Here is a 110,461-nt window from a genome sequence, read left to right on the forward strand (position 1 = left end):
AATCGTTCGGGCTCTTTTGTCCAGATTTTGCAGATGTATTCAAAGGGCGTGAGGCCCTTGAGGGTCTTCAGTCGACGGCCGAAATTATAGGCTAAGACGAAATCGGCGAGATGCTGGCGCAGTTGGTCATGGCTCTCGTAGTAGAAGCGTTTGACGGTCGCATCCTTGATCGTGCGGTTCATGCGTTCGACCTGGCCGTTGGTCCATGGGTGCCTTGGCTTTGTCGTTCGGTGGTCGATATCGGCCTTGGCGCAAGTATGTTCGAAGGCGTGCGCCCATATGATTTCTCCCGCCGCCATGGCTTCCTTGATCAGCGGAACGGCCGAGCCGCCGGCACCTGGGGTCGTGAACTGAATGCCGTTGTCGGTAAGCACTGTGTGGATCTTGTAAGGGACAGCATCAAGAAGATGGCGCAGGAAATCGGCGGAGACCGCTGTCGTTGCCTTCTCGTGCAGCTCGACGAAAGCGAACTTCGAGGTCCGATCTATGGCCACGAACATATGCAGCTTGCCCTGCTCGGTTCGGACCTCGGCGACGTCGATATGGAAGTAGCCGATTGGATAGGCCTTGAACAGATCGGAAGAGCGTCGTGTANTTCGAGGTCCGATCTATGGCCACGAACATATGCAGCTTGCCCTGCTCGGTTCGGACCTCGGCGACGTCGATATGGAAGTAGCCGATTGGATAGGCCTTGAACTTCTTCCTTGCCGGCTTGTCGCCCTCGACATCCGGCAACCTGCCTATCCCGTGACGCTGCAGGCAGCGATGCAAGGATGACCGCGACAGATGCGGGATCGTCGGTTGGAGAGCATAGAGGCAATCGTCCAGTGGCAGCAGCGTATAACGCCGAAAGGCGACGATGACCGCCTCTTCCTCAGTCGATAGCACTGTCGACTTCGGATCTCTGGGGCCAGTCGGAAGATCGGCGGCCGACGTCCGGTTCCTCCACTTCCTAACCGTCTTCTGATTGATGCCGTAGCGCTTCGCCAGCGCCCTCAGGCTCTCTTGACTATGCTGTATCGCTCGACGGATCGCCTCTGTCNTTGATGCCGTAGCGCTTCGCCAGCGCCCTCAGGCTCTCTTGACTATGCTGTATCGCTCGACGGATCGCCTCTGTCGTCGTGGCGCTCCCATGAAGAACCCGGCCCATAGCGCATCCTTTGATTCGGACGAAAAGTATGCGCCATCAAAGCCTGGGATCAAACACCTAGGGTGCACTGGGGTAGGTGCCCATTATCCTCGGAGTTGTGGTCCAGATTCTCTGGCCGTTAAGTTTCTCTCGCTTCTCGGGTCCTAGCTATTCAGCAGGCGCAGCGCCATCTCTCGAGAAATATCTGCCGAATGTTGAAAGGTGCCTTTTCATAGTCAAGGCCGGGCGCTCAATCGCGTACCAGCTAAAAATGCAAAGCGGCACGAGAATCATTGCCGTCCAGAATAGTAGCCCGGATAGACTAGTGATCTGAAAGCGATCGGACAGGAACGCCAAAACCGGCCAGTGGTAGATATAAACGCCATAGCTGATATCTGGTATACGCCAGGGTAGAAGTTTCGCACCGGCAATGCCGGCCCACACGACAGCGAACGCCTGCACCAAGAGCAAATTCACCCCGCCCATGGACTTCGCGTCGGGTACATATCGCCACTGGATCATGACGTAGATTGCAACCAGCGGCACGAGCGGGTTGATGCGCATCAGTGGCTCCCGATGAATGTACATCAGGTTCCCGACAAGGAACGCCACCGGCAGGAACAGCAGCATTCTCGCGTGTGGGTCGAGGCCCGAATTTGCCCATGCGATCCCGATGGCTACCAGAAGGAGCGCCCAGATTGCGGTAGGGTGTCGATAGGCCCCAACGGACCACAGGAGCGCGAGGCCGATATAGGCGATCTCCTCCCAAAGAAGCGACCACAAGGGACCGTTGGCCCGCATGGGAAGTGTGTACAAACCTCCGGTCGCCCAATTAAGTATTGAGTTCCAGGCCATACTCCAGTCGAACAACGCTAAGCACAAGAAGAATGAGAAGAGCAGAGCTGGCATGACCCTCAAGATGCGCTTGCCGAAAAACTCGAAGAGTGATCCAGATTCCAAGAGGCTCTTGAGAACCAGAAATCCGCTGATCGCCAGGAACGCGGGAACAGCCATGACATATGGGTTCCATACGAAATTTGGATTTACCGTGAACCACACATGCACAAAGGCAACCTCGGTAGCCAACAGCAACCGAAATAGATCGAAATTGGCATAACGTTCAGCAACAGGTCTCATCGCTGCGGACATCCTATGAATTGCCGTCCGACTGCAACAGCGTGCGCGCGCAGCCCACAGAAACGCGATTTACGATCTCATCTGCCGAATTCCGCCAAGCCGGAGCTCTCCAGCCAAATGTGACGGCGAATTTCGCCGTCGACAGCCGCGAATTGCGCGGCCGGCTGGCCTTGGTCGGATACTCCACTGTCGCGATATCCCGTACCTTCGCGCAAGGACCACCCAACGCCCGGCTTGTCTCCAGCACATAACGGGCAAAGCCGCTCCAGCTGGTCTCGCCGGTGCCGGCAAGATGATAAATGCCGTAGCCGTCGAAGCTGTCGTCGCCGCGCAACACCGCCGCCGCATGCAGGATCGAGTCGGCAATATCAAGTGCGGATGTCGGATTTCCCCATTGGTCGGCGACCACGGCGATCTCGTCGCGGTCGCCGGCCAGCCGCAGCATGGTTTTCACGAAATTCTTGCCGAACGGGCTGTAGACCCAGGCGGTGCGCAGGATCAGATGGCGCGGATTGACGGCGGCCACGGCCAGCTCGCCGGCAAGCTTGGAGGCGCCGTAGACGCCGAGCGGTGCGGTGGCGTCGGTCTCGACATAGGCGCCGTCCTTGGTGCCATCGAAGACGTAGTCGGTCGACAGATGGATTACGGGCACGCCGAGCTTCGCGGCCGCCTCGGCGACCTTGCCGGCGCCGACGGCGTTCACAGCGAAGGCAAGATCGGGCTCGTCCTCGGCCTGGTCGACGGCGGTGTAGGCGGCAGCCGACACCACGATATCCGGCCGCGCTGCCGCGAGTGCGTCGAACACCGTATCGGGCCGCGCCAGATCGAGCACTGGGCGGCCGAGGGTGACGACCTCGATGCCATCGCGCCTCTGCCCGGCCTCCAGCAGGCTGGCAGCGACCTGACCGTCGCGTCCGGTGACAACCAGCCTCACGCCGCGCCCTTCCTGCCTTCAACCTGGCCGCGCGACCGGACTTGCCCCAGCCGCTCGCCGGCGTAGCGCTGCTCGCGGATCGGTCCCCACCACCATTTGTTGTCGAGGAACCAGTCGACGGTCCTTGCAAGGCCGCTGTCGAAACTCTCCGCCGGCGCCCAACCGAGATCCCGGCCGATCTTGGAGGCATCGATTGCATAGCGGCGGTCGTGGCCGGGCCGATCGGTGACGAAGCTGATCAAATCGCGGTAGCTCCTGCCGCCGCTGCGCGGACGCCTGATGTCGAGCAGGCCGCAAATCGTCTCGACGACGCCAAGGTTGGTACGCTCGGAATTGCCGCCGACATTGTAACTTTCGCCGGGCTGGCCCTTTGTGGCGACCAGTTCCAGAGCACGGGCGTGATCCTCGACGAACAGCCAGTCGCGCACATTGGCGCCAGCGCCGTAGACCGGCAGCGGCTTTTCGTCGAGCGCGTTGAGGATGACCAGCGGGATCAGCTTTTCGGGGAAGTGATAAGGCCCGTAATTGTTCGAACAGTTGGAGAGCACGACCGGCAGGCCGTACGTCTCGTACCAGGCCCGCACCAGATGGTCGGATGCGGCCTTGGAGGCGGAATAGGGCGAGGATGGCGCGTAAGGCGTCTCCTCCACGAACATGCCGCCATCGAAGGGCAGATCGCCGAACACCTCGTCGGTCGAGACATGGTGGAAGCGGAAGCGCGCCTTCCTGTCCTCGTCAAGGCCGCGCCAATATTCGAGCGCCGAATTCAGCACCCGGTAGGTACCGACGATGTTGGTCTCGATGAAGGCGCCGGGTCCGTCGATCGAGCGGTCGACATGGCTTTCGGCGGCGAGGTTCATGACGACGTCGATCTCGTCGCGGTGGAGGATGTCGAGAACCGCCCGCTCGTCACAGATGTCGGCCTGCGCAAATTTGTAGTTGTGTGCATTCTCGATGGTGCGCAGCGAGGCCAGATTGCCGGCATAGGTGAGCTTGTCGAGATTGGTCACATGGTAGGCCGGATTGGCGCACAAATGCCGGCACACGGCCGAGCCGATGAAGCCGGCACCGCCTGTCACCAGAAAATTCATGGCGCTCTCCTCACATCGTCGCGCGTCATGCGAACACCTCGGCCTCAGCAAGCGCCGACGCCTTGAGGTCCTTGGCCGAGAGCTCGAAGGCGCCGGCCGGCGACGGCCAATCGATGCCGATATCAGGATCGTCGAAACGGATCGATCGATCATGCGCCGGCGAATAGGTGTCGGTGACCTTATACAGAACCTCGGTGTCCGGCACGAGCGTGACGAAACCGTGCGCGAAACCCTTCGGCACGAGGATCTGGTTGCCTCTCTCGGCCGATATTTCGAGCGCGACCCATTTTCCGAAGGTTTTCGAGCTGCGGCGGATGTCGACCGCCACGTCGAGAATGCGGCCTCTGATTACACGCAGCAGCTTGTCCTGCGCGTGTGGAGGCAGTTGATAGTGAAGCCCCCGCACGACACCTGCGGCAGCCGAATAGGAATGATTGTCCTGGACGAAACGCAGATCGATGCCGGCCTCGGCAAAGGCCTCGGCATTCCAGGTTTCGATGAAATAACCGCGCGCATCGCCGTGCCGCTTCGGCACGATTTCCAGCACGCCGTCCAAACCGAGCTGCCTGACTTCCAGCACCCTATGTCTCCGTCAGCTCGGTGACACGCCGGCGCAGATAGGCGGCGTATTCGTTCTTGCCCAGGCGCGTGGCGCGCTCAAGCACCTTGTCGGCGGTCAGCCAGCCCTGCTCGAAAGCGATTTCTTCAGGACAGGCGACCTTGATCCCCTGGCGGTGCTCGATCGTGCGCACGAAGGAAGAGGCTTCATGCAGGCTGTCATGCGTGCCGGTGTCGAGCCAGGCATAGCCGCGGCCGAGCTGATGCACATGCAATTTCCCGCGCTCGAGATAGACGTTGTTGACCGCCGTGATCTCGAGTTCGCCGCGCGCCGAGGGCTTGATCGTCGACGCGATGTCGACGACCTCATTGTCGTAGAAATAGAGGCCGGTGACCGCCCAGTTGGACTTCGGCTCCCGCGGCTTCTCCTCGATCGTCAAAGCCGTGCCGCTGAGCTTGTCGAACGACACCACGCCGTAGCGCTGCGGGTCCTCGACATGGTAGGCGAACACCGACGCGCCGCTTTGGCGCTGCGCAGCAGTGCGGCAGAGCTGCGACAGGCCCTCGCCGAAATAGATGTTGTCGCCGAGAATCATTGACACATTATCCTTGCCGATGAAGTCGCGGCCGATGATGAAGGCCTCGGCAAGCCCGTTGGGCTGCGCCTGCTCGGCATAGGAGAATTCGACCCCGAATTCCGAACCGTCGCCCAGCAACTCCCGAAACACCGGCAAGTCGCGAGGTGTCGAAATGATCAAAATCTGGCGGATACCGGCGAGCATCAAGACGCTCAGCGGATAAAAAATCATCGGCTTGTCGTATATCGGCAGAATCTGCTTAGAGATCGCTAATGTAAGGGGATACAGACGCGTCCCGCTGCCTCCTGCAAGGATTATTCCCTTCAACAAGCTCTCCTTGAATTACCGGCCCCCGCCTCGAAATCAAGTTGCCCGTGCTTAGGTTTCGCGCAATGGCTTGTCAATTCAATCTCGGCCGTGGATCGGCGCCAGAATTGCTCTGCATCTGCCGCCTCGCGGCAATTTGACCGACCAGGCACAAGCTGACGGTGCAAATGGGCGTGGCGATTTGGCAACCGGCTTGCACCATCGGCTGGCGGACGCGTGACAACAAAAAGCCGGCGGGCCTTGGACCCGCCGGCTCATTCATTTGTCCGGTTTCAGGGCTGCTTGGGCAGCAGCGACCATACCGCCGGCACCAGGCTGGCGGCGAGCGCAACCTTGATCAGGTCGCCGAGGACGAACGGCAAAACGCCGAACTGCCACGCCTTTTCCGCGCCGATGAGGGTGGCCAGCCAGGCAAAGCCCATGGCCATCATGACGATTTCGGCGACCAGCATGGCGTTGAACAACTTGATCGGGTGGCGGTCCCAGCCGCGGTCGGCGGCCCAGCCGACAATGGCCGCCATGACGACGAAGCCGGCGAGATAACCGCCGGTGCCGCCGATCATGTAGGCGATGCCGATGCCCTTTTCAGGCGTGCTTTGGAAGACCGGGAAGCCCATGGCGCCTTCGGCCATGTAGAGAAGCAGGGTAGCGACGCCAAGCCGCAGGCCAAATGCAGTGGCGATCAGCAGGACGGCCAGCGTCTGCAGCGAGATGTCGACCGGCCCGAGCACGACTTTCGTCTTGGCCGACAGGGTCAAAAGCAGCGTTCCGGCGATCGCCAGCAAAAGCTGGGTTGCCAGGCGCTGCGCGCCCTCCTGGGGCAAAGCGAGAGAAACAAGCGGGCGCATCGTCGTTGCAAGTGCCATGGTCTTCCCCAATCCGGATTGCCGCAGATCGCGGCCTTGCGTTTTTCTATATTGGCTTCCGTGTTATGCGGCAATCAGTTTTGCCGTCTTCCTGAACAGAGATTCAACGACACCGCCATGGCGCTCAAATTCGACACCAGCTTCGATCCGGCATATGGCGAGGGCGTCACCGTTGCGCCGGACGTCTTGCGCGTCACCGCCAAAAACCCCAGCCCGTTCACCTTTCACGGCACCAACAGCTACATCGTCGGGCGCGATACGCTGGCGGTGATCGATCCCGGCCCCGATGACGAGGCGCATTTCCAGACGCTGCTCAAGGTGATCGCAAACCGGCCGGTCAGCCATATCTTCGTCAGCCACACGCATCGCGACCATTCTCCGCTGGCCGCCCGGCTGAAAGCGCACACCGGCGCTATTGTACTGGCCGAAGGCCCGCACCGCCCGGCAAGGCCGCTGCGGATCGGCGAGATCAACCCGCTCGACGCCAGCGCCGACACGGTTTTCGTCCCGGAGATCGCGTTGCCCGACAATGCGCTGGTCGAGGGCGATGACTGGACGATCCGGACGGTGCTGACGCCGGGCCACACCGCCAATCACGCGGCATTTGCGCTCGAAGGCACCGGCATCCTGTTTTCAGCCGACCATGTGATGGCGTGGGCGACATCGATCGTGGCGCCGCCGGACGGAGCGATGGCCGACTACATGGCCTCGCTCGACAGGCTGATCGCGCGCGGCGATCGCCTGCTGCTGCCCGGCCATGGCGGCCCGGTGACCGCGCCGCGCAGCTTCATGCGCGGCCTCAAGACCCATCGCAAGATGCGCGAACGGGCGATCCTCGAACGGATCCGCGACAGCGACCGGACGATCCCGGACATGGTCAAGGCTATCTACCGGGACACCGACCCGCGCCTGCATGGCGCCGCCGGCCTGTCGGTGCTTGCCCATCTCGAGGACCTGGTGGCGCGCGGCCTGGTTGCTACCCAGGGTGACCCGGCCATCGACGGCGTTTTTGTGCCGGTGGGGTAGAACTACTCAGCCGGCGCGGCACCCACCTGCCCTGCAACCTCCTGGTCGAGTTCGGCGAGGAACCCGACGATGCGCGCCGCATTGTCGCCGAGGTCGTAGCGGCCGTAGCGGGAGGCTGAGCGCATGTCGACGACGATGGTGTCGCCATCATTGCTGACCCGGATGGCGACGTCGGCGGGCAGGCCTACGACGAAGCTCCGGGCAACGGCCGATATCGTCACCTCGTCTTGACCGTCCGTCACCGGATATGGCGCAGTAAGTTGCCAATCGCGGCGGTCGAGCACGGTTTCAACGGCGTCGACGACGGTTTCGAACGGCAGATTGTAGCTGTGCCCGGTGACCAGCGGATAGGCGTCGGCCTGCAGGCGCACTTCGCCAGGCGTTGGCGGCGCGAGCACGTTCATGTCCTTGGTGCGGTCGCTGGTCTCGAGCACCGGCGGATTGTCGAGGTCCGTCGAAATGTCCCTCAGGGGCGGCGTGGTCGCCGCCAAATAGGTGGCAAAGCCGTAGGGCGTCAGCACCAGCAGCGCCAGCAGGGCGCCGACCGAGAGGTCGCGGCCGCCACGGTCACCGAAATGCCACAGCCGGGACAAAGCGAGGCCGGCAAACAGCAAAGCGAACGCGGCAAGCAAGGCGACGATCGCCAGCACCCACAGGAAGGCCGGCGTTTCGACCAGTTCGAAATGATGGCCGGCCAGCACGGTGAGCAGCAGGACCAGGGCAAAAGCGCCCGTGCGCCGCGACCAGCCGGCCGCCTTCGATGTCTGCCGCTCGTCAATTTCCATTGTCTTCAGCACCGCCCCAACCCGCACAGACGCTTAGAGCAAAGGATGCTCAAATTGAACATCCCCTGCCCTAACGTTTTTGCGGCCGGTAGCTTGAAGGTCAAGGAAACGCACGGTCCCGGTCAATCCGTCGGCAGGCGGTAGTCGCTGAACTGCTTGCGCAAGGTGATCTTCTGGATCTTGCCGGTGGCGGTGTGCGGGATTTCACTGACGAAAGCGACGTCGTCGGGTATCCACCATTTCGGCACCTTGCCGTCCATGAACGCCAGTATATCGGCCTTGCTCGGCTCCTTGCCGGGCTTGGCGACCACGACCAGCAAGGGCCGCTCGCCCCATTTCGAATGATGGACGCCGATCGCCGCGGCCTCGGCGACATCGGGATGGCCGACGGCGAGGTTCTCCAGGTCGATGGTCGATATCCACTCGCCGCCCGACTTGATGACGTCCTTGGCGCGATCGGTGATCTGCATGTAGCCGCCGGAATCGATATGGGCGACATCGCCAGTGTCGAACCAGCCGTCCTTGTCGAACTGCTCGGCTCCGACGCCGCCATAATAGGCGCTGGCGACGGCTGGACCGCGCACCTTCAGCCGGCCGAAGGTCTTGCCGTCCCAAGGCAGTTCCTTGTCGTCGTCATCCGTCACCTTCATCTCGACCCCGAAGGGCGGGTAGCCCTGCTTGCCCTGGATATCGAGCCGGTCCTCGCCCTCGAGCGCTTGATACTGCGGCTTCATGGTGCACAGCGTGCCGAGCGGCGACATTTCGGTCATGCCCCAGGCATGGATGACTTCGACACCATAATTGTCCTGGAATTTCCTGATGATGGCGCGCGGGCAGGACGAGCCGCCGATGACGACTTTGCTGAGATAGGGAAGGTTCTTGCCGGTCTCTTCCAGATGCTGCAGCAGCATCATCCAGACGGTCGGCACGGCGGCGCTGAAGGTCACCTTCTCGGTGTCGAGCAGCTCGTAGATCGAGGCGCCGTCCATCTTGCAACCGGGCATGACCAGCTTGGCGCCGATCATCGGCGCGCTCTGGCCAAGGCCCCAGGCATTGGCATGAAACATCGGCACGACGGGGAGGATCGTGTCCCGCGCGGAGAGGCCCATGGCGTCGGGCATGGCGGCGATCATGGCATGCAGCACATTCGAGCGGTGGCTGTAGAGCACGCCTTTGGGATCGCCCGTCGTGCCGGAGGTGTAGCACATGCCGGCTGCGGTGTTTTCGCCGAAAACCTTCCAGGCGAAGTCGCCATCGGCCTCGTTCAGCCAGTCCTCATAGGCAACCACATTCGGCAGCGTCGTTTCAGGCAGATGCGCCTTGTCGGTCAGGACGATCACCTTTTTCAGCGATTTGACGGCGCCGGCGATCTTTTCCAGCAGCGGCATGAAGGTCAGGTCGACGAAGATCCCTCTATCCTGCGCATTGTTCATGATCCAGACGATCTGCTCGGGGAACAAACGCGGGTTAAGCGTATGGTAGATGGCGCCGATGCCCATGATGCCGTACCAGGCCTCTATGTGGCGCGCCGTGTTCCAGGCCAGGGTCGCGATGCGGTCGCCGAGCACAAAGCCATCGCGCTCCAACCGTTGAGCGACCTTGAGCGCGCGGCGATGAACTTCAGCATAGGTGGTGCGAACGACAGGACCTTCGATCGAGCGCGAGACGATCTCGCGCGTCCCGTGCTGCCGCTCGGCATTGTCGATCAGCTTGTGGCAGAGCAGCGGCCATTCCTGCATCAGTCCGAGCATCTGGTTCCTCCCATCGCTTCCTCGTTTTTCCCGTCTTTTGTTCCATTGTGGGACGAACGGACGGATTGTCCAGCCATGACGTCTCCAACCGTTAACGGCTGAAGCAAGCAGTGATCGAAAGGCGGGGAAAACCGCCACAATCCGGCCATCGTCGACGTTAAGGTTCGTTAACGGGGTAGGGGTGCGGATTGGCGACTGAAAGAGGTTCGCATGGACACGCAGCTCGACGACAAGCAGATCGACGGCAAGCAGATCGACGACAGGCAGATCGACGACAGGCAGCTGGCTGACAGCGGGGCCGAAGACGTGCAGTTGGACGATATTCAACTCGACGACAAAGAGCTTGAAGACACGCTTGCCGCAAGTCTGGCCGATCTCGTGCCGGAGGCCAAAAAGGTTTCCGAAGACGAATTTGTCGAGGTGGTCGGCGGCGCCCTTGAGGCGGTCGGCGGCACGCTGCTGTTCAAAATGTGCGTCCAGAACGAAGGCGAAGGCCAGCATGTCGCCGCCGCATCGATCGGCGATGGCGGCAATCGCCAGTTCCTGCTGCTCACCTTGCCGACAGGCGGCGGCCCACTGAAGGTCGAGACGACGTCAAGAAGCACCAACCCGGTAGCCGGTATTGCCGCGGCCTATGCCGGCCTCATGGACGTGTTCAAGACCGCAGCCTGAGCATTCCACGCGGGATCGTTTTTAGTGATCGGAAGGCCAGCTCTGGGCTACTGGCGAAGGCTTGCGCAACGGGTTCTCCAGACACATTTTAGAGACATGGGAAGCAATCCCGCACGCTCTCAATCGGACTGTGCTCCCAATCGAACAAGGAGAACCCCGCATGGACCAGATCGCCAACCCCGCCCCCGGCTTTCAGAGCAATCCCGGCAAGGTCATCACCGTCGAACCCTATCGCGGTACCGTGGTCGTGCGTGCCGGCGATACGGTGATCGCCTCATCGACGCGGGCGAAGCTTCTGTCCGAACCGCCCTACCGCCAGGCATTCTACATCCCCTTCGAAGACATCGACTTCACCCAGCTCGGCAAAACCACCCTGTCGACCCACTGCCCCTACAAGGGCGACGCCAGCTACTGGAGCGTGCTGCCGGCCGGTGAGACCGGCAAGGACGCGATGTGGGGCTATGAGCAGCCCTTCGACGAAATGGCTGAGATTCGCGACCACGGCGCGTTTTATCCCGACAGGGTCACTATCGAAGCAGCACCGGCCTGAGCAAGCGACTCAAGCCGCCGTTGCTCGCTTCGTCATCCCAGGGTCTTCGCGACGGAGCTTCGCTCCTGTTTCATCCTGGGATGACGACGTTTAGAGGCCTCGGCTAATCTCAAACGTCGGCGACGTTAGTCCAAAGGCGATGAAACTGCCTGCCGCCGCCCAATCCTAATCAGTCGTCCCGTCGTTGCCGACACCGTCGGCGTCATCCAGCCGCACGAACATCAGCCCCTTGGCCTTCAGCGCGAGCAGACCTTGCACGACGCCCTCGCCGGCGGCGTGGGTCGGCTGGTTGATGTGGGCGATGATGACATCGCCATCCTTGGCGGCGGCGATGCGCCGGGCAGTTTCTGTTGCGCCGAGCAACGAGCCGCCATCGCCGTTGATCGAAAAGCCGGCGACCTTGAAGCCAAGCTTGCGGATCATGGCGATAGCCGACGGGCTGTATTCGGCGGTCGCGCCGCGAAACCATTTCGGCGCCGGCTCGCCGGTGCCAGCGAGAGCGGCGGCGCCCGATTCGACTTCGGCCCGCACCGCTTCTGGGCTGCCGGCGCTGCGGATGCCGTAGATCTTGCGCGGCGTGTCAACGGCCGGGATGTGATGGCCGCCATGGTTTTCCAGTTCGAACAGGTCCGGATGCGCGCGCATGATCTCGACGGCGGCGGCGTTGCGCTTCAGCCAGATACCGGTGACGAAGATCGTCGCCGGAATCCGGTTCTCCACCAGCGCCGACAGGATCCTCGTATCGGTCTGCCCGCCGCAGGCGTCGAGCGTAAGCGCGACGCGGCCGACACTGCTACCGTCCTCAGCCTTCAGATGCAGCGCCGGCTCGACAAGCGGCGCGGCCTGGGCCGAGGACACGGCCACGATAGATAGCGCCAAGGCGCAAAACAGCTTTTGCAAGGGATGCCTGTCTTGTCTGAGAATCGGCGCTGTCATAGCCGCATCCCAGGACCCGCAACAAGGCGGAAATCGGGATAGTGGCCGTGAGAAAGCTGATATCCAGACAATGTGACCGCCGCGCACCGTCAGACGGCGTGTTCCAGTTCCACATGCGTGCGTGACAGGACTTCGCGCACGGCCGCGACGACCGGTTCGACCTCGAGGCGCCAGACGCAGCAGGCCTTGCTGGGATCGAGCGGATTGCACAGGCTGCCCGCCACGCAATTGCACGGCATGGATGGCTGCAAGGCGAGGCTGGGCACGCCGACCGGTCCCCAGACGGCCGGGCTGGTCAGGCCGAACAGGCCGACAACCGGCGTTCCGGCCGCTGCTGCCATGTGCATGGGGCCGCTCTCATTGCCGACAAACAGCCGCGCCTGCTGCAACACCGCCAGCAGCGTTTCCAGCGACAGCGCGCCGACGAGGTTGACGATCGACGCGGCACTGGCGAGGATCTGCTCGGCCGGCTTGCGCTCGTCAGGGCCGCCGACGAGTACGAAATCCAGTCCGGTTTCGCGCGAAATCGTGTCGATCACGGCGGCAAAGCGTTCATGCTGCCAGCGCCGGCCGTGAAAACTGGCGCCGGCATGCACCGCGATAAAGCCATTTGGCCGCAGATGGTGTTTGTCCAGCAATGCCTGGGCCCTCGCCGTCTCCATCGGCAATGGCCGAATCGACGGCACCCGCACGCGCAGACCGACGCCGAGCGGCTCGAGCGGCGAAAGGTAGCGGTAGAGATAGTGACGTTCGCCAAAACCGAACGGCTCGGCAAAGACATTGGCGGGCTGGCGCTCATGCCAGCGCAGCGGCCTTTCCGGAGGATTGTAGCCGATGCGGGTGCTGGCGTTGAGGAACCTGACGATGAGCCGCGATGTCTTTGAATCGGTGAGGTCGATGGTCAGGTCGAAACGGAATTGGCGCAGCTGGCTGATCATCGAATAGAGCTCGCGTCCACGCTCCAGCGGGGTGCCGCGCATGGCGGCGCGGCGGAAGCTGACGACCTCGGCGGCGATGCCGTGCGCGGTGACGAAACTGGCGAGGCGCGCCTCGCAGAGAAAGACGATCCTGACACCGGGATATTCGAGCTGCAGGTTCTTGGCGAGCGTGGAGGACAGAACAACATCGCCGATGAACTTGGTCTGGATAATCAGGATCGAGCGGAAGGGTCTGGGCGAAATCTGTAACATCTTTTTCTCGGCACCGGGCGGGTTGGGGGGCCGTGAAATTGGGAAGAAACGATGTCGGGATTGCGTGTTGGGGCGCGCACATCAGCGTGAATTTGCTTACAAAATCGTAAGCTTAGCGCCAAACGGCCACGCAGGGGTGGCCGTTTCATCGATACCGAAAGGACTATGTCGAAATCAGGATGCCGCGGCGCTCTTTTTGGGGCGCGGCACTGCTGTTTTGGCAATCTGCACCGCGGCTTGGGCTGCGGCCAATCTTGCGATCGGCACGCGGTAGGGAGAGCACGAGACATAGTCGAGGCCGACCTCTTCGCAGAAGCGGATCGAGGCCGGATCGCCGCCATGTTCGCCGCATATGCCGAGCTTGATGTCGGGCCGCGTCGCCCTGCCCTTCTCGGCAGCCATGCGCACCAGTTCGCCGACGCCCTCGATGTCGAGCGAGACGAACGGGTCCTGCTCGATGATACCTTTCTGCCGATAGGTCTCGAGGAAGGATGCTGCGTCGTCGCGCGAGATGCCGAAAGTGGTCTGGGTGAGATCGTTGGTGCCGAAGGAGAAGAACTCGGCCGTAGCGGCGATGACGTGGGCGCGGATCGCCGCGCGCGGAAGCTCGATCATCGTGCCGGTGAGATAGTCGATCTTGACGCCGGTCTCGTCCATGACAGCCTTGGCGACCGCATCGATGCGCGCCTTGACGTAGTCGAGCTCCTTCACCAGGCCGACCAGCGGCACCATGATCTCGGGAACGACCAGCGCGCCGGCTTTCTTGCCGGCCTCGACGGCTGCCTCGAAGATGGCACGCGCCTGCATCTCGGCAATCTCGGGATAGGAGACGGCGAGACGGCAGCCGCGATGGCCGAGCATCGGGTTGAACTCGTGCAGGGCTTCTGTGCGCTGCCTGAGCTTGTCGGGCGAGACGTTCATGGCGGCGGCGACCTCCGCCACCTCCGCTTCCGTCTTGGGCAGGAATTCGTGCAGCGGCGGATCGAGCAGCCGGATCGTCACCGGCAGGCCGGCCATAATCTCGAACAGTTCGAGGAAATCCGAGCGCTGCATCGGCAACAGCTTGGCAAGTGCGGTGCGGCGGTCCTTCTCGGTATCGGCCAGGATCATCTCGCGCATAGCGACGATACGCTCGCCGTCGAAGAACATGTGCTCGGTGCGGCAGAGGCCGATGCCTTCGGCGCCGAAGGAGCGCGCCATGCGCGCATCGAGCGGCGTCTCGGCATTGGTGCGCACCTTCATGCGGCGCACCGCATCGGCCCATTCCATGATGGCGGCGAAATCGCCCGACAGTTCCGGCTGCAGCATCGACACGGCGCCCTTCAGCACCTGGCCGTTGCTACCATCGATGGTGATGATGTCGCCCTTGCGGAAGGTCTGGCCCATCGACATCAGCGTGCCGGCCTTGTAGTCGACACGCAGCGAGCCGGCGCCCGAAACGCAAGGCTTGCCCATGCCGCGCGCGACCACGGCGGCGTGGCTGGTCATGCCGCCGCGCGTGGTCAGGATGCCTTCTGAAGCATGCATGCCGTGAATGTCTTCGGGGCTGGTTTCGATGCGCACCAGGATTGCCTTGCGACCTTGCGTCTTCAGATCCTCGGCATCGGCGGACGAGAAGACGATCTCGCCGGTCGCGGCGCCCGGAGAAGCCGGCAGGCCGACGCCGATGACATCGCGCGCGGCCTTGGGGTCGATGGTAGGATGCAACAGCTGATCGAGCGAGGCGGGATCGATGCGGGCGACCGCCTCCTCCGTCGTGATCAGCTTGTCGCGCGCCATTTCGACGGCAATCTTCAGCGCCGCCTTGGCGGTGCGCTTGCCGGAACGCGTCTGCAGCATCCACAATTTGCCGCGCTCGATGGTGAATTCGAGATCCTGCATGTCGCGGTAGTGCTGTTCCAGGCGGTCGGAGATGTCGACGAAGGACCGGAACGCGTCCGGCATCAGTTTCTGCAGCGACGGCTTGTCGGAGCCGGCGGCGATGCGCGCCGCCTCGGTGATGTTTTGCGGCGTGCGGATGCCGGCTACGACATCCTCGCCCTGCGCGTTCACCAGGAATTCGCCATAGAGCATCTTTTCGCCGGTCGAGGGGTTGCGCGTGAAGGCGACGCCGGTGGCCGACGTCTCGCCCATGTTGCCGAATACCATGGCCTGGACATTGACCGCCGTGCCCCAGCTTTCCGGGATGTCGTGCAGGCGCCGGTAGGTGATGGCGCGGTTGTTCATCCAGCTGGAAAACACCGCGCCGATCGCCCCCCACAGCTGCTCGTGCGGGTCCTGCGGAAACGGCTTGTCGAGTTCCTCCTCGACCTTGGCCTTGTAAAGGGCGATGACGCTCTGCCATTCCTGCGCTGTCAGTTCGGTGTCGAGCTCGTGGCCGAGGCTCGCCTTCTGGTCCTCCAGGATTTCCTCGAACACTTCGTGGTCGAGACCCATGACGACATCGGAATACATCTGAATGAAGCGGCGGTAGCTGTCATAGGCAAAGCGGGCATCGCCGGAATCGGCTGCCAACGCCTCGACCGTCTCGTCATTGAGGCCGAGATTGAGCACGGTGTCCATCATGCCCGGCATCGAGGCCCTGGCCCCGGAGCGGACCGAGACCAGAAGCAGCTTCGACGGATCGCCGAAACGGCGCCCCGTCAGCTGCCCGATATGGTCCAGCGCCTTGACGACATCGGCCTGCAACGCGGCCGGATAGCTGTTTCCGTTGGCGTAATAGGCGTTGCAGACTTCGGTGGTGAGGGTGAAGCCCGGCGGCACGGGCAGGCCAAGACTGCACATCTCGGCCAGATTGGCGCCTTTGCCGCCGAGAAGGTTGCGGTCGCCCGCACGTCCCTCCGCGGCGCCATCGCCGAAGGTGTAGACCCATTTGGTCATGCTCGCCCTCCAAGTCCTCGGAAGATAGAACACCGGGGCCAAGACCCGGTTCCCCCGCGTTCCGACCCGAGCGTTATTATGCTGCAGTGCGAAAGGCAAGGTGTGGCAGCGAAGCCCGGCGACTACAATCGATTAAGCAAAAGCTGCGTCGAAAAGACTTGCCGGATCGCTGCCCAGGATATAGAACATATAGGGAACAAGTTGGGAGCAGCGTGATGAAACTCAACGGAAAACTCGACTATCTCGAACTGCCCGCGACCGGCGCGACGCTGGACAGCGTCAAGGCTTTCTACAGCGCCGCCTTCTCGTGGTCGTTCACCGATTACGGGCCGACCTATTCGGCCTTCGGCGAAGGGCTCGATGGCGGCTTCCAGGCCGATGCAGCGGAGGCGCCGGCGAAACCATTGCCGGTGCTCTATTCGCAGGATCTGGAAGCAACGCTCGACGTTGTCGAAAGCGCCGGCGGCACGATCGTCAAGCCGATATTCTCGTTCCCGGGCGGCAGGCGGTTCCATTTCACCGATCCCGCTGGCAACGAGTTGGCGGTCTGGGGCGAATAGCGCGTCCCCGCGCCAAGCAGTGGATCAGTTTTGCACAGTGGCCAACTCGGCATTGAGCTTTCGTGCCGCTCGTCCTATAAGGCCGCGCGCAACGGGCAAAGCTCGCTTGCTGGGGCGTCGCCAAGTGGTAAGGCATCGGTTTTTGGTACCGACATTCCCAGGTTCGAATCCTGGCGCCCCAGCCATCCCTGTTCGTCGGTGTTCAAGCACTTAGAAATTACGAATTCTAAGTGTTACACCCAAGCGGATAATCGACATGGCATCCGGCCTGTGGGAATCGTTCTACCCGCGCCGTGTATGGGTTGCGGTTGGCCGACATTTGGGGAAACTTTAAAAGCATCAAAGTTAAGAGGAAAAGACGAATGCGCGCTGTTGCGGTTGTGCCGTTTCTGGCCGTAGTGACTTCCTTGGTGGGCTGCACAACAGACCAGGGCAATGCCGGTCAACAGTCAGAAAACAAGCGCCAATGTGCCGGGTTTGGTTTTCAGGAAGGCACCGATGCCTTTGCCAACTGCATGATGCAGCTTTCCCTGAAGCAGAAAGACCAACAGCCGCCCGACCACGATGCGCTGTTGCGCCAATACAAGTCCCTTAGCATGCGCCGCCAGGGTGACGATCGTTATCCGGTATGTAGCGCCGCCGACATGGGAAATGAACTCGACACCTCGATGAACAAATGGGTCGGCCCGAACTGCCAGATTGCGCCAGACTAGCAGACTTAACCTGCAACTTGATGAGCGGGCGCAATTCGGCTGGACGAAATTTCGAAAGCTCCAGGAGCCCCAGCCAATTTACATGAAATAAAATTTACCGACGCCATGGATGGCTGCCGTCATGAGTATCTAAGTCCCACGCGACCCCGACTCCGTCGACAGAGCCGGGGCCGGGCCGTGCGGAGAGGATCAGTAATCGTTGTCGTCCTGGATGACGACGGGATGATGCCGATGATGTCGATAATAGCGATGATGGCTGCGCTCGATCGAGCCGGTCACGATGACCGTATCCCGGCGATGATGTCTGCGGCCGTGGTCGTAGAAGGCAACCGTGCCGTGTCTGCGGTGATGAAGGCGTTGACCCTGGTCATTGATGACCTTTACGCTCCTGTGATGATGTCGATGGTGGGTCGTGATGACCACGTCAGCTTCGGCTGCCGGAGCTATCGTCGGCATGGCAATGAACAGCGCCAAGGCGCTCACGATCATTGTTTTCATTGTAATATCTCCACCTGCTAATTATCCCTTCGCGGGGATAACCGCGTCCCATCCCTTTGGTTCCGAGTAGCGTCGTCGGTCCACGGGCGCGATCAGTGACGGCTGCTCCCGTGCAACACGGCGTATCGAAAGAAGAAGTTGCGACAGCAGCTCCTGTTGGCAACTTCTGGTAAAGGCGCTCTTTCAAGCCGACCACCAGGGTTACGCCACTCGACAAAGGAGCGCTGCACAGGACCCTTCTATGTCGTCGCGTTCGATCTCCTGATCTGTGACGGGAAACACTTGTCTTGCGAGGAGGACTGTCGGCACAACTTTTCAGATTTACGAGAATACGACCAATCAGGCCATCTTAGATCGCCTAAGTCGGGCCGTCTCAGATCCCGTAAGAAAGTGCAAGGTAAACCACCGGCGCCAAGATCAGCAGAACCGCGATTCCGATAACCACTGCGATTGCCAGGCGCTCTGTTCGCCTGACAAGCTCAGCGACCTTGTCGTCGTCAGCCGATGGTATGAGGTCAAGAACGGAAGAAACTTCCGCAGGACTGTCGTTGTCGTTTGCGGGTCGGGTTGCGCCGTCACGCACAGATCTCTGGACAAAGGTCACTGTTAGCCTCGCTATTGAAACGCACGCCGTTGGCGGTGTCACGACAATCGGGTGCCCGCTAACCTCTCAGGAATGGCGGGCACCCGATTGACCACCGATGAAGGGACTCATGCTCGGCAGCCCGGTTCCAATGTATCGGGAGGGCATAGGTTGCCCGCCTTCGGGCCTATGGCTCCGACGTCAGGACTTCAGTCATACCCTGTTCGGACCTTGGTCTGGCAATCGACGAAGCAATGGCCGCCATTTTGTTTCGACGCAGAAAATGCGGGAACATTAGTAGGCTCTTACGAGTTCACTCCCAGCAACTAGTTCGGGAGAGATACGGTGAACAACATAATCTGGCTCATCGGAGCAGTCGTTATCGTGATTGCGATACTGAGCTTCCTGGGCTTCCGATAAACGTGGCAGCTGAATTGCTGTCGGAGCCTATTGCCATCTGCGCCTTGTAGGCATCGCTTTCGCGTTGGCCGGCGCTTTGCATGTGGGCTTTGGCGTTCGCTCTCAGGTGGCGCTTAAATTCCTTCTCTTCGAACCTTACAGAATGCGCGTCGCAAGCAGGTCGCAAGGGCGACGGTCCTGTTGCAACAGTCGGATCGAGGCCATCGCCGACGAAATCAACAAAGCATGCTGCGTCAGCTCGCCTCGCGCATCGCCTCGGCGGCCTGCAGATCGACCGAGACCAGTTGGCTGACGCCCTGCTCGGCCATGGTCACGCCGAACAGGCGGTTCATGCGCGCCATCGTGATCGGGTTGTGGGTGATGATGACGAAGCGCGTCTCGGTGGTCGCGGCCATTTCGTCCATAAGGTTGCAGAAGCGTTCGACATTGTGATCGTCGAGCGGCGCGTCGACTTCATCGAGCACGCAGATCGGCGCCGGATTGGTCAGGAACACGGCAAAGATAAGCGACATCGCCGTCAGCGCCTGCTCGCCGCCGGACAGCAGCGTCATGGTCTGCGGCTTCTTGCCGGGCGGACGGGCCAGGATTTCGAGCCCGGCTTCGAGCGGGTCGTCGGATTCGATCAGCTGCAATTCGGCCGTGCCGCCACCGAACAGATGCGAGAACAGCCGCTGGAAATGGCCGTTGACCACCTCGAAAGCGGCAAGCAGCCGTTCGCGGCCTTCGCGGTTCAGGCTCTGGATCGCTTGCCTCAGTTTGCGGATTGCCTCGATGATGTCCTCGCGCTCGGAAACGATGGCCTCCAGCCGGTCCGACAGTTCCTTCTGCTCTTCCTCGGCGCGCAGATTGACGGCGCCGAGCCGCTCGCGCTCAACCTTCAGCCGGTCGAGCTGGCGCTCGATCTCGGCCATTTCGGGCATCGGGCTGTCGGCTTCCAGGCCAGTATGGCGAATGACCAGATGCGGCGGCGTGTTCAGCGTTTCCTGGATGCGCGCCTCGACCTCGAGCCGGCGCTCGTCGGCGGCGGTCAATCGCTCTTCGGCGCGGACGCGGGTTTCGCGGGAATCGGCCAGCGACTGGATCGCCGCGGTGGCGGCCTTGTCCAGCTCGGCCTGGTTGTTCTCGGCCTCCTGCAAACGGTCGGCGGCCGCCTTGCGCAAGGTCTCGGCCTCGGTCAGCTGCGACAGCAGCGCGCGCCGCCTGGCGTCGATCTCGTCGGGGGCGTCGGCCAGCGTTTCGCGCTCGGCCTCGGCCTCGGCCCTGCGCTCGCCCAGCGAGGCAATCTGCGTCGAGGCGTTTTCGGCCCGCTGCAACCAGTTGCTGCGCTCGGCGCCGATGGCGTCGAGCCGGCGCGTGCGCGCCTCGGCTTCGCGGCGCNCTTCATGGACGGCGCGCGCGTCGGCCAAGGTTGCGCGATCGCGGCTGACATTGGCGGCGGATTGTTCAAGCTGCAATTGCAGGTCGCCGAGATCGGGGGCGTCCTGCAGCAGCATTTCGGCCTCGGCGAAGGCGGCGGCCGTTTCTTCATGGCTGTCGACGATTCGCGCGCGCGCCTCGTCCAGGGCGGCGCGGCGGCTTGCCAGCTCGCCACCGGCCTTTTCGGCCTCGGCCAGCGCGCTGCGGGCGGCGTCCAGGCCGTGCTGGGCATCGCGCCCGGCCTGGCGCGCATTGCGTTCGGCCTCGCTCGCCTGGCGGAGTGCCTGTTCGGCCTGGGCAAGGGCGGCTTCGGCCTCGCGCACGATCTGCGTCGCCTGTACCGCCTCGGCATCGAGCTCGGCCAGCCGGTTCTTCTGCGCCAGCCTTTGCGCGGCCGCGGTCGTTGCATCGGCGCTGGCGGTCAGCCCGTCCCAGCGCCACAGCGCGCCGTCACGGCTGACCAGCCGCTGGCCGGGGGCAAGCAGCGTCTGCAGGCGTTTGCCGTCGGCGGCATCGACGATGCCGATCTGCGCCAACCGGCGGGCAAGCTGCGAAGGCGCGCGCACCACGCTGGCGAGGCTCTTGATGCCTTCCGGCAAGGCCGCATCGCCTGGTTGAACCTGGCTTTCGCCCCAATGCACCGGCGCGCTGCGGTCGAGCGGCACGTCGAGGTCCTCACCAAGCGCAGCGCCAAGCGCCGTCTCATAGCCACGTTCGACGCTGAGCTGCTCAAGCACCGAGGGGAAAAGATCGCCGCTGGCGGCATTGAGGATCTTGGCCAGCGTGCGCGCTTCGGTCTCGATGCCGGCGAGCTCCGACCTGGCGTCCTGCAGCGGCGGACGAGCGGCACTCTCGGTGGCGCGCGCCTCGGCGACCGCCTGTTCGGCAGCAATGGCGCCGGCCTCCGCTTCCTCCAACCGGGCGAGCGCGTCCTCGACCAGAGCGCGCTTCTCGGCGGGATCGGGCAAGCCCGCAACCTTCGACACAATCTCGGACAATTCGCGGTCGACATCGGCCAGCTGGCGGGCAAAGCGATCGCGGCGTTCGGCGTTTTCGCGCAGCGTTCGTTCGATCTGATTGCGCGCGGCGGCGGCCTCGGCGCGTTCGGCGGTCAGCGCAGCGAGCTTGGCTTCGCTTGTGACAAGCGTTGCGCCGGCCTGCTCGAAAGCGGCCCGCGTCGTGGCCTCGCGCTCGGCGGCGCCGGCATTTTCGGAGTTGAGCGTGGCTTCTTCCTCGCGCAGGCGCTCAAGAATATCCGCATTGTCGCGGACCATGCGCTCCTCGCGGGCGATATCGCCGTCGAGCTGCTGCAGCCGGCGCTCCAGTTCGGCCTGGCGGGCGCGGATGCGGCCAGCCTCCTCCTCGATCTGAGCCTTGGCGATCGACAGGCGCTGGAAGGCGGCAGCCGCGGCGGCCTCGGCATCGCGCAGATCGGGCAGCCGGTGGGCGCCGATGCCTTGCTCACGGGCGGCAGCCATCTGGGCGGCGGCGCGGTCGCCGACCAGAGCTGTGGCAACCGCCAATGCCGAACGCGCATCGCCCTCCTGGGTTTTGGCCAAAGTCCAGCGCAGATGCAAGAGCGTGGCTTCCGCCTTGCGGATATCGGCCGACAGGTTCTTGAAGCGCGATGCCTGGCGCGCCTGGCGCTTAAGGCTTTCGATCTGGCTCTCCAGTTCGCCGACGACATCGTCCAGCCGTTCCAGATTTTGTTCGGCCGCCTTCAGCCGAAGCTCGGCCTCGTGACGGCGCGTGTGCAGGCCGGAAATGCCGGCGGCCTCTTCGAGCAGCGCGCGGCGCGCCTGCGGCTTGGCCTGGATCAGTTCGCCGATACGGCCCTGTCCGACCATGGAAGGCGAGCGCGCGCCGGTCGACTGGTCGGCGAACAGAAGCTGCACGTCCTTGGCGCGGGCTTCCTTGCCGTTGATGCGGTAGAGCGAGCCGGCTTCGCGCTCGATGCGGCGCGACACCTGCAATTCATCGGCGTCGTTGAAGGCGGCGGGCGCGGTCCGGTCGCTATTGTCGAGGAACAGCGTGACTTCGGCGGTGTTGCGGGCCGGGCGAGTTCCCGAGCCGGAAAAGATCACGTCGTCCATGCCGGACGCGCGCATGTTCTTGTATGAGCTTTCGCCCATCACCCAGCGCATCGCCTCGACAAGGTTCGACTTGCCGCAGCCATTCGGCCCGACAATGCCGGTCAGGCCACGTTCGATGACGAACTCGCCGGGTTCGACGAAGGACTTGAAGCCGAGGAGGCGAAGGCGCGAAAACTTCATTCGCGCCTGCCTGGAAGGCACAAAGGTGCGCTGACGCCGAAGCGCAGTCGCTCCGGCGCCGCCTGGACGTCAGAGCAGAGGGTCGATGATGGCCGATATTTCCTCAATCGACATCGCACCTTTGTAGGTTTTCCCGTTGATGAAGAAGGTCGGCGTCGAGTCGACCTTGAATTCATCGGCGCCGCGCTTCTGGACCGATCTCACATCGTCCAGAAGTTTCTGGTCCGTCAAGCAGGCCTCGAAGGACTCCTGTGTAAAACCGGCGAGCTTGGAGATCTGCAGCAGCGCATCCTTGGTATTGTTGACGCCGACCCAGTTGGCCTGCTGCTTGAACAGCACGTCGACCATCGGGAAATAATTGTCCTTCGAACAGCGCGCCAGCATGAAACCGGCCTCGGCGCTCGGATCGAACGGGAATTCGCGCAGGATGTAACGCGCCTTGCCGGTGTCGATGTACTTGGTCTTCAACTCAGGGAAGGTGGTCGCGGCGAAATGCGCACAATGCGGGCAGGTCATCGAGGCATATTCGACGATGGTGACCTTGGCGTCATCCTTGCCGAGCTGCTTGTCGGGCAAAGCGCCGGGCTTCAGCAGTTCGGCCATGTCGACATTGCCGGAAGACTCCGGGACCTTGACGGCGGCCGGAGTGGCAGGCGTCGAAGCAGGCGCGGGAGCCGCAGGCTTCACATCCGCTGCTTTGGCATCCTCGCCTGAATCGCTGCATGCGGCGAGCATAGCCACTGCCGGAATGACGGCCAGCGAAGACAGGAGGTTTCTGCGGGACAAGCTACGGTTCATGCGAATCACCTGACTGTGGTTTGATTTTGCAACGCAAAGGCTAGAAAAGGCGAGAGTTGGCGGGAATTAAGGCATCGCCGTCCCCATTCCAATCGCCAAACTCTACATGCAGGATCACGAATGCGCGAGATAGATGACGCGTTCATGACCGACTGATTGCCGGTTGATTACCTTGGCCGCTTCCTTTGGCCAAGAATTGTGGCGCCAAGACGCTCCAGCGAGGCGCGCAAGCCTTCATCCTCGATCTTGCCGACGGTATCGGACAATTTGGCCTTTTCGACAGAAGTCAGTGCTCTCGGCGACGGTTTCGGCCGGGCTTTGTCCCTCAGCACCGGCTTTTGCACGATCCGGATCCTGCCGATCGCGTTGAAGCCGAGAAAGGCATTGACGCGGTTGATGATCTCGCCGGTCTCGTGCTGTAGGTGCAGCGCGGCCATGCCTTCGCAGGCGATGACCAGCACCGCCGGCTCGAACGGATCGTCCTCATGCATGCGGCGCGGCCACTGGATTTTTTCGGGGCGCGAATGGCCGGCGAGCCTGGGGCCGGCGATCTCTTCCCATGACTGCACCAGCCCGATCGAAATGCCGGCCCGCTTGCGCAGCACGGGGTCGAGGATCGCGGTCGCGAGATCGCTCACCGGAACGGGATTGCCGTAAGGCGTTCTCCCTGCCATGTACGTTCTCCAGCCACGCTCCTCACCAGCCTAGAGCCAGCCCGCGATCAATGGCACTGCACGAACAGACCCGCAAGGCCGCATCCGAACCAACTCTATCGGGAGAGATCGCCGCGCGTCTGCTTGCCTGGTACGACGCGCACCATCGCGAACTGCCGTGGCGGATCACGCCGCACGCCACGGCCCGCGGTGCACGGCCGGACCCCTATCGCATCTGGCTGTCGGAGGTGATGCTGCAGCAGACCACGGTCGAAGCGGTAAAATCCTATTTTCGCGCCTTTGTCGAGAAATGGCCTGATGTGAAGGCGCTGGCGGCTGCGCCGGCCGAGGATGTGATGAAGGCCTGGGCCGGGCTCGGCTATTATTCACGGGCGCGCAACCTCAAGGCCTGCGCCGATCTGGTTGCGAGCCAGGGCGGCCGTTTTCCCGACAACGAAACGGGATTGAGGGAATTGCCGGGGATCGGCGCCTATACGGCGGCGGCGATCGCGGCGATCGCCTTCGACCGTCCGGCGGCGGTCGTCGACGGCAATGTCGAACGTGTCATCTCGCGGCTCTATTCGATCGCAACGCCGCTCAGCGAGGCAAAGCCTGAAATCCGCGCGCTCGTCGAAAGACTGGTTCCGCAGACAAGGCCGGGCGACTTCGCCCAGGCAATGATGGACCTTGGCGCCACGATCTGCACGCCAAGACGGCCGCGCTGCATGCTGTGCCCGGTGCGCGAGGATTGCAGCGCCATCCTGTCCGGCGACCCCGAGCGCTTTCCGGTCCGCCTGCCCAAGGTCGACAAACCACTCAGGCGGGGTGCCGCCTTCGTCGCCGAGCGCGGCGACGGCGCCATCCTGTTGCGCAAGCGGCCTGACAAGGGCCTGCTCGGCGGCATGACCGAGGTGCCGACCACAGATTGGACAGCCCGGATAGACGGCGCGACGACTGCCCAAGCAGCGCCCTTCCCTGCGGACTGGCGGCGCGCCGGAGAGATCGCGCATGTCTTCACCCATTTCGCGCTCGAGCTCGAAGTTTTTCACGCTCAAGTGAAAAGTGATGCGCCGGAAGGGCATTTCTGGTCGCTGGCCCATGACATTTCCGGAGAAGCGCTGCCGACCGTCATGAAAAAGGTCATCGAAGCAGCGATACCGGGCGCAACCAAAAAACACCGCCCGATTGACTAGCATTCGCTTTGAAAGGCCAGAAATGACTGAAATCCGCCATATCGTGTTCGACATCGGTCGCGTCTTGCTCCACTACGATCCGAACATTCCGTTCAGCCGCCTCATTCCCGATGCCGAAGAGCGCAAGTGGTTCTTCGACAATGTCTGCACGCATGACTGGAACATCGAGCAGGACCGTGGCCGGACGTGGGAAGAGGCGGAAGCGCTGCTGATCGCGGATTACCCGGGTCATGCTGAAAACATTCGCAATTTCCGACGCTATTGGAACGACATGGTGCCGCATGCCTATGACGACAGCGTCGCCATCATGCTCGGCCTGATCGAGAGCGGCCACGACGTGACCATGCTGACGAACTTCGCCGCCGACACGCTTGCCGAGGCAAGACTGCGCTTCGATTTCCTTAGCCGCCCGCGCGGCGTGACCGTGTCGGCCGATATCCGTGAGATCAAGCCCGACCGCGCCATCTACGACCATCACGTGGTCGCGTTCGGCCTGGAGCCCTCCGCCACGCTGTTCATCGACGACAGCCCCAGGAATGTCGACGGAGCCAGGGCGGCTGGCTGGAATGCTGTGCTGTTCACAGATGCAAAAACGCTCAAGGCGGACCTAGAGCGGTATGGCATCGCGGTGTGAGCCGCGCAGAGGCCGGAAGGTAGCGCTCTACGACTTTACACCCTGAGATCAAGCCCCTGCCCGTTCCATGCCGAGCCTGGCGATGCGGCGCAGTTCGTCGATCGGGGTCAGGCCGCCCGAGCGCTCATAGTGCCAGAAGGTCCAGCCGTTGCAGGCGTCCAGGCCCTGCACTTCGGCGCCGATCTTGTGGATCGAGCCGGCGCTGTCACCGATGGCAACCGTGCCGTCGGCGCGTACCTTGGCCGACCAGCGCTTCTTGGCATCGTAAAGCGTGGCGCCGGGCTGCATAAGCCCGGTATCGATGAGGCTGACAAAGGCGACGCGCGGCTCGGCGCGCTTGCCGGTGAGCACGGCGAGATCGGCGCTTTCCAGCGGCCGCACCGCATCGATGCGCTCATTGGCGGCGTCGATATAGGCCTGTTCGCGCTCGATGCCGACGAAATGGCGGCCAAGCCGCTTGGCCACGGCGCCGGTGGTGCCGGAGCCGAAAAACGGGTCGAGCACGATGTCGCCCGGCTTGGTCGAGGCCATCATGATGCGGGCGAGCAGCGCTTCCGGCTTCTGCGTCGGATGCAGCTTGTCGCCATTGTCGTTCTTCAGCCGCTCGCCGCCAGTGCAGATCGGGAACAGCCAGTCGGAGCGCATCTGGATGTCGTCGTTCGATGCCTTCATGGCTTCGTAGTTGAAGGTATAGCCCTTGCCCTTCTGGTCGCGCGAGGCCCAGATCATGGTCTCATGCGCGTTCTGGAAGCGGCGACCGCGGAAATTAGGCATTGGGTTGGTCTTGCGCCAGACGACATCGTTGAGGATCCAGAAGCCGAGATCCTGCATCTTGGCGCCGACGCGGAAGATGTTGTGGTAGGAGCCGATGACCCAGATGGTGCCATTCGGCTTCAGCACGCGGCGTGCCGCCAGGAGCCAGGCGCGGGTGAAGGCGTCATAGGCCTCGAAACTCTCGAACTGGTCCCAGTCATCGTCGACGGCGTCGACCTTGGACTGGTCGGGCCGGTGCAAATCGCCGTCGAGTTGCAGATTGTAAGGCGGATCGGCGAAGATGACGTCGATGGATTTTTCCGGCAGCCGGTCGAGCGCGGCGACACAATCGCCCTTGAGGATCGTGTCCAGCCACTCGGATTGCTGGGGGGCGTGGGAGAGGTCGGCGAGAAGACGCACGGCAGACATTTTTACACCCAAGGCACGCGTTACTGTTTACTCCCCGTTATGGTTACCGATCAGCGTAAATATTCGGTGAAGGACGCAACGGTCCAGGCAGCCCTGACGTCGTCAATTTGCGCAGCCCGGCCCGTTGGTGTATGTCGCGCCGCTTGAGCCTTGCCGGGCCTCCATCACCCTCCCTCGTTCGGATTGCCATGCCCCAGCCAGATCTTGTCATCTTCGATTGCGACGGCGTGCTCGTCGATTCCGAAATCATCGCAGCCCGCGTCGAGGCCGAATTGCTGACCTTGGCCGGATATGAAATCTCGGCTGAGGAATACGCCGAAACCTATGCCGGACTGACCTTCAAGGACATCATGATGCGGGTCGAGCAAAAATCCGCCATCCCGTTCCAGGCCTCGATGATCGACCGGGCCGAAGAGCTGGTCGACCGCAAACTGCGCAGCGACGTGCGCGCCATCGACGGCGTGCGCGAGGCGGTCGCCGCGGTCACCGCGCCGCGCTGCGTCTGCTCGAACTCACGCTTGGAGCGGATCGAGTTCATGCTCGAGAAAGTGGGCCTGCTGCCGTTCTTCGCCGGCCGGATTTTTTCAGCGCTGGAAATACCAAGCAAGAAAACCAAGCCCGCGCCGGATGTGTTCCTGATCGCGGCGCAGCAACTCAACGCCGATCCGGCAAACACCTTCGTCATCGAGGATTCGGTGCACGGCGTCACCGGCGCCAGGGCCGCTGGCATGCGCGTGATCGGCTTCACCGGCGCCGCGCACAGCTATCCCGGCCATGCCGATGTGCTGACCGAAGCCGGCGCCGAAACCGTCATCCGCCGCTGGGCCGAACTGAAAAGTGTGGTTGCCGCTCTGTCGGAATGGTCGGACGCCTGAACCGATCAGTCCTTGGCTTTGGCCGACTTGGCCGGTTTCTTCTTTGCCCTGTTGTAGGCAATCGCGGCACGGACGAGCGCTTTCAGCGCATCCGCATCGATCTCGTCGCCCTCCGCCACATCGATGGCGCGCCACACCTTGCCGTTGAGCCCGTTGTTGAACAGCCTGTCGGGATCCGGCAGGCTGGCGCCGTGAGAAAAGGTCAGCTTCACCTTGTCCTTGTGAGCGTTGCCGACGGCGATCATGCCGTCGCGTGACCATACCGGGCTGCCCATCCACTTCCACTCCTCGATGATTTCCGGGTCGGCGTCGAGGATGGTCTTGCGCAGGCTGGCCAACGTCTTGCCCCGCCAATCGTCCAGCTCCCGGATTCGGGCATCTATCCGCTCGGAGGCAGAGGCGCCTCCCTCGTCCTTGCTCGACATGCTGACCTTCATGGTCTGCCTCCGTTCACATCTTCTCGCCGGGCAATCGGCTGGCCTGGCTCACCCAGGAGGCGAAGCGGGCTTCGTCGATCTCTTCGCCTTCATGGATGTCGAGATAGCGCACTTCCTTTTGCCTGGAACCGCCGGGAGGCACAGGATCGAGCGACGTGCCGCGAAAGAAGGCGACTTTGACGTATCTGGTGAAGCAATGCAGGCTGAGGAACCAACCCTCGCCCTCGATGCCATAGAACGGTGAGTTCCACTTCACCGCCTTGCAGACGCTGGGGACGGCGCTGACGATAAGTGCGTCGATCCAGCGCCCGACATCGCTTTTCCAGCCCGGCATGGCAGCAATATAGGCCTGCACCGGAGCGTCCCCATAGGCCTTCGGGATCTGCGGGTTGCCGCCCGAAAGCAGGACCGGCTTTTCCGGCTTGTCTGGGGCCGGTTTTGCGACCTTCGATTTTCCCGGCGCCTTGGCCATGTCCTACCCTTGCGCGCCCTGCTCGCCACGCGATCTCGCGACGTAAGGCAGCACGAACATGTAGAGGCCGCTGAACAGCAGCAGGAATAGCGGCAGCAGCGGCGAATAGACCACCCAGGCCGGAGGTTGCCCGAACGCCATGGTGATGAAATTGGCTGCCACGGTCAGCGTGAAGATGATCGACAGCCAACGATGGGTTTGACGTATCCATTTGCTCAAGTTCATTGCAACTTCCTCTTGAAACCAGCGCCTACCAACGCGCCAGTTGGGTGATCTGGATGAGATTGCCGCAGCTGTCGTTGAGCTGGGCGATAGTCGAGCCGGTCACTTCTGTCGGCGCCATGGCGAACGCACCGCCGCGTCCCTTGATGCGCTCGTAATCACCCTTGACGTCGTCGGTGAACAGCATGAGCGCGGGCTGCCCCTGCTTGAAGATGGCCTGCTGGTAGGCCTTGGCGGCCGGGTTGTCGTTGAGCGCCAGCTGTAGCTCGGCTCCCTCGGGCTCATCGGGTGAGATGACGGTCAGCCAACGAAAAGGCCCATTGCTGAAGTCGGCCTTCACGGCAAAGCCCAGCACGTCGGTGTAGAAGCGCAGTGCGTTGTCCTGGTTGTCCACATAGACGCTGGTCAGCTTGATCTTCATCGATTTACTCCTTTTTGCATTCGGTGCCCCGCGATCAGGGCATGGTACCGGCAGGCTTCAATCCGGCTTCGCCAGGACCTGCTCCAGCTTGGTGAGGAATTGCTGCCACCCGGCCCTGGCGCCGCCATAGGCCTGCTTCTGGCTCGGATGGAAGCCCGACTGCTCGACGCGCAGATGGGTTCCCGAGCTCGTGGGTGTGAGCGTGAACGTCACCACGCTCGTCAGATTGTAGGCGGCATCCTCATGCGCAAAATCCCAGCTGTAGGACAGCGTCCTGTTTTGCTCGATGGCCAGCACCTCGCAGTCGAGCACGCCGCCCCAGTCGCCGCGAAGATTGAAGCTGTGGCCGACGACAGGCTTGAAATCGTTCTTCATGAGCCATTCCTCAATCAGATGCGGCTGCGTCAACGCGCGCCAGATCTTCTCCGCCGGCCAGGATATTTCACGTTCGACGACGACGGTGCGCAGCTCGGGATTGCTCACTGGTCCATCCTTTTCAGCAGGCTCTCGAGATCATCGAAGCGGCTCTCCCAGAATCCAGTCATTTGAACTGTCCAGTCGGTCAGCGGGCCAAGTGCCGCGGGCTGGGCGCTGTAGTGGGTCTGGCGTCCGGCGTGGCGGTCACGCACCAGGCCGGCCAGCTTCAGGACGCCGAGATGCTTCGACACCGCTGGTTGCGAGACCCCGGACTGCGCCGTCAGCGCCCCCACGGTCTGCTCACCTTGGCGGCACAAGCGCTCGAAGATGGCCCGCCGAGTCGGGTCGGCAAGCGTTCTGAACAAAGTATCGTGGGCGTCCGGCATCGGGATCAATAACCTGCGAGCTATTGATTGACGTATAACCGCCGGGATATGGATGAGTCAAGTGCGCTGGCGGAATGGATCGAGATTAAAGCGCAGACGCGACCTGCCGCAGGCGCACGCCTGCAGGATTACGATCGGATCGTTTGGATCTTTCAAAGAGTTGACCGGCACCGTCGCAGCAGCGACGGCGCCCAGGCGCTTAGTTCGTCGCGGGAGCGCGCTTCTTTTTCTTGCCGGACTTCTTGTCCGCCGCCGCCGGCGCGGTGTCGTCATAGCCGGCATAGACAGTGTAATCCCGGGCGGAGGGTTCGGGCACGACGACGTTGGGATCGGTGAACACGAATTGGGTGGCGGTCGAGGGATCGCTGACCTGGATCTGATAGGGGTGAATTTGCGAATAAAGCACGTCGGGGCCGTGCATGACGGCAATGCGGATCGGCATGGTGATGGTGCCGGGGGCGAACAGCGGTCCCGGCACGATCTTGCCGGCAACGCCAACCTTCATCGTCAACTGGCCGTTGGCACGGCTGCAATCGCGGCTCACATCGCTGATCGAGGCCTGGTAGATGATCTTGGCCGGATCCTTGTTCGGATCGACGATGGAGCCGTCAGGCGCCGTCTGCGCGGCGGCAGCGGCCTCGGCATCCTGTGCCGCATCAGCCTTTTTCTTTCTCGGCTGCGGCGCGCCCTTGGCGTAGGTATTGAAGTAGGCGGTGCCATCGCGCACCGTCACTTTCGGGCAGTAGGCCTGCAACTGGCTGGCGAGAACCTTGGGATCCTGCGGCGGTATTGGCGCATTCGGGTCGGTCTTCTTGCCGAAACCGAGATTGAGGATGCCATTGTCGCTCGATTGGCAACCGGCGGCGGCAAGCATAAAGCCGGTGAGCGCCAGACCCGCGACAAAGCGACGGTTGAACTTGTGAAACGCCATGAAACTGCACTTCCCTCTCGCAAAGTTGGTGACGTATAGCAACGCCACGGCAAAAATGCGACTGAGCCGGCTCGGAAAATTAACCAATTGCCGTGGATGAACCGGCGGCAGCAATGGACCTTGACGATGCGCTATGTGAGTACCCGCGGGGATGCACCCGTGCTTGGATTTGCCGACGCGGTGCTGGCGGGGCTGGCCCGCGACGGCGGGCTTTATGTGCCGCAGACATGGCCGCAGTTTTCGGCAGCCGAGATCCGCGCCATGCGCGGCCTGCCCTATGCGGACCTCGCCATCCGCGTGCTGACGCCGTTCCTCGGCGGCGAGATCGCCGCACCCGTCTTCGAGCGCCTGGTGCGAGAAGCCTATGCCACCTTCCGCCACCAGGCCGTCTGCCCGCTGGTGCAGACCGGCGCCAACACGTTCATCCTTGAACTCTTCCACGGTCCGACGCTGGCCTTCAAGGACGTTGCCATGCAGCTGCTTGCCCGGCTGATGGACCATGTACTGACTGAGCGCGGCCAGCGCGCAACCATCGTCGGCGCGACCTCGGGTGACACTGGCGGCGCCGCCATCGATGCCTTCGCCGGCCGCGACCGAACTGACATTTTCGTGATGTTTCCGCATGGCCGCGTCTCGCCGGTGCAGCAGCGGCAGATGACGACATCGACGGCCACCAACGTCCAGGCGCTGGCCATCGAAGGCAATTTCGACGATTGCCAGGGCCTGCTGAAGGATATGTTCAACGATCATGGTTTTCGTGATCGCGTGTCGCTGTCGGGCGTCAATTCGATCAACTGGGCCCGCATCATGGCCCAGATCGTCTATTATTTTTCCTCGGCGCTTTCGCTCGGCGCGCCGGACAGGCCGGTCTCCTTTACCGTGCCGACCGGCAATTTCGGCGATATTTTCGCCGGTTACGCCGCCAAGAAGATGGGCCTGCCGATCGAGCGGCTGATCGTCGCCACCAACGACAACGACATATTGGCGCGCACTTTCGCGACCGGTGAATACCGCACCAAGGGTGTGTTTGCGACGACGTCGCCATCGATGGACATCCAGGTATCGTCGAACTTCGAGCGACTGCTGTTCGAGGCCTGCGACCGTAACGCAGAGACGGTGCGGCGTTACATGGCCGGCCTCAAGCAATCCGGCGCCTTCACCATCGAGACCGCAGAAATCGACCGGATGCGGTCCGAATTCGACGCCGGACGCGCTGATATGGACGAGGTTGCCGCCACCATCCGTTCAACGCTCGAATCCAGCAATTATCTGCTCGATCCGCACACGGCCGCGGCCGTGCATGTCGCCGCCGGCAAGGCTGACGGTGCAGTGCCGATGGTGGTGCTGGGCACGGCGCACCCGGCCAAGTTCCCGGCCGCGGTCGAAGCCGCCTGCGGCGTGTCGCCGGCCCTGCCCGCATGGCTGGGGTCCTTGATGTCAGCCGACGAAAAGTACACGGTACTTCCATCCGACCTGAAAATGGTGGAAGATTACGTGAGCCGCCACTCAAGGGCAGCGCGTTAGGGAGTACTTGCCATATGGGTGTTGAGGTAAGCCGTCTGTCGAACGGCCTGACAGTCGCCACCGAAACCCTTCCAAGCCTCGAATCCGTTGCCCTTGGCGCCTGGGTCAAGTCCGGCGCCCGCAATGAGCGTGACGACGAGCACGGAATGGCCCATCTGCTCGAGCATATGGCCTTCAAGGGTACGAAAAGGCGGACGGCCTTCGAGATCGCCTCGGAAATCGAGGATGTCGGCGGCGAGATCAATGCCGCCACATCAGTCGAGACGACGTCCTATTACGCCAGGGTGCTGTCCGACGATGTGCCGCTGGCGGTGGATATCCTTGCCGATATCCTGCAGGAGTCCGAATTCGACCCAGAGGAACTGGAGCGCGAGCAGCATGTGATCCTGCAGGAGATCGGCGCCGCGCACGACACGCCCGACGACATCGTCTTCGACCGTTTCACCGAGACCGCCTTCCGCCACCAGACGATCGGCCGCTCGATCCTCGGCACGCCGGAAACCGTCAAATCCTTCACCTCCAAACAGCTGCATGATTTCATAGAGCGCCAGTATGGCGCCGAGAAGATGGTGATCGTGGCGGCAGGCGACATTAAGCACGACAATTTCGTGCGCGAGGTCGAAAAGCAGCTCGGCGGTTTCCGCAGCAAGTCCGACAGCACGATGCCGCAATATGCGCAGTATGTCGGCGGCGATTTCCGCGAGGATCGCGACCTGATGGACGCGCAGATCGTGCTCGGCTTCGAAGGCCGAGCCTATCATGTGCGCGATTTCTACGCTTCGCAGGTGCTGTCGATGATCCTCGGCGGCGGCATGTCGTCCCGGCTGTTCCAGGAGGTCCGCGAAAAGCGTGGCCTGTGCTATTCGGTCTATGCCTTCCACTGGGGTTTTTCCGATACCGGCATCTTCGGCGTTCATGCCGCGACCGGGCAGAGCGACATTGCCGAACTGGTGCCGGTCATTATCGACGAGCTGCAGAAGGCCGGCGAGAATATCCTTCAGGAAGAGCTCGACCGCGCCCGCGCGCAATATCGCGCCGGCCTGATCATGTCGGCTGAAAGCCCGGCCAGCCGCGCCTCGCAGATCGCCAGGCAGCTGCTTCTGTTCGGCCGGCCGATCGCCAAGGAGGAATTGATGGAACGGCTGTCGGCGCTGACCGTCGAGCGGCTGACCGACCTTTCGTCCCGGCTGTTTTCGACCAAGCCGACGCTGACCGCGGTTGGACCGGTGGGTACGCTCGCGCCCTATGAGGCGATTCTCGATTCGCTTGCGGGCACGCACACCACGGCCCGCAAGCTCGCCGTCTAAGCCTTCAAGCGCCGGTGTTCGCGCTCCCTTTCTTTCGCCGTGACCTGCCGGCACTGAAAGGCGACCGGGTCATGCTGCGCGTGCCCTACACCAACGACTATCGCGAATGGTCAGCGGTGCGCGGCGAAAGCCGTGCCTTCCTCGAACCGTGGGAGCCGCGCTGGACGCCCGATGAACTCGACCGCACCGCCTGGCGGCTGCGCATCGGCCGCTACCGCGAAGACTATGCGCAGGGGACAGCCATCGCCTTCTTCATCTTCGAGAAGGCGAGCGGCAAGCTTGCCGGCGGCATTACGCTCGGCAATATACGCCACGGCGTCTCGCAAAGCGGCCATGTCGGGTACTGGATCGGGGAGCGGTTTGGCGGCCGCGGCCTGATGACCGACGCGGTCAAGGTGGTCTGCCGCTTCGCCTTCGATACGCTGAGGTTGCACCGGATCGAAGCTGCCTGTATTCCCGACAATATCCGGTCGATCCGCGTGCTTGAAAAAGCCGGATTCCGGCGCGAAGGACTTCTGCGATCCTACCTCAGGATCAACGGCATCTGGCAGGACCACTACCTCTACGCCCGGATCGCGGACGATCCACCGGGCGCTGGAACGAAGGACTGATTTTTGACGAATTTCCTGCGAAACGGGTCGCTGTTGGCCTTTGTTCTGGCGGCTGTCGTCACGCTTTGCGCGGCGCTACCGGCCTTCGCCGTCGAACCGATCAAGATTGCCCGCGACGACGTAGCGCTCGACCTGTCGCGCGCCGTCCAGATCTACGTCAATCAGGGCGAAAACTTCCAGGTGTCGACCGCGCCCGGTCCCGACGGCATCGTGCGGCGCATCGAGGTCGAGGCCAATGACGCGCGCTCGAGCGGCGACTGGGCGGTGTTCGCGCTCGCCAACACCACCGACCAGCAGCTCGACCGGCTGATCGTGGCGCCGCATTTCCGGCTGGTGAATTCCGGCATCTTCTGGCCCGATCTCGGCGCCACCCGCATCGCCGCGATCACCCCCAGCGAGGGATTCGCGCTCGACCGCCAGTCAAGCTCCGACGCCGACGTGTTCCGGGTGACGCTGAACCCGGGAACGGTGATCACCTTCATCGCCGAACTCGCCTCGCCGAAGCTGCCGCAGGTCTATCTATGGGAGCCGGAAGCCTACAAGGACTCGGTCAATTCCTATACGCTGTTCCGCGGCATCGTCATCGGCATCGCCGGGCTGCTGGCGCTCTTCCTGACCATCCTTTTCGTCGTCAAGGGAACCTCGATGTTTCCGGCGACAGCCGCACTTGCGTGGGCGGTACTTGCCTATATCTGCGTCGATTTCGGCTTTCTAAACAAGATCATAGAGATATCGCCCGGGAACGAGCAGATGTGGCGGGCGGGAACGGAGGTGGCGCTTGCGGCGACCTTCGTGGTGTTCCTGTTCGCCTATCTCAACCTCAACCGGTGGCACGGCCATTTCAGCTATGGCGCGCTGGTCTGGATCCTCGGCCTGGTGCTGATTGCCGGTGTGGCCATCATCGATCCGGCCGTCGCCGCCGGTATTGCCCGGCTGTCCTTTGCCGCCACCGCGCTGACCGGGCTCGGCCTCATCATCCTGCTCGGTCTTCGTGGTTACGACCGTGCGATCATGCTGGTGCCCAGTTGGGTGATGGTGCTGCTATGGCTGTGCGGGTCGTGGATGGCGATCACCGGCATGCTCGACAACGACATCGCCCAGCCGGCATTGGGCGGCGGGCTGATCCTGATCATCCTTTTGATCGGCTTCACCGTCATGCAGCATGCCTTTGCCGGCGGCGCGCTGCATCAGGGCCTGTTCTCCGATCTCGAGCGCCAGGCGCTGGCCGTGGCCGGCTCCGGCGACACGGTGTGGGACTGGGACGTGCTGCGCGACCGCGTCGTCACCAAGCCCGACGTCAGCATCCAGCTTGGCCTGGCGCCCAACAGCCTGGGGGGTGCGGCCCGCAACTGGCTGCCGGTGCTGCATGCCGACGACCGCGACACGTTCCGCACCACCCTCGACGTGGTGCTCGAACATCGGCGCGGCCGGGTCTCGCAGAATTTCCGCCTGCGCGGCGCCGACGGGCACTACCACTGGTTCTTGCTTCGGGCGCGGCCGGTGATCGGCTCGGATGGCGAAGTGATTCGCTGCGTCGGCACCATGGTCGACGTCACCGAGCAGAAAAAGTCCGAGGAAAGGCTGCTGCACGATGCCGTTCACGACAATCTGACCGGCCTGCCCAACCGCGAACTTCTGATGAACCGGCTGGAAGCCATCATCTCGATCGCGCGCACCGAAGAGAAGGTGCGCCCGACCGTCTTCGTCATCGACATCGACCGTTTCAAGCAGGTCAATGACGGGCTTGGCATCTCGGCCGGCGACACCATCCTGCTCACCATTGCGCGCCGCTTGCACCGGCTGTTGAAACCGAAGGATTCGCTGTCGCGCTTTGCCGGTGACCAGTTCGCCCTGATGCTGCTCTCCGAACAGGAACCCTCCCGCATCGCGGCGGTGGCAGACGCCATCAAGCACGCCATCAACAACCCGATCACCTTCGCCAAGCGCGAGATCGTGCTGACTGCCTCGATCGGCCTGATCACCTGGACCTCGGCGCAGACTTCGGCAGAAGACATGGTCAAGGACGCCGAGCTTGCCATGCACCAGGCCAAGCGCTTCGGCGGTGACAGGATCGAGCCGTTCCGGCCGGCCTTCCGCACCGTCGGCACCGACCGGCTGCAATTCGAATCCGATCTGCGCCGCGCCATCGAGCGGCGCGAATTCACCCTTGCCTACCAGCCGATCGTGCGGCTGGAGGACGGCAGCATTGCCGGCTTCGAGGCGCTGCTGAGGTGGGACCATCCGCGCCGCGGCATGATCCCGCCGGGCGATTTCATCCCGGTCGCCGAAAGCTGCGGCCTGATCGTGCAGCTTGGGCTGTTTGCCATGCAGCAGGCGGCCGAAGACCTCGCCGGTTGGCAAAAGCAGATCGGCGACACGCCGCTGTCGGTGTCGGTCAATCTGTCCAGTCGCCAGCTGATCCGCCGCGACCTGGTCAGCGATGTCCGCTCGGTCATCGCCCGCGCCAATCTGAAGCCGCGCTGCTTCCGGCTCGAACTTACCGAATCGCTGGTCATGGACAATCCAGAGCAAACCTCGCATGTGCTGACCAAGCTCAAGCAGCTCGGCATCGGCCTGTCGCTGGACGATTTCGGCACCGGCTATTCCTCGCTCGCCTACCTGACCCGCTTCCCCTTCGACACCATCAAGATCGACAAGAGCTTCGTCGACGACGCGACGCCGAAGCGGGCGGTGCTGCTCAAATCCATGGTCAACATGGCGCATGAACTCGGCCTGTCGGTGGTGGCCGAGGGCATTTCCGACGAAAGCGATGCGCTGGAATTGCGCCAGATGGGCTGCGAATATGTGCAAAGCTTCATGTTCGGCGCGCCGATGCCAGGCGACCAGGTGCTGAAGGCGTTGAAAGAGCAGTACCCGATGACGCAGGCGTGATGGGTGAGGCATGCGTCGTGCAGGCGCGTGGTTACATTGGAATGAACCCCGAAAATTAGCTGAAGCGACCGCGCCTTCGTCATCCTAGGGCGAAGCAAGGAGCGCAGCGACGCGGCGCAGACCCTAGGATGACGAAAGTGGCGGGCGGCTTCGGCTAGTCGCGAAGGTTCGGCGGAACGTCGGCGAAGGCGAGGCTTCAGGCGTGCCCCGCGGCCAGGCTCAAATGCGCCAGATCAATCCCGATCGATGCCAGGATGCGGTCGTACTTCCGCTCGATGTCGGCGTCGAACAGCAGCTCCGGCGTGGCCGGACAGGTCAGCCAGCCATTCTCGGCGATCTCGGTTTCCAGCTGGCCGGCGCCCCAGCCGGAATAGCCGAGCGCCATCAATGCGCGCCGCGGGCCGCGGCCGGACGAGATGGCGCGCAATATGTCGACCGTCGCGGTCAGGCAGATATCGTCGGACACGGTGAGCGAGGATTCCACCCGGTAGTCGCCCGAGTGCAGGACGAAGCCGCGGCTACGGTCGACGGGGCCGCCATTGCGCACGACGAAGTCGCGAGCCTGCGCCGGCAGCCTGATCGCCTCCTGTTCGTTCATGATGCCGAGCTGCACCAGAAGATCGGGAAACAGCATCTGTTGCGTCTGGTTGATGATCAGGCCCATGGCGCCTTCATCGCTGTGCGCACAGATGTAGATGACCGAGCGCGTGAAGCGATCGTCCTTCATGCCGGGCATGGCAATCAGAAACTGGTCGTCAAGAAAGCCGCGTCCACCGGCTGTCTTTTTGTGGCGCAACAAGTCCATGGACTGGAGCGTAACGCGTTTCCGGGACGCCGAAAAGATGCGCCGCGTGCGATTCGGCCAAAGCCCAACGGTTGGAACAACGGAATCTTGACTGCGAACTTCACTCGGCCGATTGCTTGAAGCCAACTGTTCCTTGCCCGAAGGTCACGCAAATATGATACGCAGAGCGCCATGAAAACATTGCGCGGCCATGAACTGACGATCAAATCAACGCCATGCAAAGCTTGAAAATCCTGCTGCTCGGTATTGCTATCGGATGCGGAGCAGTCCTGCCCGCCGCCGCCTCCTCGTCGGAATGGTACAACAGCGAAGGCGGCAAGGTGCGGCTGGTGACAACAGGCAAGGCCGACGAGGCCGGTCGCATACAGGGCGTGCTCGACATCGCGCTCAAGCCCGGCTGGAAAACTTATTGGCGCGATCCGGGCGACGCCGGCGTGCCGCCGCAGATCGACGTTTCGGCCAGCACCAACATCACCGATGCGGCGTTTTCCTTCCCGCCGCCGCAGCGCCATGACGACGGCTACGGCAAATGGGCCGGCTACAACCATCCGGTCTCGCTGCCGGTGACATTCACTTTGTCGTCGCCTGGGGATGCGGCCGTCATCGATGCCGACATCTTTCTCGGCATCTGCGAGACGATCTGTATTCCGGTGCAGACGCGGCTGAGCGTCGATCCCGCCGCCGATCCCGACAATGCCGAGGATGCGGCGCTGGTGAAGGCTGCACTCGCCACCTTGCCCGCGCCTGCCAAGCCCGATTTCGGGATCAAGGTGCTGCCGGGCGACCATGAGACGCTGATGGTCGAGGCGACTTTTCCCGGAGATCCGGAGGCGGCGGATTTATTCGTCGCCGGGGGACGCGATTATATGTTCGGGGCGCCTGCACGCAGCGAAAAGGACGGCCGGCTGGTATTTACCATTCCGATCCTCGACCGGCCGTCGACGACACCGACCGATGGCGGGTTGTATTACACCCTGACAAGTGCCGAAGGCGCGGTCGAGGGCGTTCTGCCGTTCCCCTGATACCGAACCCGATCAGGGCTTTCCCTTGATCCAGGCCTTGTCGGCGGTTGCGGGAGATGCCCGATTTCGCTATCGCAAGAAACCTTCCCTGCTTTTCACACGAGGACCATCATGACGATTGCCGTTGGCGACAAACTGCCCGATGCGACCTTCAAGGAAATGACCGCCGACGGCGCCAAGGTGATCACCTCGGCCGAGATTTTCGCGGGCAAGAAGGTCGTGCTGTTCGGCGTTCCAGGCGCCTTCACGCCGACCTGCAGCAACAATCATCTGCCGGGCTATCTCGAGAACCACGATGCCATCCTGGCCCGCGGCGTCGACACCATCGCCGTCGTCTCCGTCAACGATGTCCATGTCATGGGCGCCTGGGCCAATTTCACCGGCGGTCAAGGCAAGATCCTCTATCTCGCCGACGGCAATGGCGACTTCGCCAGGTCGATCGGCCTCGACTCCGACTATTCCAGCGGCGGCATGGGATTGCGCTCGAAGCGCTTCTCGATGATCGTCGACAACGGCAAGGTCACGGCGCTCAATGTCGAGACCAAGCCAGGAGTCGACACATCGGGTGCCGCTCACATTCTGAGCCAGCTCTAAACCGCGGCGGCCGCGTCGGCTCATGAGCGCCATGGCCTGACGACGACGCGCTTCCAGCCGGATTGCCTGCTTTGGGGGACATCGACGNATCGACGATGTTTGACATCATCTGGCGCAGCGTTGCGATCGGCATCGGCGCCACGGTGCTGATGGATCTTTGGGCGCTGTTCCTGCATCTGGCGCTCAGCCAGCCGCGGCCGAACTGGGGGCCGCCCGGCCGCTGGGTCTGGCACCTTAGGGAAGGCAAGGTTTTCCACGACGATATCGCCCATGCCGCACCCTATGCGCATGAGCAGGCGCTGGGCTGGGCCTTCCATTATGTCACCGGCATCGTCTACGGCTTCATCCTGGTGGCGCTGGCGGGCACGGCATGGCTGGACGCGCCGACCTTCCTGCCGGCCTTCATCCTCGGCATGGTCACCATCGGCGCCGGCTGGTTCCTGCTGGCGCCCGGCATGGGCGCCGGCTGGGCTGCGTCAAAGCGCCCCAACGCGATGCAGATCCGCGCCTTCAACGTGATCTCGCACACGGTGTTCGCGCTCGGCCTCTACGGCACGGCCCTGCTGATCCGCTGAGGACAGGTTCTATCCGCTGGTCGCCAGCGGCTTCATCGCGGCTACGGTATCGATGATCTCCTGACATCCGCTTTAGCGCGGCGCCAGACTGTCTATCGGCCGCCATCCGTGGACGACGCGGCGCGTGCCGACATCATAGGCGAAGTAATTGCCGCCGCCGGCCGGCTGATCCGCCGCGCGGCTGATTGCGCGGCCGCTGAGCGAGAGCAGCAAGAGCGTTCCGACGCCGCCATGGCCGACGAAGGCAATGTCGCCGCCGTCGGCAGCACCCAGCACCGTTTCGACCTCGCTGACAATGCGTTGCTGGGCGTCGATGGCCCGTTCCCAGCCGCGGATGCTTTTGTGCGGGTCGGCGAAGAACTGGTCGGCGACCACCTCGAACTCCGGCGGCGGCAGGAAGCCGGTTGCCGACCGATCGTTCTCATGCATGCGCTCCCTCACCTCGACCGCGAGGCCGAGGTGTTTGCCAAGGATCTCGGCGGTTTCGATCGCCTTGCGCTCGGCCGACGAGACGACACGGCGAATCGACCCGACCCATGGCTGATCGAGCATGGCTGATGCTGTCGCTCGTCCGATCTCGGACAGCCCCCAGTGCGGCACGGGAACGTTGGCATCGATCTGAACCTGGGGATGGGTGATGTAGTATACGATCGGCATGAGTGAGGTCTCCTGCCGATAGCTTGAGCTCAATAGCTCTGGGTCGAGCGCCGTGCCCGCGGCGCCGGCTGCTTCTCGGATGCCGCCGGCTTCAGCGCCACTTTCGGCGCCGCAGGTTTGGCTGAGCCCCTCTTGAACGGCGCCATGCCTTCCCTTGCGAGTTCGTCGGCGCGTTCGTTCTCGGTGTGGCCGGCATGGCCCTTGACCCAGTTCCAGGTCACGTTGTGGCGCCGATTGGCCTCATCCAGCGCCTGCCACAGTTCACCGTTCTTGACCGGCTTCTTGTCGGCGGTCTTCCAGCCGTTTTTCTTCCAGCCGTGGATCCATTTGGAGATACCGTCCATGACATATTTGCTGTCGGTGTGAAGCTCGACGGCGCACGGCTCCTTCAGCGCATTCAGCGCCGAGATGGCGGCCAGCAGTTCCATACGGTTATTGGTCGTCTCGGCCTCGCCGCCCGACAATTCCTTGGTCTTGCCGTTGAAGCGCAGGATGGCGCCCCAGCCGCCGGGACCGGGATTGCCCGAGCAGGCACCGTCGGTGAAGATTTCGACCTGCTTGGTCATGTCAGTCCGTATTCCGAAGGCGACTTGATCGCGCGGTGGAAGCGCATGCGGCGGATATATTCGGTCGGATCGCGCTTCATGACCAGCCCGCCGTCGGGAACGGTCAGCCAGTCATAGAGCCGGGTCAGCATAAAGCGCAGCGCCGAGCCACGCGAAAGCATCGGCAGCGCTGCTTTCTCGCCCTCGCTCAAAGGCCGCACGCTCTGATAGCCGGCCAGCAGCGCCGTGCCTTTGGTCAGGTTGAAGGAGAAATCCTTCTCGAAACACCAGGCGTTGAGACAGGTGGCGACGTCATAGGCGTAGAGGTCGTGGCAGGCGAAATAGAAGTCGATGAGGCCGGACAGTTTCTCGCCGAGGAAGAAGACATTGTCGGGAAACAGATCGGCATGGATGATGCCTGCCGGCAGGCCCTGCGGCCAATGGCGTTCGAAATCCGCGAAATCCGCGTCGACCTCGGCCGCCAGTCCCGGCTCGACCTCGTCGGCTCGGTCGCGCGAGGCATTCCAGAGTTTGCGCCAGCCCTCGATGGCCAGTGCGTTGTTACGCGTCATCGCAAAATCCTGCCCGGCCAAATGCAGTGCGGCGAGGGACTTGCCGACCTCCGCGCAATGCGCCGCTGTCGGCCGCCGCAGCGACAGGCCTTCGAGGAAGGTGATGATGACCGCGGGACGGCCGGCCAGCGTGCCGATGACGGTGCCGTCATGCGCGGTCACCGGCAGCGGACAGGAAATGCCTTTGCGGGCGAGATGGCCCATCAGGCCGAGGAAGAACGGCAGGTCGGCCTTGTCGACGCGCTTCTCGTAGAGCGTCAGTATGTAAGAGCCGCTTGAGGTGTGCAGCAGGAAATTCGAATTCTCCGTGCCTTCGGCGATACCCTTGTAGGACAAGAGTTCGCCGACCGGATATGCCCTCAGGAACGCGCCGAGTTCGCCTTCATTGACGTCGGTGTAGACCGCCATGGGCTGTTCACGCGGCTCCGTTGACGAAGGCCATGTCGGCCCGTGTCAGTTCGACATCGCGCAGAACCCGCATGACTGGAAAATCCTCCGTTTCGGTGGCCGTGATCGCCAGGTCGATGGTCACCTCGAAGCGCTGGCGGAAGGCGTCGATGATCTCGTCGACGATGATCTCCGGCGCCGACGCGCCGGCAGACAGGCCGAGCGTCGAGATATTTGTGATGTCATTCCACGGAATTTCGGCGGCGCGCTGTACGAGAAGCGACATGGTGGCGCCGGCGCGCTCCGCCACTTCGACAAGACGGCGCGAATTGGAGGAATTGGGCGCACCGACGATCAGATAGAGATCGGCGCCGGCGGCGGTTTCCTTGACCGCTTCCTGGCGGTTGGTGGTGGCGTAGCAGATCGATTCGGCGGCCGGTGCATGCAGTTGCGGGAAGCGCTCCTGCAGCACCCGCAATATGCCGGCAGTGTCTTCGACCGACAACGTTGTCTGGCTTACGAAGCCGAGCGCTTCCGGGTCGGCGGGGGCAAAGGTCCCAGCGTCGGCTTCGGTCTCGATCAGCGTGACGGCGCCTTCAGCCAGTTGGCCCATGGTGCCGATCACTTCGGGATGGCCGGCATGGCCGATCAGAAGCACATGGCGGCCGAGCCGCTGATGGCGCATCGCCTGCTTGTGCACCTTGGACACCAGCGGGCAGGTGGCGTCGAGATAGAAGAGCTCGCGTGCCTTGGCGTCGGCCGGCACCGATTTCGGCACGCCGTGGGCCGAGAAGACAACCGGCGACTTGCGGTGCTCGGCCGGGATTTCCGAGAGTTCCTCGATGAAAACCGCGCCAAGGCTTTGCAGGCCCTCGACGACATAGCGGTTGTGCACGATCTCGTGGCGGACATAGACCGGCGCGCCGTATTTCTTCAACGCCAGCACGACGATCTGGATGGCGCGGTCGACACCGGCGCAAAAGCCGCGCGGCTGGCAGAGCCGGATCGTCAGCGGTGGTTTTGTGGCGGTCTGCAGCATGATTCCAGATCGGTTGATCGTATCGTGACGCGAAATGAGGTGTGCACCCCTGCCCTGTCAAGGGCAGTTGAGATCAGGTTGAATGGTCAACCTGATCTAACTCTTTGTTGGAGCATGATCTTGTCCGAAACCGGTTCCCACTTTTCGGGGTGATGCTCTGGATCATTCAGTCTTTGCCGGACCGCGCAGCCTGACGATCAGAACCGCGGCAAGAGCCGCCGCCAGGCCATACCAGGTGAAGGCATATTGCAGATGAGAATTCGGCAGGTCGATGATGGTGACGCCGCCGACCGGCAGCCCGCCCGGGTTCGGCGTCTTGTCGGCGTCGATGAAGATCGGCACCAGCACGGCACCGGCCGGCAGGCCGGCACTCGCCGCCATGACATCACGATCCTTCCAATAGAAGATGTTCTTGGCCACGTCATTGTCGGGCAGCATCATCGACGGCTTGGCCGGCAGCGGGTTGCGCGCCAGGCCGGTGACCGTGACCTTGCCGGTCACCTGCCCTTGCGGGCGCTTGGCGGCATCCTTGACATCATAGGGAACGAAGCCGCGGTTGATCAGGACATAGCGGCCATCGTCGAGGGCCAGCGGGGTATAGACGTTGAAGCCGGCGTCGCCGTCCCATGTGGCGTAGAAATGCCGCTCGCCGGAGTGCAGGAACGTCCCGCTGACGGTGACCGGCGTGTAGTCGACATCACCGGTGGCGGCGAATTCCTTCTCGACGTCCGCCAGCGGCTGCGGCGCTGAATGGGTGCGCTGGTCGATGGTCTGCAGAAGGGCTTCCTTCCAGTACAGGCGCTGCACCTGCCATGTGCCAAGCCCGAGCAGGATGACGAACACCACCAGGCCGAGGCCGAGCAGCAATGCCGTCTTCGGCCGCGAGCGGCCGGCGGGCTTGGTCAGCGCCTCGCTCATTGCCCTTGGTCCAGGCGGCCTTCGGCCGCCTTGTTGGCGTATTGAAGCGTCAGCAGCACCCCCTTGATCAACCTCAGCGCCGTCAGGCACAGTCCCACGGCCAGCGGTATCCAGATGATGAAATGCAGCCAGAGCGGCGGGCTCAGCGTGACCTCCACCCACAGCGCCAGCCCCACGACGATGAAGCCGATGATCAGGATGACGAACACCGCCGGGCCGTCGCCGGCATCGGCGTAGGAATAGTCGAGGCCGCAATTGTTGCAGCGCTTGCCGACGGTGAGGAAGCCGGAAAACAGCCGTCCTTCGCCGCAGCGCGGGCAGCGTCCGTGCAGGCCGGCCGAGATCGGCTCGATGGGTGGCCAGATCGCCCTGTCTTCACTCATGGATAGTCATGCTTTACGGCTCGATTTCGATCAGCGTTCCATCCGGCACCATAGTCCAGATTTCGTCCATGTCGCAGTCGGTAACCCCAATGCAGCCATCGGTCCAGTCGACCAATTGAAGCAGCCAGCCCGACCAGCCGAATCCGTTGGCCATTGATGGGGCGCCGAAAAGAAGAAAGGCGACCGCGTTGCCGCGACCGCCCTTCTGATTTGTCGGTTCGGTGAAAGCCGTCAGTGGCCTTCGATCACCGCGCCGACCGATCCCCAGACGTAGATCGATGCGAACAGGAACAGCCAGACCACGTCGACGAAGTGCCAGTACCAGGCAGCCGCCTCGAAGCCGAAATGCTGCTTGGGCGTGAAGTCGCCTTTCCAGGCGCGGATCAGGCAGACCAGCAGGAAGATGGTGCCGATGATGACGTGGAAGCCATGGAAGCCGGTCGCCATGAAGAAGGTGGCGCCGTAGATGGAATCCTTGAAGCCGAACGGAGCGTGCATGTACTCGTAGGCCTGCACCATGGTGAACAGCATGCCGAGGCCGACGGTCAGCACCAGGCCGTTGATCAGGCCCTTGCGGTCGCCATGGATGAGCGAATGGTGCGCCCATGTCACCGTGGTGCCCGACAGAAGCAGGATGATGGTGTTGTAGAGCGGCAGATGGAAGGGATCGAGGACTTCGAGACCCTTCGGCGGCCAGACGCCGCCAGTGAAAGCGGTGCGGGCGTAATTCTGCACTTCGCTCGGAAACAGGCTGGCATCGAAATAGGCCCAGAACCAGGCAACGAAGAACATCACTTCCGAAGCGATGAACATGATCATGCCGTAGCGCAGATGCAGCGACACGACGCGCGTGTGGTGGCCCTCATGCGCTTCCTTGATGGTGTCCGACCACCAGGCAAACATCGTGTAGAGGACGATGACCAGGCCGATGAAGAACAGCCACGGATTGGCGATGTTGTGGCCGAAAATCGGAAAATCGCCGTTCTTGAGATACTGCATCAGGGCGACGCCGCCGACTGCAGTCACCAGCGCGCCGATCGACCCCAGGAAGGGCCACGGGCTCGGGTTGACGAGATGGTAGTCGTGTTGTGGTTTTGCGTGCGCGTCTGCCATATCAACCCCCGAGATTTGCTTCGGTATCTGAAACTTTGCTGCTGCTGTCCGGCGTCGATGACGCCACCGGCTTGTTCTTTTGGACCGGGAACATGGTGTAGGACAGGGTGATCGTCTTCAAGTCCTTCAGTTCCGGCACGTTGACGATATCGGGATCCACATAGAACACGACCGGCATGTCCAGCGTCTCGCCGGGCTTCAGCGTCGTGTCGGTGAAGCAGAAACATTCGACCTTGTTGAAGTAGGGGCCCGCCAGTTCCGGCTGCACGTTGAAGGTGGCGCGGCCGGTAACGGCGCGGTCGAACTTGTTGGTGGCGCTGTAATGCGCCTGCGTGGTCTCGCCGATCTTGATGGTGACCGAGCGGGCGACCGGCTGGAACTGCCAGGGAATGCCGTTGGTGTTGGCGTCGAAGCGCACGGTGATGTCGCGGTCGAGGATGCGGCCGGCATATTGCTTTTCGGCGCGCTGCGTCGTGCCGCCATAGCCGGTGGCCTGGCAGAACATCTTGTAGAGCGGCACCGCGGCGTAGGCCATCCCGATCATGCCGCCGAAAAAGGCGACGCAGACGGCGGCGACGACGCGGTTGGTGTTCTTCTTCCTGGGATCGGTCACGGTCTGGCGGGTCATCATCGGCCTCATCCGGTATGGCCGAATTTCACGATGGTCGCGACGTAGAAGATGACGACCAGAATCGCCAGCGCGACGCCGATCGCCGCCGAACGGTTGCGCCGCGCCTTCTTCTGGCTTTCGGTCAGCGTGACCAGTTCAAGCTTCTTGTCGATCATGGTCATGCTCCACCGATGGCCAAAGCGCGACCGACGACACAGTCGGCAAGATAGATGGCGAAGATGGCGAAGAGGTAGAGCAGCGAATAGGCGAACAGAGCCTTGGCCGGCTTCATGACGCGGTCGCTATCGGTCATGCACAGCACTTTCCATGCATACCAGACGAAGCCGGCGCCGAGAGCCACTGATGCGACGCCATAGAAGGCGGTGGTGAAACCGAGCACCCAGGGCAGCACACCGATCGGCGCCAGGATCAGGGCGTAGGCAAAGATCTGGCGGCGGGTCGAGGCCTGGCCGGCAACGTTCGGCATCATCGGGATGCCAGCCTTGGCGTAGTCGTCGGACTTGAACAGCGCCAGCGCCCAGAAGTGCGGCGGCGTCCACAGGAAGATGATCAGGAACAGGACGAGGCTTTCCAGGCTCACCGTTCCGGTCACCGCGGCCCAGCCGATGACCGGCGGGATGGCGCCGGCGGCGCCGCCGATGACGATGTTCTGCGGCGTCGAGCGCTTCAGCCACATCGTGTAGACGACGGCGTAGAAGAAGATGGTGAAGGCAAGCAGCGCCGCCGACAGCCAGTTGACCAGCACGCCCAGCGTCATCACGGACAGCACCGAAAGCACAAGGCCGAAGCTCAGGGCTTCGCCGGGCAGGATGCGGCCGGAGGGTACCGGGCGGCCGGCGGTCCGGCTCATCACCGCATCGATGTCGGCGTCGTACCACATGTTGAGCGCACCCGAGGCGCCGGCGCCGATGGCAATGGCCAGGATGGCGATCACCGCCAGCAGCGGGTTGATGGCCACGGGCGCAGCGACCATGCCGACAAAGGCCGTGAACACCACCAGCGACATGACGCGCGGCTTCAGCAGGGCGAAGAAATCGCCCGACGTGGCTTCCGACATGCGAAAGCCCGCTTCGTCAATCATTGGGTCGTCGAAAAGGGCCATGCGTACATAAGTCCAATCATTCCGTTGGCCGAAACCGCCGGCGGGCCGGCGGTTTCGTATTCGGGCTGCCTTACTTGATCTTCGGCAGCTGTTCCCACTGGTGGAAGGGCGGCGGCGAAGGCAGCTGCCATTCGAGCGTCGTTGCACCCTCGCCCCACGGATTGGCGCCGGCGACGCGCTTCTTCTGGAAGGCCTCGAACACGCCATAGAGGAAGATCACCACGCCGACGGCCGATATATAGGAGCCGTAGGACGACACCATGTTCCAGCCGGCGAACGCGTCGGGATAGTCGATGGTGCGGCGCGGCATGCCGGCCAGGCCGAGGAAATGCTGCGGGAAGAAGATCAAATTGACGCCGACGAAGGTGACCCAGAAGTGGGTGTTGGCGATCACCGGCGAGTACATGTAGCCGGTCATCTTGGGGAACCAGTAGTACCAGCCGGCGAAGATGGCGAAGACCGCACCCAGCGACAGCACATAGTGGAAGTGGGCAATGACGAAATAGGTGTCATGCAGCGAGCGGTCGAGGCCGGCGTTGGCGAGCTGGACGCCGGTGACGCCGCCGACCGTGAACAGGAAGATGAAGCCCAGCGCCCACAGCATCGGCGTCTTGAACGAGATCGAGCCGCCCCACATCGTCGCGATCCAGGAGAAGATCTTCACGCCTGTCGGTACGGCGATGACCATGGTGGCGAAGACGAAGTAGCGCTGCGTGTCGAGCGACAGGCCGGTCGTGTACATGTGGTGCGCCCAGACGATGAAGCCGACGGCGCCGATCGCGACCATGGCGTAGGCCATGCCGAGATAGCCGAACACCGGCTTCTTCGAGAAGGTCGAGACGATGTGGCTGATGATGCCGAAGCCCGGCAGGATCAGGATGTACACTTCGGGGTGACCAAAGAACCAGAACAGATGCTGGAACAGGATCGGATCGCCGCCGCCATCCGGGGCGAAGAAGGTGGTGCCGAAATTGCGGTCGGTAAGCAGCATGGTGATGCCACCGGCCAGAACCGGAAGCGACAAGAGCAGCAGGAAGGCGGTGATCAGAACCGACCAGGCAAATAGCGGCATTTTGTGCAGCGTCATGCCCGGCGCGCGCATGTTGAAAATGGTGGTGATGAAGTTGATGGCGCCGAGGATCGAGGACGCGCCGGCAATGTGGATCGACAGGATCGCCAGATCCATGGCCGGCCCGGGCTGGCCGGAGGTCGACAGCGGCGGATAGAGCGTCCAGCCGCCGCCAACGCCATAGGCGCCGGGCGCGCTCGGCATGAAAGCCGAAGCGATGAGCAGCAGGAAGGCCGGCGGCAGCAGCCAGAACGAGATGTTGTTCATGCGCGGGAAGGCCATGTCAGGCGCGCCGATCATGATCGGCACCATCCAGTTGGCGAAGCCGCCGATCAGCGCCGGCATGACCATGAAGAAGATCATGATCAGCGCGTGCGCGGTGCCGAAGGCGTTGTACATGCTCTTGCCGCCGTCGATGGCGGCATCGCCGTTCATGCCATAGACCATCTGCGCCAGACCGGTGAAGATCTGGATGCCCGGCTCCTGCAGCTCCATGCGGATGACGACCGAAAGCGCGCCGCCGACGATGCCCGCGAAAATCGCGAAGATCAGGTAGAGCGTGCCGATGTCCTTGTGGTTGGTGGAGTACACCCACCGGACCCAGCCATGATAGGGCTTGTGGTCGTGGTCGTCGTGAGCTGCAGCTTCTGCCATGGTCGGCTCCGTTCCCTAATTCTTGCTAACCCGCGGCATCAATTGCCGGCGGCCGCTACCTTGTTGGTACCGTCGACCTCGGCCATCAGCGCCTTGTTGGCGCCGGGGAGGTCGGTCTTGGCTGCTGCCAGCCAGGTCTTGTACTGCGCATCGGATACGACGCGGACGGCGATCGGCATGAAGGCATGGTCCTTGCCGCAGAGCTGCGAGCACTGGCCGTAATAGATGCCTTCCTTTTCCGCCTTGAACCACGTCTCGTTGGTGCGGCCGGGAACCGCGTCCATCTTGATGCCGAAGGCCGGCACGGCAAAGGAATGGATCACGTCGGCTGCGGTAACCAGGACGCGCGTCATGGTGTTGACCGGCACGACCAGCTCGTTGTCGACCGCCAGCAGGCGCGGATAGACCTTGCGGTCTTCCTTGCCGATCGCGGCGCGGTCGGCGTCCTGCAGGATGGCGGAGTTGAAGGAGAGCGTGTTCTCGGTCTGGTACTCATAGTCCCAGTTCCACTGATTGCCCGTTACCTTGACGGTCAGCTTGGCCTCTTCCGGCGGCGTGTACTGCGCCGTCAGCAGCTGGAACGAGGGAATGGCGATGAACAGCAGGACGACGACCGGCCCGACTGTCCAGATGATCTCGATCAGCGTGTTGTGGCTGGTCTTGGACGGAACCGGGTTTTTGCTGGCGCGGAACCTGAAGATGCACCAGGCGAGAAGCGCCAGAACCAAAGCAGTGATCGGGACGACGAACCACATCGTGTAGTTCCCGAACCACTCGATCTGCCGCATCATGTCTGTCGCCGGCGGCTGAAAAGTCATCTCCCACGGCTGCGGCTGGGCCGCATGGGCGGAGGCACCGGCGAAAAATGCGGCGGCGGCGCCTGCCGTTGCCATCAATTTGGCGCTTGCTGGGAATTTTCTCATCGCCCTCTTCATCTCCCGGTTCCTCGCGATCGCGACGCAAGAATATCGAACAATGCCGGGATGGGAATCCCGGACAGTCCCAAGGGTGGTTCAAACCATACTCTATTTCCCTCCGCAAGAAAGGAGCGGGCGAAACCGTGCGGCATTTTTGCGCGCAAGTGCTGCCGCGCTGTTTCGACGGCCTCGTGGCCCGCGCGGGTCGTCGACAGACAGGCTATGCGGGCTTGTGTCCGGAATGCGCCCGACGGTCGCAATTCGGGCGAATTTGCTAGGGAAAAGCGCATTATTGCGCCTGCCGGGGCTGACCGGCGGTCGCCCTATCCTTTACTTGGCCTTGGCGCGGCTTAAAGTGCCGTGATTCGCAATGGAGCCGTCATGACCTCTTGGCTTTCGAGAAACGCCTGGCATTCGAAGAGCGCCTGGCATTCGAAAAGCGCTTGGCTTTCGAGAAGCGGGGCGAAGGTCGTTTTTCTCGCCGCCCTGATCGGTATCGGCTCGTCCGCAACCGGCGTCGCCAATGCAGCGCAGCCCAGCGGCACGGTCAAGTCAACGCATGGCGCGTGGTCGATCATCTGCGACACGCCGGCCGGCGCCACCTCGGAACAATGCGTGATGATGCAGAACGTCGTTGCCGAGGATCGCCCGGAAATGGGACTGTCCGTCGTCGTCCTGCGCACCGCCGACAACAAGGCCGAGATCCTGCGCGTGCTGGCGCCGCTCGGCGTTCTGCTGCCCAATGGCCTGGGCCTCAATGTCGACGGCAAGGATATCGGCCGCGCCTATTTCGTGCGCTGCTTCCAGGACGGCTGCTATGCCGAGGTCATTCTCGAAAAGCCGCTGCTCGATACGCTGAAGACCGGGACGTCGGCCACCTTCATCGTCTTCCAGACGCCGGAAGAAGGCATCGGCATCCCCGTCGACCTCAAGGGCTTCGCCGACGGTTTTGCCGCCCTGCCCTGAGCTTGATGCTTGCGAAACCGTCTTTCCTCACAATTCCCACGGGTTTGATCTTTGGCTGTGGGGGTCATCATGCGTGCTTGTTCTTTGCTTTTGTCGACCGGTCTAATCCTGACCGGCGCCGTTTCCGTCGCCTTTGCCGAGGATTCCGAAATCATCACGGCGCCCGATCCGGCCGTCATTTTCGAGCTTGCGAAAGGCTATGGCTCGGCCAAGATGGACAAGGACGACGGGGCGATCCGTTGGTCTCGGGCCGGCTTCAGGGCATGAAATATGTCATCTACTTCTATGGCTGCGAAAACCATGAGAAGTGCAAGTCGATCCAGTTCTCCTCGGGCTGTACCGACCCCTTCACGGCCGACCAGGCCAATGAATGGAACAAGAAATATCGCTGGGTGAAGGCCTTTTCGGGTGACGGGTCGAACTTCAAGATTGATGTCATGTTCAGGGGCGGGGTTACCCGCTCCTACCTGCTGCGGATCGTCATTGCGGATTGTGCAGGCGCGTCTTCGCGCCTACATCGTGGCAACACCATTCCTCTTGTGAGCGGACCTGCCATGAACAGCCTGACCGGCCAATTCGACATTTCAGACGATCGCATCAAGCGGATCGTCGCCGACACACTGAACGGCGCCGACGACGGCGAACTGTTCCTCGAATACAGCGAGAGCGAAGCGCTGATGTTCGACAATGGCAGGCTGAAGACCGCCAATTTCAACACCGACCAGGGTTTTGGCCTGCGCGCCGTGGCCGGCGAGGCCAGCGGCTACGCTCATTCCAGCGATCTTTCCGAGGCGTCGCTGCTGCGCGCCGCCGACGCCGTCTCGACAGTCAGGGGCGGCTATTCCGGCACGCTTGCCGCGGCACCCGCGCGCACCAACCGCCATCTCTATGGCGAGGAGAACCCGATCCCCTCGCCTTCCTTCGAGGTCAAGGCCAAGCTGTTGCAGGAAATCGACGCATGGCTGCGCGCCGAGGACCCGCGCGTGCGCCAGGTGACGGCCTCGCTCGCGGCGTCCTGGCAGCATGTCGAGATCGTGCGCGCCGACGGCCAGATCGTGCGCGACATCCGCCCGCTGGTCCGCATCAACGTTTCGGTCGTCGTCGGCGACGGCGACCGCCAGGAAAGCGGCTCCTATGGCATGGGCGGGCGCAAGGCGTTCGGCGAGTTCCTGGTCGAGGACGCCTGGAAGCATGCGGCCAGGGAGGCGCTCAGGCAGGCGCTGGTCAATCTCGAAGCCATTCCCGCGCCGGCCGGAACGTTCGACATCGTTTTGTCCAGCGGCTGGCCGGGCGTGATGCTGCACGAAGCCGTCGGCCACGGGCTGGAGGGCGACTTCAACCGCAAGAAGACCTCCGCCTTTGCCGGCCTGCTCGGCCAGCAGGTCGCCGCCAAGGGCGTTACCGTGGTCGATGACGGCACCATGCCGGAGCGGCGGGGTTCGCTGACCGTCGACGATGAAGGCACGCCTTCGGCCCGCAATGTGCTGATCGAGGACGGCAAGCTTGTCGGCTACATGCAGGACCGCCAGAACGCCCGGCTGATGGGCATGAAAGCCACGGGAAACGGCCGGCGCGAAGGCTATGCGCACCAGCCGATGCCGCGCATGACCAACACCTATATGACGGCGGGCGACATGGAGCCGGACGAGATCATCGCCTCGGTCAAGAACGGCATCTATGCCGTATCCTTCGGCGGCGGCCAGGTCGACATCACCTCAGGCAAGTTCGTGTTCGGCTGCACCGAGGCCTACATGATCGAAAACGGCAAGGTGACGCAGCCGATAAAGGGCGCCATGCTGATCGGCAACGGACCGGACGCCATGCACCGTGTGTCGATGATCGGCAACGACATGAAACTCGACACCGGCATCGGCATGTGCGGCAAGGCCGGACAAGGCGTGCCGGTCGGCGTCGGCCAGCCGCATCTCAGGATGAACCAGATGACGGTCGGCGGCACCAGGGTTTGAGGATACGAATCCGGTCGGCTTGAATACCTTCCGCGATAGGGCTATCTTACGTTCGTCTTACGCAAAGGTCCTTCGCGATGGCTGCGACCGAAAAACTTATAACGACCGTCTCGACCAAGGGACAAGTCATCCTGCCCAGCGCTATCCGCAAACGGAGGGACTGGGGCGCGGGCACGCGCCTGCAGGTCGAAGACACACCGGACGGTGTACTTTTGAGACCGGCGCCTGCCTTTGCCCCGACACGACCAGAAGATGTCTTTGGTGTCCTGCCGCACAGTGGCAGACCGAAGACCTTGGAGGAGATGGACGCGGCCGTCCTTGCTGAAGCACGGCGGCGCCATGCTCGCGATTGATACCAACGTTGTCGTCAGGTATCTGACGAACGACGATCCCGAGCAGTCCCCGCGAGCCCGGCGGCTGATCGACGGTCAGCCCGTTTTCGTCGCCGTCACGGTGATCCTGGAGGCTGAGTGGGTGCTGCGCAGCGGCTATGGTTATGATCAGGCCTCGATCGTCAATGCACTGCGGGTGTTCGGCGGGCTTCCCACTGTAGAGATAGAGGATGCTGCGATCGTCTCTTCCGCGGTCGATCTAGCCGAGACGGGAATGGATTTCGCCGATGCGCTCCATCTGGGCAAGTCCTCGCACTGCTCAGCATTTGTGTCCTTCGACCGTAAGTTCATCAAGGCCGCACAAGCGGCCGGGTACGAAAGCGTTCGCGAAGGCTAGTTTGCCAGCCGGCTACGTCTTGCGGGGGGCGGCAAACTCAAGCACGGCCTTGTGAAAATCGGCGGATTAACGTCGCCGTTTCGGCTTCTCCAGCAGCGCCACGGCCTCGACATGCGGCGACCACAGGAACTGGTCGATGGGCGTGACGCTCTTCAAGATGTAGCCGCCGTCAATCAGGATGCGCAGGTCGCGTGCCAGCGTCACCGGATTGCAGGAGACGGCGGCGACGAACGGCACATCCGAGCGGGCGATCTGCTTCGACTGGTCCTCGGCGCCGGCGCGCGGCGGGTCGAAGACGACGCCATCGAAAGCATTCAGCTCCTTGAACGTCAGCGGCCGCCGGAACAGGTCGCGGCGTTCGCCGGTTACCCGCTTCAGGCCGGTGGCGAAGCGCGATCCGCGGTCGAGCGCCGAAAGGGCTGCCGCGTCGCCTTCGACCGCGTGGACTTCGGATTTGGCCGCCAGCCGAAGCGCAAAGCTGCCGCAGCCGGCGAAAAGATCCGCGACTTTCCTGGCCCGCTTCAGATGTCCGCCAACGAGATCGGCCATCGTCTGCTCGGCGGCTTGCGTTGCCTGCAGGAAGGCGCCAGGCGGTATGGCGACAGCGACGGTGCCGAACATGACCACCGGCTTTTTCGGCTCGATGACGATCTCGTCGTCGATCGAAAGCCGGGCAAAGCCATTGGCCATCATGAAGTTGGAGGCGACCCGGCGCTGGTTCTCGCCCAGCTTGCCCGACTCATAGACGGCGACGTCAAGCCCCGAGCCCGTCACAGTGACCGCCATCCGGAACGATTTGGTGGTGGCGCAAACCAGGTCGGCGACTGATCGCAAGCGATCGAGCGCGGCAACGATCTCCGGCAGTGAGATCGGACATTCCTCGATGGGGATGATTTCCGGCGACAGATGGCGATGGAAGCCAAGCAGCATGCCTGTGTCGGCGCGCCTGGCGGCAAGCACGACGCGGCGGCGTGTGTGTGGCGCACACGGCACCAGGGCGCCGATGTCGCCGGCAATGCCTTTCAAGGCGTGCACGACCTTGTCGCGTTTCCATTGCTGGTAAGCGTCGGCTTGCAGATGCTGGACGGCGCAGCCGCCACATTCGGTGAAATGCCGGCAGGCCGGATCGATACGCAGCGGCGACGTCTCCAATACCGCCATCAGCATGGCGCGATCCCTCTCGCGCGCGGCGGTGACGGTCTCGCCGGGCAGGGTGAAGGGAATGAACATCTCGCCGGTTTCCGTCTCGGCGACGCCGTCGCCCTGCGAACCCAGTCTCTTGATGGTGAAGCCCGTGCTCATCGGTCCTTGATCCCGGCATCCTTGGTCCCGGCATCCTTGATCCCGGCAAGCAGGAATTCGCGGTTGCCGTCGCCGCCTTCGATCGGCGACATGTGCAGACCCAATGTACGCCAGCCAGGGACGCCTTCGAGCCATTCCTGCAGCAAGCCGGCCACACGGGCGGCGTCATAAGGGTCTTTCAACAGACCGCCCTTGCCGATTGCCTCGCGGCCGGCCTCGAATTGCGGCTTGACCAGAAACACCGCACGAGCGCCGTCCCGTGCCAATGCCAACGCCGGTGGCGACGCCAGTTTCAACGAGATGAAGCTGACGTCGGAGACGATGAAATCCGGGATGCGGCCGCCGAGATCGGCAGCCGCGAGCTCGCGAGCGTTGAGGCCCTCGATAACCGTCACGCGCGGGTCGCCCGCAATGTCGGGATGCATCTGGCCGTGGCCGACATCGATGGCCGTGACATGGGCCGCGCCGCGTTCGAGCAGCACCTGGGTGAAGCCGCCCGTCGAGGCGCCGATATCGAGGGCTTCACTGCCCGCGGGATCGAGACCGAAATGGTCGAGCCCGGCAATCAGCTTCAGCGCCGCGCGTGAGACATAGCCCTGCGCCGGATCGTCGATGACGATAAGGCATTGCGGCAAAACCGTCTGGCCCGGCTTGCGGGCGACCACGCCGTCGACGGTCACGGTGCCGCGCTCGACCGCGTCGCGGGCGCGCGAGCGGCTCGCAAACAGGCCGCGCTGGACGAGCAATTCGTCGAGCCGCTGGCGTGTGCTGGCTGGCAGAGGGGAGTTCATCGGCCTTCATGGCGAAAGCCGGCCGCGAAGGCAAGGACATTGGCATGGGAGGACGTCGAGACCCGGGCCGCAAGCCAGTCCGCCCGGTTGAATATCGCAGCCAGTCCGGCAAGATGTAGAGGCTCAGGCAATGCGGAGGAAGACGAATGCTGACAGGAACCTGCCATTGCGGCACCGCCCACTGGACCCTGGAAGGCGATCCCGGCCCGATCACGGCCTGCAATTGCACGCTTTGCCGCCGTTATGGCACGCTCTGGGCCTATGACTTTGTCGACGAGCGTATCCGGCTTGCGGGGCCTGTGCAGTCCTACACCCGCGCCGGCAAGGAGACGCCGTCGCTGGAAATCCTGTTTTGCCCGACATGCGCCTGCGTGCTTGCCTGGCGCGGTTTGCGTCGCAGCGACAGCGGCCGCACGCGTATCGCCGTCAATGTCAGGCTGGCACCGCCGGAGGCGGTCGCCGACCTGCCGATCGACCATTTCGACGGGCTGGACACTTATGACGACCTGCCGCGCGATGGGCGCTGCGTGCGCGATATGTGGTTTTAGAAGATCGTCCGTGAGACCTGCCGTTCAACGGCCGGCATCAGGCCGTCGCTTCCGTCATCTGAAGCCTGCTTGCGCGGGCGCTCGACAGCAACGACTGGTGCGTCCGGCACGACGACAAGCTGCGGCACCTGCTTGTAGGAAAAAGCGCCCCTGATATCGCCCATCTTGCGGGCGACGATGCCTGCCACCGCCTGTTCGAGCTTGCGGTCATAGCGCGTCTCGGCCATGGCCGGCGCGGCGATGACGGCCAAAAGGGCCGCGCCGCACAGAAGCGTTCGCATTGTTTTTAACTCCCTGCCTGGCTCTCGTTCTAGCAGGGGGGCGTTGAAAAACGGCCAAAAGACACGGTAAGCAAAACGCCAAAAGGCAGCGTTAGCATAGGGTTGCAGCCGACAACCGCTTCAGAGGCGTGAGGTTTGATTTAGGCCCGTTGCGCGCGCGCGGAATGGCCGAGCGCGACGAACACGGTGCGCACGATGCCGGCCGCGTCGAGCCCGGCATCGGCATACATTTTTTCCGGCTTGGCGTGGTCGGTGAACTCGTCTGGCAGCACCAGCGGCCGAACTTTCAGACCGCTTTCCAGCAAGCCTTCATGGGCGAGGAACTGCAGCACGTGGCTGGCGAAACCGCCGACAGCGCCCTCTTCCACCGTCACCAGCACTTCGTGCGAGCGGGCAAGACGGCGGATCAAATCCTCGTCGAGCGGCTTGGCGAAACGGGCATCCGCAACCGTTGTCGACAATCCGGCCGCGCCGAGTTCCTCGGCCGCCAGCAGGCAATCCTGCAGCCGGGTGCCAAAGGACAGAAGCGCCACCTTGGTGCCTTCCCTGACGATGCGGCCCTTGCCAATTTCGAGCACCGAGCCGCGCTCCGGCATGTCGACGCCGACGCCATTGCCGCGCGGATAGCGGAAGGCGATCGGGCCTTCGTCATAATAGGCGGCGGTGCGCACCATGTTGCGAAGCTCCGCCTCGTCGGCAGCCGCCATCACCACGAAGCCCGGCAGCGTCGCCAGGAAGGTGGTGTCGAAGGCGCCGCAATGAGTGGCGCCGTCGGCGCCGACGAAACCGGCGCGGTCGATCGGGAAACGCACCGGCAGTTTCTGGATCGCCACGTCATGGACGACCTGATCGTAGGCGCGCTGCAGGAAGGTCGAATAGATGGCGGCGAAGGGCTTGTAGCCCTCGCTGGCCAGGCCGGCGGCGAAGGTCACGGCATGTTGCTCGGCAATGCCGACATCGAAGGTCCGGGTCGGAAACGCCTCGCCGAACAAATCGAGGCCGGTGCCGTTCGGCATGGCCGCGGTGACGGCGACGATACGGTCGTCCAGGCGGGCTTCCTGGACCAGGCTCTCGGCGAACACCTTGGTGTAGGCTGGCGCATTGGCCGGGGCCTTGGTCTGCGCGCCGGTGATGACGTCGAACTTGTTGACGCCGTGATATTTGTCGGCCGCGGCCTCAGCCGGCGCGTAGCCCTTACCCTTCTGGGTCACGACATGGATCAGCACCGGGCCGTCGGCATGGTCGCGGACGTTCTTCAGCACCGGGATCAGATGCTCGAGATTGTGGCCGTCGATGGGGCCGATGTGGTAGAAGCCGAGCTCCTCGAACAGCGTGCCGCCGGTGACGTAGCCGCGCGCATGCTCGACCGCCCGCTTGATGGCGCGATCGGCGCGTTTGCCGAGATAGGAGGTCAGCTTCTTGCCGAAATCGCGCAGGCCAAGATAGGTCTTGCCCGACGCGAGCCGCGCCAGATAGGCGCTCATGGCGCCGGTCGGCGGCGCGATAGACATGTCGTTGTCGTTCAGGATGACGATCAGCCGGGCATCAAGCGCGCCGGCATTGTTCATGGCTTCATAGGCCATGCCGGCGGACATGGCGCCGTCGCCGATGACGGCAATGACATTGTTGTGGCCGCCCGAGAGGTCGCGCGCCATGGCCATGCCGAGGCCGGCGGAAATGGAGGTCGAAGAGTGCGCGGCCCCGAACGGGTCGTATTCGCTCTCGGCGCGACGGGTGAAGCCGGACAGGCCGCCTTCTTGCCTGAGCGTTCGGATGCGGTCGCGGCGGCCGGTCAGGATCTTGTGTGGATAGGCCTGGTGGCCGACATCCCAGATCACGCGGTCTTCCGGCGTGTTGAAGACATAGTGCAGCGCCACCGTCAGTTCGACGACACCGAGGCCGGCGCCGAGATGCCCGCCCGTATGCGAGACGGCATCGATCAGCTCGGCGCGCAGCTCCGAGGCCAGCTGCGGCAGCTCGCTTTCGTCAAGCTTCTTCAGGTCGGCTGGAATGCGGACCTTGTCGAGAAGCGGCGTATGCAGCGTTGCGTTCACTGTTAAAGGGCCTGCTCAGCTATAATGCGCGTCGATCATGGCGAAATATGCCTGCGTCGCCGGAATGTAAATGCGTGTCAGTGACGCAGATGATGCTGACGTTAATTGTCCGGTAACGGAATGAACTCTTCCTCATCTCCGGGAACGATATCGAAGCGGCCCGTCTTCCATTCCTGCTTGGCCTGTTCGATGCGTTCCTTCGACGACGAGACGAAGTTCCACCAGATGTGGCGCGGGGAGCCGAGCGAAGCGCCGCCGAAGAGCATGAAATGGGCGCCACGCTCCGACGACACGACGATCTCGTCGCCAGGCCGGAACACCAAAAGCCGTTCGGCCGGAAAGCGGTCGCCCGAGATCGAGACATCGCCATCCAGCGTGTAGATGGCGCGTTCCTCGGCGTCGGCGGGAATTTTGACGCTGGCGCCGGGCGCCAGGCGCAAATCGGCGTAGAGCGTCTCGGTATCGGCTCTTACCGGCGAGCGCAGTCCCTGGAAATCGCCGATCACCACGCGGCCGGAAACACCTTCGGCGTCGATCTCGGGCAGAAGGAGCGCGGCCGTGTTCTCGAACACCGGCGCCACTTCCTCCTTGCCGTCGGGCAAAGCCAGCCATGTCTGCAGGCCGGAGACCGACATTGGCGCGCCGCGCAGTTCTTCGGGCGTGCGCTCGGAATGGACGATACCGCGGCCGGCGGTCATCAAATTCACGTCGCCCGGCTGGATGACCATCTCGGTGCCGAGTGAATCGCGGTGCCTGATATTGCCGTCGAACAGATAGGTGACGGTGGAAAGCCCGATATGCGGGTGCGGGCGCACATCCATCGCCTGGCCGGCACGCAAGATCGCCGGCCCCATGCGGTCGAAGAAGATGAAGGGACCGACCAACCGCCGCTTTGCCGTCGGCAGAGCGCGGCGAACCTGGAAGCCGCCAATATCCTTGGCGTTTGGAATGACCATGAGCTCGATCTGGTCGCTGGCGAAGGCATCGCCAGGCTCAGGGTCCTTGCCGGGGAAGAAACTCATCTGGATGTCCTCAGGCGAAGCGGAGCGCCGATTTGGCTTTTGCCTTGGCCGCCACCTCTTCGCGATTGCGCGGATGATGTGTGGTTTCGAGCGAATGCAGCAATTCATGCGCCGATTCGGCGATCGCCTCGACGGCACGGTCGAAGGCCGCCTGGTTGCGCTGCGAGGGCCGCGTCGTTCCGCTCAGTTTGCGCACGAATTGAAGCGCGGCGTCGCGGATCTCGTCATGGGTCGCCGGCGGCTCGAAATTGAACAGGGTCTTGATGTTTCTGCACATGCTTGAACTCCTATCTGCTTTATGCCCGCCCCATTCCACTACTCCGCGTCGAGCGGCTCCGTTCCCACCGGTTTGCCATCACGCGACAGCCTGATCTTCTCGACCTTGTCTTCGGCGGCCTTCAGCAGCCGGTCGCAATGGGCCTTCAGCGCCTCGCCGCGCTCATAAATCTTGATCGACTGGTCGAGCGGCACGTCGCCGCGTTCCAGATCATCGACAATCTTTTCCAGCGCGTCGAGTGCCTGCTCGAAGCTCATCGCCTTGACGTCTTCGTTTGCTTCGCCAGCCATACTTTATCCCTTCATCAGCCGCCCGACATGGGCAGCGACCGAAAATGCCAATCCCTGCAGATCGTAGCCGCCCTCGAGCAGGCTGACGAGCCGGTTGCCGCTGTGGCGCCCGGCGCGTTCCAGCAACTGGCCGGTCGCCCAGTCGAAATCGTCCTCGCTGAGGTTGATCTCGGCCAACGGATCGCGATGGTGAGCGTCGAACCCTGCGGAAATGATGATCAGATCGGGCGCGAAATTGTCGAGTGCCGGCAGGACGCGCGACAGCAAGGCATCGCGAAACATGTCCGAGCCGGTCTGCGGCGCCAGCGGCGCGTTGACGATGTTGCCGGCGCCGGTTTCGTTTTTAGCCCCGGTGCCGGGATAGAGCGGCATCTGGTGCGTCGAACAATAGAGCACCGAGGGATCGTCCCAGAAGATGTCCTGCGTGCCGTTGCCGTGATGGACATCCCAATCGACGATAGCGACGCGCTCGGCGCCGTGTTTCTTTTGCGCATAACGCGCGGCAATCGCCGCGGTGTTGAACAGGCAAAAGCCCATCGCCGTGGTCTTTTCGGCGTGGTGGCCGGGCGGACGTGAGGCGACGAAGGCATTGGCGACGCGGCCCTCGAAGACGTCGTCGACAGCGGCGTTGGCGGCACCGATGGCGGTCACCACCGCCTGCCAGCTTTTCGGGCTGGCGCTGGTGTCGGCGTCGATCGAGGCAATGCCGCTTTCAGGGATCGCGGCGCGGACGCGGGCGACGAAATCCTCGGGGTGGGCGTAGAGGATTGTGGCCTCGTCGCCTTGCGGCGCCGTTACCCGATCGAGTGCGGTGAAGGCCTCGTCGTCGAGCACGCGCTCGATAGCGCGCAAGCGGTCCGGCCGCTCCGGATGACCGGGGGGCGTCAGATGTTCGAGGAAGATCGGATGGGTGTAGAGCCTGGTGACCATGACCCGATATAGGCGCGCCCGGCCGCTTTGACCATGGTTTGACGCCTCACCGCCCCGACGTTCAACAGGGATTACACCCCGGCCGCGGGCTGCGTCCAGCGCGAGCCGCCGAAGGAGGCCCTGAGTTCCCTGAACTTGGACGACCCCTCGGCCAGCCGCTGGTCCCATTCGGCGTTCGGCACCTGGCCTTCGATGGTCTTGAAATAGACCTGCATCAGGCAGGCTATGGCGAAGGGTTCGATGAAGGCCGCCTTGAAGGCCCAGGCAAGGAGGATGGCGAGCACGAAGGCCCAGCCGCCGAGCTGCCCCGGAATGAACCACATGATGGCGGCGGCCGGCGCCAGCATCAAAAGGAAGATGACGAAGGACACACCCCACATGATGACCGCCAGCCAGACCGCGTTCTTGACCATGGTCTTGCCGTTCTGGGCATAGAGCACGACGCCTTGCCGGGCGGTTTCGAAGGGCGACGACGAGTTGATACGGATGTTGTAGCCGAGGATGATCTCGTCAACATAGGTCAGCGACAGGCGGATGACCGTATTGATGAAAGCGACCAGGCCGCCGAGGCCCGGAATGGGCAGGAAGGCGGCGATGCCGCCGATCAGGCCGGTGATGGCGCGGATGGCGCCCTTGACCAGCTGGTCGACCACGAAAAGGATGTTGGCCTCGGCGAAACGTTCCTTCACCACACCCTTGGCGTAGGCGATCTGGTCCTGGCCATTGGGAACGTCCCGGCCATCGATCAGATGGACCATGACGGCGATATGGCCGGCCTTGACGACATAGAGGATGTATTCGCGGATCCAGTACAGCGCGATCGAAACGACGCCGATGCCGACGATGCCGCCCCAGAGCGCAAAGGACAGCGGCCCGTCGGGATCGGTGGAGATGTGGCCGACGCCATAGCCGACGGAGGCGCCGCTGCCGGTCGCCACGATATAGGCGAGCGTGATGCCGAAATAGACGATCATGCGAAGGGCAATGAAAGGCCATGTCCTGATCATGATGGACACCGACCTGCCGATTTCGAAATCCCACATGCGCCCGAATCTCCCCTCAGAGATGGACGGCGAGGATGAACCTGGGCCGAAAATTGTCAAACTCGGCAAACGCCGGGGATCGGCTCGTGAGATTTCAGGCCGGATGCGAACCCTGCTTTTTGAGCAAGCCTTCGAGCAGTTGCTGGAAGGCCGCCACCACGGTCTTCGACGTGGCTTCGGGATCGTTCGAATTGGCGATGCGCTGCGCCGCCTGGCTGCTGGCGCCGTTGATCAGCCGTGCGGCGGTTTCGGGGTCGACGCCGGGGACGACCACCCCCTCCTGTTGCAAAGCGGTCAGATGATCAGTCATCGAGCCGACGCAGGCATTGGCGTTCGGCCATTGCGCCGGATCGCCGAGCACAGCCGGACCGTCGCGAAACATGATGCGCTGGATTTCCGGCTCCAGCGCCATCTTGATATAGGCCGTGCATTCGTCGACGAAACGCTGCCAACGGTTCGGCGCTTTCGACGCGATCTCATTGATGCGAACCGCCATCTCGCCGTCGATTTCGGCGATGACGGCCTGCAGCAGGCCCTTCTTGTCACCGAAATGATGGTAAAGCGCTCCGCGCGTCAGCCCGGCTGATGCGGTGAAATCATCCATGGACGCCTCGGCATAGCCGATCGTCCCGAAGGCACTGCGGGCCGCCGTGATCAGCTTGGCGCGCGTTTCGGCAATCATCTCCTTGCGGGGTCTGTGCATGGTTCTGGCCTTATTCACATACGCTTCGTATGCCAATTGACATACGCGGCGTATGGACTACCTATATTCATACGCATCGTATGTAATTGTCGAATTGGCCTTTGTCGAGGAACCAGCCATGCAAAACCCATACTCGGAAATCTTTCGTGCCCCTGGAGCCAAGGGGTTTGCCGCCGCGGGCTTCCTCGCGCGGCTGCCGATCGCCATGGCGCCGATCGGCATCGTGGCCATGCTCTCGCAGACGCGTGGCGAATACTGGCTGGCGGGAGCTGTCTCGGCGACGTTCGCGCTGAGCAACGCTTTCGTGGCGCCGCAGATATCACGGCTGGTCGATCGCCTCGGCCAGACGCGGATCGTGATTCCGACCACCATCCTCACCGTGCTCGCCTTCGCGGTGCTGATTGCCGCAGCCAATCAGGACTGGCCGGTGTGGACGCTGTTTGTGTCGGCACTGGCGGCCGCCGCCATGCCCAGCATGCCGGCGATGGTGCGCGCGCGCTGGACCGAGATTTTTCGCGGCCGGCCGCAGATGAACACCGCATTCGCCTTCGAATCGGCGGCGGACGAACTCGTCTACATTGCAGGCGCATCGCTGTCGGTGGGCTTGAGTGCCGCTCTGTTCCCGGAAGCCGGTGTCCTGGTCAGCACGCTATTCCTCGCCCTTGGCTCGGCAGCCTTCATCCTGCAGCGTTCGACCGAACCACAAGTGCGGCCGGTGAATCATGTCTCGAGCGGCTCGGCAATCCGGCTCAGGCCGGTGCAGATCATCACCTTCGCCCTGATCTTCGTCGGCGCCACCTTCGCGACGACGGAAGTGAGCACGGTGGCGATCACCAAGGAACTCGGCCAGCCGGGCGCCGCCAGCCTCGTCATCGGCGTCTATGCGCTGGGATCGTTCGTGCTCGGCCTCGTCGTCGGTGCGCTCAACCTGAAAGCGCCGCTGCAGCGCCAGTTGGCCCTCGCGGTCGCCCTCGTTGCGCTCGGCACATTGCTGCCGCTCACCGCCGACACGGTGCCGCTGCTGGCGCTGACCGTTTTCATCAGCGGCGTGGCGATCTCGCCAACCTTCATCACCGCCTTCGGCCTGATCGAACGCCACGTGCCGGAAGCGATGCTGACCGAAGGCATCACCTGGGTGATGACCGGCATCGGCATCGGCATGGCGCTGGGTTCGTTTGCCGCCGGCGCGGTGGTGGATGAGTTCGGCGCCAGGAACGGGTTCTGGGTCTCGGTGGCGGCCGGCGTCATCGCATTGGTCACGGTGTTGCTGGGCCAGCGCAGCCTGGCCACCCACACATGCGAGCTGGACGGATGCGACGCGGCCGCCGTTCCCGCGTAAGGACGCGGCCTGACGTTCGCTTTGGAGACCACCGCAAACGTTCGGAATTAGGTGAGGCCTCTGGCGTCGTCATCACGGAGCGACGCGAAGCGAAGCGCAGACCCGAGGACCCATTCCGTTACCTTGACCGAAGGGTGCAGCGGAGCAGAATTCTGCACCGTTGCAACGCGTCGAAGTCGCGGCATGGGTCCTGTGTCTGCGCCGCGTCGCTTCGCTCCTTGCTTCGCCATAGGATGACGACCGCGGAAAGGCTTCGGCCAATCACAAACGCATGTGACCTGCCCGCGCAATCCTTCCGACGCGCCATCCACCTGAGAAACTAGATAATCTCAGTTTTCGCGATGTGAATCCCAAAGCCTTCAAGCCCGACATAGTGGCGCTCGCGCGAGGCGATCAGGTTGATCGAGGAAATGCCGAGATCCTTGAGAATCTGCGCGCCGAGGCCGATTTCTCGCCACTCGTTCTCACGGCGGCGGGCCTCTTCGTGGTCCTCACGGTCGGCACTCATCGGCCGGTTGCGCTCCTGATGGGCGACGCCGACCGAACCCTCTCGGAGGTAAACGATGACGCCGCGCTTGCGTTCGCCCATCGCCTTCATAATGGCGTCGAGCCGGTGGCTGGTGCCGAACACGTCGGTCACCACATCCTCGGAATGCAGCCGCACCGGGACGTCCTCGCCGTCACGGATGTCGCCGAAAACGACCGCGACATGGTGCATGGAATCCCAAGGCAGCGTGTAGGTGAAGACCTGCGCCTTGCCGCCGAGTGTGTCGATTTCGGAGCAGGCGACGCGTTCGACCAGCGTTTCCTTGCGCTGCCGGTAGGCGATGAGGTCGGCGACCGAGACCTGCTTGAGGCCGTGTTCCTCGGCAAAGTTCGCCACCTGCGGGCCGCGCTTGACGGTGCCGTCGTCATTGACCAACTCCGAGATCACGCCAACCGGCGGCAGGCCGGCAAGTTTGCACAAGTCAACCGCGGCTTCGGTATGGCCCGAGCGCATCAGCACGCCGCCTTCCCTAGCGATCAGCGGGAAGATGTGGCCGGGCCGGACGAAATCCGAACCGCCGACATTGCCGTTGGCCAGGTTGCGCACGGTCAGCGTGCGGTCCTCGGCCGAAATGCCGGTGGTGGTGCCATGCTTGAAATCGACGCTGACGGTAAAGGCCGTGGTGTGGGCGGAATCATTGTCGGCGACCATCGGCTGCAGATTGAGCCGCTTGGCCTCCTCGCGCGGCATCGGCGTGCAGACGATGCCGGAGGTGTGACGGATGATGAAGGCCATTTTCTCCGGGCTGCAATGCACGGCGGCAACGATCAGGTCGCCCTCGTTCTCACGCCCGTCATCGTCCATGACGACGACGATCTCGCCGCGCTCGAAGGCGCGGATGGCTTCGACGATTTTCTTCTGATCGTATGGCATTGGCTCGCTTCGCTCGCAGGGAATAGGGGTTGGGCAGTAGGAGTTAGGGAAGGAAGGATGGGCTGGCCTATTGCCTAATCCCTACTGCCTAATCCCCGGCCTGTCTGTCCCCGGTGCCGCAGATAATGGTCGGCGATGACGCAGGCAACCATGGCTTCGCCGATCGGCACGGCGCGGATGCCGACGCAGGGGTCGTGGCGGCCCTTGGTCATGACGTCGACGTCGTTGCCGTCCTTGTCGATGGATTTTCGCGGCGTCAGGATCGACGAGGTCGGCTTGACGGCGAAGCGGGCGACGATCGCCTGGCCGGTCGAGATGCCGCCCAGAATGCCGCCGGCATTGTTGGACAGGAAGACCGGCTTGCCGTCATTGCCGATGCGCATCTCGTCGGCATTCTGTTCGCCGGTGATGCGGGCGGCTTCGAAACCGTTGCCGATNGTTGCCGATCTCGACGCCCTTGACGGCGTTGATCGACATCAGGCCGGACGCGATGTCCTGGTCGAGCTTGGCGTAGATCGGCGCGCCAAGTCCGGCGGGCACGCCGTCGGCGACGATCTCGATCACCGCGCCGACCGAGGAGCCGGATTTGCGGATGCCGTCGAGGTATTGCATGAAGACGGGAACGGACGCCGGATCGGGGGTGAAGAACGGGTTTTCGGCGTCACCGATAAAATTCCAGTTCCAGTTGGCGCGGTCGATGGATTTCTCGCCCATCGAGACCAGCGCGCCGCGCACCACCATGCCGGGCACCACCTTGCGCGCCAAGGCGCCGGCCGCCACGCGAGCGGCGGTCTCACGGGCCGAAGAACGGCCGCCGCCGCGATGGTCGCGCAGGCCGTATTTGACGTCATAGGTGTAGTCCGCATGGCCGGGGCGGTACTGGCGGGCGATCTCGCCATAGTCCTTGGAGCGCTGGTCGATATTCTCGATCAGCATCGAGACGGGCGTGCCGGTGGTGATCATCGACTCGCCGTCCTCGTCGAGGATGAAGCCGGACAGCACCTTCACCTCGTCCGGTTCGCGGCGCTGCGTCACAAAACGTGACTGGCCGGGGCGGCGCTTGTCGAGTTCGGCCTGGATTTCGGCCCGTGTGAAGCGGATGCCGGGCGGGCAGCCATCGACGACACAGCCGAGCGACGGGCCATGGCTTTCGCCCCAGGTGGTGACGCGGAAGAGATGGCCGAACGTGTTGTGAGACATGAATTTTAGCCCTGCCCGGCAGCGGACCGGATCAAAGGTGCGTTCTATTGGCGTTTTCCACAGCGGTCAAACTGTGATCCGGCGGTTTTAGTTTTGACACATTCGGTTGGTTTCTGCTCTCTTCCATCCGCCCGTTGAAAGCTCGCCGCCATCCGTGCAGGCGCAATGACAAAGAGGACGACGATGCGTACCCTGATTGGCGCTGCTGCCGCCATGTTGCTGATTTCCACCGCCGCCTATGCCGGCCAGACCGAAGGCCTGATCAAGAAGGTCGACAAGGACGCGCTGACGCTGACGCTGGAGGACGGCAAGTCCTTCAAGCTCAACGCCGAGACCGATCTCGATTCGCTGAAACCGGGCATGGATATCGTCATTGCCTATGACGTGACGAATGGCGAGAACGTCGTCACCGACATGGAACTGCCCGACACCGAGTAACACCGACATCGCACAGGCCCTTGCCGCTCGGCGGAGCCCTGCCCGGATAAACAGGACGGTCGTCCTGTTTTTATCTGCTCGAACCTAAAGCCAATCCAGACGCCCGTCCTGCAGCCTGAGCACCCGGTCCTGCCGCACTTCCAGGTTTGCCGCTTCGTGTTCGGAAACACCCTTGACCATCCGAAACAGGGTCCGCACGACGCCACCATGCGTGACGCAGACCGTCTGGCGGTCGAGCGCGTCGAACCACGGCTTCACCCGTTCGAGCAGCATCTGGTAGCTTTCGGCGCCCTCGCCCGGCGGCTGGAAATTCCATTTGTTGCGCCGTCGCGCCTTCGCCGAGCCCGGCATTCGCGCATCGAGTTCGGCATAGGTAAAGCCCTGCCAGTCGCCAAAGTGCACCTCGACCAGACGCGGGTCGGTGCGGTAGGCATCGGGATCGAGTTGCATCGCCAAGCGTAGCCGCTGCATCGTCTCGCGCGTCCGCTTCATCGGGCTGGCGACAAAGTCGAAATCCTCAGGATTCTGGATCAGTTCGGCCAGCCGCCGTCCATTGCGGGTCGCCTGCTCGCGGCCGAGCGCGTTGAGATCGGTGTCGGCCTGGCCCTGCAGCCGCGACTCGGCATTCCACTGCGTCTGGCCATGGCGCACGATGTAGACGAGCGGAACCATCAGGTCTTCCGGAAATCAGGACAGGCAGGCGGAAACCGCGGCAGAACTATTCCTTGACGGTCGAAATATCCGGCGCGTCGACCGCCTTCATGCCGACGACGTGATAGCCGGAATCGACATGGTGCACCTCGCCGGTGACGCCACGCGACAGGTCCGACAGGAAATACACGGCGGAATCGCCGACTTCTTCCTGGGTGACGGTCTGCTTCAGCGGCGAATTGTATTCGTTCCACTTGAGGATGTAGCGGAAGTCGCCGATGCCCGAAGCAGCCAAGGTCTTGATCGGCCCGGCCGAGATGGCGTTGACGCGGATCTTCTTGCCGCCGAGGTCGACGGCGAGATAGCGCACGCTGGCTTCGAGCGCGGCCTTGGCGACACCCATGACGTTGTAATGCGGCATGACCTTTTCGGCGCCGTAATAGGTCAGCGTCAGCAGCGAGCCGCCATCGGTCATCAACGCTTCGGCGCGCTTGGCGATGGTGGTGAAGGAATAGACCGAAATGTCCATGGTGCGCAGGAAATTGTCGCGCGTCGTCTCGACATAGCGTCCGGTCAGCTCGTCCTTGTCGGAAAAAGCGATGGCATGGACGAGGAAATCGAGCTTGCCGCCCCAATGCTTGGCGACATTGGCAAACACCTCGTCGAGGCTCGCCGGATCGGTGACATCGCAATGACCGGCGACAAAGGCGCCCAATTCCGCCGCCAGCGGCTCGACGCGCTTCTTGAACGCCTCGCCCTGATAGGTCAGCGCGATCTCGGCGCCATGGTCGACGCAGGCCTTGGCGATGCCGTAGGCAATCGATCTGTTGTTGGCGACGCCCAGTATAAGGCCGCGCTTGCCGGCCATAAGGCCCTGTCCACCCGCCATGTCAGCGCTCTCCGAAAGATTTTCTGCTTTGGAGTGCCTATCGCACAGGCAGAAAGGCGCATCAAGCGCAGACGGGGCGCGCGTTCAATTCAGACACTCGGCGTGACAACGAATGGGGGATAATAACGTTGTTGTGAGATTTGAACGCCTCACTGCGGCCAGCGCGCCTTGATGGCCCAGGCCCGGCCGACCAGCCGAATCGGCTGGTCGGCAACGCATCGGCCCTATCCAGCCATTTTGCGCCAGGGAATGAGCATTCCCACCTGCTTGCGGTAGAGGCGGTACTGGTCACCGAACATCGCGACGAGATCGCGTTCCTCGAGGAAGATGCCGAGCAGGATGTAGCCGGTGCTGCCCGCCGCGAACAGAAGATGGCCCCATGTCATGGACGGCGTCGCCCAGAAGGCCAGGAGAAAGCCGACATAGAGCGGGTGCCGGACCCATTTGTAGAACAGCGGCGTCCTGAACACGGGCGGCGCCGGTTCGCTCTTGCGCAAAGCGGCGAGAACCTGGCGCAGGCCGAACAGTTCGAAATGGTTGATCAGAAAGGTGCTGGTCAACAATACCGCCCAGCCGAGCCAGAACACGCCATGGATGACGGCGACCCAGACCGGGTTCTCGACCGTCCAGACGAGACCGGGAATCGGCCGCCATTGCCAGTAGAGGAGCAGCAGGATGAGGCTGGCCAGAAGCACATAGGTGCTGCGTTCGGCCGCGTGCGGGACAATCCGTGTCCACCAGCGCTTGAAAACCGGCCGCGCCATGATGCTGTGCTGGGCGGCGAAAAGACCGAGCAGCAGTGCATTGACGATGACGGCTTCGGCCGGACTTCCAGCGACTCCGGAATCGATCGATTTCGGCACGACCATGTTGCCGACGAAACCGACCGCATAGAGAAACGAACCGAGAAAAATCAGGTATGCGGCAACGCCGTAGATAAGGGTGATTACGCCCGCCATGAGTGCCCTCCATGCAAGCATCAGGATTCGGTCGGTCGACCGAATTCAGCGTCAAAAACCATAAATTTTCTGGCGAGTCAACTTGATCGGTCGCTCGACCGAGATAGAGTGGAGGGACGTCCAGCCCCGGACAGGAGAAGCTATGATCCGCCCAGATTGCATCGCTACCAGCGGCAGCCACGCCGCATGACGGACGCTGCCGAAGCCGTTACCCCGCCGCAGAACAAGCAAAAGCGCGACACGCGCGCCGAACTGATTTCGGCTGCCGAGTTATGCCTCCATCGAGGCGGTTATGCCGATCTGTCGACGCGCCGCGTTGCCGAGATCGCCGGCGTTCCGCTCAGCCAGATCCATTACCATTTCGGCTCCAAGGAACGGCTGTTCCTGGCCCTGCTCGACCATCTGAACGAGGGCCTGCTGAAGCGCCAGGCGGAGACTTTTGCGGCACCTATGCCGCTGTGGCAACGCTGGGAGCGCGCTTGCGATTTCCTCGACGATGATCTGGCGTCCGGCTATGTCCGGATCCTGCACGAGATGATCGCGGCAAGCCTGTCGAGCCCCGAGATCGCCAAGGCGGTGCGCCGCGACCTGCGCGGCTGGTTCGAACTGCTGGACGGACTGGCGCAAGAGGCGGAGCGGCGGTTCGGCGGCCTCGGGCCATTCTCCGCCGCCGAAGTGACCAGCCTGGTCAGCGCCGCATTCCTCGGCAGCGAGACGATGATCCTGCTTGAGATCGAGAGCCCGCATGTCCCGGTGCGGCAGGCGTTGCGCCGCTTCGGCGAAACCATCCGGCGGATGGAGGAAGCAGCGCCCGGCAGCTAGCCAGCCAAGTCGGGCCGCGTCAGCCTTTGCGGCTGCGCATCAGCGCTTCGAGTTCGCTGTCGCCGCCTTCCGGCAGCATGATGCGGACATGGGCGTAGAGATCGCCATGGCCACCCGCTTTTTCCGGCAAGCCCCTGCCCTTCAGGCGCAGCACCTTATCGGAGCTCGACCAGGCCGGAATGTTGACCGCCAGCCTGCCGGTCGGCGTGTCGACCGGCACCTTGGCGCCCAGCACCGCGTCGGCCAACGCTACCTCCAGATCGGCATGCAGGTCACGGCCCTCGATGCGGTAGCGCGGGTGCCTGCGGATACGGATCTTGACCAGTGCATCGCCCGGCTGTCCCGGCCCCTGCTCGCCCTGGCCCTTCAGCCGGATGGTCTGTCCGTCCTCGACATAGACCGGCAGCTTGACCGCGATCTTGCGGCCGTCGGGAAACATCGCCGTCACCTTTTCGGCGGTCGCTATCTCCTCGATGGTGACGTCGAGCGTGACGTTCAGATCGGCGGCTGTCGCCTGCTGGCGGCGGTCGCCTGTTCCGGCGCCGCGCGCGCCGGAAAAGGCGTCGCCGAAGATCTGGCTGAAAATGTCGCTGTTGCCGTCGAACGGATCGCCGCCCGGACGCCCCGATCGGAATTCGAAGCGCGAGCCGCCGGCGCCCTGCTGGCGGCGGAAGCCACCGAACGGATCGCCGCCGCCGGCTGCACCCTCGAAGCCCTGGAATTTCGGCTTGCCGTCGGCGTCGATCTCGCCGCGGTCGAAGGCCGCACGGTTCTTCTCGTCGCCGACGACCTCATAGGCCTGATTGGCGGCGGCAAAACGGTCCTTGGCCTTTGGATCATTCGGATTCTGGTCCGGATGATACTTCTTGGCGAGCTTGCGGTAGGCCGATTTTATGTCCTTGGCCGATGCGTTCTTGGCCACGCCCAGCACCTCATAGGGGTCGCGCATGCGTCCTGCCCTGGAAAATGAGTTAAATCCACGTTGGCCCTTATATGCGCTCCCATAGGAAGAAATTCCAGTGGCGCGCAGGCTTATCGAGGGTTGAAATTGCGGTGCCCGCAAACCTCGAAAATCAGAGCGGTTTGAAGTCCTGCATGTGCCAGCCGCCGGCCGCGGCGATGCACAATTGCCCCTTGAACAAAGCGACGCCGTCGAAGCTTTCGCGCGAGGCGGTAAAGCTGCGGCAGGCCTGGCCGTTGTCCTGCACTTCGGCGAGTTCGGTGATGGAGCCCCGCGAGCCGGTGTCGGCATTCGCCCAGGGCACGGCCTGGCCGCGAAGCTCCTCGATGTCGGCCGAAGACACCGCATTGCCGATCGTGGTCTGGTCGGAAGCGCTGTCGGCGTCCGTCGATGTCACCCTGGCCGGCGCGCTTGAGGTGACGATGGAACGATCGACCTCGGCCTTTTCCAGGCTGAAGCCGCCGGCGCCGCAGGCGGCAAGCGGCAGTGCGATAATCACGATCACGGCTTTCGAACTGGCCGAAGCGATAACGCTCCATTGCCCGCTGTCAAAAGCTTGCGCGATACGCGACAATCGGCAACCTCCTGAAGCTCGAGACAATTTGAGAAAAACTATGAGTGACACTGAGTTAACAAGTAGTGACTTTACCGAAGCCGCCGAGCCGTTCCGGCTCTTTGCTGAGTGGCTGGAGGACGCCAAGAAAAGCGAAATCAACGACGCCAACGGCGTAGCACTTGCAACCGTCGATGCCGACGGCATGCCGGATGTGCGGATGGTGCTGCTCAAGGGTTTCGATGAAAGCGGCTTTGTCTTCTACACGAATTTCGAGAGCGCCAAGGGCCGCGAGATTCTTGGCAGCATGAAGGCGGCGATGTGCTTCCACTGGAAATCGCTGCGCCGCCAGGTGCGCATACGCGGTCCGGTGGAGATCGTCAGCGACGCTGAAGCCGACGCCTATTACGCGACGCGGCCGCGCGGCAGCCGGATCGGCGCATGGGCTTCGAAACAGTCGCGGCCGCTGGAAAGCCGCTTTGCCCTGGAGAAGGCGGTGGCCGAATACACGGCGCGCTACGCTATCGGCGAAATCCCGCGGCCAAAGCACTGGTCGGGCTTCCGCATCGTGCCGCAGGCGATCGAGTTCTGGCACGACCGGCCATTCCGGCTGCACGATCGGCTGGTCTTTTCGCGCAACGCCGAAGGCGGCTGGGACAAGACACGGCTTTATCCCTGAGGAGAGGTTCAGGCCTTCTTGCGCGTCATGAAGGCCGTCAACGCGGCGCGCGCTTCGTCGGACTTCAGCCGCTCGGAGAAATGCTCGCTCTCCACCTTGATGCGGGCGACAAGCTCGTCGCGCGGGGCGCGCATCAGGTCACGCGCAATCTTCAGCGCCTGCGGCGGCTTGGCGGCGATCGCGCCGGCCGCGGCGAGTACCGCGGCTTCTAGCCCGCCCTCCTCGACCACCTCATAGATCAGGCCGGCGGCCTTGGCGCGTTCGGCGGAAAAACCTTCGCCGAGCCCAAGCAGCGCGAAGGCGCCCTGCCTGCCGAGGATGAGCGGCGCCAGCAGGCTGGAGCCCGCCTCCGGCACCAGGCCGAGGTCGACGAATGGTGTGCGGAACACCGTGCGCGGCGTGGCGAAAGTCAGGTCGCAATGCAAATTGAGCGTGGTGCCGATGCCGACGGCAATGCCGTCGACGCCGGAGACCATCGGCTTCTCCGTTTTGGCCAGCGCCATCAGGAAGTCCCAGACCTCGTTGCCGCCTTCACCGCCGGTGGCGATGACCAGGAAATCGGCGAGATCGTTGCCGGAAGAGAAGGCGCCTGAAACACCGAGGAAGACATGGACGCGGACCGCCGGATCGGCATCGCCATCGGCCAGCGCCTTGGACATTGTCGCGTACATGGCGCGCGTCAGTGCGTTCTTCTTGTCGGGACGGTTCATGCGGATGATCTGGATGGCGCCCTGGCGCTCGACGAGAATATGGTCTGTCACGGTCATTCTTCCCTGGTGAGCGCTCTGGTATTCAGGCCGTTATCAGCGCCTTGCCGGCGGTAGCGAGGCTCTCGGCGCCATCGATGACGCGTTCCTTCAAGGCGCTGACTTCGCCGAGCAGGTTTTCGGCGAAAAAGCGGCAAAGGGCGATGCGGCTCTGCTGGGCAAGTCCGCCACGCGCCAGATAGGCGCCGCCGGCAGCAAGCGAGATCAGCCTGAGATAGGGGGTCGCACCGGCTTGCGCTTCGTCCAGACGGCCGTCGGCCAGCAGCTTCTGCAGGAAGCGCGTCGCCTCGGTGAGATCGTCGAACGCCTGGTCAAGCGCTTCGGCGTTGCGGCCGAAGCCCTGCAGGTTCGAGGTCCGCACCTCGTCGGCGATGGCCTTCAGTTCGGCGATATAGCCATGCACATGCTCGCCGCCGCCAAGCGGCAATTTGCGGGCTACAAGGTCGATCGCCTGGATGCCGTTGGTGCCTTCATAGATCGGCGCAATGCGGGCGTCGCGATAGAGCGCGGCCGCGCCCGTCTCCTCGATGAAGCCCATGCCGCCGTGGACCTGGACGCCGAGCGATGCGACATCGACGCCGATATCGGTGGAAAAGGCCTTGGCCAGCGGCGTCAGCAGATTGGCGCGATCGCGCCAATGCGCGGCCTCCTCGCCTGTCGACACACGCGCGAAGTCGATGGCATAGGCGCAGGAATACGAGATGGCGCGGGCGATCTGGGTCAAAGCCTTCATGGTCAAGAGATTGCGCTGCACGTCGGGGTGATGGACGATCGGCGCCATCCCGGCGCCTGAAAAGTCCGATGCCTTGCCCTGGCGGCGCTCATTGGCATAGGCGATCGCCTTCTGCGTCGCGGCTTCGGCCACTGCCACGCCCTGCATGCCGACGCAAAGCCTCGCGTTGTTCATCATGGTGAACATGCAGGCGAGCCCCTTGTTCTCCTCGCCTATCAGCCAACCGATGGCGCCGGGCGCAGCACCCTGGAACCCGTCGCCATAGATCATGGTGCAAGTCGGCGAGGCATGGATGCCGAGCTTGTGCTCGAGGCCGGAACAGAAGACGTCGTTGCGGGCGCCGAGCGAGCCGTCATCATTGACCAGGAATTTCGGCACCAAAAACAGCGAGATGCCGCGCGTGCCGGCCGGTGCGTCGGGCAGCCGCGCCAACACCAGATGGATGATGTTGTCGGTGAAATCATGCTCGCCATAGGTGATGAAGATTTTCTGGCCGAAGATGCGGTAGGTGCCGTCGCCGGCAGGCTCGGCGCGACTGCGCAAGGCGGCGAGATCGGAACCGGCCTGCGACTCGGTCAGGTTCATCGTCCCCATCCACTCGCCGGAGACGAGCTTTGCCAGATACTTTGCCTTCAGCGCTTCGGAAGCATGCTTGTCGAGCGCCTCGACCGCGCCCATGGTCAGCGTCGGGCCGATGCCAAAGGCCATGGCGGCGGAGTTCCACATTTCGAGCGCGGCAACGCCGACCATGGTCGGCAGGCCCTGGCCACCGAATTCTTCCGGTCCCGACAGCGCGTTCCAGCCGCCGTCGATCCAGCTGCGGTAAAGCGCCTTCCAGCCGGGCGGCGTGGTCACGGTCGCATCCTTCAGCACCGCGCCATGCTGGTCGCCGATCTTGTATAGCGGCGCCACTTCCTCGCTGGCGAAGCGGCCGGCCTCGGACAGGATGGCGTCGACAAGGTCTTCGCCGAGGTCCCCGAACGTGCCGCGGTCGAGCGCCGGCTTGAGCCCGGCGACATGCTTGAGCGTGAACGAAATGTCGCCGACCGGGGCCTTGTACATGCCGCTTTCTCCTCCGCTGCTCCGGCCGCTCGATCCTAGGACCCGGGCCGATGCAAAACCATCCGCCTCTGGGCGGCCTCCGACCTTCTTTTTACGTAAACGTCAAACTTTGTCACGCGGATTTTCATCGAACTTCGTCGTCCACAGGTGGAGCGGGAGCGTAGCGGACGCCGAGTACCATGTCGCGACCTCGCGCTAGGGGCGCAACGGTGCAGAATTCCGCGCCGTGGCAGCGCTTCGAAGTCGCGGAATGCATACTATGGTCCGCGCCGCGTCGCTTCGCTCCTTGCTTCGCCATAGAATGACGAAATCGCGAGAGCGACAGGACTCCTGCCCGAAAGCACTTCCTTAACCATACCGGTCCACCATCGGTGTTTGGTCAGCGGGGATCCCCTGTTTGAAAACGCCGGCGCATCTTCTTCGCCGCTCAGCGATCGCTCTCGCGGCGATGATGGCGCTGACGTCAGCGGCTACAGCCTCGGACTTTTCCGAGCCTTGGCGGGATGGCGACCGCGCGCTGGTGGTCGACGCCTATGAATACAATTCCATCGACTGGGCGCAGCTTGCCACCGACAAGCGCATTGTCGGCTTCATCAACAAGGCCTCCGACGGGCTGCCGCCGCCCTATTTCTGCTACGGCGACGAGCCTACGGTCAAACTCTGCAAGACATTGTGGAAACGCTTTGCGGTGACGCGCGAGCTGTTTCAGACGCGCAAGGTGGTGGCCAAGGCGCTCGGCCTGAGATGGGGCGCGTATCATCTTGCCCGCCCCGGCAATCCGCTCGAGCAGGCCAACAGTTTCATCGATTTCGCCGAGCCAGCCCCTGACGATCTGCTCGCCCTCGATCTCGAAGGCAACGACCCCTCGCAATGGATGTCGCTCGAGGATGCCGAGGAATTCGTGCGCCAGGTGCACCGGCGGCTCGGCCGTTTCCCGATCCTCTACACCAACGGCAAGACCGCCCAGTACATCGCCGACAACCGCTACCAATACCGTCTGCTGTCGCGGCTGCCGCTCTGGTATGCGCGCTACAAGCCCGACATCGACGTGCATTTTCCGATGGGCAACTGGCAGGGCTATGCGCTGTGGCAGTTCTCGGCGCAGGCCAATTGCGGGCGCCTGCGCTGCCCCTACCGCGTCGCCGGCACGCCCAACGACATCGACGTCAACGTCGCGCCGATGGACGCGGCGGCACTGCGCCAGCAATGGCCCTTCGGCGGCCTGATCGACGTGCCGCCCGACTACCTCGCCTCAATACCGGTGCCGGTGTCGCGCGCGGCCGGGCTCGCCGGCAAAGTCACCATCACATACGCCGATGTGGCGACGCCACCGACGGTCGAGGAAATGGTGGCGGTGCTCGGCGCGCGCTGGCAGACATTCCGCGCCGCCTTCCGCATGCCGGTGGTCAAGACGGTGCCGCGCCGCGCGCGCTTCGGCATTGCCGAGTATGTCGCCTGGAAGCGGACCACGTATCGTTCGGAGGCTCTGCTCGAGGCCGCCTTCTCGCAGGCCGCCGACCCGGTCAGCACCGCTTCGACGGAACTGGTTCGCGAGCGCTGAGGCTTATGTGGCGGCGCTGGCCTTTTCCCGCGCCACCGCCTGCCAGCCTATGTCGCGGCGGCAGAAGCCTTGCGGCCAGTCGATACGGTCGAGCGCGGCGTAAGCGCGGCTTTGCGCTTCGCCCACCGTCTTGCCTGATGCCGTGACGTTGAGCACGCGGCCGCCATTGGCGACCAGCGCGCCGCCATTGATGGCAGTGCCGGCATGGAAAATCTCAACGCCTTCGCCAGCGGCTTCGTCGAGACCCCGAATGACCGAGCCTTTTTCCGGCGTCCCGGGATAGCCCTGTGCCGCCATCACCACGGTCAGCGCGGCATCGTCGCGCCAGCGGATCGAACTGTGCGCCAACTGGCCGTCGACGGCGGCGTTGAGCAGCACCAGCAGATCGTCCTTCAGCCGCATCATCAGCACCTGACACTCGGGATCGCCGAAGCGGGTGTTGTATTCGATCAGCTTCGGCCCCTTGTCGGTGATCATCAGCCCGGCAAACAGAATGCCGGCGAACGGCGCGCCAAGCTCGGCCATGCCGCGCATGGTCGGCTCGACGATCTCGCGCATGGTGCGCTCGACCATTTCGGGGCTCATCACCGGCGCCGGCGAATAGGCGCCCATGCCGCCGGTGTTGGGGCCGGTATCGCCATCGCCGACGCGCTTGTGGTCCTGCGCGGTGCCAAAGGGAAGTGCGGTCGTGCCGTCGCACAGGCAGAAGAAACTCGCCTCCTCGCCGGTCATGAATTCCTCGACTACTACCTCAGCGCCGGCGTCACCGAATGCGCCGTCGAAACAAGCATCGAGGGCGGCGCGCGCCTCGTCCAGCGTCATGGCGATGGTGACGCCCTTGCCGGCGGCAAGCCCGTCGGCCTTGATGACGATCGGCGCGCCGACCTTTTCGACATAGGCTTTCGCCGAGGCAAGATCGGTGAAGCGGCCATAGGCGGCGGTCGGGATGCCGTATTTGGCGCAAAGGTCCTTGGTAAAACCTTTCGAGCCTTCGAGCCGCGCTGCCCGCTTCGACGGGCCGAAGACGCGGATGCCCTGCTCACGCAGATCGTCGGCAATGCCGGTGACCAGCGGCCCTTCCGGCCCGACGACGACGAGATCGATCGCGTTGTCCTGGCAGAAGCTGGCAACAGCGGCACGGTCGGCGATGTCGAGCTTGACCAGTTCGGCCTCGTGGGCGATGCCCGGATTGCCGGGCGCGGCATAGAGCCTGGTCAAAAGCGGCGAGGCCGCGATCTTCCAGGCCAGGGCATGTTCGCGGCCGCCGGAGCCGATTAGCAAAACGCGCATGCCGATGTCCCTTGTCATTTCACGACAGGGACTGCGCTATTGCCCCGGGCGGCGCGGGTCAAGAGTTTTACCTTGCGCCATACCGGTTGCGCACGGGAACGTCGCGCCGAGAGCACGGCGTCCCCGGCCGGTATCAGCTCTGGAAGACCACTGGAAACCAGTCCTCGCGCAGTTTCTGGCCGGGCTTCATGTCATGGCCGGCATAGGGCGGCGAGGTACGGCCGGGGCGCTCGACATAGCGCGCATCGTCGCCGACCCAGCGCAGCGACAGCGCCCGGCGCCGCGCCGCGGTCGGATTGCCGCGCGCACCATGCGCGGTGCGGAAGTCGAACAGGATGGCGTCCCCCGGTTCCATCTCCCATTCGAGCACCTTCAGCGACGGGTCCTTGTCTGGATCCGGCACGGGGAGGTAGTCGCCCTCGCCGGCATAGAAATTGCTGTCATCTAGCCAGCGCAACGGCAGGATCATCTTGTCCCATTTGTGCGAGCCGGCGATCAGCCGCAGCGTCGCTTCCTTGACCGGATCGATCGGAATCCAGAAGCTGACGGTCTGGGTGCCATCGACGAAGTAATACGGGATGTCCTGGTGCCAAGGCGTCGGCTTTTGCGTGCCCGGTTCCTTGACCAGCACATGGTCGTGGAAGAACTGGGCGCTGCGCGACTGCATCGCCGCTGCCGCGAGTTCCGCGGCCGGGGAATTGCGCACCACGTCGACGAATTCGGGAATGCGCTCCCAATTGCAGTAATCGTCGAAGAAGCTGCCCTTGCCGTTGGCGATGTCCGAAGCCGTGGCGCTGCGGTTTTGCATGTTTCGCTCGATGCCGGCGGCGATGGTGCCGACCCAGTCCTTGAAGGCGCCGCGTATGCAGACCGCGCCGTCGCGCTGGTAGTCGGCAATCGCTGCGGCATCAGTATGTCTGGCGGCCATCTCATGTCTTCCCTGTTTCGATGACCGACTATCGCAGCCGCCGCACATCGCGTAAAATAATAACTTCTCATCTCTCTTATAGTTTTAGACTATGAATCTGACCCTCACCCAGCTGCGTTACCTCGTCGCCGTCGCACGGCATGGCAGCGTCACCGCGGCCGCGCGGATGCTGAACGTCTCACAGCCGTCGATCTCGGTGGCGATCGACAATGTCGAAGCGACGCTCGGCCAGAAACTGTTCGTGCGCCAGCGCGGCAGCGGCATCGCGCTGACCCCGTTCGGCCGCAGCGCGGTGGCGAAGGCAAAGCAGGTGCTGGCCGAAGCGGACGAACTGGTTGGGCTCGGGACGCGCGACGCCGATGTCGGGGGCGAACTTGTGCTCGGCTGTTTCGAGGATCTGGCGCCCTATTTCGCGCCGGCGCTGATCCGCGCTTTTTCGCAACGCTGCCCGGCGGTCACCGTGGTGGTCCGCGACGAGACCTTCGAGACGCTGGGCCGGCGGCTCGGCGATGCGGCAATCGATCTCGGCCTGACCTACGATCTCGGCCTGCCCTCGCACTTCGCCCGCATCCTGCTGCATGAGCTGCGGCCACACGCGCTTCTGCCGCAAGGCCACGCACTGGCCAGCCAGGCGAGCGTCAGCCTGGCGGAGCTGGCGACCCATCCCTTGATCACCACTGACCAGCCGCATAGCTGGCAGCATATGCTGGACCTGTTCCTCAGCCGCGGCCTGTCGCCGGTCTCGCAATCGACGGCGAGTTCGTTCGAACTGCAGCGCAGCATGGTCGCCAACGGCTTCGGCGTCGCGGTGAGCTACACCAGGCCCTATGGCGACAGGAGTTATGACGGGCTGCCGCTGGTCTGCAAGCCGCTGTCCGATCCGCTGCCGATGCAGCGCATCATCCTCACCCATGACACAAGGCAAAGGCTGTCGAAGGCGGCGCTGGCCTTCACGGAGGTGGCGAAGGCATGGTTTGCCAGCCACGATGTTTTCACCGCCTGAGCGACAATGCGGCCGCTTGACGGGGCACGCCGCTGCTGCCACTCCAGCACGATGGAAACCATCCAGTCGAAAGCCGCACAGGGCCGCGTCGCCGACGCGCCGAGCGGCCATTGGGTCTACAAGATATTGCCGCGCTGGCTGTGGCCTTACGCGCAGCTTGCGCGCTGGGACCGGCCGATCGGCTGGCAATTGCTGCTGTGGCCCTGCTGGTGGTCGGCAGCGCTTGCGGCCAGCGCCTATCCCCGCCCGGCAGACCCGGTGCTGACATTACTGCCGTCGCCGTGGTTCCTGTTCCTGTTCTTTGTCGGCGCCGTCGCCATGCGTGGCGCCGGCTGCACCTATAACGACATTGTCGACCAGGACATCGACAACAAGGTCGAGCGCACGCGCTCGCGGCCATTGCCGGCCGGCAAGGTGACGCGCCGCCAAGCCTGGATATTCCTGGTCATCCAGGCCTTGCTGGGCCTGGTCGTGCTGTTGCAGTTCAACGACTTCGCCATTCCGCTCGGCATCGTCTCGCTGGTCATCGTTGCCGTCTATCCCTTCATGAAGCGCTTCACCAACTGGCCGCAATTGGTGCTCGGGCTCGCCTTCTCCTGGGGTGCGCTGATGGGCTGGGCGGTCGAGTTCGGCGATCTCGATGGCCCGGCCGTCATGCTCTATATCGGCTCGATCCTGTGGGTGATCGGCTACGACACCATCTATGCACATCAGGACAAGGAAGACGACGCCATCGTCGGCGTGCGCTCGACGGCGCGGCTGTTCGGCGACAACACCAAGACCTGGCTGGTCGGGCTTTATGGCGGCACGCTGGTCTGCTTCGCAATCGCCTTCGCCTCGGCGCAGGCGCCGGTGGTGGCGCTGGCCGGGCTGATCGCCGCCGGCGCCCATATGGCGCGGCAGATAGCGGTTCTGGATATCGACGATCCCGATCAATGCCTGCGGCTGTTCAAATCCAACAACCAGGTCGGCTGGTTGATCTTCATCGGCCTGATCGGCGGTGCGCTGTGGGTGGCGCTAAAGCCGCTGGTTTAATCTCCTTCTCCCCGTCACTACACGGGGAAAAGGTGGCGGCAGCCGGATGAGGGGCAGCGCCAATCTTTGCAGTTGAGGTGAGATGCACAGCGGCGATATTGCGAGAAATGCCTCGGTCAGCGCCGCCCCTCATCGCCCTGCCGGGCGTTGGTCACTCGAAAAGCCAAGCAATTGGCTTTTCGTCCGCTACGCGGACCGCTCCTCAACCCCCGTATAGTGACGGGGAGAAGAAGGCTGTCGTCGGCGGTTTCGCCAATCGCCGGTCAAGCTACTCTCTCGAAATAATCTCCTGGCCGTCGATCACCAGCCTCAGCCCGAGATTGCCGGCCCTGCGGCGGGCGAGGAAGCGCGGGCGGCGCGTGGTCGAGACCCGGCCCTTGCGGCGATCCTTGGCCGGCAGCGCCTTGATGGCGGCGCCGAGCGATTCCTCAAGCGTGCGGGCAATGCCGTCGGATTCGATCAGCAGCATCTGCAGCCGGTAAGCATCGGCCCAGGCGCGCCAGTCGGCGGCGACGTCGTCGAGATCGTCGGCCACCAGCAGCGGCACCGACAGCATCGGGTCGTTGTGCAGGAGTTCGAGGGTTACCGTGACATTGCCTTGCGCATCCTCCATCGCGCGGGCGGCGACGCCGCGAAACGCGTTGGCGGGCAGCGCGATGATCGCCGGCACGCCGCTCATCTCGAGCGTGCGGCGGATGACGGCGCCGCGCTGGTCGATGGTGAAGGTAACGTCGCCATAGTCGTCGCGCGTGGCATAGCTCACCACTTGCGGCAGGCGGAATGGGTCGAGGCGCATGTTGCGCCCGGCCCAGACGGGCTTCAATACACTGTTCATCTGCTGCCTTCCTGTGTTTCTCCTGAGAGCCGTTTTGCGGGTCTCTCCGGGCCGGTTTTCCCGGCCTCGTTGTGTGAAACATTAGCGCGAGCTTCTGCCGCCCGGCTTAAGAAAGTCAGTTAAATTTTGCTGATCTCAGGCATTGGTTATCGGAATGAGACCAGCCACAAAATGTTGAAAGGATCAGATAACCTTACCGGGATTCATGATGCCGGCCGGATCGAAGACGGCCTTCACCCGGCGCATCAGCTCGATCGCCATTGGCGGCGCGGTGGCGATCAGCTCGTCGCGCTTCAACTGGCCGATGCCGTGCTCGGCCGAGATCGAGCCGTGGAAGGAGCGCACGACATCGTGCACGGCATGGTTCATGGCGTGGTAGAGGCCGAGAAACGCTTCGTCGTCACCGCCCTCCGGCCGGGAGATGTTGTAGTGGAGATTGCCGTCGCCCATATGGCCGAAGCAGACCACGCGCGCCTGCGGACTGACCGAAGCCACTGCACCGGCCGCCTTTTCGATAAACGCCGGGATGGATGCCACCGGTACCGAAATATCATGCTTGATCGAAGCGCCTTCGGGCTTTTGCGAATCCGGCAGCACCTCGCGGAAGTTCCAGAACGCGTCGCCCTGCGCCAGGCTGGCCGCGATCACCGCGTCGCCGACGATGCCTTGCTGGAGGCCTGCCGACAGCACTTCTTCGATCAGCCCCCTGGCGTCCTCGGCCGAACGGCCCGACGACACCTGCATCAACACATACCATGGCCAATCCTGCGCCAGCGGCCGCGTGACGCCCTGCGCATGGCGCAGCGTGAAATCATAAGGACGCTGGCCGATCAGCTCGAAGGCGGTGAGTGCCGCCCCTGCCCGGTCCATCGCCAGGCTGAACAGCGAAAGCGCTGCTTCCGGCGACGACAGGCCGGCAAAGGCCACTTCGCGCCCCTTGGGCTTGGGAAACAGTTTCAGCACCGCCGCGGTGATGATGCCGAGCGTGCCTTCGGCGCCGACGAACAGGTTCTTCAGATCGTAACCGGTGTTGTCCTTCTTCAGTTTGCGCAGATCGTCGAACACCTCGCCGGTCGGCAGCACGACTTCGACACCAAGGCAGAGTTCGCGCGCATTGCCATAGGCAAGCACGCCGGTGCCGCCGGCATTGGACGAGAGATTGCCGCCGATCTGGCAGGACCCTTGCGCGGCAAGCGACAGCGGAAACAGCCGGTCGGCGGCGTCGGCGGCTTCCTGCAGCGTCTGCAGGATAACGCCGGCCTCGACGGTTACCGTGTTGGAGAAGACGTCGATCTCGCGAATGCGGTTCAGCCGCGACAAAGAAAGCACGATCTCGCGGCCGGATGCGTCAGGCACCTGGGCGCCGACCAGCCCGGTGTTGCCGCTTTGCGGCACGACCGGCGTTCCCGTCTCGCTCGCCAGCCGCATGATACGGCTCACCTGGTCGACGCTGCCGGGACGCAGCACCAAGGCGGTCCTGCCATGCCACAGACCGCGCCTCTCGGTAAGATACGGTGCAATATCGGCTTGGTCGCTCAGTGCATATTTTTCGCCGACAATGGCAGTGAAGCGGTCGATGAGGGCGGGATCGAGATCGAAGGGGGAGTCGTTCATGGGCGCAAACTATGGCGCTCAGTCGAGCTTGTCACGGGGGGCAGCGGCACGAAACAGCCGATCGTTGATCGCCTCGCCGAGCCCATCGAACGGGATCGGCTCGACGGCGATCGTCGCCGCACCGCTGCGGTCGAGTTCCTGCAGATACGCGAACAGATTGCTTGCGGCTTCGCGCAAATCGCCTGATGCCGACAGGTTGCGCAAGGCGGCCGCCGCTTGCCAGCCTTCGGCGCGGCGGACGCCAAAGGCCAGCAAGGCCTCGCCTTCAACCACGTTTTGCGCGTCGAGCCGCACCGCGGCGCCCGGCGCATAATGCGACGCCAGCATGCCGGGCGCCTCGATGCCGGCCGTCGCGCCGCGCTGCAGCTTGAGGCCGGTGACGGCCTCGATATCGGCGGCAGCGATGCCGCCTGGCCTCAGCAGCCGCACGCTGTTGCCTTCGACCTTGACGATGGTCGATTCCAGCCCGACCGGGGTGGCGCCGCCATCGACCACCAGCCGGATTTTGGCGCCGAGATCGGCCGCCACGGCTTGCGCTGTCGTCGCGCTTATCTTGCCCGAAGAGTTCGCGCTGGGCGCGGCCAGCGGGCGGCCGAGCCTGGCGATCAGCTCGCCGCCGAAGCCCCTCGGCATGCGCAGCGCGATCGTATCGAGCCCGGCGGTGACCAGCGGATGGATGCCGTTGCCGGGTCGGAGCGGCAGCACCAGCGTCAGCGGCCCCGGCCAGAACGCCTCGGCCAGCCGCTTCGAAAGCGGGTCGAAGATCGCAATGCGCTCGGCCATCGCGAGATCGGCGACATGGGCGATCAGCGGGTTGAAGCGCGGCCGGCCCTTGGCTTCGAAGATGCGGGCGACGCCGACGCCATTGGTCGCGTCGCTGGCCAGTCCATAGACGGTCTCCGTCGGGATGGCGACGACGTCGCCGCCCTCGAGCAGCGCCAACGCCTGCTCCATCGCTTCGCCGACGGATAGTATCTCAGCCACTCGCTTCACCTCACAGGCACCGGACCTAAAGCGCGTCGCGCTGAACCGGATTCATGCGACGCGCTTTAGGTCTTTGTTTTGATGCATGTCGTTCTCTCAAAACCGGGGCCACTTTTGAGCGACATGCATTAGAGCGGTTCAGCGGTTCGCTGAAACGCTCTAAGTATTTGTTTTTGCGCAATTCCGGACGGAAAGCCGCTACTCACTTTTCCTGGAATTGCTCTAATACGGCAGTGGTTTTCGGGCAAGCCGGCGTTGGCGAATTATCAATGCCTAAAATGCTACGTTTCCCTGCAAGCCGGCATCAATCCACTGGGGTTAAGGCTATTTGCGGTTAGGGCTGGCGGCTTGTCGGGCAAGGGGACGGTTTCGATGTCGATGCGTGTGCTTGGAGCGCTTGGTTTCACCCTGGCGGCGATGACCGGTGGGGCGCACGCCTCGTCGATCGTCTTTCTCGGCGTCTCGACCTCGACGCCATCAGTCATCAAGGTTGGCGGATCCGAACCGGTCAGGATCGCCTCGTCGCCATCGATCGTCGCGCTCGGCGATGCCCAGCCCGATGTGACTTATGAAAAGGTCGCGGCGATCCCCGAAAAGCCCAGGCAGGACCCGATGATCATTCGCGGCGGCATCGTCGGCGGCGCCTTCGCCGCGCCGGCTCCGGCCAGTGCGAGCACTTCAGCGCCGGCAGCGGAGACGACGGCAGAGACCGCACCAGCAGGAACTGCAACGGCATCGAACGGCAAGCCCGAGTCGCAACCGGCAGCGCCGCAGCCGGCAGCAACACCGCAGCAGCCGATCGAGGGCGTCGGCAAAGCCGAGTAGGCCATTCAGCCAAGACAGTCGGCCAAGACAGTCGGCCGATCCATTCCGCTTGACGCCGATCGACGCCCCGGCGCACGATCGGCTTGGCGGCGGCGGCCCCAATTTCGCCAATCGGGTTTGGCGCGCCGGGTTCTAGGAGAGCGAGGGGTTATCATGACCATGACGAAATCTTTGACTATTGCCGGCCTGTTGCTGGCGTCACCTATAGGTGTCGGCGGCGCGCAGGCCGGTGACGAGCTAGGGTCCTACGTCGCGCGCATTTCCGATCGCGACCACCATGCCAGCGACGGCTATGAACTGAGCAGCGCAGCACAGATGGTGCGGCAGGACCGCGCCAACTGGCACAAGTTCCACCGGCGCGATGCCGACGACCAGGGCGATGACTGGTTCCGCAGCAACGATGATCGCGCGTATCTGGAACGCATGCTGAAGCGCGGTGGCGCGATGAGCTCCTCGACACGGAACGCCATCGTCAATGGCGAGCCGCTGATCCAGGTCGACGTCTATTCAGACAGCGTGCATGTCAGCATTTTGGAGGACTGACGGAGTCAGCCTCGGGAGGACTGAAAACAAGACGGGCGGCGTGTGAACGCCGCCCGTGTTCGGGCTTGTCCGTCCCTTAGCCAGCTATTCTGGAAAAATCCGCGACCTGATCGGTGGCCGTGCGGATGCGAGCCAGCAGCGCCAGGCGGTTGGCGCGCACGGCCTGGTCCTCATCATTCACGAGAACGCGTTCAAAGAATGAATCAACCGGTTCACGCAACACGCTAAGCGCCAGCATGGCGGCGGAAAAGTCTTCGTTTTGAATCGCTTCGCCGGCTTCTCTCTCCGCCTGATTCACCGCCGCAAACAGCGATTTCTCGGCCTCCTCGCGAAACAGCGCCGGCTCAACAGTCGCGGCGACGAGCGTTTTCTTCTTCTCCTCGGCGGCCAGAATGTTGGCCGCGCGCTTGGTGCCGGCGAGCAGGTTCTTGCCATTCTCGGTGTCGAGGAAGGAGCCCAACGCTTCGACGCGGCGGACGATCTGCAGGAGGTCGTCCGACTGCGATTGGCCGATCTCCCCCCTTGTGGGGGAGATGCCCGGCAGGGCAGAGGGCGGCGCGCCAGAATGAGAGGTCGGCGGGACAGCGCCCCCCTTTGTCGGCTTCGCCGCCCCCACAATGGGGGAGATTGGCGCGCTTCCACCACCTGCCAGCACGGCGTCAATGAGATCATGCCGAGCGCCCTGGTCGCGGAGATAGACTTTCAGGCGGTCGTGGAAGAAGGCGAGGAGGTCGGGGCCAAAGGCCCGTCCAGCCTTAGACGCGAGATAACTCGCCGTTTGATAGGCACTATCGAAGAGCGATGTCAGCGGCAGTGAGATCCCGTTCTCGACCAAGATTCTCACCACGCCAAGCGCGGCCCTTCTCAGCGCGTAAGGGTCCTTAGACCCCGTCGGCTTTTCATCAATGGCCCAGAAACCGACCAGCGTATCGATTTTGTCGGCCAGCGCGACGGCAATCGACACCGGATTGGTCGGCACGCTATCCGACGGACCTTGCGGTTTGTAGTGCTCCTCGATCGCCGCAGCCACGGACGGATGCTCGCCCTGCAGCAGCGCGTATTTGCGCCCCATGGCGCCTTGCAGTTCCGGAAACTCGCCCACTGCTTCGGTCGTAAGATCGGCCTTGGCGAGCACCGACGCACGCCCGGCGAGCGCGGTAATCTCCCCCCTTGAGGGGGAGATGTCGCCGAAGGCGACAGAGGGGGTCGTCTCGCGTGGAGCGCCAACTCCCTCTTTCTTCGAGAGACCGGGCGGCGTCGCGGCAGCCGAAGCGACCCCCTCTGGCCTGCCGGCCATCTCCCCCTCGAGGGGGAAGATGGAGTGCGCCACTGTCGGCGCCAGCTCTTCCGCCAGCCGCTTGATCCGCTCCACCCGCTCGCCTTGCGTGCCGAGCTTGGCGTGGAAGGTGACATTGAGATGGTCGAGGCGGGCCATGCGCTGGTCGAGCGGTTTCTTCAGATCGAGGCCGAACTTTTTTGCCGATGCCTCGAGTTCTCCCAGATCGGGCAGATCGCCCTGGTCGGTCTTCCAGAAATACAGCGCATCCGACAGGCGCGCGCGCACCACCTTGCCGTTGCCGTGCGCGATCTCCTTGCCGCCGTCCTTGGCCTCGATGTTGGCGGTGAGGATGAAGCGGTTGGAAAGGTTTTCGCCGTCGCCCTGCGGCCGGGTGACAAAGCATTTCTGATTGGCGCGGATGGTCAGCCGGACCACTTCTGGCGGAATGGCAAGAAAGGCCTGCTCGAATTCGCCCATCAGCACCACCGGCCATTCGACCAGGCCCGACACTTCTTCCAGCAGCCCTTCGTCCTCGACCAGATCGAGCCCGTTGGCGAAGGCGAGGTTGCGGGCGTCGGCAAGGATGATCTCCTTGCGCCGGTCGCCATCGAGCACGACCTTCGCTGCTTCGAGCTTGGTCACGTAATCGTCGAAGCGACGCACGGTGATTTCACCCGGCGCCATGAAACGATGGCCGTAGGTGATATTGCCCGAGCGGATGCCATCGATCTCGAAATCGACCACCACCGGCTCCTCGGTCTCCGGGCCGAAGGTGCACAGGATCGTCTGCAGCGGCCGCACCCAGCGCAGCGAACCGGGCTTGGCCGAAGCCGGCCCCCAGCGCATCGATGTCGGCCACGGGAAGCTGCGAATGATGGCCGGCACCAGCTCGGCGATGATTTCTTCCGCCGCCCTGCCCGGCTTCGAAATATGGGCGACGTAGAAATCGCCCTTCTTCGGATCGGAATGAACATGCGCCTCGGCAACCGAGGTAAGACCTGCCTTGCGCAGAAAACCCTGCACCGCCTGTTCCGGCCCCGTCGTCGACGGCCCCTTGATCTCCTCGTGGATATCCTTCGAGCGCGCGGTCAGGCCCCTGACATCGAGCGCCAGGCGCCGCGGCGTCCAGTATTCGCGCGCGGCGTCATAGGTCAGACCCGCCTCGACCAGACCGTCGGTCAGCATCTTCCTGAGATCGCCCGCCGCCTTGCGCTGCATGCGGGCGGGGATTTCCTCGGAGCGAAGTTCTAGCAACAAATCCGGCATCAGAGTTTCTCCACCCGCATGCCTTCTCCCTGATTGCGCGTCCTCCCGCCTCCGGCGCTGCGGTTGCGCGGCCGGGCGGGGATTTCCTCGGAGCGAAGTTCTAGCAAAAGATCCGGCATCAGAGTTTCTCCACCCGCATGCCTTCTTCCTGATTGCGCGTCCTCGCGCTTCCGGCGCTGCGGACGCGCGGCTGGGCGGGGATTTCCTCGAAGCGAAGTTCTAAGAGCAGGTCTGGCATGGTTAAGCTCCCACCCTCCCCTTGATGGCGAGGGTCGGCGCGTAGCGCCGGGGTGGGGTGGCTACCTCTCAGCCGCCGATACCTTCGGCACCATCGCGCAAACGCAGGTGTGATTTTCGTTCTTCCACCGCCGCATAGAGCGTATCGAGCACGGAATCCAGTTCGTTTTTGATTTCATGGTTCCAGAAGCGAATGATGCGGTAGCCTTGGCTCTCGAACCATTTCGTTCGACGCTCGTCATGGTGCTGTTGGTCATCGAAGCTGTGATGGGCACCGTCCACCTCAATGATCAGCTTCAGCCGGTGGGAGATGAAATCAGGGAAGTAAACGCCTACCGACGCCTGCCTGCGAAAATGAGTGCCTTCTACTGGAATGCGCCACAGATGCCGCCACAGGATGCGTTCCTCGTCGGTCATCGCCGCGCGAAGCCTTTGCGCAGACTGCAGCTTGAATCGATCGAGTTTTGGCATGCAACGTCGCGCTGTCACCCCCACCCGCCGCTTCGCGGCGACCTCCCCCATCTAGGGGGAGGTAAGAGGGCATAGCAACTCGGCTGACCGCTGTTTCCAGGAATTTTGACCGCCCCTGTCGGGCCGCAACCAGCCCGCCCGTCCTTTGATCAAAGATTTCCATGAACCAAACGCAGCGCTGAAGCGACCAACGCTCAGGCAGGGACCTATTGGCTGAACGACCATGAAAACGGCATCGAGACTTCTCCAGATCATCGCGCTCAGTGCCTGTTTCGCCGCGCAGGTGCATGGCGCCTTCTCGATGCCGGGCGTACGGCAGGCTATGCGGACCATGGCGGGGTCGACTGGCCCGATGTTGGCCCCAATCAACATTTCCCTCGAAATGATGAAGTGAGCCTCAGGCGGCGAGCCCGCCGGCCTGGGTCTGCAAAAATGCCTCGCCGCAGGCTTTCGCCAGATTGCGCACCCGCAGGATGTAGCTCTGCCGCTCGGTCACCGAAATCACGCCGCGCGCGTCGAGCAGGTTGAAGACGTGGCTGGCCTTGATGCACTGGTCATAGGCCGGGAAGACCATGCGGTGCATCGGCAGATTGTCGTTCGAAGCCGGGGCGCCGGCCGCGAGCAGCGCCTTGCATTCGGCTTCGGCGTCCTCGAAATGCCTGAGCAGCATGGCGGTGTTGGCATATTCGAAATTGTGCCTGGAATATTCCTGCTCGGCCTGCAGGAAGACATCGCCATAGGTGACTTTTTCGGCGCCTTCTCGGCCATTGAAGTTGAGGTCGTAGACATTGTCGACGCCCTGCACATACATGGCCAGCCGCTCCAGGCCGTAGGTCAGTTCTCCCGCCACCGGCGCGCATTCGATGCCGCAGACCTGCTGGAAATAAGTGAACTGCGACACTTCCATGCCGTCGCACCAGCACTCCCAGCCGAGCCCCCAGGCGCCAAGCGTCGGGCTTGCCCAGTCGTCCTCGACGAAGCGAATGTCGTGCAGCAACGGATCGACGCCGATCGCCTTGAGCGAGCCGAGATAGAGTTCCTGCAGGTTCGGCGGGTTGGGCTTCAGGATCACCTGGTACTGGTAATAATGCTGCAGCCGGTTGGGGTTTTCGCCGTAGCGGCCGTCCTTGGGCCGGCGCGAGGGCTGGACGTAGGCGGCGTTCCAGCCCTTGGGCCCGAGCGCGCGCAGCGTGGTGGCCGGATGGAAGGTGCCGGCGCCGACTTCCATGTCGTAAGGCTGCAGGATGACGCAGCCATAGGCGGCCCAGTAATTGTGCAGGGTCAGGATCAGCCCCTGGAACGAGCGGCTGGGATGTATATGGGCTGGACTGTCTGACGTCACGGCGGCCTCGGAAAGCGCTGAAATGATGCCATTCCCTAGTTGCCGGGCCGGCTAGCGTCAAGGCAGCGCCTATCGCCGCCTTGATGAGAGGTTGAACGCTTTGCTTCGGACTGGCCCATTGCCGGACGGTGCCGGTGGCCGTTTGCTCGCCCAGCTTCAACGACAGAGGTTCAGCCATGCAAGGCCAGTTAACCGTGCGCCCCGTCACCCGAGAGGATTACGAGCAATGGCTGCCGCTGTGGGACGGCTACAATGCGTTTTACGGCCGCTCGGGCGAGACCGCCCTGCCCGGTGACATCACTGCAATGACATGGTCGCGCTTCTTCGATGCCTATGAGCCTATGCATGCGCTGGTCGCGGAGAGCGAAGGCAAGCTTCTCGGACTTGTCCACTATCTCTATCACCGCACCACGACGGCGATTTCGCCGAACTGCTATCTGCAGGACCTCTTCACCAATGAGGCGTCGCGCGGCAAGGGCGTCGGCCGGGCACTGATCGAAGACGTCTATACCAGGGCGCAAACCGCAGGCTCCAGCCGCGTCTACTGGCTGACACACGAAACCAACCACACGGCGATGAAGCTCTACGACAAGATCGGCGATCTCTCGGGGTTCGTCGTCTACCGAAAGCTGTTCTAGAATGAGCGCCAACGCTGGAGATTGGCTGAAAGCCTTCCCGACTTCGTCATTCCAGGGCGAAGCAGCCGCGAAGCGGCGTCGCGGAGACCCTGGAGCCCATTCCGTGAGCTTGATCGAAGAACGCAGCGGAGCAGAATTCTGCACCTACGCAACGCCTTAAGGTCACGGCATGGATTCTATGGTCTGCGCCGCGTCGCTTCGCTCCTTGCTCCGCCATAGAATGACGATCGCGATAGGGCGTCTCTATCTCTTTGTTTCTGTCGCAATTCCGAGCGGAAAACCGCGCACACTTTTCCTGGAATTGCTCTAAGACGCCAAGCCGAAAAACGGGGCTCAGCGAGCCCCGTTTCATCAGAAGTATGGCCCGATCACCCCTTCGGCGCTGGCGGGGTGGCCGGCTTGACCTTCGGGGTTTCCTGCGCCGTGTTGGATTCGATCGGCGGCAGGCCCTTCATCAGCTTCTGCTGCAAAATCGCAAGCACATCGGGATCCGGCTTCAGGTCGCGCGCCTGATTCCACTGGAAAGTGGCTTCGAGCTTGCGGCCGACGCGCCAATAGGCATCGCCGAGATGGTCGTTGAGCACCGGATCTTCCGGCTTGAGCGACACGGCGCGCTCCATTTCGCGCACGGCGTCGTCGAACCGGCCCATGCGGAAATAGGCCCAGCCCAGCGAATCGACGATGTAGCCGTCGCTCGGCCTGAGGTCGACGGCCTTCTGGATCATCGCCAGGCCTTCCTTGAGGTTCATGTTCATGTCGACCCAGGAATAGCCGAGATAGTTCAGCACCTGCGGCTGGTCGGGGAACAGTTCCAGCGCCTTGAGGAAGTTCGGTTCGGCCTTGGGCCATTCCTTCAGCCGCTCATAGGCGATGCCGCGCTGATAGTAGATGTTCCAGTTGGCATTGGTCGGCGTCTTCAGCACCGCGACCGCCTTGTCGTAGAGAGTGGCGGCGGAGCGGAAATCCTCCTTCGAGGCATAGACCCCGCCCAGCGCCAGATAGGCGCGCATGTCATCGGGGTGAGCTTCGACGAATGCTTTGAGATGGGCGATAGCCTCGTCGTGACGGTTGAGATCGGCAAGGTTGAGGCCGAGCTGCAGGTCGGAAAGCTCCTTCAGCGGCGAGGAGGCTGGAATGCGGCTATAGAGCGCAATGGCGCCTTCGCCGTCCTTCAGCTGCTCCGCAACGGCGGCAAGCTGCACCAAAGCGGCGTCGCTGTCGGGCTTGAGCGCGAGCGCATATTGCAGATAGAGGCGCACGAACGGCTCGCCGCCGCCGCGATTGAGCGCGATGGCGAGGTCGAGCAGGATTTCAGCGGCGCCTTCGGAGGGACTGGCGACGAAGGGCTCGATCTTGTCGCCCTTGCTGATCCTGTCGCGAAGCGCCTGGATGTCGAGCTTGCCGGGCGCGAACGCCTCGGCCTTGTCGAGCACGTAGAGCGCCTTGTTCTTGTTTCCCTTGCGCGCCAGGAAAGACGCGTAGGCCTGGGCGTTGCGCATCCATGTCTCGGGCGCGGCACCGCCGGCCGTGACGTCGGTCAGGGTCGCGTCATAAAGCGCGTCGGCCTTGTCCGACAGGCCTGCGGCATCGGCGATCAGCGCGCGGTGGAAGGACTTGAACAGGCCGAACCAGTCAGGCCCCTGCAGTTTGTCGATCGAGGCCATCGCCCCGGTGGGGTCGCCGGCGCCCTCTTGTGCCCAGCCGGACATGACGCCGGAAATCAGCCGGTCGAGATCGGATTCGAGCGACAGCTTGAGCCAGTACTGCGCCTTGGTGAAATCCTTCTTGTGGAAGGAATCGACCGCCAGAGCCAGACGCGAGAAGCGCTCGACGTCGGGAACTGCCTTGAGCTTGTCGGCATAGACCAGCGATTCCTCGAAGCGGCCTTGCGCGATCAGCGACAGCATCAGGCTTTGCTGCAGCGAGGTGTCGCCGGGATTGAAGGCGAGCGCCTGCTTGTAATAAGCGATGGCATTGTCGAGGTCGTTGTCGCCTTCGGCGATGCGGGCGGCGAGATAGGCGCCCGAGAAGGAGGTGATCTTGACCGGGCCGGTCGATTCCTTGGCGTAGGCAGGCAGCGGAGAAATCGCCATTCCTGCCACAATTGCCAGCCCCGCGAGCCAGCGCGCACGTCCTTGCCGCATCGTATCCCTTTCAGCCAAGCGCCATCCCGCGTCGGCGCGGAGAAGCCATAGACTCGATGTTTCCTGACAAAGCATGGCCTTTTTGGGGTCAGGCTTCAATCCGGGCCGAATTCACAATCGGGTCACCCGATTAACAAACCATGGCGACGCAGACACTGTCGGTTCCGACAATAGCAGATCGGGGTTGGGAGCTACAGCCTGACATCGCGATATCCGCCTGCCGCTATCGTGCTGCACAGGCCGGCCCACTCGCAACCCTGGCAGGCCTCACGCGTCACGCCGGCTGAAAAGGCCGCGCGCAAGGCGGCAAGCGTTGCCGCGTCGAGGCTGAGACGGACGCCCGCCTCGATGGGCCGGGCCAGCAGCTTGCCGACATCGCGTGCTGCCAGCTCGTCCCGGCCTGCGGCGCTTTCGCGCAAGCAGTGGGGCTCGGCCTCGCCGAGCAGCGGCCGACAGATGTCGTCGGGGCCGGAGACGATCAGAATATCCTCGCCCCGGCCCAGACGTTTCGCGATCACGTCATAGTTGGCGACGAAGGCTGCGCTGTAGCCCTTGCCGACATAGGTCAGCAGGCAAAGCAGATGGTGGGAGCGCAGCCTGACGGTCATCGGTCTTAGGACGCGGTTGCGGAGCCTGTTCCATCCCGAAGATATCGGGATGGGGCTCCATCTTTTTTGTTTGAGCATGATCTCTTCCGAAAGCCGGACTCCACTTTTCGGGATCATGCTCCTGCCGGGTCCGCCTTACCGGAAAACAGCTTGAGCGTCGCGGCGCCGAGCGCCGATTTCAGCAGGCCGCCGACGAGGAAGGGCAAGAAGCCGAAGGTGATGGCCTGTTCGAGGCCGATCATGACGGCGAGCCAGGCCGTGCCGAGAACCAGGCAGGCGAGGTTGCCGAGGACCATGCCGGCGAAGGCGAGCAGCACGCGGTTGCCGTTCCAGCCGCGTTCGGCCAGCCAGCCGACCAGCGCGCCGACGACCGGGAAGGCGAAGAGATAACCGCCCGTTGCCCCGACGAAATACGACGCGCCCGCTGCCCCTCCGGACAGGACAGGAAAGCCCACGGCGCCCTCGGCGAGCCAGGCGATGATGGTCATGGCGCCAAGCCGCCAGCCATAAAGTGCGCCGACCAGCGTCACGGCGAAGGTCTGCATGGTGACCGGCACCGGCACCATCGGCACCTCGATCTGGGACAACAGCGCCAGAAACAGCGTACCGAGGGCGACGGCCGCGGCCTGCCAGCTATGCGAGCGGGTTTGCAGGCGCAACGGGCTGAAGGACGGCTTGGACGGCGAAAAGGCGATGTAGGTCATGGTGCTTCCTAGCTGGTTTGAAATTATAGATAATTTTGTTGTTCGATCTATTATCGAATCCATATTTGCGCGGGAATGGCAACCCTCACCCCTAAAAAGGCTTGGGCTTGCGTGTCGAATAAAGGACATTTGGAAAGGCTGGCGGGACAGCACCCCCCTCTGGCCTGCCGGCCATCTCCCCCGCAAGTGGGGAGATCGGATGTCGCCTTTGCTTTCGCCAATGGCCGACGTTGCAGGACTAACGCAACGGCAAAGCTGTTGATCTCCCCCCTTGCGGGGGAGATGTCCGGCAGGACAGAGGGGGGTGTGAAGGATCGCTACGCGCGGAATCCGACGACTTGTCCCTTCGTCCCTACCCGACGATGGCAAACGCTTCGCGCATCTTGCCCGACGCGGTCTTGACCGGTTTCTGGCCGATCCACTGAACGTGCCGGCCAAGCGTGGCGGCGGCCGATTCGGTGTTGCCTTGCCGCAGCGCGCTCAGGATCGCGCGATGATCCTGGTCGGTGCGGATTTCCCATTCCGAGCGCCAGGCGGCGAACAGGAAGCGGGCGCTTGCGGCGTGCAAATCGTCGATGGTGGCGATGAGCCGCGGCATGCCGCAGGGCGCCAGGATCAGCCGGTGGAAGGTGCGGTTGGCCTCCTCCCAAGAGCGGACATCGCGGGATTTGTCGCCGGCCTTTGTGGCTTCTTCGGCAAGGTTGAGAATGGAAGCCGTCAGATGCGGCGCGGCATGGCGCAGCGCCAGCACTTCGAGGGCTGCCCGCATTTCGGCGACTTCCCTTACCTCGCCGAGATCGAAAGCGGCGACGCGCACGCCCCGCCTGGGCTCACTGACCGCCAGCCCTTGCGCCTCCAGGCGCCGGAAGGCTTCGCGCACCGGGACATGGCTGGTCTGGAATTCCTCGGCGATGTGATCCTGCCGCAGCCGGGCGCCGGGTTCGATCGCGCCCGATATGATGCGATCCGCCAGCACCTTGCTGATGCGCACGGCGATGGTGTCGTCTGCGGTCTTTGCCATGTTTTATAGATAATTTGCACTGCTGCCGATTGTCGAGCGGTGATTGCCCGATTTTGCGTGCAAACTTGCTTTGGCGCCAGGCGCGGGTCAGTTCACCCGGCTGATGCAGAAGTCGATGACGTCGATGAGCGCCGATTTCTGCGGCGTCGCCTCCAGCGGTGCCAGCGCATCGCGGGCGATCTCGCCGAAATGGCGGGCCCGTCCGATGGTGTCGGCAATGGCGCCATGGCGGGTCATCAGGCCGATCGCCTTTTCCAGGCCGGCATCGTCGGTGACATTGTCCTCGATGGCGCGCTTCCAGAAGGTGCGCTCGGCCTTGGTGCCGCGCCGGTAGGCGAGGATGACCGGCAGTGTAACCTTGCCTTCGCGGAAATCGTCGCCGACATTCTTGCCCAGCTCCTGGCTGGAGCCGCCATAATCCAGCGCATCGTCGATGAGCTGGAAGGCAAGGCCGAGATTCATGCCGTAGGAGCGCAAGGCGGCGCGATCGTTGCGCGTCGCCGATGCGATGACCGGGCCGACCTCGGCGGCAGCCGAGAACAGCGCCGCGGTCTTGGCCTTGATGACGGCGAAATGCTCGTCCTCGGTGGTATCCAGGTTCTTGGCTGCCGCCAGCTGCATCACCTCGCCCTCGGCGATGATCGAGGCGGCGCTGGACAGGATGTCGAGCGCTTCCAGCGAACCGACATCGACCATCATGCGAAAAGCCTGGCCGAGCAGGAAATCGCCGACCAGCACGCTCGCCTGGTTGCCCCAGATCATGCGGGCGGTCTTCTTGCCGCGCCGCATGCCGCTCTCGTCGACGACATCGTCATGGAGCAGCGTGGCGGTGTGCATGAACTCGACCGCGGTGGCGAGCTTGACGTGGCCCTCGCCGGAATAGCCGAACATCTGGGCCGCCGCGAGCGTCAGCATGGGACGCAGCCTTTTGCCGCCCGACGAGATCAGATGATTGGCGACCTCCGGGATCATCTCGACGTCGGAGCCGGCCTTGGACAGGATCAGTTTGTTGACGCGCCCCATATCGGCGGCTGTCAGGTCGATGAGATCCTTGATGGAGGCGGGTTCCCGCTTCCCGTTTTCGATGTTGAGAACGACACCCACCAACAAACACTCCCGTCTTTGATCACGCGTGCGACGGCACCCTGGTCCCGCCTGGGACTCTAGGGCGGCACATACGGGCACGGCAAGAGGCGAATTGGCGCGGCTGCGGTGACGGCGTGTCAACCTTAGCGACCGCATGCCGTTGCCCGAAAACCGCTCCACACTTTTCGGCGCCATGCTCCGGCGTTTACATCAACGCTGCAACCTGCGAACTTCGTCCGATGATAGAACTCGTGCGCACCAACGATGCCGTGATCATCTCCTTCGTCGAATCGCTGATGCGCGATGCCGGGATCGCCTGCTTCGTCGCCGACCAGAACATGAGCATTCTCGAAGGGTCGATCGGTCTTTTGCAGAAGCGCGTGATGGTCGATGCCGACCAGGCCGATCAGGCGCGGCGCATCTTGAAAGACGCCGGCATCGAGAACGAAATCCGCCAGACATAATGGCTGAAGCGAGCGCGCTTACCAGCGATACGCCGGCCCATACGGTCGATGCCTTTCATCGCGGCCGCTTCTGGCTGGTCCAGCCCAGGACAGGGCATCGCGCCGGGATGGATGCCATGATGCTGGCGGCAGCAGTTCCATCCGGCTTTGCTGGACGCCTCGCCGATTTCGGCGCCGGCGCCGGTGCGGCGGGTCTTGCCGTGCTGTCGCGCTGCCCAGAGGCGCAGGTCGTGCTCGTCGAACGGTCGGCCGAGATGGCAGGCTTCGCCACAACCACGCTCGCCCATCCCGGCAATGCGCATCTCGGCAATCGCGCCTCGGTGCTGACCACCGACGTCACGCTGTCGGGCCGGGCGCGGACGCAAGCCGGCCTTGCCGACAATTCCTTCGATTTCGTCATCATGAACCCGCCCTTCAACGCGGCGCAGGACCGCGCCACGCCAGATCCGCTGCGGCGGCAAGCGCATGTCATGGACGACGGGCTGTTCGAGAGCTGGATCCGAAGTGCGGCTGCCGTCGCCAAGCCGCGCGGGGGCCTGGCCGTCATTGCGCGGCCGGAACAGCTTGGCGACCTCCTCCATGCGCTGTCGGGCCGCTTCGGCGACGCCGAGATGCTGGCCGTGCATCCGCGCCCGGAAGCAGCCGCAATCCGCATTGTCGTCAGGGCAGCGCTCGGCGCGCGCGGCAAGCTGTCTATCCGCCCGCCTTTGATGCTGCATGGGCAAACGGGCGACGGCCCGTCGGAACGAACCGAGATGATCAACAACGGACTGGCGTCGCTGTTTGGCGATTGATTTGGGCCCGTCAGTGTCGTTGCCGCAAAACCGGCACACAGTTGGCTGAGATGGATTGCAGCATTGCCGTTGACCGGCAAATCCCTACATGCGTTGAAGCCATTTGGAGACAGCCACCTCGTGAACCGCCTTTTCAACCGCCTGCTGCCGAAATCCTGGCGATCCAGCGTCGTCACCATTCCCGTCATCAGGCTGCATGGCACCATCATGGCCGGCGGCGGCCCGTTCCGGCCGAGCCTCTCCTTGGCGTCCACCGCCGCCCTCATCGAAAAGGCGTTCCTGTTCGATGCGCCCGCCGTCGCCATTTCGATCAATTCGCCTGGCGGCTCGCCGGTGCAGTCGCGGCTGATCTTCAAGCGCATCCGCGACCTCGCGGTCGAGAAGAACAAGAAGGTGCTGGTCTTCGTCGAGGATGTGGCGGCCTCGGGCGGCTACATGATCGCGGTCGCCGGCGACGAGATCTTTGCCGATCCGTCCTCCATCGTCGGTTCGATTGGTGTCGTCTCGGCCTCGTTCGGCTTTCCCGAGTTGATGAAGAAGATCGGTGTCGAGCGCCGTGTCCACACCGCCGGCCAGAACAAGGCGGTGCTCGACCCGTTCAAGCCGGAGAAGAGGGAAGACGTCGAGCGCCTGAAGGCGCTGCAGCTGGAAGTGCACGAGACCTTCATCGACCTGGTCAGGGAACGCCGTGGCACCAAGCTGAAGGACGATCCGGACCTGTTCACCGGCCTGTTCTGGACCGGCAAGAAAGGGCTGGAGCTTGGCCTCGTCGATGCGTTGAGCGACATGCGCACGGTACTGAAAACCCGCTTCGGCGCGAAAACCCAGCTCAGGCTGGTCACCGCGCCGCGTGGCCTGTTTGGCCGCATCGGCCTGTTCGGCTCGAACTTTTCAGCGCCCGATATTGCCGCCGCCGCCGCAAGCGGCGTGATCGATGCGGCGGAAGAGCGCGCATTGTGGGCTCGCTTCGGGCTTTGAAAAAGCAGGGAAAGAGTCTANAAGAGTCTAGCATGAGGGCTTGACAGTCTGCCTTGCCGCCTTGCGAGGGAGGAGCTTTGAAATGCCACAGATCATTTTCTTCGCAGTTGTCGGCGCAGCCGCTTATTTCGGCTACCGCACCTTCGTCCGCGAGGCCGAACGTGTGACCGCCAAGGTGCGGCGCACCGAAAAGCAGGCAGCCAACGGCACCAACGGCACGCTGGTCCAGGATCCCAAGACCGGCGAATACCGCCTGGCCAAGGACTGAGCATCATCCCGTCAGCAGCCGACAGTTTGGATGCCGCAGCCCGGACGTGGCTTGCGCCCGCCAAGATAAATCTGGCGCTGCACGTCACCGGCAAGCGCGCCGACGGCTACCATCTGCTCGAGAGCCTGGTCGTTTTCACCCGCTTCGGCGACAGGGTCGAGATCGAGCCTGCCGACGCCGACCGGTTCTCCGTATCGGGCCGTTACGCGACTTCCGTGCCGATCGACGACAGCAATCTGGTGGTGAAGGCGCGCGAGGCGCTGCGCAGGCAGGCCGGCCAGCAGAGCACGCCGCCGGTTGCCATCCGGCTGGAAAAGAACCTGCCGATCGCATCCGGCGTCGGCGGCGGATCGAGCGACGCGGCCGCCGTTCTGCACGGTCTTATCAGGACATGGGGTCTCGACATCGGTGAGGCCGAACTGAGCCGGATCGGTCTCACGCTCGGCGCCGACGTGCCGATGTGTCTTGCGGCAAAACCGCTGGTTGCGCGTGGCGTCGGCGATGAGCTGTCGCCAATTGCGGATTTTCCTGCGCTGGCCTTGGTGCTGGTCAATCCCGGCGTCGCCGTCTCCACGCCCGATGTGTTCAATGCACTTGAAAAACGCGACAATGAAGGACTGCCGCCGCTGCCGCGCGGTTTCGATTTCCACGGCGTCCGCAATTGGCTGGAGATCACCCGCAACGATCTTGAGGAACCGGCGCAAGCAATACAGCCGCCCATCGGCAGAGCGCTTTCCCTGCTGAACAGGGCCGGATCTGGATTCTCGCGCATGTCGGGATCCGGCGCGACATGCTTCGGGCTGTTCGAGACCGGCAATGTCGCCAAGCGCGCCGCCGCCGAGATCCGCAGCCGCGAACCGGAGTGGTTTGTCGCCGCGACACGAAGCATCGCTTCAGAGGGGGCCGATGACCAAAATTGACGAAAGCCGCCCGTTCATCCCGGTGCGCATCGCGGTGCTGACGGTGTCCGATACGCGCAGCCTTGCCGACGACAAATCAGGGCGGACGCTGGCCGATCGCATCGTCGAGGCCGGCCATGTCCTGGCCGCGCGCGACATCGTCACCGACGACCGGGAGAAAATCCGCGACAAGGTGCTGGGCTGGTCGCGCGACGAAGACATCGATGTCGTCATCACCACCGGCGGCACCGGTTTTACCGGCCGCGACGTGACGCCGGAGGCGCTGGAGCCGATCTTCGAGAAGCGCATGGATGGCTTTTCCGAAGTGTTCCACCGCATTTCCTACGACAAGATCGGCACCTCGACAGTGCAGAGCCGGGCGACGGGCGGCGTCGTCAACGCCACCTTCGTCTTTGTGCTGCCGGGCTCGCCCGGCGCCTGCAAGGACGCCTGGGACGGCATCCTGAAACCGCAGCTCGACTACCGCCACATGCCCTGCAACTTCGTCGAGATCATGCCGCGCCTGGACGAGCATTTGCGGCGCTGCAAGGCCGCCTCGTAAACCAAGGCAAAGCCGGCCAAGTGCTGCCTTTGTCAGGCAGAATGGCGGCTGCGCCTTCGAGAGGTCATTTCCTCCGGGTCGTCGGGCGGATAGTCTGTCGCCAAGTCAAGACGGAAGAGATCCAATGAGCGCGCACCGCGGCGGCTGCCATTGCGGCAACATCCACCTGACCCTCGAAACCGGAATTGAGCCGTCCGAGATGGAGATCCGCGCCTGCCAATGCGCCTTCTGCGTCCGGCATGGCTCACGCGCCGCCGCCGATCCGCAGGGGCGATTGATCGTCGCGGTCGAGGACGAGGCCCGGCTGCACCGATACCGGTTCGGATTGCGCACCGCCGATTATCTCATCTGCCGGGACTGCGGCGTCTATGTCGCTGCTGTGACCACCGACGGCGAACCGAGAGCGATCGTCATCGTCAATGCGCTGGATGACCGGCCGCGGTTCAACCGCGAGCCGGTCCCAATGGACTATGATGCCGAGAACAAAGAGGGTCGCATTGCCCGGCGGCAAGCGCGCTGGATGCCGGTCGAGATCCGCTCCGGCCTCAGCGGATGACCGGTTCGCCGTGGAAGCGGCGGCGCGAGGGCGGCGAGACGCCGAAGCCGACCTCCATCATCAGCCGTGGCGTGGTGGACGGCACGGTGCCCATGTGGAAGCCGAACGGGTCCTCGACGAAGCCGAGGCCGGCCTCGCCGGTCAGCGTGACCGGGCTGTCGTCGCCATAGACCTTGAGCACGTCTTGCGCCGGATGGCCGACCAGCAGCGTCAACTGGTGCTTGAGGCTGCGCCTGTTGTGGCTGCCTTTGACATAGACATGCGGGCCGGTGCCGGCATCGCAGGGCTTGAGATAGAAGAAGAATTTCAGCATCCGCCAGTCGTCGAGATCGAAATGATATTTGCCGAGCGAGGCAAGGTTCTTGTCGGCGTCGGAAGCCTCGCCGGTCGGAAAGCTCCACCAGATACGCGTGGTGATCAGCTTTGCCTGCCCGCCCAGATAGTGCTGGGCGATGTCGAGCAGCAGCGGGTCGTTCTGGATGGCGAGTACCGCCTTGCAGCCGAGGATGCGCTCGAAATAGTGTCCGCTGAGCAAAGAGCGGCCGAACCGCTTCTCGGCTTCTGCGTGTTCTCCGGGCATGAATTCGAGCCGGCGGTCGAAATTGCCGAAGCACGGCGTGCTCTGAGCAAAGCTGGCGATCTCTTCGTGGATTGCCTGCGGAAGGACCAGTCCGGAGAACAGGCCATCGGTGCGCAGCGCCGCGAGGATCGACTTGAGGTCGACGCCCCTGAACATCGTAGCTCCGGCACTCTGCGCGGGGCGCGCGGCTTTGGCGCCAAGCCAGTGCAGCTTGCGCGCCGGCATGGTGCGGGCAAGCACGAACATCGGCAGCCATGCGGGATTTTCGCGCAGGTCGGACAGATAGGTCGGGATACGCACCGCGATGCGGCGGAGCAGGCTGCCGTTGCGGGCAATGGCCTCTAGACTGGGGGCGCCGGATTTGTCAGGGGACGAAAGGTTCATCGGGGTCCTCAGATATGAACGGCAGCAACGATGACGCGGCGCTTGCTTACCGCTCCGGCACTACCCAAACCCCGATATCCCGCATCAACGGAATGCTAATCCCGCGTCAGCTTTTGTGCAATGCACAATAGGTTTTTGCGGCGAAAAAGCCGGACGGCGCAGCGGACAGTGTCAATTCCGGGGGGACGCCGACGCTGCCCCTCATCCGCCCTTCGGGCACCCTTCTCCCTGGGAACGGGGAGAAGGGAGAAACATCACTTCTTCGGCGCCAGCCAGATTTCGGCGTCGAGCCGCCTGGTGGCGAGACCGCGCGCAAGGGCTTCGGCGCTGTGCGCGTTCTTCGACAGGGCAGCGGCCTGGCGCTTGCTGATGACCAGCCCTTCGGCCAGCGCCCGGTTGCCCGAAAACACCCGTGACAGGAACGGCGTGCGGCTGCCGCGCGCACGGGAAAAGCGCGCCGGCATGGTTTGCCGCGCCGTGTGAGCGACGACGTCGTCGATCCAGCCGTCGGCCAGCCTTGCGCCCGGCTCGAGAAACAGCAGCCAGTCACCCTTCGCCTGCCTGATTCCCGCGCCGATGCCGCCGGCCACGAAGTGGCAGCCGGCATGATCGGCAACCCGATGCGTCTGGTCGGTCGAGCCGGTGTCGCAGACGATGACATCGCGTACCACGCCCTCGACCGCGCCGCCGATCAATGAGGCGAGCGTGCGGGCAAGGCCTTCTTCGTCATCCCGGGTTTCGATGAGAACGCTGAGCATTTTTAGCCGAATAGCGGAAAGCCCGGCGCAGCGCCAGTTTTGCATGGTCCAACTAAAAAGTTCTTGATTTGTTCTCATCAGCGAAATAGGATTATTTTCATGAACAGAGCGATTCGACAGCCAGCCGACAGTCCTTGGGAAAGGGCCAAAATGGAACATATCGTGCGTGCGGACATTGCTGCTTTCGGAGCAGGGCGAGCCGAGATGGCCAATGCGATGATCGAACAGAGCGGCATGCGCGTCCGTCCGGATCGCAACCGCGGCCGTTCCGCTGGCATCAACCCGTCCGGCCGGTTCGAGCCGGTCAGCCGGCATGTGTTCGACGACGGCTGGAATTCGCTGGAGGAATTGCCGCCGTTCAAGACCGAAGTGCAGGTCGAGAAGCCGCGCACCATCATCACCCGCAACGAATCGCCCGACATTTCCTTCGACCGCTCGATCAACCCCTATCGCGGCTGCGAGCATGGCTGCGTCTATTGTTTCGCCCGGCCGACGCATTCCTTCATGGGCCTGTCGCCTGGGCTGGATTTCGAAGCGAAGCTGTTTGCCAAGCCGGATGCGGCGCGGCTGCTCGACAAGGAACTGTCGAAGGATGGCTATCAGCCGCGCACCATCGCCATCGGCACCAACACCGATCCCTACCAGCCGATCGAGAAACAATACCGGATCATGCGCGAGATCCTCGAAGTGCTGGAGGCGCGCGGCCATCCGGTCGGCATCGTCACCAAATCCCATCTGGTGACGCGCGACATCGACATATTGTCGCGCATGGCCGAACGGGGCTTGGCCAAGGTGGCGTTGTCGGTGACGACGATGGACCGCATGCTGGCGCGCACCATGGAGCCACGCGCGTCGACGCCGACCAAGCGGCTTGAGGCAATCCGGCAGCTTTCCGATGCCGGCATCCCGGCCTCTGTCATGGTGGCGCCGATCATTCCCGGCCTGACCGACCAGGAGATGGAGCGCATCCTCGATTCGGCACGCGCCGCAGGCGCCCGCGAGGCCGGCTATGTCATCCTGCGCCTGCCGCTCGAGGTGGCGCCGATCTTCAAGGACTGGCTGCTGCGCCACTATCCCGACCGCTACCGGCACGTGATGTCGCTGATCCGTTCGATGCGCGACGGCAAGGACTATGATTCGGAATGGGGCAAGCGGATGAAAGGCGCCGGCCCCTATGCCTGGCAGATCGGCCGGCGCTTCGAGATCACGGCCAAGCGGCTCGGCCTCAACGCCGAGCGGCGCACCCTCCGAACCGACCAGTTTGTCGCCGCCGCCAAGGCGACCGAGCAGCTGATGCTGCTCTGAGAGTAGCGCCTGCCCTGCCCTCGTGGTTGGCAGGCGACCCAAGAATCCCGTCCGGCCTGTCCCCCGGCCTGCAGACGGTGCCCTCCCGGTCTTGCCCCACTCGACCCTGGAGGGACTTGCGGAGAATCGGAGCCGATGCGAACCTCGCCGCAACATGGCTCGCGCGCGTTCCGATTCTCCGCTTCTTTTAGAAATCGTCGAAAAGCCCGACTTCTCCTTCGAGACGAAGGCGATGGCTGAAGGCCTGTGGCCGGTGGCAGGCATGGACGAGGCCGGCCGCGGTCCGCTGGCCGGGCCGGTGGTGGCGGCGGCGGTGATCCTCGATCCCGCCAACATTCCCGACGGGCTAGACGATTCCAAACGGCTCAACCATTTGCAGCGCGAGGCGCTGTTCCTGAAAATCCTGGGGTCAGCGCTCGGCGTGTCGATGGCCTCGGTCAGCGCCGAAGGCATTGACGGCAGCAATATCCTCAAGGCCAGCCTGGAAGCCATGCGCCGCGCCCTTGCCGGCCTGCCGATCCAGGCGAAGCTGGCGCTGGCCGATGGCCGCGATGTGCCGCCGGGCCTCCTCTGCGAAGGCCGCGCGCTGATCAAGGGCGACCAGCGCTCGCAATCGATCGCCGCCGCCTCGATCGTCGCCAAGGTGATGCGCGACCGCATGATGTGCGGCTGCGGCAGCCACCACGAACGCTACGGGTTCGAAGTCCATATGGGCTACGCCACCGTGCGGCACCGCACCGCGATCGAAGCGCATGGTCCGGTGGCAAGGCTGCACCGGGCGTCATTCGCGCCGTTCAGGCTGGGTGGAGTTGAGGTGGTTGAGCAAGAGAGCTTCGCCGGGTTGGAGTAATGATAATCTCCCCCCTTGAGGGGGAGATGGCCGGCAGGCCAGAGGGGGTCGCCGCGCGTGAAGCGCTAGCCCTTACTGGCCGCAGAAAGAGCGTCGCGCCCGGTCGCACCGAACCCCTCTGTCGCTTTTGGCGACATCTCCCCCTCAAGGGGGCAGATTGTCCGCGCTCAACAAAAAAGCCGCCAGGTTGCCCGGGCGGCTTGATGTCAGCGAGTTAACGCCGCTCAGTTCAGCCTGGCCTTCACGTCCTGCAGCGCGGACTTGAACAGGTCGGCGCCGGCCTTGGCGTCGATCTTGCCGGCAAGCAGCGTGCGGGCCGCCTCGACGGCGATGTCGACGGCGCTGGCGCGCACTTCGGCGACGGCTTCGCGCTCGGCCTGGCCGATCTTCTGCTCGGCAAGCGCGGTGCGGCGGGTGACATAGTCTTCGGTCTTCTTGTGCGCCTCGGCGGCAAGCATGTCGGCCTCGCGCTTGGCGGCAGCGACGATGGCTGCGGCCTCCTGCTCTGCTTCCTTGCGCTTCTTCTGGTATTGGCCGAGCAGTTGCTGGGCCTCTTCGCGCAACCGGCGGGCTTCCGCAAGCTCGTCGCTGATCTTGGTCGCACGGGCGTCGAGCGACTTGGCGATCAGGCCTGGCACCTTGATGTAAACGGCAACGCCGAGGAAAATGACGAGGGCAACTGTTGCCCAAAGCGTTGCGAGAGATGTGGCGTCCATGATGTGCTCCTCACCGGGCCACGGATTTGACCGCAGCCGAGATCTCGGCCTTGCTCGTCTTGCCGCCGACAAGCGCATCGACGATGGCTGAAGCGGTGTCCTCGGCAATCGTGCCGACTTCCTTCATGGCGTTGGCCTTGATGGAAGCAATGCTGGCCTCGGCCTCGCCGAGCTTCTTGTCGAGGGCGGCCTCGACCTTCTTGCGGGCAGCCTCGGCTTCAGCCTTGGCAGCGTCGTTGGCCTGCTGGCCGATCGCGTTGGCCTTGGCCTTGGCTTCCGCCAGTTCCTGCTCGTAAGCGGCAACGGCGGCGTCGGCCTCGCCCTTCAGCTTGGCGGCCTGGTCGAGGTCCTGCGTGATGCGATCGCTGCGGACGTCGATGATGCCGCCAAGGCGCGGCATCACCACCTTCTTCAGGAACAAATAGAACAGCCCGAACGTGATCGCCAGCCACAGAAGCTGGGACGGAAACGTCGCCGGATCGAATGGCGGGAACGTGCCGTGCGCCTCGGCAGGCACGCCGGTGCCGGAATGCGTGTCGCCTTCCGTACCGGTGTGGGCGCCTTCAGCGGCGGGTGCGGACTCTTGCGCAAACGCAGATGTCACGAACATGGACTATCCCCTCATATCAGGCATGGCCGCAGGAATGCGGCCAGCCAATTCTTCCCAATGCTCGTCCGACCGATAATTGGCCGAACAGGGGCTCAGCCGAACAGGGCGAGAAGCGCGATGAGAAGCGAGAAAATGCCCAGAGCTTCGGTCACGGCGAAGCCGAAAATCAGGCGGCCGAACTGGCCATCGGCGGCCGACGGATTGCGCAGGGCGCCCGCCAGGTAGCTGCCGAAGATGTTGCCGAGGCCAATGCCCGCGCCGCCCATGCCCAGGCAAGCGATACCGGCGCCGATGTACTTTGCTGCTTCTGCGTCCATTTTGAACTCCTTTGGATCTGTAATTCCGTTGCAATTCCATCCGGCGAAAGATGCCGGAAATTCTAAGGTCAGTGCCCGGGATGCAGGGCGTCGTTCAGATACATGCAGGTCAGCACCGCAAAGACGTAGGCCTGCAGGAAAGCGACCAGCAATTCCAGCGCGGTCAGCGCGACTGCCATGGCCAGCGGCAACACCGAACCGGCAACGCCGACGGCGCCGAGCGCGCTCAGGCTGACGACGAAGCCCGAAAACACCTTCAGGGTGATGTGGCCGGCCAGCATGTTGGCGAACAGACGAACCGAGAGGCTGACCGGGCGCGACACGAAGGAGATCACCTCGATCAGCACCACCAGCGGTAACAGGAACACCGGAACGCCGTGCGGCACGAAGAGCTTGAGGAAGCCCAGACCGTGCTTCGTGAAGCCGTAGACAACGACGGTTCCGATCACCAGGGCTGCGAGGCCGAAGGTGACGATGATGTGGCTGGTGACGGTGAAGAAGTAAGGGAAAAGGCCAAGCAGGTTGGCGACCAGCACGAACATGAACAGCGAGAACACGAAGGGGAAGAACTTCATGCCCTGCGTTCCGGCGGCGTCGCGCAGCATGTTGGAGACGAACTCATAGCCCATTTCCGAAACCGACTGCAGGCGGCCGGGAACAAGGCTGCGGCTTGCGGTCGAGAGGTAAAGAAACGCCGATGCAATGGCCACGGTCGCGACCATGAACAGAGCCGAATTGGTGAAGGACAGGTCATAGCCGCCGATATTGATCGGAATCAGCTTGACGATATGGAACTGGTGGATCGGATCGACCTTGTCAGCAGCCATTTACATCCCCGTCAAAACCGCGAGCGGCCTTAAGTGTCCTTGTGCGCCATTGGCGGCGCGCCATTTCATTCTTTCGGATCGTGCGACTTCTCGCTTTTTCCGAATTCCGCCACAACACCTGACGAACGCAGGACATTGAGCACGCCGGCGCCAAAGCCCAGCAACAAGCCGACGACCAGACCCCATGGCGAGGTTCCCGCCACGCGATCCAGAAACCAGCCAAGGCCCACACCCACTACTATCCCGGCGATGAACTCGCTGGACAGCTTGAGCGCCTGGCCATATCCGGCCGTCGCCTTCGCGCCGTCATTCCCCTCGAGCTGATCCGGCCGTCTTGTCGCAAGCGATGCTCCAAGCTCACGCCGGCGGCGTTCGAGATCTTCGTCGCGGATGTCGGCCTCGTGCTTGCTGCCGCGGCCGGTTTCTCCGGTTCCGTCTGGCCCGTTCTTGTCGGCCATCGTAACCCCCCTGCCCGGTCAGACCGTCACCGTCCGTCCGCTTCTAAAGTCGCCGGCAACATAGTTAGAGGGTTTGCGCCCGTCAAGCCACGGGCGGGACTTCAAAGCCATGTATTTTGTCTATTGGAATCAATCACTTGGCGAGGTGCGACATCGTGCCCGGCACTATCGGGTCGGCACATGCCCCGAATCCGTCCGGCGACCGCTGTCCGATTTCGGCTTCCAGGGCCTTTGCGGTTCGTTTGCGACAGGCAAGCCGAAGGGCTCAGCTCCAGCCGCCGCCATAGGTGCGGTAGAAGATATGCAGGCCGATCTTGGTCATCTTCTGCATCGTGCGCGCCCAGCCCGGATGGACGTAGTTGGCGTAGTAGTGGGTCGATGAGCCGACTTCGGGAATGAATATCTTGCCGGCGGTGACCGCCATCGCGACGTCCTGCGCGGTCTTGTAATGGGCGGGGCTCTCGATGCGCTTCTTGCGGCCGTCGCAGGCGAAGGAGAACTGGCAGCGGTTCAGCCAGTTGTCGTTCTGGTAGACGACGCCGCAAATCGAGTTCGGATAGGCCGGATTGCGGACGCGGTTGAGAATGACCTGCGCGACGGCGGCCTGGCCGCGCACGGATTCGCCGCGCGCCTCGAAATAGATGCCGTTGGCGAGGCAGGCCTGCTCCTTCGTGGAGAAGACGCTGGCCGGCAGCGGGTTCTGGATCCACGAGTGGTCACCCTTGGCCATCGGCGGAATGAAGCGCCCGCTGCTCGGCTCCTCGTCCTGCAGCAGCGCTTCGAAGGGTGAGGCCTTGGCGTAATCGGGTTCGGCCTGGGCATAGGCGGTGGCCAGCACGTCCGGTCTGTCATTGTTGACCAACGCGGCAAGCATGGCCGGCACGCCGGGATCGGGCTTCTTGTCCACGTTGGTGTGGAAGGCCTGGGCGATCTGGATTTCCTTGCCCATGATGCCGGGCTTGGCGAAGGCGAGCTTCAGGCCGCTGTCCATGCTCGGCCGCAGCAGCGAGGACGTGCGCTGAAAGATTGAGCCGGCATTGAAGTTCTTCGGCGGCGCCACCGGCGAGACCTGGATGATGCGGCCCTTCTTGTCGGCGCGCATGATGCGGTCCTCGTCGGGCGTGATGCCGGCGACATTGCCCTTGCCGCGAAACGAGACCTTGCCGACGCCGGGCAGGCGCACGCCCGAACCCGAGAGCGAACCGGTGGTGACGGAATCGATGAAAGGCATTTCGGCGGCATGAACCGAGCCGGCGACGGAGCGCTCGACATAAGAGTTCCAGCGGGTGCCCGAGGCTTCGAGGCCGGAAATCAAGCTGCCCATGTCCTGGTAGGCGACGACAGTTGGAAAGCCGATCCAGATGCCGAGCCCGATGACCAATGGCGATACGAAGGAACGTTTTTTCTCACCGGCGGCGGCGGCCAGCCGCTTCAGGACACGTCGATGCACGGGGAACTCTCCAGAAACGCCACTGAGCCACTGGAGAGCCAAAGTGAAGCATTAACCTTGATGCGGGGTTAACGCGGTTGATCG

115 protein-coding genes, 1 tRNA gene and 4 pseudogenes are annotated in these 110,461 nt (G+C 63.3%); 41 read left to right on the forward strand and 79 right to left on the reverse strand.

Annotation, left to right across the window (positions count from 1 at the left end):
- The 8 genes and pseudogenes from X728_RS0133830 to X728_RS166045 form a co-directional block, all read right to left on the reverse strand.
- Positions 1-572, reverse strand: a pseudogene (locus X728_RS0133830) (integrase core domain-containing protein); the annotation flags it as partial.
- Between the two features lie 19 nt (positions 573-591).
- A pseudogene (locus X728_RS1000000167575) lies at positions 592-999 on the reverse strand (IS481 family transposase); the annotation flags it as partial.
- Between the two features lie 298 nt (positions 1,000-1,297).
- The gene (locus tag X728_RS166070; RefSeq protein ID WP_196815038.1) at positions 1,298-2,266 is read right to left on the reverse strand and encodes an acyltransferase; all 969 of its coding nucleotides are present in this window, start codon (positions 2,264-2,266) and stop codon (positions 1,298-1,300) included.
- Between the two features lie 13 nt (positions 2,267-2,279).
- Positions 2,280-3,200, reverse strand: a complete 921-nt coding sequence (gene rfbD / locus X728_RS166065) for a dTDP-4-dehydrorhamnose reductase (protein WP_023830276.1) — start codon at positions 3,198-3,200, stop codon at positions 2,280-2,282.
- A complete protein-coding gene (gene rfbB, locus X728_RS166060; protein ID WP_023725246.1) occupies positions 3,197-4,291 on the reverse strand; it encodes a dTDP-glucose 4,6-dehydratase in 1,095 nt (364 codons plus the stop codon). Before rfbB ends, rfbD begins: the two co-directional genes overlap by 4 nt.
- A gap of 25 nt (positions 4,292-4,316) precedes the next feature.
- A complete protein-coding gene (rfbC, locus tag X728_RS166055) occupies positions 4,317-4,871 on the reverse strand; it encodes a dTDP-4-dehydrorhamnose 3,5-epimerase (protein ID WP_023670703.1) in 555 nt (184 codons plus the stop codon).
- A gap of 1 nt (position 4,872) precedes the next feature.
- Complete coding sequence (gene rfbA, locus X728_RS166050) at positions 4,873-5,754, reverse strand: glucose-1-phosphate thymidylyltransferase RfbA (protein WP_023698135.1); 882 nt, start codon at positions 5,752-5,754, stop codon at positions 4,873-4,875.
- A gap of 272 nt (positions 5,755-6,026) precedes the next feature.
- The gene (locus tag X728_RS166045; RefSeq protein WP_023703207.1) at positions 6,027-6,620 is read right to left on the reverse strand and encodes a biotin transporter BioY; all 594 of its coding nucleotides are present in this window, start codon (positions 6,618-6,620) and stop codon (positions 6,027-6,029) included.
- A 117-nt stretch (positions 6,621-6,737) separates the two neighbouring features.
- On the opposite strand from X728_RS166045, the gene X728_RS166040 reads away from it, so the two are divergent.
- Complete coding sequence (locus X728_RS166040; protein WP_023692735.1) at positions 6,738-7,646, forward strand: MBL fold metallo-hydrolase; 909 nt, start codon at positions 6,738-6,740, stop codon at positions 7,644-7,646.
- A gap of 2 nt (positions 7,647-7,648) precedes the next feature.
- Here the strand turns inward: X728_RS166040 and X728_RS166035 are convergent, their stop codons facing one another.
- Together X728_RS166035 and X728_RS166030 are read right to left on the reverse strand one after the other, a co-directional pair.
- A complete protein-coding gene (locus tag X728_RS166035; protein WP_023703206.1) occupies positions 7,649-8,431 on the reverse strand; it encodes a DUF1499 domain-containing protein in 783 nt (260 codons plus the stop codon).
- Between the two features lie 122 nt (positions 8,432-8,553).
- A complete protein-coding gene (locus tag X728_RS166030; RefSeq protein WP_023830277.1) occupies positions 8,554-10,182 on the reverse strand; it encodes a fatty-acid--CoA ligase in 1,629 nt (542 codons plus the stop codon).
- Positions 10,183-10,494: 312 nt separating this feature from the next.
- On the opposite strand from X728_RS166030, the gene X728_RS166025 reads away from it, so the two are divergent.
- Together X728_RS166025 and X728_RS166020 are read left to right on the forward strand one after the other, a co-directional pair.
- Positions 10,495-10,854, forward strand: a complete 360-nt coding sequence (locus X728_RS166025) for a hypothetical protein (RefSeq protein WP_023670697.1) — start codon at positions 10,495-10,497, stop codon at positions 10,852-10,854.
- A gap of 160 nt (positions 10,855-11,014) precedes the next feature.
- Entirely contained in the window at positions 11,015-11,404 is a 390-nt protein-coding gene (locus X728_RS166020; RefSeq protein ID WP_023731365.1) for a DUF427 domain-containing protein, read from the forward strand.
- 165 nt (positions 11,405-11,569) lie between these two features.
- Here the strand turns inward: X728_RS166020 and X728_RS166015 are convergent, their stop codons facing one another.
- From X728_RS166015 to ppdK, 3 genes are all read right to left on the reverse strand, one after another.
- On the reverse strand, positions 11,570-12,340 hold the full coding sequence (locus X728_RS166015) for a polysaccharide deacetylase family protein (protein ID WP_050589835.1): 771 nt from the start codon (positions 12,338-12,340) through the stop codon (positions 11,570-11,572).
- Positions 12,341-12,429: 89 nt separating this feature from the next.
- Complete coding sequence (locus tag X728_RS166010) at positions 12,430-13,530, reverse strand: glycosyltransferase family 9 protein (protein WP_023747534.1); 1,101 nt, start codon at positions 13,528-13,530, stop codon at positions 12,430-12,432.
- A 174-nt stretch (positions 13,531-13,704) separates the two neighbouring features.
- A complete protein-coding gene (ppdK, locus tag X728_RS166005; protein ID WP_023830279.1) occupies positions 13,705-16,410 on the reverse strand; it encodes a pyruvate, phosphate dikinase in 2,706 nt (901 codons plus the stop codon).
- A 215-nt stretch (positions 16,411-16,625) separates the two neighbouring features.
- On the opposite strand from ppdK, the gene X728_RS166000 reads away from it, so the two are divergent.
- The 3 genes from X728_RS166000 to X728_RS165990 all read left to right on the forward strand — a co-directional run bounded on the left by X728_RS166000 (position 16,626) and on the right by X728_RS165990 (position 17,683).
- Positions 16,626-16,970 (forward strand): VOC family protein, encoded by a 345-nt coding sequence (locus tag X728_RS166000; protein WP_023670692.1) that lies wholly within the window; start codon positions 16,626-16,628, stop codon positions 16,968-16,970.
- A 110-nt stretch (positions 16,971-17,080) separates the two neighbouring features.
- Positions 17,081-17,155 (forward strand) — tRNA-Gln (locus tag X728_RS165995).
- 177 nt (positions 17,156-17,332) lie between these two features.
- Positions 17,333-17,683 carry a hypothetical protein gene (locus X728_RS165990; protein ID WP_023819241.1) on the forward strand — a complete coding sequence of 117 codons (351 nt, stop codon included), beginning with the start codon at positions 17,333-17,335 and terminating at the stop codon, positions 17,681-17,683.
- Between the two features lie 189 nt (positions 17,684-17,872).
- On the opposite strand, the gene X728_RS165985 is transcribed toward X728_RS165990, so the two are convergent.
- From X728_RS165985 to X728_RS165965, 4 genes are all read right to left on the reverse strand, one after another.
- Positions 17,873-18,181, reverse strand: a complete 309-nt coding sequence (locus tag X728_RS165985) for a hypothetical protein (protein ID WP_023670691.1) — start codon at positions 18,179-18,181, stop codon at positions 17,873-17,875.
- A 1,236-nt stretch (positions 18,182-19,417) separates the two neighbouring features.
- Positions 19,418-22,873 (reverse strand): chromosome segregation protein SMC, encoded by a 3,456-nt coding sequence (gene smc, locus X728_RS165975; RefSeq protein ID WP_023830280.1) that lies wholly within the window; start codon positions 22,871-22,873, stop codon positions 19,418-19,420.
- Between the two features lie 69 nt (positions 22,874-22,942).
- The gene (locus X728_RS165970) at positions 22,943-23,671 is read right to left on the reverse strand and encodes a DsbA family protein (RefSeq protein ID WP_023692056.1); all 729 of its coding nucleotides are present in this window, start codon (positions 23,669-23,671) and stop codon (positions 22,943-22,945) included.
- 167 nt (positions 23,672-23,838) lie between these two features.
- Complete coding sequence (locus X728_RS165965; RefSeq protein WP_023830281.1) at positions 23,839-24,345, reverse strand: DUF721 domain-containing protein; 507 nt, start codon at positions 24,343-24,345, stop codon at positions 23,839-23,841.
- A 50-nt stretch (positions 24,346-24,395) separates the two neighbouring features.
- Between X728_RS165965 and mutY the strand changes: the two genes are divergently transcribed.
- Complete coding sequence (mutY, locus tag X728_RS165960; RefSeq protein WP_023830282.1) at positions 24,396-25,517, forward strand: A/G-specific adenine glycosylase; 1,122 nt, start codon at positions 24,396-24,398, stop codon at positions 25,515-25,517.
- A 22-nt stretch (positions 25,518-25,539) separates the two neighbouring features.
- On the forward strand, positions 25,540-26,151 hold the full coding sequence (locus X728_RS165955) for an HAD family phosphatase (protein ID WP_023830283.1): 612 nt from the start codon (positions 25,540-25,542) through the stop codon (positions 26,149-26,151).
- 48 nt (positions 26,152-26,199) lie between these two features.
- Here the strand turns inward: X728_RS165955 and X728_RS165950 are convergent, their stop codons facing one another.
- A complete protein-coding gene (locus tag X728_RS165950; RefSeq protein WP_023687165.1) occupies positions 26,200-27,333 on the reverse strand; it encodes a site-specific DNA-methyltransferase in 1,134 nt (377 codons plus the stop codon).
- 188 nt (positions 27,334-27,521) lie between these two features.
- Here X728_RS165950 and X728_RS165945 point away from each other — a divergent pair, with 188 nt between their 5' ends.
- Positions 27,522-28,208, forward strand: a complete 687-nt coding sequence (locus X728_RS165945) for an HAD family hydrolase (RefSeq protein ID WP_023668393.1) — start codon at positions 27,522-27,524, stop codon at positions 28,206-28,208.
- A gap of 5 nt (positions 28,209-28,213) precedes the next feature.
- Here X728_RS165945 and X728_RS0133840 read toward each other — a convergent pair whose 3' ends face one another.
- From X728_RS0133840 to X728_RS165915, 7 genes are all read right to left on the reverse strand, one after another.
- Complete coding sequence (locus X728_RS0133840) at positions 28,214-28,645, reverse strand: DUF1801 domain-containing protein (RefSeq protein ID WP_023668394.1); 432 nt, start codon at positions 28,643-28,645, stop codon at positions 28,214-28,216.
- Between the two features lie 13 nt (positions 28,646-28,658).
- The gene (locus X728_RS165940; protein ID WP_023668395.1) at positions 28,659-29,117 is read right to left on the reverse strand and encodes a DUF1801 domain-containing protein; all 459 of its coding nucleotides are present in this window, start codon (positions 29,115-29,117) and stop codon (positions 28,659-28,661) included.
- A 3-nt stretch (positions 29,118-29,120) separates the two neighbouring features.
- Entirely contained in the window at positions 29,121-29,342 is a 222-nt protein-coding gene (locus X728_RS165935) for a hypothetical protein (RefSeq protein WP_023668396.1), read from the reverse strand.
- Between the two features lie 25 nt (positions 29,343-29,367).
- Positions 29,368-29,760, reverse strand: coding sequence for a VOC family protein (locus X728_RS165930; RefSeq protein ID WP_023668397.1), 393 nt, complete (start codon positions 29,758-29,760; stop codon positions 29,368-29,370).
- A 57-nt stretch (positions 29,761-29,817) separates the two neighbouring features.
- Positions 29,818-30,243: an SRPBCC domain-containing protein gene (locus X728_RS165925; RefSeq protein ID WP_023668398.1), complete on the reverse strand. Its 426-nt coding sequence runs from the start codon at positions 30,241-30,243 to the stop codon at positions 29,818-29,820.
- Positions 30,240-30,563: a metalloregulator ArsR/SmtB family transcription factor gene (locus X728_RS165920; protein ID WP_023668399.1), complete on the reverse strand. Its 324-nt coding sequence runs from the start codon at positions 30,561-30,563 to the stop codon at positions 30,240-30,242. Before X728_RS165920 ends, X728_RS165925 begins: the two co-directional genes overlap by 4 nt.
- 199 nt (positions 30,564-30,762) lie before the next feature.
- Positions 30,763-31,494, reverse strand: a complete 732-nt coding sequence (locus tag X728_RS165915; protein WP_023668400.1) for a hypothetical protein — start codon at positions 31,492-31,494, stop codon at positions 30,763-30,765.
- Positions 31,495-31,620: 126 nt separating this feature from the next.
- Here X728_RS165915 and thrC point away from each other — a divergent pair, with 126 nt between their 5' ends.
- Genes thrC through X728_RS165895 form a run of 4 tightly spaced genes read left to right on the forward strand, consistent with a single transcriptional unit; the run spans position 31,621 to position 37,828 of the window.
- Complete coding sequence (thrC, locus tag X728_RS165910) at positions 31,621-33,018, forward strand: threonine synthase (RefSeq protein ID WP_023709657.1); 1,398 nt, start codon at positions 31,621-31,623, stop codon at positions 33,016-33,018.
- Positions 33,019-33,032: 14 nt separating this feature from the next.
- Entirely contained in the window at positions 33,033-34,325 is a 1,293-nt protein-coding gene (locus tag X728_RS165905) for a pitrilysin family protein (RefSeq protein ID WP_023668402.1), read from the forward strand.
- 14 nt (positions 34,326-34,339) lie between these two features.
- Entirely contained in the window at positions 34,340-34,936 is a 597-nt protein-coding gene (locus X728_RS165900; RefSeq protein ID WP_023698526.1) for a GNAT family protein, read from the forward strand.
- Between the two features lie 3 nt (positions 34,937-34,939).
- Positions 34,940-37,828 carry an EAL domain-containing protein gene (locus X728_RS165895; protein ID WP_023727477.1) on the forward strand — a complete coding sequence of 963 codons (2,889 nt, stop codon included), beginning with the start codon at positions 34,940-34,942 and terminating at the stop codon, positions 37,826-37,828.
- A gap of 196 nt (positions 37,829-38,024) precedes the next feature.
- Here the strand turns inward: X728_RS165895 and X728_RS165890 are convergent, their stop codons facing one another.
- On the reverse strand, positions 38,025-38,633 hold the full coding sequence (locus tag X728_RS165890; protein ID WP_023668405.1) for a YqgE/AlgH family protein: 609 nt from the start codon (positions 38,631-38,633) through the stop codon (positions 38,025-38,027).
- A gap of 215 nt (positions 38,634-38,848) precedes the next feature.
- On the opposite strand from X728_RS165890, the gene X728_RS165885 reads away from it, so the two are divergent.
- From X728_RS165885 to X728_RS165875, 3 genes are all read left to right on the forward strand, one after another.
- Positions 38,849-39,655 (forward strand): protein-disulfide reductase DsbD domain-containing protein, encoded by an 807-nt coding sequence (locus X728_RS165885; protein WP_023706670.1) that lies wholly within the window; start codon positions 38,849-38,851, stop codon positions 39,653-39,655.
- A gap of 111 nt (positions 39,656-39,766) precedes the next feature.
- Complete coding sequence (locus X728_RS165880) at positions 39,767-40,249, forward strand: peroxiredoxin (protein WP_023698522.1); 483 nt, start codon at positions 39,767-39,769, stop codon at positions 40,247-40,249.
- A 95-nt stretch (positions 40,250-40,344) separates the two neighbouring features.
- Positions 40,345-40,824 (forward strand): DUF2938 domain-containing protein, encoded by a 480-nt coding sequence (locus X728_RS165875; RefSeq protein WP_023732091.1) that lies wholly within the window; start codon positions 40,345-40,347, stop codon positions 40,822-40,824.
- 72 nt (positions 40,825-40,896) lie between these two features.
- Here X728_RS165875 and X728_RS165870 read toward each other — a convergent pair whose 3' ends face one another.
- The 13 genes and pseudogenes from X728_RS165870 to coxB all read right to left on the reverse strand — a co-directional run bounded on the left by X728_RS165870 (position 40,897) and on the right by coxB (position 50,817).
- On the reverse strand, positions 40,897-41,481 hold the full coding sequence (locus X728_RS165870) for a histidine phosphatase family protein (protein ID WP_023827463.1): 585 nt from the start codon (positions 41,479-41,481) through the stop codon (positions 40,897-40,899).
- Between the two features lie 29 nt (positions 41,482-41,510).
- The gene (rnhA, locus tag X728_RS165865) at positions 41,511-42,047 is read right to left on the reverse strand and encodes a ribonuclease HI (protein ID WP_023830284.1); all 537 of its coding nucleotides are present in this window, start codon (positions 42,045-42,047) and stop codon (positions 41,511-41,513) included.
- Entirely contained in the window at positions 42,044-43,006 is a 963-nt protein-coding gene (locus X728_RS165860) for a homoserine kinase (RefSeq protein ID WP_023827465.1), read from the reverse strand. Before X728_RS165860 ends, rnhA begins: the two co-directional genes overlap by 4 nt.
- Positions 43,007-43,013: 7 nt before the next feature.
- Complete coding sequence (gene ispH / locus X728_RS165855; protein WP_023685425.1) at positions 43,014-44,024, reverse strand: 4-hydroxy-3-methylbut-2-enyl diphosphate reductase; 1,011 nt, start codon at positions 44,022-44,024, stop codon at positions 43,014-43,016.
- A gap of 162 nt (positions 44,025-44,186) precedes the next feature.
- The gene (locus X728_RS165850; protein WP_023685424.1) at positions 44,187-44,942 is read right to left on the reverse strand and encodes an SURF1 family protein; all 756 of its coding nucleotides are present in this window, start codon (positions 44,940-44,942) and stop codon (positions 44,187-44,189) included.
- Positions 44,939-45,325 (reverse strand): DUF983 domain-containing protein, encoded by a 387-nt coding sequence (locus X728_RS165845; RefSeq protein ID WP_023685423.1) that lies wholly within the window; start codon positions 45,323-45,325, stop codon positions 44,939-44,941. The genes X728_RS165850 and X728_RS165845 overlap by 4 nt, the downstream gene beginning before the upstream one ends.
- A 13-nt stretch (positions 45,326-45,338) precedes the next feature.
- Positions 45,339-45,473, reverse strand: a pseudogene (locus tag X728_RS1000000168150) (L,D-transpeptidase family protein); the annotation flags it as partial.
- Between the two features lie 83 nt (positions 45,474-45,556).
- On the reverse strand, positions 45,557-46,438 hold the full coding sequence (locus X728_RS165840) for a cytochrome c oxidase subunit 3 (RefSeq protein WP_023668416.1): 882 nt from the start codon (positions 46,436-46,438) through the stop codon (positions 45,557-45,559).
- 1 nt (position 46,439) lies between these two features.
- Positions 46,440-47,066 carry a cytochrome c oxidase assembly protein gene (locus tag X728_RS165835; protein WP_023692073.1) on the reverse strand — a complete coding sequence of 209 codons (627 nt, stop codon included), beginning with the start codon at positions 47,064-47,066 and terminating at the stop codon, positions 46,440-46,442.
- An 8-nt stretch (positions 47,067-47,074) separates the two neighbouring features.
- On the reverse strand, positions 47,075-47,224 hold the full coding sequence (locus tag X728_RS165830) for a hypothetical protein (RefSeq protein ID WP_023698516.1): 150 nt from the start codon (positions 47,222-47,224) through the stop codon (positions 47,075-47,077).
- A gap of 2 nt (positions 47,225-47,226) precedes the next feature.
- Entirely contained in the window at positions 47,227-48,171 is a 945-nt protein-coding gene (locus X728_RS165825; RefSeq protein WP_023830285.1) for a heme o synthase, read from the reverse strand.
- Between the two features lie 70 nt (positions 48,172-48,241).
- A complete protein-coding gene (gene ctaD, locus X728_RS165820) occupies positions 48,242-49,894 on the reverse strand; it encodes a cytochrome c oxidase subunit I (protein ID WP_023668420.1) in 1,653 nt (550 codons plus the stop codon).
- Between the two features lie 38 nt (positions 49,895-49,932).
- A complete protein-coding gene (gene coxB, locus X728_RS165815) occupies positions 49,933-50,817 on the reverse strand; it encodes a cytochrome c oxidase subunit II (protein WP_023687148.1) in 885 nt (294 codons plus the stop codon).
- 375 nt (positions 50,818-51,192) lie between these two features.
- Between coxB and X728_RS165810 the strand changes: the two genes are divergently transcribed.
- From X728_RS165810 to X728_RS165800, 5 genes are all read left to right on the forward strand, one after another.
- Positions 51,193-51,777: an invasion associated locus B family protein gene (locus X728_RS165810; protein ID WP_023668422.1), complete on the forward strand. Its 585-nt coding sequence runs from the start codon at positions 51,193-51,195 to the stop codon at positions 51,775-51,777.
- Between the two features lie 69 nt (positions 51,778-51,846).
- Complete coding sequence (locus X728_RS1000000170885; RefSeq protein WP_155923284.1) at positions 51,847-52,044, forward strand: hypothetical protein; 198 nt, start codon at positions 51,847-51,849, stop codon at positions 52,042-52,044.
- Positions 52,041-53,744 (forward strand): metalloprotease TldD, encoded by a 1,704-nt coding sequence (gene tldD, locus X728_RS165805; protein WP_245266054.1) that lies wholly within the window; start codon positions 52,041-52,043, stop codon positions 53,742-53,744. The genes X728_RS1000000170885 and tldD overlap by 4 nt, the downstream gene beginning before the upstream one ends.
- Before the next feature lie 77 nt (positions 53,745-53,821).
- Positions 53,822-54,097, forward strand: coding sequence for an AbrB/MazE/SpoVT family DNA-binding domain-containing protein (locus X728_RS1000000168155; RefSeq protein ID WP_081732289.1), 276 nt, complete (start codon positions 53,822-53,824; stop codon positions 54,095-54,097).
- A complete protein-coding gene (locus tag X728_RS165800; RefSeq protein WP_023692077.1) occupies positions 54,084-54,473 on the forward strand; it encodes a type II toxin-antitoxin system VapC family toxin in 390 nt (129 codons plus the stop codon). The genes X728_RS1000000168155 and X728_RS165800 overlap by 14 nt, the downstream gene beginning before the upstream one ends.
- 66 nt (positions 54,474-54,539) lie before the next feature.
- Here the strand turns inward: X728_RS165800 and X728_RS165795 are convergent, their stop codons facing one another.
- Together X728_RS165795 and X728_RS165790 are read right to left on the reverse strand one after the other, a co-directional pair.
- On the reverse strand, positions 54,540-55,775 hold the full coding sequence (locus X728_RS165795) for a class I SAM-dependent RNA methyltransferase (protein ID WP_023830286.1): 1,236 nt from the start codon (positions 55,773-55,775) through the stop codon (positions 54,540-54,542).
- A complete protein-coding gene (locus X728_RS165790; RefSeq protein ID WP_023830287.1) occupies positions 55,772-56,566 on the reverse strand; it encodes a TlyA family RNA methyltransferase in 795 nt (264 codons plus the stop codon). Before X728_RS165790 ends, X728_RS165795 begins: the two co-directional genes overlap by 4 nt.
- A 146-nt stretch (positions 56,567-56,712) precedes the next feature.
- On the opposite strand from X728_RS165790, the gene X728_RS165785 reads away from it, so the two are divergent.
- Positions 56,713-57,114: a GFA family protein gene (locus X728_RS165785; protein ID WP_023716106.1), complete on the forward strand. Its 402-nt coding sequence runs from the start codon at positions 56,713-56,715 to the stop codon at positions 57,112-57,114.
- Here X728_RS165785 and X728_RS165780 read toward each other — a convergent pair.
- The 8 genes from X728_RS165780 to X728_RS165745 all read right to left on the reverse strand — a co-directional run bounded on the left by X728_RS165780 (position 57,111) and on the right by X728_RS165745 (position 63,714).
- Positions 57,111-57,395: a hypothetical protein gene (locus X728_RS165780; protein WP_023668429.1), complete on the reverse strand. Its 285-nt coding sequence runs from the start codon at positions 57,393-57,395 to the stop codon at positions 57,111-57,113. The genes X728_RS165785 and X728_RS165780 overlap by 4 nt on opposite strands.
- Before the next feature lie 140 nt (positions 57,396-57,535).
- Entirely contained in the window at positions 57,536-59,449 is a 1,914-nt protein-coding gene (dxs, locus tag X728_RS165775; protein WP_023830288.1) for a 1-deoxy-D-xylulose-5-phosphate synthase, read from the reverse strand.
- 101 nt (positions 59,450-59,550) lie between these two features.
- A complete protein-coding gene (locus X728_RS165770) occupies positions 59,551-60,471 on the reverse strand; it encodes a pirin family protein (protein ID WP_023685413.1) in 921 nt (306 codons plus the stop codon).
- A gap of 10 nt (positions 60,472-60,481) precedes the next feature.
- Positions 60,482-60,748: a DUF2277 domain-containing protein gene (locus X728_RS165765; protein ID WP_023668432.1), complete on the reverse strand. Its 267-nt coding sequence runs from the start codon at positions 60,746-60,748 to the stop codon at positions 60,482-60,484.
- Between the two features lie 38 nt (positions 60,749-60,786).
- Positions 60,787-61,038 carry an exodeoxyribonuclease VII small subunit gene (locus X728_RS165760; protein WP_023668433.1) on the reverse strand — a complete coding sequence of 84 codons (252 nt, stop codon included), beginning with the start codon at positions 61,036-61,038 and terminating at the stop codon, positions 60,787-60,789.
- 3 nt (positions 61,039-61,041) lie between these two features.
- Positions 61,042-61,968: a histone deacetylase family protein gene (locus X728_RS165755; protein ID WP_023830289.1), complete on the reverse strand. Its 927-nt coding sequence runs from the start codon at positions 61,966-61,968 to the stop codon at positions 61,042-61,044.
- A 71-nt stretch (positions 61,969-62,039) separates the two neighbouring features.
- Entirely contained in the window at positions 62,040-63,011 is a 972-nt protein-coding gene (locus X728_RS165750) for a hypothetical protein (protein ID WP_023830290.1), read from the reverse strand.
- 94 nt (positions 63,012-63,105) lie between these two features.
- Positions 63,106-63,714, reverse strand: a complete 609-nt coding sequence (locus tag X728_RS165745; RefSeq protein WP_023668436.1) for a TetR/AcrR family transcriptional regulator — start codon at positions 63,712-63,714, stop codon at positions 63,106-63,108.
- Between the two features lie 118 nt (positions 63,715-63,832).
- Between X728_RS165745 and X728_RS165740 the strand changes: the two genes are divergently transcribed.
- Complete coding sequence (locus X728_RS165740) at positions 63,833-65,053, forward strand: MFS transporter (RefSeq protein ID WP_023830291.1); 1,221 nt, start codon at positions 63,833-63,835, stop codon at positions 65,051-65,053.
- A gap of 319 nt (positions 65,054-65,372) precedes the next feature.
- On the opposite strand, the gene ribB is transcribed toward X728_RS165740, so the two are convergent.
- Positions 65,373-66,473, reverse strand: coding sequence for a 3,4-dihydroxy-2-butanone-4-phosphate synthase (ribB, locus tag X728_RS165735; protein ID WP_023738482.1), 1,101 nt, complete (start codon positions 66,471-66,473; stop codon positions 65,373-65,375).
- Positions 66,474-66,547: 74 nt separating this feature from the next.
- A pseudogene (gene aroC, locus X728_RS01000000166075) lies at positions 66,548-67,673 on the reverse strand (chorismate synthase).
- 183 nt (positions 67,674-67,856) lie between these two features.
- Between aroC and X728_RS165730 the strand changes: the two are divergent.
- Positions 67,857-68,111 carry a DUF1344 domain-containing protein gene (locus tag X728_RS165730; RefSeq protein ID WP_023685405.1) on the forward strand — a complete coding sequence of 85 codons (255 nt, stop codon included), beginning with the start codon at positions 67,857-67,859 and terminating at the stop codon, positions 68,109-68,111.
- A gap of 84 nt (positions 68,112-68,195) precedes the next feature.
- Here X728_RS165730 and X728_RS165725 read toward each other — a convergent pair whose 3' ends face one another.
- The 3 genes from X728_RS165725 to mddA all read right to left on the reverse strand — a co-directional run bounded on the left by X728_RS165725 (position 68,196) and on the right by mddA (position 70,610).
- Entirely contained in the window at positions 68,196-68,783 is a 588-nt protein-coding gene (locus X728_RS165725) for a histidine phosphatase family protein (RefSeq protein ID WP_023732104.1), read from the reverse strand.
- Positions 68,784-68,829: 46 nt separating this feature from the next.
- Complete coding sequence (gene fabI / locus X728_RS165720) at positions 68,830-69,651, reverse strand: enoyl-ACP reductase FabI (RefSeq protein WP_023727494.1); 822 nt, start codon at positions 69,649-69,651, stop codon at positions 68,830-68,832.
- A gap of 224 nt (positions 69,652-69,875) precedes the next feature.
- Positions 69,876-70,610 (reverse strand): methanethiol S-methyltransferase, encoded by a 735-nt coding sequence (mddA, locus tag X728_RS165715; protein WP_023698505.1) that lies wholly within the window; start codon positions 70,608-70,610, stop codon positions 69,876-69,878.
- A gap of 186 nt (positions 70,611-70,796) precedes the next feature.
- On the opposite strand from mddA, the gene X728_RS165710 reads away from it, so the two are divergent.
- Complete coding sequence (locus X728_RS165710; RefSeq protein WP_023692089.1) at positions 70,797-71,432, forward strand: TetR/AcrR family transcriptional regulator; 636 nt, start codon at positions 70,797-70,799, stop codon at positions 71,430-71,432.
- Between the two features lie 19 nt (positions 71,433-71,451).
- Here the strand turns inward: X728_RS165710 and X728_RS165705 are convergent, their stop codons facing one another.
- Together X728_RS165705 and X728_RS165700 are read right to left on the reverse strand one after the other, a co-directional pair.
- Complete coding sequence (locus tag X728_RS165705) at positions 71,452-72,381, reverse strand: J domain-containing protein (RefSeq protein ID WP_023692090.1); 930 nt, start codon at positions 72,379-72,381, stop codon at positions 71,452-71,454.
- A 124-nt stretch (positions 72,382-72,505) separates the two neighbouring features.
- Entirely contained in the window at positions 72,506-72,967 is a 462-nt protein-coding gene (locus tag X728_RS165700; protein WP_023687129.1) for an RT0821/Lpp0805 family surface protein, read from the reverse strand.
- Positions 72,968-72,995: 28 nt separating this feature from the next.
- Here X728_RS165700 and pdxH point away from each other — a divergent pair, with 28 nt between their 5' ends.
- Positions 72,996-73,625, forward strand: a complete 630-nt coding sequence (gene pdxH, locus X728_RS165695; protein WP_081732290.1) for a pyridoxamine 5'-phosphate oxidase — start codon at positions 72,996-72,998, stop codon at positions 73,623-73,625.
- Positions 73,626-73,633: 8 nt separating this feature from the next.
- On the opposite strand, the gene X728_RS165690 is transcribed toward pdxH, so the two are convergent.
- On the reverse strand, positions 73,634-74,386 hold the full coding sequence (locus tag X728_RS165690) for a crotonase/enoyl-CoA hydratase family protein (RefSeq protein WP_023709883.1): 753 nt from the start codon (positions 74,384-74,386) through the stop codon (positions 73,634-73,636).
- 31 nt (positions 74,387-74,417) lie between these two features.
- Positions 74,418-76,187, reverse strand: coding sequence for an acyl-CoA dehydrogenase family protein (locus X728_RS165685; protein ID WP_023830293.1), 1,770 nt, complete (start codon positions 76,185-76,187; stop codon positions 74,418-74,420).
- A gap of 448 nt (positions 76,188-76,635) precedes the next feature.
- Between X728_RS165685 and X728_RS165680 the strand changes: the two genes are divergently transcribed.
- Positions 76,636-77,748 carry a glycoside hydrolase family 25 protein gene (locus tag X728_RS165680; protein ID WP_023806746.1) on the forward strand — a complete coding sequence of 371 codons (1,113 nt, stop codon included), beginning with the start codon at positions 76,636-76,638 and terminating at the stop codon, positions 77,746-77,748.
- A 3-nt stretch (positions 77,749-77,751) separates the two neighbouring features.
- Here X728_RS165680 and purD read toward each other — a convergent pair whose 3' ends face one another.
- Entirely contained in the window at positions 77,752-79,038 is a 1,287-nt protein-coding gene (purD, locus tag X728_RS165675; RefSeq protein WP_023830294.1) for a phosphoribosylamine--glycine ligase, read from the reverse strand.
- Positions 79,039-79,171: 133 nt separating this feature from the next.
- Positions 79,172-79,966 carry a phytanoyl-CoA dioxygenase family protein gene (locus tag X728_RS165670; RefSeq protein ID WP_023830295.1) on the reverse strand — a complete coding sequence of 265 codons (795 nt, stop codon included), beginning with the start codon at positions 79,964-79,966 and terminating at the stop codon, positions 79,172-79,174.
- A gap of 91 nt (positions 79,967-80,057) precedes the next feature.
- Here X728_RS165670 and X728_RS165665 point away from each other — a divergent pair, with 91 nt between their 5' ends.
- Both X728_RS165665 and ubiA read left to right on the forward strand, forming a co-directional pair.
- The gene (locus tag X728_RS165665; RefSeq protein ID WP_023830296.1) at positions 80,058-80,969 is read left to right on the forward strand and encodes a LysR family transcriptional regulator; all 912 of its coding nucleotides are present in this window, start codon (positions 80,058-80,060) and stop codon (positions 80,967-80,969) included.
- Positions 80,970-81,020: 51 nt separating this feature from the next.
- Positions 81,021-82,004 (forward strand): 4-hydroxybenzoate octaprenyltransferase, encoded by a 984-nt coding sequence (ubiA, locus tag X728_RS165660; protein ID WP_023830297.1) that lies wholly within the window; start codon positions 81,021-81,023, stop codon positions 82,002-82,004.
- Between the two features lie 268 nt (positions 82,005-82,272).
- Here ubiA and X728_RS165655 read toward each other — a convergent pair whose 3' ends face one another.
- The 3 genes from X728_RS165655 to X728_RS165645 form a co-directional block, all read right to left on the reverse strand.
- Positions 82,273-82,839, reverse strand: a complete 567-nt coding sequence (locus X728_RS165655; protein ID WP_023668457.1) for a DUF6101 family protein — start codon at positions 82,837-82,839, stop codon at positions 82,273-82,275.
- Between the two features lie 183 nt (positions 82,840-83,022).
- Positions 83,023-84,453 carry an FAD-binding oxidoreductase gene (locus X728_RS165650; RefSeq protein ID WP_023830298.1) on the reverse strand — a complete coding sequence of 477 codons (1,431 nt, stop codon included), beginning with the start codon at positions 84,451-84,453 and terminating at the stop codon, positions 83,023-83,025.
- Positions 84,454-84,471: 18 nt separating this feature from the next.
- Entirely contained in the window at positions 84,472-85,437 is a 966-nt protein-coding gene (locus X728_RS165645; RefSeq protein ID WP_023727502.1) for an L-threonylcarbamoyladenylate synthase, read from the reverse strand.
- A 372-nt stretch (positions 85,438-85,809) separates the two neighbouring features.
- Between X728_RS165645 and X728_RS165640 the strand changes: the two genes are divergently transcribed.
- On the forward strand, positions 85,810-86,262 hold the full coding sequence (locus X728_RS165640) for a hypothetical protein (RefSeq protein WP_023830299.1): 453 nt from the start codon (positions 85,810-85,812) through the stop codon (positions 86,260-86,262).
- Positions 86,263-86,415: 153 nt separating this feature from the next.
- Positions 86,416-86,805 (forward strand): hypothetical protein, encoded by a 390-nt coding sequence (locus X728_RS165635; protein WP_023830300.1) that lies wholly within the window; start codon positions 86,416-86,418, stop codon positions 86,803-86,805.
- 76 nt (positions 86,806-86,881) lie between these two features.
- On the opposite strand, the gene glyS is transcribed toward X728_RS165635, so the two are convergent.
- From glyS to X728_RS165625, 3 genes are all read right to left on the reverse strand, one after another.
- The gene (gene glyS, locus X728_RS1000000167580) at positions 86,882-89,350 is read right to left on the reverse strand and encodes a glycine--tRNA ligase subunit beta (protein ID WP_023830301.1); all 2,469 of its coding nucleotides are present in this window, start codon (positions 89,348-89,350) and stop codon (positions 86,882-86,884) included.
- 306 nt (positions 89,351-89,656) lie between these two features.
- Positions 89,657-90,058, reverse strand: coding sequence for a DUF559 domain-containing protein (locus X728_RS165630; RefSeq protein ID WP_023830302.1), 402 nt, complete (start codon positions 90,056-90,058; stop codon positions 89,657-89,659).
- Between the two features lie 397 nt (positions 90,059-90,455).
- Positions 90,456-91,400: a glycine--tRNA ligase subunit alpha gene (locus X728_RS165625; RefSeq protein WP_023684365.1), complete on the reverse strand. Its 945-nt coding sequence runs from the start codon at positions 91,398-91,400 to the stop codon at positions 90,456-90,458.
- A gap of 176 nt (positions 91,401-91,576) precedes the next feature.
- Here X728_RS165625 and X728_RS165620 point away from each other — a divergent pair, with 176 nt between their 5' ends.
- On the forward strand, positions 91,577-92,038 hold the full coding sequence (locus X728_RS165620) for a GNAT family N-acetyltransferase (protein ID WP_023684366.1): 462 nt from the start codon (positions 91,577-91,579) through the stop codon (positions 92,036-92,038).
- A gap of 368 nt (positions 92,039-92,406) precedes the next feature.
- On the opposite strand, the gene X728_RS165615 is transcribed toward X728_RS165620, so the two are convergent.
- The 5 genes from X728_RS165615 to X728_RS165595 form a co-directional block, all read right to left on the reverse strand.
- Positions 92,407-94,182, reverse strand: a complete 1,776-nt coding sequence (locus tag X728_RS165615) for a tetratricopeptide repeat protein (protein ID WP_023709893.1) — start codon at positions 94,180-94,182, stop codon at positions 92,407-92,409.
- 191 nt (positions 94,183-94,373) lie between these two features.
- Positions 94,374-94,790: a DUF1284 domain-containing protein gene (locus X728_RS165610; RefSeq protein WP_023823453.1), complete on the reverse strand. Its 417-nt coding sequence runs from the start codon at positions 94,788-94,790 to the stop codon at positions 94,374-94,376.
- 113 nt (positions 94,791-94,903) lie between these two features.
- Positions 94,904-95,494 (reverse strand): biotin transporter BioY, encoded by a 591-nt coding sequence (locus X728_RS165605; RefSeq protein WP_023668469.1) that lies wholly within the window; start codon positions 95,492-95,494, stop codon positions 94,904-94,906.
- 352 nt (positions 95,495-95,846) lie between these two features.
- The gene (locus X728_RS165600) at positions 95,847-96,515 is read right to left on the reverse strand and encodes a GntR family transcriptional regulator (protein ID WP_023687112.1); all 669 of its coding nucleotides are present in this window, start codon (positions 96,513-96,515) and stop codon (positions 95,847-95,849) included.
- Positions 96,516-96,602: 87 nt separating this feature from the next.
- Positions 96,603-97,619: a polyprenyl synthetase family protein gene (locus tag X728_RS165595; protein WP_023668471.1), complete on the reverse strand. Its 1,017-nt coding sequence runs from the start codon at positions 97,617-97,619 to the stop codon at positions 96,603-96,605.
- A gap of 221 nt (positions 97,620-97,840) precedes the next feature.
- Here X728_RS165595 and X728_RS165590 point away from each other — a divergent pair, with 221 nt between their 5' ends.
- From X728_RS165590 to X728_RS165560, 7 genes are all read left to right on the forward strand, one after another.
- On the forward strand, positions 97,841-98,065 hold the full coding sequence (locus X728_RS165590) for a DUF2007 domain-containing protein (protein WP_023692106.1): 225 nt from the start codon (positions 97,841-97,843) through the stop codon (positions 98,063-98,065).
- Entirely contained in the window at positions 98,065-98,859 is a 795-nt protein-coding gene (locus X728_RS165585; protein WP_031194587.1) for a methyltransferase, read from the forward strand. Before X728_RS165590 ends, X728_RS165585 begins: the two co-directional genes overlap by 1 nt.
- A 120-nt stretch (positions 98,860-98,979) precedes the next feature.
- A complete protein-coding gene (locus tag X728_RS165580; protein ID WP_023702057.1) occupies positions 98,980-99,837 on the forward strand; it encodes a S49 family peptidase in 858 nt (285 codons plus the stop codon).
- 82 nt (positions 99,838-99,919) lie between these two features.
- Entirely contained in the window at positions 99,920-100,105 is a 186-nt protein-coding gene (locus X728_RS165575; protein WP_023668475.1) for a membrane protein, read from the forward strand.
- Positions 100,106-100,131: 26 nt separating this feature from the next.
- Positions 100,132-101,025: a 4-(cytidine 5'-diphospho)-2-C-methyl-D-erythritol kinase gene (locus X728_RS165570; RefSeq protein ID WP_023732119.1), complete on the forward strand. Its 894-nt coding sequence runs from the start codon at positions 100,132-100,134 to the stop codon at positions 101,023-101,025.
- Positions 101,012-101,566, forward strand: a complete 555-nt coding sequence (moaB, locus tag X728_RS165565; RefSeq protein ID WP_023830303.1) for a molybdenum cofactor biosynthesis protein B — start codon at positions 101,012-101,014, stop codon at positions 101,564-101,566. The genes X728_RS165570 and moaB overlap by 14 nt, the downstream gene beginning before the upstream one ends.
- Before the next feature lie 124 nt (positions 101,567-101,690).
- Positions 101,691-102,122, forward strand: coding sequence for an aldehyde-activating protein (locus X728_RS165560; RefSeq protein ID WP_023830304.1), 432 nt, complete (start codon positions 101,691-101,693; stop codon positions 102,120-102,122).
- On the opposite strand, the gene X728_RS165555 is transcribed toward X728_RS165560, so the two are convergent.
- Positions 102,112-103,086, reverse strand: coding sequence for a hypothetical protein (locus tag X728_RS165555; protein WP_023830305.1), 975 nt, complete (start codon positions 103,084-103,086; stop codon positions 102,112-102,114). The genes X728_RS165560 and X728_RS165555 overlap by 11 nt on opposite strands.
- Positions 103,087-103,340: 254 nt before the next feature.
- Positions 103,341-103,844 carry a glycosyltransferase gene (locus tag X728_RS165550; RefSeq protein ID WP_023830306.1) on the reverse strand — a complete coding sequence of 168 codons (504 nt, stop codon included), beginning with the start codon at positions 103,842-103,844 and terminating at the stop codon, positions 103,341-103,343.
- Positions 103,845-103,994: 150 nt separating this feature from the next.
- Between X728_RS165550 and X728_RS165545 the strand changes: the two genes are divergently transcribed.
- The gene (locus X728_RS165545) at positions 103,995-105,149 is read left to right on the forward strand and encodes a PA0069 family radical SAM protein (protein WP_023684378.1); all 1,155 of its coding nucleotides are present in this window, start codon (positions 103,995-103,997) and stop codon (positions 105,147-105,149) included.
- 154 nt (positions 105,150-105,303) lie between these two features.
- Complete coding sequence (locus X728_RS165540) at positions 105,304-105,999, forward strand: ribonuclease HII (RefSeq protein ID WP_023745503.1); 696 nt, start codon at positions 105,304-105,306, stop codon at positions 105,997-105,999.
- Between the two features lie 224 nt (positions 106,000-106,223).
- Here the strand turns inward: X728_RS165540 and X728_RS165535 are convergent, their stop codons facing one another.
- The 6 genes from X728_RS165535 to X728_RS165510 form a co-directional block, all read right to left on the reverse strand.
- The gene (locus X728_RS165535) at positions 106,224-106,715 is read right to left on the reverse strand and encodes a F0F1 ATP synthase subunit B (RefSeq protein ID WP_023668483.1); all 492 of its coding nucleotides are present in this window, start codon (positions 106,713-106,715) and stop codon (positions 106,224-106,226) included.
- Positions 106,716-106,725: 10 nt separating this feature from the next.
- Positions 106,726-107,325, reverse strand: coding sequence for a F0F1 ATP synthase subunit B (locus tag X728_RS165530; protein ID WP_023684380.1), 600 nt, complete (start codon positions 107,323-107,325; stop codon positions 106,726-106,728).
- 92 nt (positions 107,326-107,417) lie between these two features.
- Positions 107,418-107,642, reverse strand: a complete 225-nt coding sequence (locus X728_RS165525; protein WP_006206606.1) for a F0F1 ATP synthase subunit C — start codon at positions 107,640-107,642, stop codon at positions 107,418-107,420.
- Between the two features lie 68 nt (positions 107,643-107,710).
- On the reverse strand, positions 107,711-108,469 hold the full coding sequence (locus X728_RS165520; protein WP_023830307.1) for a F0F1 ATP synthase subunit A: 759 nt from the start codon (positions 108,467-108,469) through the stop codon (positions 107,711-107,713).
- Between the two features lie 65 nt (positions 108,470-108,534).
- The gene (locus X728_RS165515) at positions 108,535-108,927 is read right to left on the reverse strand and encodes an AtpZ/AtpI family protein (RefSeq protein ID WP_023668486.1); all 393 of its coding nucleotides are present in this window, start codon (positions 108,925-108,927) and stop codon (positions 108,535-108,537) included.
- A 265-nt stretch (positions 108,928-109,192) separates the two neighbouring features.
- Positions 109,193-110,377, reverse strand: a complete 1,185-nt coding sequence (locus X728_RS165510; protein WP_023830308.1) for a cell wall hydrolase — start codon at positions 110,375-110,377, stop codon at positions 109,193-109,195.
- Positions 110,378-110,461: the final 84 nt, after the last annotated feature.

The organism is Mesorhizobium sp. L103C119B0 (assembly GCF_000502235.1).
GTDB lineage: Bacteria > Pseudomonadota > Alphaproteobacteria > Rhizobiales > Rhizobiaceae > Mesorhizobium.

Bases quoted from the DNA above. Each gene is read 5' to 3' on its own strand.
- X728_RS165825 (WP_023830285.1), bottom strand. From the start codon at position 48,171: ATGGCCCTTTTCGACGACCCAATGATTGACGAAGCGGGCTTTCGCATG.
- tldD (WP_245266054.1), top strand. From the start codon at position 52,041: ATGAAATATGTCATCTACTTCTATGGCTGCGAAAACCATGAGAAGTGC.
- X728_RS165835 (WP_023692073.1), bottom strand. From the start codon at position 47,066: ATGACCCGCCAGACCGTGACCGATCCCAGGAAGAAGAACACCAACCGC.
- X728_RS165520 (WP_023830307.1), bottom strand. From the start codon at position 108,469: ATGGCTGCTGACAAGGTCGATCCGATCCACCAGTTCCATATCGTCAAG.
- X728_RS165755 (WP_023830289.1), bottom strand. From the start codon at position 61,968: ATGGTCACCAGGCTCTACACCCATCCGATCTTCCTCGAACATCTGACG.
- X728_RS166070 (WP_196815038.1), bottom strand. From the start codon at position 2,266: ATGAGACCTGTTGCTGAACGTTATGCCAATTTCGATCTATTTCGGTTG.
- X728_RS165705 (WP_023692090.1), bottom strand. From the start codon at position 72,381: ATGCGCGACCCCTATGAGGTGCTGGGCGTGGCCAAGAACGCATCGGCC.
- ubiA (WP_023830297.1), top strand. From the start codon at position 81,021: ATGGAAACCATCCAGTCGAAAGCCGCACAGGGCCGCGTCGCCGACGCG.
- X728_RS165795 (WP_023830286.1), bottom strand. From the start codon at position 55,775: ATGAGCACGGGCTTCACCATCAAGAGACTGGGTTCGCAGGGCGACGGC.
- X728_RS165535 (WP_023668483.1), bottom strand. From the start codon at position 106,715: ATGGACGCCACATCTCTCGCAACGCTTTGGGCAACAGTTGCCCTCGTC.
- X728_RS165560 (WP_023830304.1), top strand. From the start codon at position 101,691: ATGAGCGCGCACCGCGGCGGCTGCCATTGCGGCAACATCCACCTGACC.
- X728_RS165760 (WP_023668433.1), bottom strand. From the start codon at position 61,038: ATGGCTGGCGAAGCAAACGAAGACGTCAAGGCGATGAGCTTCGAGCAG.
- X728_RS166015 (WP_050589835.1), bottom strand. From the start codon at position 12,340: ATGACAGCGCCGATTCTCAGACAAGACAGGCATCCCTTGCAAAAGCTG.
- X728_RS165850 (WP_023685424.1), bottom strand. From the start codon at position 44,942: ATGAGCGAGGCGCTGACCAAGCCCGCCGGCCGCTCGCGGCCGAAGACG.
- X728_RS165785 (WP_023716106.1), top strand. From the start codon at position 56,713: ATGCTGACAGGAACCTGCCATTGCGGCACCGCCCACTGGACCCTGGAA.
- ppdK (WP_023830279.1), bottom strand. From the start codon at position 16,410: ATGACCAAATGGGTCTACACCTTCGGCGATGGCGCCGCGGAGGGACGT.
- X728_RS0133840 (WP_023668394.1), bottom strand. From the start codon at position 28,645: ATGAAGGTCAGCATGTCGAGCAAGGACGAGGGAGGCGCCTCTGCCTCC.
- X728_RS165655 (WP_023668457.1), bottom strand. From the start codon at position 82,839: ATGAACAGTGTATTGAAGCCCGTCTGGGCCGGGCGCAACATGCGCCTC.
- X728_RS166035 (WP_023703206.1), bottom strand. From the start codon at position 8,431: ATGGAAATTGACGAGCGGCAGACATCGAAGGCGGCCGGCTGGTCGCGG.
- X728_RS166045 (WP_023703207.1), bottom strand. From the start codon at position 6,620: ATGGCACTTGCAACGACGATGCGCCCGCTTGTTTCTCTCGCTTTGCCC.
- coxB (WP_023687148.1), bottom strand. From the start codon at position 50,817: ATGAGAAAATTCCCAGCAAGCGCCAAATTGATGGCAACGGCAGGCGCC.
- X728_RS165880 (WP_023698522.1), top strand. From the start codon at position 39,767: ATGACGATTGCCGTTGGCGACAAACTGCCCGATGCGACCTTCAAGGAA.
- X728_RS165920 (WP_023668399.1), bottom strand. From the start codon at position 30,563: ATGCCGGACGCCCACGATACTTTGTTCAGAACGCTTGCCGACCCGACT.
- X728_RS165965 (WP_023830281.1), bottom strand. From the start codon at position 24,345: ATGGCAGGGAGAACGCCTTACGGCAATCCCGTTCCGGTGAGCGATCTC.
- mutY (WP_023830282.1), top strand. From the start codon at position 24,396: ATGGCACTGCACGAACAGACCCGCAAGGCCGCATCCGAACCAACTCTA.
- X728_RS165840 (WP_023668416.1), bottom strand. From the start codon at position 46,438: ATGGCAGACGCGCACGCAAAACCACAACACGACTACCATCTCGTCAAC.
- X728_RS165870 (WP_023827463.1), bottom strand. From the start codon at position 41,481: ATGCCGATCGTATACTACATCACCCATCCCCAGGTTCAGATCGATGCC.
- X728_RS165600 (WP_023687112.1), bottom strand. From the start codon at position 96,515: ATGGCAAAGACCGCAGACGACACCATCGCCGTGCGCATCAGCAAGGTG.
- X728_RS165605 (WP_023668469.1), bottom strand. From the start codon at position 95,494: ATGACCTACATCGCCTTTTCGCCGTCCAAGCCGTCCTTCAGCCCGTTG.
- X728_RS165555 (WP_023830305.1), bottom strand. From the start codon at position 103,086: ATGAACCTTTCGTCCCCTGACAAATCCGGCGCCCCCAGTCTAGAGGCC.
- X728_RS165890 (WP_023668405.1), bottom strand. From the start codon at position 38,633: ATGGACTTGTTGCGCCACAAAAAGACAGCCGGTGGACGCGGCTTTCTT.
- X728_RS165860 (WP_023827465.1), bottom strand. From the start codon at position 43,006: ATGGCGGTCTACACCGACGTCAATGAAGGCGAACTCGGCGCGTTCCTG.
- X728_RS165530 (WP_023684380.1), bottom strand. From the start codon at position 107,325: ATGTTCGTGACATCTGCGTTTGCGCAAGAGTCCGCACCCGCCGCTGAA.
- X728_RS165950 (WP_023687165.1), bottom strand. From the start codon at position 27,333: ATGTCTGCCGTGCGTCTTCTCGCCGACCTCTCCCACGCCCCCCAGCAA.
- ispH (WP_023685425.1), bottom strand. From the start codon at position 44,024: ATGCTGCAGACCGCCACAAAACCACCGCTGACGATCCGGCTCTGCCAG.
- mddA (WP_023698505.1), bottom strand. From the start codon at position 70,610: ATGGCGGGCGTAATCACCCTTATCTACGGCGTTGCCGCATACCTGATT.
- thrC (WP_023709657.1), top strand. From the start codon at position 31,621: ATGCGCTATGTGAGTACCCGCGGGGATGCACCCGTGCTTGGATTTGCC.
- rfbB (WP_023725246.1), bottom strand. From the start codon at position 4,291: ATGAATTTTCTGGTGACAGGCGGTGCCGGCTTCATCGGCTCGGCCGTG.
- X728_RS165545 (WP_023684378.1), top strand. From the start codon at position 103,995: ATGGAACATATCGTGCGTGCGGACATTGCTGCTTTCGGAGCAGGGCGA.
- X728_RS166000 (WP_023670692.1), top strand. From the start codon at position 16,626: ATGAAACTCAACGGAAAACTCGACTATCTCGAACTGCCCGCGACCGGC.
- X728_RS165640 (WP_023830299.1), top strand. From the start codon at position 85,810: ATGTCGATGCGTGTGCTTGGAGCGCTTGGTTTCACCCTGGCGGCGATG.
- X728_RS166030 (WP_023830277.1), bottom strand. From the start codon at position 10,182: ATGCTCGGACTGATGCAGGAATGGCCGCTGCTCTGCCACAAGCTGATC.
- X728_RS165745 (WP_023668436.1), bottom strand. From the start codon at position 63,714: ATGCACAGACCCCGCAAGGAGATGATTGCCGAAACGCGCGCCAAGCTG.
- X728_RS1000000170885 (WP_155923284.1), top strand. From the start codon at position 51,847: ATGCGTGCTTGTTCTTTGCTTTTGTCGACCGGTCTAATCCTGACCGGC.
- X728_RS165620 (WP_023684366.1), top strand. From the start codon at position 91,577: ATGCAAGGCCAGTTAACCGTGCGCCCCGTCACCCGAGAGGATTACGAG.
- X728_RS165790 (WP_023830287.1), bottom strand. From the start codon at position 56,566: ATGAACTCCCCTCTGCCAGCCAGCACACGCCAGCGGCTCGACGAATTG.
- fabI (WP_023727494.1), bottom strand. From the start codon at position 69,651: ATGGCGGGTGGACAGGGCCTTATGGCCGGCAAGCGCGGCCTTATACTG.
- X728_RS1000000168155 (WP_081732289.1), top strand. From the start codon at position 53,822: ATGGCTGCGACCGAAAAACTTATAACGACCGTCTCGACCAAGGGACAA.
- X728_RS165650 (WP_023830298.1), bottom strand. From the start codon at position 84,453: ATGAACGACTCCCCCTTCGATCTCGATCCCGCCCTCATCGACCGCTTC.
- purD (WP_023830294.1), bottom strand. From the start codon at position 79,038: ATGCGCGTTTTGCTAATCGGCTCCGGCGGCCGCGAACATGCCCTGGCC.
- X728_RS165770 (WP_023685413.1), bottom strand. From the start codon at position 60,471: ATGAGTTTCTTCCCCGGCAAGGACCCTGAGCCTGGCGATGCCTTCGCC.
- X728_RS165935 (WP_023668396.1), bottom strand. From the start codon at position 29,342: ATGAACTTGAGCAAATGGATACGTCAAACCCATCGTTGGCTGTCGATC.
- X728_RS165610 (WP_023823453.1), bottom strand. From the start codon at position 94,790: ATGACCGTCAGGCTGCGCTCCCACCATCTGCTTTGCCTGCTGACCTAT.
- X728_RS165670 (WP_023830295.1), bottom strand. From the start codon at position 79,966: ATGGCCGCCAGACATACTGATGCCGCAGCGATTGCCGACTACCAGCGC.
- X728_RS165725 (WP_023732104.1), bottom strand. From the start codon at position 68,783: ATGGTTCCGCTCGTCTACATCGTGCGCCATGGCCAGACGCAGTGGAAT.
- X728_RS165955 (WP_023830283.1), top strand. From the start codon at position 25,540: ATGACTGAAATCCGCCATATCGTGTTCGACATCGGTCGCGTCTTGCTC.
- X728_RS166010 (WP_023747534.1), bottom strand. From the start codon at position 13,530: ATGTTACAGATTTCGCCCAGACCCTTCCGCTCGATCCTGATTATCCAG.
- X728_RS165845 (WP_023685423.1), bottom strand. From the start codon at position 45,325: ATGAGTGAAGACAGGGCGATCTGGCCACCCATCGAGCCGATCTCGGCC.
- X728_RS165730 (WP_023685405.1), top strand. From the start codon at position 67,857: ATGCGTACCCTGATTGGCGCTGCTGCCGCCATGTTGCTGATTTCCACC.
- X728_RS165740 (WP_023830291.1), top strand. From the start codon at position 63,833: ATGCAAAACCCATACTCGGAAATCTTTCGTGCCCCTGGAGCCAAGGGG.
- ribB (WP_023738482.1), bottom strand. From the start codon at position 66,473: ATGCCATACGATCAGAAGAAAATCGTCGAAGCCATCCGCGCCTTCGAG.
- X728_RS165685 (WP_023830293.1), bottom strand. From the start codon at position 76,187: ATGTACAAGGCCCCGGTCGGCGACATTTCGTTCACGCTCAAGCATGTC.
- X728_RS165780 (WP_023668429.1), bottom strand. From the start codon at position 57,395: ATGCGAACGCTTCTGTGCGGCGCGGCCCTTTTGGCCGTCATCGCCGCG.
- X728_RS165810 (WP_023668422.1), top strand. From the start codon at position 51,193: ATGACCTCTTGGCTTTCGAGAAACGCCTGGCATTCGAAGAGCGCCTGG.
- X728_RS165515 (WP_023668486.1), bottom strand. From the start codon at position 108,927: ATGGCCGACAAGAACGGGCCAGACGGAACCGGAGAAACCGGCCGCGGC.
- X728_RS165970 (WP_023692056.1), bottom strand. From the start codon at position 23,671: ATGAACCGTAGCTTGTCCCGCAGAAACCTCCTGTCTTCGCTGGCCGTC.
- ctaD (WP_023668420.1), bottom strand. From the start codon at position 49,894: ATGGCAGAAGCTGCAGCTCACGACGACCACGACCACAAGCCCTATCAT.
- X728_RS165750 (WP_023830290.1), bottom strand. From the start codon at position 63,011: ATGTGGGATTTCGAAATCGGCAGGTCGGTGTCCATCATGATCAGGACA.
- X728_RS165585 (WP_031194587.1), top strand. From the start codon at position 98,065: ATGGCTGAAGCGAGCGCGCTTACCAGCGATACGCCGGCCCATACGGTC.
- rnhA (WP_023830284.1), bottom strand. From the start codon at position 42,047: ATGACCAAGCAGGTCGAAATCTTCACCGACGGTGCCTGCTCGGGCAAT.
- X728_RS165680 (WP_023806746.1), top strand. From the start codon at position 76,636: ATGATGGCGCTGACGTCAGCGGCTACAGCCTCGGACTTTTCCGAGCCT.
- X728_RS165635 (WP_023830300.1), top strand. From the start codon at position 86,416: ATGACCATGACGAAATCTTTGACTATTGCCGGCCTGTTGCTGGCGTCA.
- moaB (WP_023830303.1), top strand. From the start codon at position 101,012: ATGACCAAAATTGACGAAAGCCGCCCGTTCATCCCGGTGCGCATCGCG.
- X728_RS165630 (WP_023830302.1), bottom strand. From the start codon at position 90,058: ATGCCAAAACTCGATCGATTCAAGCTGCAGTCTGCGCAAAGGCTTCGC.
- X728_RS165830 (WP_023698516.1), bottom strand. From the start codon at position 47,224: ATGATCGACAAGAAGCTTGAACTGGTCACGCTGACCGAAAGCCAGAAG.
- X728_RS166040 (WP_023692735.1), top strand. From the start codon at position 6,738: ATGGCGCTCAAATTCGACACCAGCTTCGATCCGGCATATGGCGAGGGC.
- X728_RS165575 (WP_023668475.1), top strand. From the start codon at position 99,920: ATGCCACAGATCATTTTCTTCGCAGTTGTCGGCGCAGCCGCTTATTTC.
- X728_RS165765 (WP_023668432.1), bottom strand. From the start codon at position 60,748: ATGTGCAGAAACATCAAGACCCTGTTCAATTTCGAGCCGCCGGCGACC.
- X728_RS165915 (WP_023668400.1), bottom strand. From the start codon at position 31,494: ATGGCGTTTCACAAGTTCAACCGTCGCTTTGTCGCGGGTCTGGCGCTC.
- X728_RS165930 (WP_023668397.1), bottom strand. From the start codon at position 29,760: ATGAAGATCAAGCTGACCAGCGTCTATGTGGACAACCAGGACAACGCA.
- X728_RS165665 (WP_023830296.1), top strand. From the start codon at position 80,058: ATGAATCTGACCCTCACCCAGCTGCGTTACCTCGTCGCCGTCGCACGG.
- X728_RS165525 (WP_006206606.1), bottom strand. From the start codon at position 107,642: ATGGACGCAGAAGCAGCAAAGTACATCGGCGCCGGTATCGCTTGCCTG.
- glyS (WP_023830301.1), bottom strand. From the start codon at position 89,350: ATGCCGGATTTGTTGCTAGAACTTCGCTCCGAGGAAATCCCCGCCCGC.
- X728_RS165550 (WP_023830306.1), bottom strand. From the start codon at position 103,844: ATGCTCAGCGTTCTCATCGAAACCCGGGATGACGAAGAAGGCCTTGCC.
- X728_RS165940 (WP_023668395.1), bottom strand. From the start codon at position 29,117: ATGGCCAAGGCGCCGGGAAAATCGAAGGTCGCAAAACCGGCCCCAGAC.
- X728_RS166020 (WP_023731365.1), top strand. From the start codon at position 11,015: ATGGACCAGATCGCCAACCCCGCCCCCGGCTTTCAGAGCAATCCCGGC.
- X728_RS165990 (WP_023819241.1), top strand. From the start codon at position 17,333: ATGCGCGCTGTTGCGGTTGTGCCGTTTCTGGCCGTAGTGACTTCCTTG.
- X728_RS165875 (WP_023732091.1), top strand. From the start codon at position 40,345: ATGTTTGACATCATCTGGCGCAGCGTTGCGATCGGCATCGGCGCCACG.
- X728_RS165800 (WP_023692077.1), top strand. From the start codon at position 54,084: ATGCTCGCGATTGATACCAACGTTGTCGTCAGGTATCTGACGAACGAC.
- X728_RS165905 (WP_023668402.1), top strand. From the start codon at position 33,033: ATGGGTGTTGAGGTAAGCCGTCTGTCGAACGGCCTGACAGTCGCCACC.
- X728_RS165885 (WP_023706670.1), top strand. From the start codon at position 38,849: ATGCAAAGCTTGAAAATCCTGCTGCTCGGTATTGCTATCGGATGCGGA.
- X728_RS165710 (WP_023692089.1), top strand. From the start codon at position 70,797: ATGACGGACGCTGCCGAAGCCGTTACCCCGCCGCAGAACAAGCAAAAG.
- X728_RS165985 (WP_023670691.1), bottom strand. From the start codon at position 18,181: ATGAAAACAATGATCGTGAGCGCCTTGGCGCTGTTCATTGCCATGCCG.
- X728_RS165945 (WP_023668393.1), top strand. From the start codon at position 27,522: ATGCCCCAGCCAGATCTTGTCATCTTCGATTGCGACGGCGTGCTCGTC.
- X728_RS165540 (WP_023745503.1), top strand. From the start codon at position 105,304: ATGGCTCGCGCGCGTTCCGATTCTCCGCTTCTTTTAGAAATCGTCGAA.
- X728_RS165590 (WP_023692106.1), top strand. From the start codon at position 97,841: ATGATAGAACTCGTGCGCACCAACGATGCCGTGATCATCTCCTTCGTC.
- X728_RS165615 (WP_023709893.1), bottom strand. From the start codon at position 94,182: ATGCGGCAAGGACGTGCGCGCTGGCTCGCGGGGCTGGCAATTGTGGCA.